This is a genomic window from Geobacillus thermodenitrificans subsp. thermodenitrificans DSM 465, assembly GCF_000496575.1.
GTDB classification, from domain to species: domain Bacteria; phylum Bacillota; class Bacilli; order Bacillales; family Anoxybacillaceae; genus Geobacillus; species Geobacillus thermodenitrificans.
Genome location: NZ_AYKT01000007.1, coordinates 115,344 through 230,686, shown reverse-complemented (window position 1 = coordinate 230,686; position 115,343 = coordinate 115,344). Strand labels below are relative to the sequence as shown.

The window sequence follows — 115,343 nt, the reverse complement described above, 5'->3', positions numbered from 1 at the left end:
TGGAATGAGTTCGTGGAAAGTGTCGCATCCGTCGCATGGCAACCAGCGTATGCGGGAGTTAGCCGGACATCCAAGATAGGGATCAATGAAGGGAAAAATACATCTCTCCCTAAGATTAAGAAGGTTGGGGAGGAGATCATAGAAAAGGGTTCTAGTCATTTTGTTAAAGTTGATAAGACTAAAATCATAGAGACAACTACCGTGGATAGAAAAGGTGGGGAAACGATAGTAGCCCATGCTTTGCAGAAACATGCAAGAAGATTTTAGGAAAAGTAAAAGAGGGACCTGAACAGATGAATCAAATGGCAATCAAACATCTTTAGGAAATACTAGATGCCCCAGGAGAATTTCATAGGGTAAACGAATTCCTAGAGAAAAAGCTTGCTGATGGACGGGGAGTGCGTTCAAATCTTGGCGGAACATTTAAAGGGTTTATTGACCAATAAAGGGGAAATGGTAATGGAGAATGTAGAAATTATATTATCCGATTTTTAAGAAAGAAAAACTTGAAGCTCTCATCTATGAAGAACTCCAGTTGACAAAACTACACATTCAATCATCACATTTTTATGATCCAAACTTACAACGCGACATCGAATTTTCTGAAGTAAAAAACATAAAAGAGTTACTATCACCGAAAGGAACCGGTCATGTTGTTCTGGAACAACTGCCGTTAGGAATTTCGCTAAAAAATGTAGTCATTGTTTTTTCTTTTGACGAGGAATATGGCGATATTGTCTTTAACTTTCCTGAAAGTGAACTATTCGTTGCTGACAAAAATGAGGTGAAATTAAGATTTGCAAAGTTAGTGGATTATTTAATGAATTTGAAGATGAAATACGATATTTCTAAAGTCATCATAGGTTATGAACCTGCTTACGATGAAGATACCATGTTAATCGAATGGGATGATGATCCCCCTCATTTGGAAGAGGTCCTCGATGCTCTATTCAATGCTTAGAGGGTGTCTCAAAAACAGCGAGACACCCTTTTTACACTACATACCATATACACACCCGACCGATTTGGATCATGGGAAGCTGATGATAAAGCTTCCTTGAAACGATTGGTCAAACTCCGTAACGGGTCACTTTTTCTATAAGGAATCCAGTTCCCCGCTCTTTCCAACCGACTGCGAGTAATCATCGATCCACCTTGACCCATACGTATTGGTATGGCGACAAAGCGAGAGACTTGTACACTTTTTTCCCTGTGAACAAATCCTCCCCGCTGATATCTGTCTCGATGGTGACATCGTCGGGGGTCACATTGACGACACAATACACAACTTCCTTCGTCTTCTCATTCTCCCGTTTTAGCCCAAATACACGATCATCCAATTCAAGAACGGTTTGCGGGGCATATGGAGAAAACGCTGATTGTTGGCGGCGAATCTCGACCATTTGTTTCAGCCCGTTAAAGATGGCGTTTCGCCGCTCATTGTTGGCCAATTCGTCGATAATTCGGGCATACGGAAGTTTTTCGCGGTTGATCCGACGGTGAATGCCTGACTCGGCAAGGCCGTGGTAATCGTTGCGAGAACCAAGCAACGAGTGATAATACAGAGCCGGAACCCCCATCATCGAGAATAAAATGGAATGCGCAGCTAACATTTTTTGAACTTGCTGCTGTTCGGTCACATCCACGTCCTTATTGATTAATGCATCAAAGTACGTAATATTTAACTCGTACACCGACTGACTTCCGTCCGTGTTTGCTTTATAGGAGACCCTTCCCCCGTTTTGCAACACTTTTTGGACAAGCATCTCCTTCTCTTGTTCACTTAAAATCCCCTCAACGGGACGCATTCCAATGCCATCATGGCTTGCCAAGAAATTAAAGTACGTCGCTTGATCAGATATTTTTTCAATCGTCTTCGCCCACTCCGTTAATTTTGTCGCACAATGAACGGTAAACGTGTATAACACAAGCGGTGGAAGGGCGAACTGATACACCATATGGGCCTCGTTTGTCCCATCTCCAAAATAGCTAATGTTTTCATGATGCGGCACGTTTGTTTCGGTAATGATTTGCGTATTTGGTTTGAAATAATCGAGAAGCAGACGCCACAACTGAATGATGGCATGAGCCTGCGGTAAATGCATGCAAGTCGTCCCTGATTCCTTCCATATAAAACCGATCGCGTCTAAGCGAATGCTTGTCCCGTGTTTATATGCATACTCTAGCAAAATATCAGTCATCTCAAGCAAAACAGGAAAATGGCGATAATTGAGATCAATTTGGTCTTCGCTAAACGTTGTCCACACCGTCTTTGTATTGTTCGTTCCTGGATAGTCGTGAAACAGCGGTGTAGTACGCGGGCGGATGACCTGACTTGTATCAAATGATGGATCCCTCTGAATAAAATACCGTTCATAAGTTGGATCGCCTTGCAAATACTTTTGAAACCAATCGCTTGACTTCGAAATGTGGTTGGCTACAAAGTCAAACATCAATCTATAGTCTTCCGCCAATTGTTCAATGTGCTCCCAGTCGCCAAGCCGCGGATGAATGCGGCGGTAATCGACCACAGAAAAACCATCATCTGACGTATACGGAAACATGGGGAGTAAATGGACATCTGTAATCCAGTTCCCGACTTGTGTCTTTAAAAATGTATGCAATGTTTCTAGCGTTGGCGTTCCGTCTTCGAAAATACTGTCTCCGTACGTGATCAAATATACATTTTCTTCGGAGAGCGAGGCACTGGTTGGCCATTGTTTGTTCTCCCATCGCTCAATGAGCGCTTGAAAAGCCATCAAATACTCGTCATTGTATTGCTCGCCATATATGGTTTTCAGCTTTTCCTCTAGCTGCGGCAATATAGTTTGTTTCCTCATGACATGTTCGTCCCCTTCAATTTCAATGTCATATACCCTTTTCCATCGACAACAAACGGCCCTTCGATCGTCCGAATGGTTTCTTCAGCTAAATTAGTTTCTTCGATTTCTTTTATGTGGTTGCTTTTTACCATCACCGTCTTTCTTTCGGATGTCGGGTTAAAGAAACGAACGATAATGGACGAATCATCGTATGCCTGTTTGCACACACTCATAAACACATCTTCCCGATCCACTTCTAGCAAAGAAAACGATTCCGGTGCTTGCTCGATCGGGTACGGGATCTCGAACCGTTCCAACCGCTCTTCAAATGTATTGAGCTGCTGTCTTTGATAAGAAGCAAAATGGCCACGATATAGGTCAATATGCGCAAAAATTTTCGCTGGGTTCAGCGTCTCGTTGGCCATGTATATCGCATATTCAAAATCCATCTTCTTTTTCATTTGCGCATCAGGCGTATACACAACTTTGTTATTAATGCCTGAGGCACGGCCCGGACGCCAAAGCAAATCATCTTTGCCAAGCACACCGACACTGCGGAATAATGTGAACGCTAGCTCGTTTGTTTCCGTCAGTACTTCATACTCTTTCATGCCTTTGGTCAACGCCGCAAACACGAAGCGGTCATCATAAAGCCCAGCCGCATTCTCAAGTGGATAAATCGGCACAGGGGCTTCAGCAAATCGTTTCTCACGCCAATTAGTTAAATACTTACTCTCCACAGGACGCTCTACTAAACTGAAAGCTTGATCCGCAAATGATGTCTTAGCACCGGCCACCGGAGCGGTTAACAACACGCGAAGCCGATGATCTTCCGCTTGATTCTCTAGCTGGTGACAAACACGGATGATTTCTTCCCCTTTTCTCAATTCAAAAGAGGTGATGATTTCCAGTTTACTTGAACACTCCCCTTTCTCCCGCTCCGATAAACAAGAAGGGAGCACTCCAATGTGCCGAACAACCATCTTTTCTGTCAAAGGCCCTTTTTCGACAGAGAGAAGCTCCGCTTTTTCCAGATAAATCGGTTTATCTCCTTCAAGCGGAGAGTAGTCGTATGAATCACCCGCATCCCCTGTATTTTCAAAACGGATAAAATTCGTCACCGTCTCACCGGATGGTTGATGGTGCAACCGCAATGTCCCTTGTTCATAGGACAGTGCCAAATATTCGTTTTCAATCCGAGTCTCTTGATCGAGGATTCGCTTTTCACAGCCTTCCGTTCCCTCAATCACCTGGTATGTGCAATAGCCCAGCGCTGGCACATGGTCAACTTGCAGACGCACAACTGTTCGATAGTATCCTTGTACGTCGATCTCTTTTTCTCCCTCTGCGGTCACCACAATTTGTTTTCCGCCCGGCAAATAGTGTTGCTCAACGATTTCCGCCGGAACGCCTTTCCCATCGTTGGTCACCAGTTGGAAGTGTGGGTCTTTTGTAAATATCACGCCATCAATCAGTCCGGAAAACGGACGTGGCAACAGGTTAAAAGTAACGTAAATATTTTCGTTCCCCGTCTGGCGGCTAATCGCATAAGTGATTCGTTTTTTCAATAGATTCACAAGACCGTCTGCCATTCGTTCTAATTTCTCAAGGCGGTGAACAATATCTCGATTCGTTTCGTCCGAGTTGCAGCCGCCAATGCTGTCATGGGCGTGAACGTCAAACAACTGCTTCCACATTTGATCGAGCCATCTTTTCGGATACGGCAACCCTAACGCTTGCCCAATCACCGCAAGTGGTTCAAGCACATGTAAAAGCTTATGTTCAATGATGGCATTTTTCTGCTTAATATCGTACCGTTGCGAACGAATCGTATGGTGGATGCGTGACCGTTGCGACGCCAGCAATTCTCCTTCAATCATATTTGGAAACGGCTCGCCCGCCCAAGCCTCCTTCATAAACGTCTCGTAATCGGATAACACGTATTCCCGCTTTGGATCGATACGATTTAACTGAGCGACGGTCTCGGGAAAATGCTCGCGCACAAGTACCTGATCCCCACCGGCAGGCAATAACAAATGATCACAGTGCTCGTTCACTTCCTCTAACTTTTCAATGATCGGAATCAGTCGATTCTCTACATACTCCTGATCAGATGATAAAAATTTTCCCGGGCCGTAGCCGAAATAAAGGTGATTAGCCTTCACCGACTGCCCATCAGGAGATTTCCAAATAAAATTGACATCCCCATTTAACTGCTCTGTGTAAACTCCTCGTTGCAAAATGCTAAATTCAAGCCCAAAGCCGCGAAAAATGGAAGGCAAATAGCCGTTTTGTCCAAAGATATCTGGTAAATAACCGATTTCCATGCTATGACCCATGCTTTGGGCTATTTTCGTTCCGTAAAGCAAGTTTCGAATCATTGACTCTTTGTGGACAAGAAGCGAATCCGTCTGCGTATACCAAGGCCCGATAAAAAGCCTCCGCTGCTCAATCAGTTTTTTCATCCGCTCCCGGTTCTCTGGGCGAATGTTCAAATACTCTTCCACGATGGAAGACTGTCCGTCAAACACATAGGCAGAATACGTTTCATCCCGTTCCAACACATTGAGAAGATGATCGATATTTTCAACAAGCAAAATATTCGAATCCTCGATGGAAAAATACCACTCTCGATCCCAATGGGAATGGGGCACGACATGCACGCGTTTGTTCTTCACCTTGTTGACGCCTCCTTATCAAAATCCAAGCTCACCAGTTGTCTTCTTGATCTACCACTTCTCCAATAAGAGGATGAAAAAGCATAAGGCTATGGGCATGTCACCCCATAACCTTATGCTGTTGTCAACCTTGTTTTATTGCCCTGCTCTTTTCAATAACGCCAATCGGATAAAGATATTGACGAGAGCGATAAACAATGCCCCTACAGCCAATCCCGTCAAATAAGCCCATAAATTCTCAACAAACGGCCAGCCCCAAAACGCCGGAAGCGGCAACCATTGAACCGCACCTAAATAGACGGCTGTACATGCTCCTAAAATCGAACCGACAATATTGACTGGAATCGTAATGAGCGGGTTCCAAAGCATAAACGGAATCGCGCCCTCACTAATCGCGATAAATCCAAGAACTAATGCCGTGTTCCCAGCAATGCGCAAATTCTCATCGAACACACGGCGGCCGACGATATATTTATCAAGAACCGTCGCCAATCCTAAGCCGATCGGCGGGATCACAATCGCCAACACCCGCGGCGTAAGAGGGAAAATTTGATCTGCCGCCAAACCAATGGCAATCGCCCCAGCTGCTTTATTAATCGGTCCGCCTAAATCAAATGCCGTCGCCGCTGCAATGATGGCGGACAGAGTGAGCTCACCTGAGTCTTGGGCGGACTCAATGAGCTGACGCAGCCACGCATTTAACCCACCAAACACAGGATCGACAATATAAAAGTTCAGGAAGAAAACAGACAACACACTGATGGCCGGAATGATCAGCATCGGCTTCACTGCTTGGAAATTTTTATTTAACCGAATATGGTTATTGAGGAATCGAGAAACATATCCAGCCGCCAATCCGAGAATCAAGGCACCAAAAAATCCAGACGGGATCCCGTTTTCCACTCCCCAAAACGTGTAATGCAATCCAGCCGCAAACGCACCGCCAATGAATCCAGATACCAATCCGACACGGTCAGCAATCGCATAAGCGACGAACGCAGCGAATACGGGATACATGAACTTGAAGATCATTCCGCCAAACTTATCTAAATGATGCAAAATGACAAACCACTCATTCGAATGGGTCGCATACTTCACATCGTTAATTTCGTTGACTAAACCAAACGGCATCGAGCCTAGCTTCGCAATGCCAATCATTAAACCAGCCGCGACAATGACCGGAAGCATATACGAGATGCCGGTTAACACCGCCTGTGCCATTTCTGACAAGAGCCCGGCTTTTTTCCCATTGCCTGTTTGCATCGTTTCCTCCTCGGAAGCGGTGACAATCCCATCCGGCTGGTGAAGCACTTTATGGATGATCTGTTTTGCATGCTTTAACGGTTCCGCTACCCTCGTTTGCACGTACGGCTTCCCAGCGAAACGCTCCTTGCGTTTCGGCGCAATATCCGTGGCAAAAATGACCCCATCGGCTTGTGCAATGACATCTGCCGTCAGCTCGTCTTGAATTCCGTTAGCTCCTTGCTTTTCTGTCAATACACGGACTCCGAGCTCACGCCCAGCTTTCTCCAACGCCTCGGCTGCCATATACGTATGCGCAATCCCAGTAGCACAGGCTGTAATGGCCAAAACTGTTTTTTGATACGTGACATTTTGGTCTCCCCCGCTTGTCCCTGTCTCATCTAGCGCCAGAAGCAATTCCTCAGCGCTTTTGGCCTCCATCAAGCGCCGCAGGTAACCCTCATCCATCAAACGCAAGCTTAATTCCGATAATACATTTAAGTGCGTCGTCCCCGCCTCTGCTTCCGGAATCGCAAGCAAGAACACAAGCTGTACTTCATTATGAGGATCAATGCTTTCCCAATCCTTAATAGGGGAAGATAAGCGCGCAATGGCAAAGGCCGCTCGATTGACCGCTTTGGATTTTCCGTGCGGAATCGCCAGCCCTTTTTCCAGTCCGGTTGGAGAAATTGCCTCCCTTTCCATGACGGCCTGAAGGAACGCCTCTTTCGAAGATAAGACACCGTTTTCAAAAAGAACATCGACAAGAGCGCGAATCACTGCTTCTTTCGTCGAGAGACCGACATCAAATAAGATGAGCCGTTCACTCGTCATTTGTGTTAATTCCAACGTATGTCCCCCCGATATCATCCATAATCATAAACCGCTTTCAATTTTGTTTTATCATACTGTTCTCCCTCATAGTTGTACATCCGACGAACAATTATACTTCTTTCTCCTCAAAACTGACGGGGGTTTTCCCTCGAACGGCCTATAGCATGTGTTATAATATTGTTAAAATAGCGACGATAAGCAAAGGAGTCTCCATATGGGAAAACTTCTGGATCGATTTTCAAACTATATCGGCCAACTCACCCATGCAGAAAAACACGTTTTGTACTATATCGATGGACATGTGGAACAAGCGAAACAATTATCGCTAACTGCTATGGCGGAAAAAAACAACGTCAGCACCACCACCATCATCCGTATGTGTCATAAACTGGGCTTAGAAGGTTTCTCAGAGTTGAAATATATTCTGAAAACGATCGACGACCAAGCCATTCCGGTTGGAGAAAATACGATTGAACGGTACAAAGCCGATATGAATCAGACACTTGATTCGTTGGAACGAAAACATGTGGAAGAAATTAGCCAGTTGATTTTTGAGGCCAATCGGGTGTTGATTGTGGCGGTTGGTCTATCCAAAATGATCGGGGAATATTTTAGCAAACTTCTCATCCAAGTAAACAAACCGAGCTCGTATGTGTATGAATCACATATTATTGACCTTTTACCCAACATGGTTCAACCAAAAGATATGGTCATTTTCATTTCATCCAGCGGAGAGACAAAAACCATTGTGCAAGCGGCAGAGAAACTTCGCTTTAAAAACATCGAAACGGTAGCGATCACGAACAGCGCCGATAGTACATTAGCCAAGCTTGTACGAAAACATATCAGCGCCTACGTGCAACGTGTCCAGTTTGCGGGTTATGACCTATCTGCCCGTTCGACCCTCGTTGTTCTGATTGACATTTTATTTGAATTTTTCATGAAAAACTATAAAGCATAACCAACGGTATCGAAACTGCCTTTAAGCCACGTTCACTTCATTCGCTGCAACAATTGATTAACCGCCTTTCCACCATGAATGGAGACTCGTAAAGGACGAGAAACAACTGTTTCTTGCCACACAATGTTCTCAAGAGCCAGCGAGAGGAACATCAAATCGTTTTTCCAACTACATCACCATCCTTTTCATGCCATGAAGCACATAAATTGGCCCTTGTCTATTCGACAAGGGCCATTGTCATGATCAAATACTTTTTCGTTCACTTCATTTGGCGCATGGTTGATCGTGTATCTTCTTGAAAAAACGAAATCTTTTCGCATCGCGAGAGAAGGAATGCTTGATACCTAGTGACGTCAGCCGGGAAAGAATCCTAAACTATTTCACAGCTTTTTCTCGGATCACCTACCAAACCGTGGTTCTCTCCTATTCATCATTTCAAATGACCAGGCACTGATTTCGTCAGCCGCCCAGAATGGGACAACGCAACAGGCGATGCGGCAGGACGCAAAATACGCATATTTTCACCTCCCTTTCCCTTCATCTCGTACGAATGACTGTGCATCAATCAGCCGGAGCACTTCTTTGATTTTTCGCTTTTCGTGAGGGCAAGGACGATCCCCTGTTCGCAGGCGGTACAACGGGCAATGATTCCCTTGACACGCCGGCCGGAAAAAGCAAGCTTGGCACTGTTCATCCGTTTCCTCGCCTGACGTTACCCATAGAGCGAGCTTATCCATATCGACATCCATCATCCCATCGGCATGCAGACGGCCGATGCGATTATATTCCTCGTCAAAGGCGCATGTGCATTTATACACTTGCCCGTCGGCCCCGATGACGAAGGAATGTGGCTTCGCCGCATAACAAACCGCCCCAGAAGGCATCAACATCGATTCCACCATCGAGCTCATCGAAAGTCCTTTCTTGATTCCGTATTCCGTCAACTCCCATATTTTCACCTCTGCCGTCCGATGGTCACAAACCGGCAACCTCTCATCATTCGCCCCGCCCCATCTCCCAACGGGACGGCAAAACAGCTGAAAACGCCGGTCCCCGGCAAAGTAACAAGCCAGCTCGTCTAAAAACAGCGGAATCCGGTCAAGGTTGTCTTCATCAAAATTGACCCGGATGTCCACTTCAAATGATTCGTCAAGCGTCTGAATATCACGCAAATGGCCAAGAATCGTCTCGTACGTCGGTCCCCGATTCGCCAGCACCCGCCGCGCATCATGCACGTCTTTGCTTCCATCAAGCGTCACCATAAAACGGGTCACTTCACACCGCAACAACCGCCTCATCGTCTCTTTCGACAAATCGTAGCCGTTCGTTGACATATCGGCTTGATACGTCACACCATACCGTTTCGTTTGTTCGATGATCACCGTGCTAATCTCTTCAATCACATCGAGCGCCAACAGCGGTTCGCCGCCAAACCAGCTGACCGTCAAATGGGTGAGCCGCGGAATCGTCTCCGTCAAAAAACGTTTCAACCCATCAATGACCTCACGTTTCATCTGTCCGCGCAAAAACTCTTGATAACAATAGACACAACGGAAATTACACGCCTCCGTCGGCAAGATTACGAGATGCATCACATCCGTCCGGTGCAACGATTGATGCAAAAACTGCGCCCGTCGCTTCTCATCGACGTTCTCAGCGACAAGAAACCCGCACTCCACGAGCGTTTGTTCCACCGGTGACAGTTCGCGGTCAATCCCGGTTCTCTTGAGCGCCTTAAGCACGGCGGCTTTCTCACCTTCCGCCACCGCGCCAATCGCCCCTGTATAGCTATTGTAGAGAATCAGTTCACCTTGCTTCGTTTGCGCCATCGCGTTAAATCGGGACGGAATCCACTTCATGTCTCCAACACCTTTTTGTTTACCATCCTATCAATCCGTGCCGTTTTCCGCTGTTAAATCGGTCACATTGGCGCTCCTAGACAACCTCATTCATCAAGCTGCGGCACAGGCTAGACCGGCCATCGCCAACGCGGCAAAGGCAATGGACAAATAGGCAACACTAAAGAGCCGCACAGTCAGCCGCCCTAGGAGCTATGATCTTCTCGTATTTTAACGATAGCCTATTCTGGGTCATTAACCGTATGCTTGGAATAAAAGAAGTGAAAGAACAAATTTTAACATGGTCAATCCCAACAACTCTTGCATGGGCTGTATCCTTAATCACGCTACTAATCGTTAATGCATTTTTTGGATAATATATAAATAGTCTCTTGCTTTGTTTCTCTAAAAATTCATCCTAAAATCACCTGCAAAATCGCGGCCTTTTCCCATTACTTATTAGGGAAAAGGCCGATTGGTTTGCATTTGAGAACAAATAACGACCCCCGCTTCAGGAAGATCTTGTAGTTGAATTTTGGCATCGTTGTAGCTGGCTTCCACACTAAGACCACACTCCGATCAAAGTGCTCGAACTTGAGGCCGGCGTCCATATCACCGTCAGCCTCAAAGACGGCATCATCCGCACCTGTCAAGCATGCCTATAATGCTTGGAAAAATATCCATTCCCTTTTAAAATTAGTGCCGCTCGAATGTGAAGAAAATCAATATTTTGTCAGACTTCTCAATTTGAAACGCAGTATGATGAAGTTGCCATTCCTTTTAATCCTCAACTTTCTTAACTCAATTTTGATGTCCTGAAACAAATCGACCAAGTAGATTGATTGGCGTTCTTATCAAGAAGATTGAGGAGATAGCCGTAACCCCACATCCTACCCCCCCTAATTTTACGTCCTGTAACCAATCCTTCATGAGCTGCTCAGTCCGCGCGACTATAATTCCTACCCTCTCTTTGTCATCGCTCATACCGAGCAAATCACAATGTAATACAATATTTTTTCACTCTATCTCAATGAAAGGGCAACCAAACCGCAGACAATCTATGATAAATTAAAAACCACAAGAGGGGGCGAGGCTAGATGGACATCAGTTTACGATGCAAAAGAATCCTTTACGAATTGTTGAATAACCCAACCTTTACAGGCAAAGAGCTTTCTCAAAAACTAAATATTACCCAAAGACAATTGGGATATGGGATCGAAAAAATAAACGAATGGTTATTAAATCATAACCTTCCGCCTATCGAAAGAACAAGAAAAGGTTATTTTTCCATCGACCCAATTGTTTTTGCAAAATTGTCCCCCCAAACTTCACAATTAATTGCAAAAAAATGGGTGTTAACTGTAAAGCAACGAATCGATCTCATTCTCTTAATGTTATTGACGTCCAAAGAAGAGTTGTCGCTTAACCATTTCTCCTTTGAATTAAATGTCAGCAAAAATACGATACTAAATGACTTTCAGCATGCGCAAAAGCTTTTAGCGCCATATGGTTTAACCTTACGCTATACGCGGAAAACTGGCTACTCTTTGGATGGAGAAGAGTTTCAAAAGAGAAAGTTGCTCATTCACCTCATCCATAACCTGTTGCTAACGGCTGAAGGCGAGCACCATTTAAAAGAGACGACAAAAATTCAAGACGAAACCATTTTAGAATTTAAAAAACGCATCCAAAAAGTCGAAAACCAACTAGGACTGAAATTCACTGACGAAAAGTTAAAATCATTGCCTTATATTATCATCTTCGTTTTGGAGCGAATCGAACGAGGACATCTGATTGAAAACTTCGCCATCGATTATCAGGAATTGTCAGACACGAAGGAGTACCGGGCAACAGAAGAAATTTTATTCGATCAACAAAATATTCCTGAGAATGAACGGGTGTTTATCACCTTAAACTTATTGGCTTCCAATATTTTTTCCATAGACAATCCTGATAGAATCTCCATCCCTCATCTAAGAGAAGCTGTAGATCAAATGTTAAGAAATTTCGAAAAACAAGCATGCATTTATTTGAAAGACCATGATAAGCTGCTCAACCTCTTGATTCAGCACATCAAACCGGCGTATTTCCGGATTAAATACCAACTAACATCCGATATTGACCTGTTTCAAGGAGAAGCAAGTAAACAATTCAGTGAACTGCAACATCTCGTGAAGCATTCCGTGGCTCCCTTGGAACACCTCATGGGCAGAAAGATGCCTGATCACGAAATTGCATATATCACAATGATCATCGGCGGTTGGATGTTGCGGAAACAACAAACGTTGGAGCACAAATTGAAAGCCGTTGTTGTTTGTTCCCAAGGTGTGTCAGTATCTGGTCTCTTGCTCTTCGAACTGAGAGAGTTGTTCCCAGAACTGATTTTTCTAGACGCCTTATCGGCAAGAGAGTTTGAAACATTCCATTTGGATGTTGATATCGTTTTTTCCACCATTGAATTGAAAACAGATAAAAAATTATTTATTACAACCCCCTTGTTAAACGAAGAAGAAAAAATCCGATTAAGAAAACAAGTGATGGTCGAAATCAATGGTTTTCTCTCTCAGGAAATTAATACAGAGCATATTTTGGAGATCGTTTCAAAATATGCCTCCATCCATGATCGAGAAGCTTTGGCATACGAATTGGATCGGTATTTGTTCAGAGGTGTCGATTCTCCAGTTAGAAAACGGGAGAGAAGAAATACGAAAATCACTTTACAAGAATTGATTCCACCAAACCGGATCACATTAATGGAATCCGTCAGCTCGTGGGAACAAGCGGTGAGAATTTGCGCCAAGCCGCTGCTAAGGGAAGGATATATCACACCAACATTTGTTGATAAGATGCTTAGCTACGCTGCTCAAGATCCTTATATCGTCATTGGCTCCCATGTAGCCATTCCTCACGCGTCACCTGAGGATGGGGTAAACAAAATCGGCATGAGTTTATTGAGAGTTCGAAACGGTGTCGATTATTTCGAGCATAGCATCCATATCATTGTCGTGATCGCAGCAATAGATAAACAACAACATCTTTCTGCCCTAATGAAATTATTGAATTTAGCCCAATCGCAAGAACATTGCCAAGCGATTATTCAATCCCACTCGAAAAGAGATATTTTAAACATCATCCATCAATATTCGCAGTAAAAACATTAATCTCGAGGTGTAGCCCATGCGTGACATTACATTTGATGAATCACTGATTCTTTATGATTTAGAAGCTGAAACGAATGAAGAAGTATTAACAAAAATGGCTCGGAATTTAGCAAGTAAACACCTAGTAAAAGAAAGCTATATTCTAGCAGTGATCGAACGGGAAAGAGCGTTCCCTACCGGTCTTCCCACACAGGGAATTTCTGTAGCTATTCCACATACCGATATACAACATGTCAACCAAAAGGCTATTAGCGTTGCGATATTAAAACAACCAGTGGAGTTTGGTGTAATGGGCGAAAACGATCAAACCACCCCTGTCCAAATCGTATTTATGCTGGCAATGGATGAAGCACATGCACAGCCAACTTTGTTACAAAAACTGATGCAATTAATCCAAGATGAACAAGCTTTGAAATATATCTTGATGGAAAAAAACAAAGTGAAACTGAAACACTGGATCCGAGAAAGATTAGGAATTCAATAATTTGAAAGGAGGTGAGCAATGATGGCGAAAAAACGGGTATTAGTCGCTTGCGGAGCAGGTATTGCAACTTCCACTGTCGTCGCAAAAACGATTGAAGAAATGGCAAAAGCGAACGGCATTGATATCGATGTGAAACAAATCAAAATCAGTGAAATTGGATTTTATGAAGATGATGCTGATTTGCTCGTCACAACAGCTCGGATTCAAAAATCATATAAATTCCCCATTATTCAAGCACACTCATTTTTAACAGGGATCGGAGTAGAAGATACAAAGAAAAAGATTATGGAAGAATTGAACAAATAAATGATTATGAGTGGGAAAATAAAAACATTAACTCATTGGGGGAGTACTTGTGAAAGGAGCAGTGGAATTTTTTCAAGCATTTTTGAACTTAGGCGCTACGGTCATCCTTCCCGTCGTCATCTTCCTTTTGGGGCTGTTGTTTGGACAGAAACCAGGTAGAGCCTTTCGTTCTGGTTTGACGATTGGGGTCGCCTTTGTCGGCATCTTCTTAGTCGTCGACTTGCTTACCAAAAACTTGGGCCCTGCCGCCCAAGGAATGGTGGAACGCCTTGGCGTGGACCTAAATGTGATCGATGTTGGCTGGCCAGCTACCTCATCGATCGCCTGGGCAAACACAGCAATCGCCGCATGGATCATTCCAATCGGATTAGCTGTCAACGTCATCATGTTAATAACGAAAACAACAAAAGTGATGAACGTAGATATTTGGAACTTCTGGCATTTTACTTTTATGGGAGCCATTGTATACACCATGTCCGGCAGCATCATTCAAGGCTTGATCGCTGCTGTGCTGTTTCAGATCGTTGCCTTGAAAGTGGCAGACTGGACAGCGCCCATTGTAAGTGATTTTTACGGTATGCCTGGTGTCTCCTCAGCAACAGGCAGTACGATGTCTTACGCTCCAGGTATTTTCCTAGTCAAGTTAATTCAAAAAACTCCGGGATTAAAAAAATTGAAAGCGGATCCAGAAACAATCCAAAAACATTTTGGCATTTTCGGCGATTCGATGTTTATTGGGTTAATATTAGGGGTCATTATTGGATTGCTCGCAGGTTATGATGCGGGCGGTGTATTGAATATCGGGATTTCCATGGCAGCGGTTATGGTCCTCATGCCCCGGATGGTCAAACTTCTAATGGAAGGACTCATGCCAATCTCAGAATCTGCACGTGAATGGCTCAATAAACGCTTTGGAGAAAAAACAAATGACATTACCATCGGACTGGACGCCGCTGTTCTGTTAGGCGACCCGTCCGTGATTGCAACGGCTTTGATTTTGACTCCGTTAACCATTCTGATCGCGGTCATCTTGCCTGGCAACGCTGTATTGCCTTTCGGCGATTTAGCCACCATTCCGTTCATCGTCGCCTATATCGTCGGAGCTGCCAGAGGAAATGTCGTTCATTCAGTGATTGCAGGTGCCATTATGATCGCCTTGTCGCTTTGGTGCGCTACCGATATCGCTCCTACCTTCACTAAGATGGCCGAAACAGCAAATATCACGCTTCCGGAGGGAGCTGTCCAAGTTTCAAGCATCGACCAAGGCGGCAATATCGTGAACTGGATCATTTGGAAAATATTCTCCCTTTGGAATTGACGAAACGCCCCATTCCTCCTAAACCCTGATTTTCAAGGAAGGGAGAAGCAACGATGAAAGCATTAGTCAAAACAGCTCCTGGATTTGGTCATTTGGAGATTGTTGAATACCCAGATCCGAAACCTGGGAAAGACGAGGTAAAAATCGAGGTCAAATTCGTCGGCATTTGTGGAACTGACATCCATTCATATGAAGGACATTATAAAAATATCACTCCTCCTGTCATTTTAGGACATGAGTTTTCAGGCAAAATCGTCGAAGTAGGAGAAAACGTCACAGAGTTTCGAGTAGGCGACCGAGTCACTTCAGAAACAACATATTATGTTTGTGGAAAGTGCCGATATTGCCAAACAAGAGATTATAATCTATGCCCCAACCGCAAAGGACTAGGGACGCAGCAAAATGGGGCATTTGCTAAATACGTGATTGCGAGAAAAGAAAGTGTCCATCCATTACCCGAACAAGTAGATTACCGTTCCGCTGCCATGACGGAGCCTCTTGCATGCACATATCATGCCGTTGAAAAAGCGAATGTTCGCGAAGGTGATTTTGTCGTTATCATCGGCCCTGGTCCGATCGGCTTGCTTAACGCTCAAGTGGCAAAAAGCCGAGGAGCGAAAGTGATGATCATCGGTTTGACCAAAGACCGCATCCGGTTAGATAAGGCAAAAGAACTCGGCATTGATTATGCAGTAGATTCCCAACAAGAAGATGTAAAAGAACTTGTTGATCAGCTGACCGATGGTTACGGAGCCGATATCGTATTTGAATGCACAGGAGCCGTACCTGCTGCTAATCAAGGTTTAGATTTGTTGCGCAAGAAAGGAACATACGTACAAGTCGGAATTTTCTCTGAATCACTGATTTCGTTTGATATGGAAAAAATCATACAAAAAGAAATTCATTTAATTGGAACGAGAAGCCAAAAGCCATCAGATTGGGAACCGTCTCTTGCCTTAATCAATGAAGGAAAAGTCAAGACAAAAGATCTTGTAACTCATGAATTCGCCCTCACCCAGTGGGATCTTGCTTATCAGGCGATCAAAAGCGGTGAAGCCATTAAAGTGCTGTTAAAACCGATTGATTAAAACTTTCACTCTCAATGGACAATTAAGCCAATGAATGGCTTAATTGTCCTGCTTCATCCTTCATCTATATATCTCGCATAGGGGGAATCCATAGGTGATCGATTCCTTTCTCACTTTCATGCTAGGAGATTTACGAAAAATTACTGATTTTTACATTCGCCATCAACTCATTTTCAATTCCATAGTCGTCGGGATAGCTTTGTGCAGACTGATCATCACTAAAAAAAGAAACGTACGCAATAACGGATGAGGAGGGAATATCGGTTGAAAGCATTGAATCTTTACGGAGTTCAGGATTTGCGATTTGAGGAGTCCCCAAGGCCTGTCATTCAAGATGAACACGACGTCATCATCAAAGTCAAGGCGGCAGGAATTTGTGGTTCCGACCTCTCGCGGTATCAAAAACTCGGTCCTTATGTGGAAGGAATGACATTCGGGCACGAATTTTCAGGTGAAGTGGTTGAAGTAGGCCCGGGTGTTCAGCGCTTCAAACCAGGAGATCGGGTGGGGGCCTGCCCTACTTTTGTATGCGGAAAATGTGAACCATGTAAAAGCGGATATCCTTCCCAATGCAGCGAATTGCACGTGATCGGCGCAAAACAACCTGGCTCATTTGCTGAATATGTAAAACTTCCGGAAGACCATCTTCTTCACTTACCTGATGAAGTAGACTTTGAGACAGCTGCGCTCTTAGAGCCTTCTTGCGTCGTCGCTCATGGTCTTTATCGCGCTAACGTTCAGCCTGGCGCAGACATTGCCATCATGGGAGTCGGAAGCATCGGCCTGCTGGCGATTCAATGGGCCAAAATTTTTGGCGCCAAACGTATTATTGCCATTGATGTTGACCAACATAAATTAGAAATTGCCAAACTGCTTGGGGCAGATATATTAATTCATTCATCTTTTCACTCTCCGTATGAACAATTGATGGAATATACCGATGGGCGCGGTGTAGATGTAGCGATTGAATCTGCTGGTTCCCCTATTACATCCGCTCACATTCTTTCGTTACCGAAAAAAGGAGGAAAAGTTGTATTCATGGGAATTCCTTACGCAAATGTGAATATTGAACGCTTTTATTTTGAAAAAATCGTTCGTAATGAGCTGACGGTCTATGGCTCATGGAACGCTCTTTCAGCCCCCTTTCCAGGCAGAGAGTGGGCTTCTTCCCTTCACTATATGAGCACCGGTCAAATCACCGTAAAACCGCTCATTTCTCATCGTCTAGAGTTGAGCGAGGGACCAAACACATTCCGGAAAATCGTAAATAAAGAAATGTCCTACGTCAAAGTTTTATTTCTCCCCGAAAAAGAAGGAGACCACCATAGACATTATGAATCGCTCTCATCAGCATAAAAGAGCGGAATCGTAGTTTGACTCAATTTAATAGTAAACTAGTCAAACAAATACCTCTGTTCCCTTGATACAAAAGGGTTCAGAGGTATTTAGGAATACTTTGGGCGTGTATCTAGAGGGGCGGTGATGGAATGAAAGATGCGGCTCCACCTTAAGAAACCTGGTAATTCCTTCTCTTTAAGCAAGATATACAGTATATCTTTTAGTTGAATGATTTCACACGCATATACGCCGAAAGAAAAGGTGCCCATTCCTTTTGGGACACCCCTCATCATGCGCATATCATGTTGAAAATAGAAAAGAACAATCCAATCCTTCCTTCACACTTTTTCTCCACTATGTCTTTCACATCAATGTTTCATCCCCTCTTAAAGCCAGTCATTCCCCCGGCATCTCCCGCACACATTTCCACAAGGGAGCGACATCACTACCGCGGGGACGATAACGCAGCAGGGGAAAAACCGTCACCCTCCATTGTTACTATCAAGCGACGGCGAAAGAAACTGCTCCCGTTCCTCCTGCGTCTTCTTCATCTTCTTCAGTTCCTTTTTGATGTCGATAAGCAAGTGGTGTACCTTCGACGAAAGAACCCCGTCTTTTCTTTCCAACAGCCCTTCATCGATCATTTTCAAATGATCCCACGCTTTTTCAATCGTCTCTTCGTCGTAATTTCCAGGGTTGATGATGATCGCTAACAATTTCTCTTTTGTATAACTGAGACTTTTCACAATCTCTTTCAAACATTCGATCTCGACCTGTCTACTTTCTAGCAGCCATTGCATCTGTTCCTCTTGTTCCATTCAGCCTTCCCCTCTTCTTTCCGCTCTGTGTGCTCCAAGGAAATTTCTCACAACTAATTTCCCTCATCAAGAGCCTTCCAGCTGGCAGCGCTGCCTTCCACTCCCGCATCGTTTTGCGCCATTGCCTTGACACACCCTACTCGCCGCCCACACCTGATTCCACTGTTTTGTATGCCCATCAGTCAACTCCCACCCTCCAGCACTTCCGTCCTCGATTCCATCACCTTAGCGCCCCGTCCCCACGTTGAACAAAATGAACCTTATGATGTAGTACATCTTATTTCGCAACACCGCCGTTATGCATCATTTTACCGGCGTTTTGCGCTGTTTAGTCCGTTTCCGCACTTCCTTCCTTAAACGCTTTTATCCAGCAACGAGCCAAACGATCTGTTTTTTGTCTTTGGATTCAAATGTGAACATAGAGAGTTGGGCGAAAGAACTGCAATATGATATGATGCACCTTAAAAAATTCACTTCTCACTGCACCTCTTCAGACGTTTCAGCACTTCCTCCGAGCGTTCATGGATGTCGTTCACAAACTGGATAATGGCTTGGACAGTATCTTCCCCATTCCCACAAGCGTTCGATCGAATTCCGTTGCGGTGAATACGGAGGAAGGACACACTGTCCTTCCGCAAAAACTCTCTCACCATCACAAGCCGAACCGCCAACGCACACTGGCGGAGATGAGCGTTTTTCATCTCCCGTTCCTGCTTGTGAAGTGTCTGAGACGGCCATCCGCAGTCATGGATGTTTTTCAGCCGGTTCATGTCTGATTCCGACCGCTTTCCTTAGGAACGGTATCACCGGAGCAGGCACTACGTAGGCGAAGGTTAACTTTTCCATATCCAATGAGCATGTATATAGAAACGAATGGGGTACAATCGACGTTATTACTATTAGAAATATCTCATATATTGAACTAACATCCTTCGCTGGCAACGGAGATGGGACGGATACTGGCATGTCATGAAGGAAAATGGACGTTTGGTGCTTGATGAAGCGAATATTCAAAAATTAGACTGGGTGAAAAGCAATGAAGCATTCTCGAAGTTCTAGAAGAAAGGCAAAAAAACGAATCTCATGGGCGTCAATTCTCGTAGTTTCTCTGCTGTCTGTCGCCTTATGCTTGTCTACTTATGCTTTAGTTAGCCGAGAACAATCCGATTCAAAGACCGTTCCCCCGAGCAGCAGCTCTGAAAAACGAAACAGCGGGAACAGCCAACAGCCGCAAGCGAACGAACCGACAGAACAAGACGGCCAACAATCACAAACCAACGGAAACGATGAAACCCAACAAACAAGCATCACCTTTTTTGAACCTTCGTCTGATCGAAACAAAAAAATTGAACGTCTGATGAAAACGATGAGCCTTCGGGAAAAAATCGGCCAACTCGTCATTGTCGGATTTCCATCGACCGAGCCCGATGAAAACGTAAAACAAATGATTCGCCAATATCATGTGGGCGGGGCCATTTTATACGACCGCAATATGAAAACACCGGAACAAGTCGCCACCTTGACGAATGATTTGCAGCGGGTCGCCTTGGAAAACCGATTCAAAATCCCGCTCGTCTTTAGCATTGACCAGGAAGGGGGAAAGATTGTCCGAATGCGGCAATACGTTTCCCCGATTCCTTCCCAACAGCAGCTAGGGCAAAGCAAAGACGATGCTAAAGTGTATCAAATCGCCCACCGAACAGGAACAGAACTGGCCGCGATGGGGATTCAAGTCAACTTTGCACCAGTGTTGGATTTATCGGCGACTGACAGCCGTTCATTCGGGGAAGACCCTGTGTTGGCAGGACGGTTGGGGCAACAAGTGGTGACAGGGCTGACCGATGCGGGCGTGACGGCTGTCTTGAAACACTTTCCAGGAAACGGACGCAGTCAAGTCGATCCGCACCATGACAGCTCTTCCGTTGAGGCCGGGATGGAAGATCTTGAAAACAAAGACATTCTTCCATTTCGACAAATCATCACAAACATCAACCATGACCGTTTCTTTGTGATGGTCACACACATTAAATACCCGGTATACGACAAAGAACATCCCGCCAGCCTTTCCTCTGCGATTATTCAACAATTGCTGCGGGAGAAATTGAGCTATGAAGGCATTGTCGTGACAGACGATTTGGAGATGGGAGCGGTAAGCAAGTATTTCACCTATCGGGAACTCGGTTATCGCGCCATAGCGGCTGGCGCTGATTTATTGCTGGTTTGCCATACGTTTGACCACCAAAAAGAAGTGATGGACGGCATCTGGGACGCCGTCCAAACGGGAAAACTGTCAGAAGAACGAATCAACGAATCCGTGAGAAAGATTTTAGCCTATAAACTGTCCCAGTTCCCTTCCATCGAAAACGTTTATGTCGATCCCGCAAAAGCAAAGCAAGTGGTAGGAAACTAATCGATCCCCTTTCGATCCATCGTGAAACACTGAAATCATCCCCCACCTGCGCAACCGCGAAGAGGTGGGGGAGATTGTTTGGAATGCCTTCCCTACGGCGCCAAGCCATCTCTGTGCATCCTACAGTTTGACTCCCCTATGATGACCGTTAGTGATCCCTCTCATTGAAGAGATTCTGAGCGACGTCATGATTCTCGTATGGTGAGCACACCCACTCGCGTATCCCGAATAGGCCACCATTTCACCTCATCCTGCTAGCATCCACAACAGGAGCACAACTGATTTGGTTTATGTTGAACCTATATTGGAATACTCTCTGATAAATCCATAAACCGCCCCCAAAAGATTCGCATCTTGACGAAAATGACAAGGAGCAATTTGAGGTTTCATCTTTGCCAAATGGATCACTGACAGGATTTGCTCCAACTTCTCGTTAATTCTTGGTATGAGTTCATTGTTTGCGCTAATTCCCCCGCCAATGAGGATAATTTCTGGATCATAAATATACTGTAAGTTGTAAATACCTACGGCTAAATAATGATAGAATCGATCCAGTGCCTGAAGACAAACTTCATCTCCCTTTTCCGCTAATCTAAAAATCTCTTCCCCATCAATGGCATTCTCATCGATGTTTTTTAACCGTGCTACCGTGCGTACTAGCGCCTTTGTTGAGGCAATCCTTGACCAAACATCATTGTCCCCTTTGATGTCTGTGGTTAGGAGCATGTATCCGAATTCTCCTCCATGCAAATGACATCCTTTATGTAAATGACCATTTTTAAAAACCGCCCCGCCGATTCCAGTACCAATCACCATAACTAAAACATCTTTCTTCCCCACACCTGCTCCACGCCACATTTCCGCAAGTCCTGCACAATTGGCATCATTCTCTAAAAAAACGGGTTTTTTCACTCTTCTTTGAACCAGTTCTTTCATATTTGGCCCATGAATATAGGGAATGGCACTTGAACCGTATATAACCCCCTCAGGGGAAACTGCTCCTGGAGTGCTAATAGCAATCCCCTCAACATCCTCGTGTTCTAGAGCTCTTTGTTCAATGAGCGCTAAAAGTTCCTCCAAATGATTTGGGGTTTTTTCTTTTGTTTTATCAATCATTTTTCCGTCGCCATCGATCACTCCGCTCTTGACGAATGTTCCCCCAATATCAAATGCGATATATTTCCGATTCATCTTTCCACTCCTAAAAATGAACAAATCGAATCCACGTGAATGATGTTGCTCTGAAAACGAAAAGTGATACTTAATTTTTCATGGATAGTTAGTCACACGTTGTACAAGAAGTAAAACAACCATTCACACGTATTCTTCATGATCAGCCGCTAATTATTTATAAAAATGATCATTGTTTGCCTCAAACTGTCTTGTTTGGATCAAGTTTTTATACCAATAAGCAGACTTTTTCATTCTTCGATTTCTATCATCATCCAAATCGATTTCTACTAAACCATACCGATTCTTGAAAGCATTCATTGGAGAAACATTATCCGTAAAAGCCCAAAGCATGTATCCTTTGCAGTTAGAACCTTCTTCAATTCCTCTTAATAACCATTTTAGATGCTCACTAATGAACTCAATCCGATAATCATCTTGAATGACACCGTTTTTATCTTTAAAGCGGTGTTCGTTTTCAACCCCCATGCCATTCTCAGTAACAATCCATTCGATGTTACCATACTCTTCCTTGATACGAATAGCAAAGTCATACATAATTTTCGGGTATATTTCCCATCCTCGGTAAGGGTTCATCTTTCTACCCGGCAATTCAAAGTGTTCATAATAAAATTCTGGATGAAAAGGGGTATTTGGATTCCAGGCTGTCGTCCTAGCTTTTACTCGTTTAGGCATATAAAGATTAATCCCTACGAAATCAACCTTATTTTCTTTAATGATCTGCAGCTCTTCATCGTTATACTCAAAGGAACAGTCATGTTTTTGCATTAAATCAAAAAGCTCATTCGGATACTCTCCTTTAATCATCGGGTCTAAAAACATCCGATTAAAAAATAAATCATACATTTTCGCTGCTTCGATATCATGTGGGGCATTGGATCGTGGATAAACCACCTCAGGATTTAGAATGACCCCGATCTTGCTTTCTCTATGTTGACTCGTATATGATTGGTGGAACAGCTGAACAACCTTCGCATTCGCTAGGGTTTTATTAAAATTCCATTGCATCCATTTCTTCGTGTTTTGCTCATAAGGCCATCGGACAGCATCTAGATAAACTCTTGTTTGGATGACAATAGGTTCATTGAAAGTAAACCACCATTTCACTTTATGGGCATATCTTTCGAATACTTTTTCTGCATATTTGACAAACAAATCAACAACGTGTTTTGATCCCCAACCTCCGTATTTCTCAAACAAGACTCCGGGGATTTCGTAGTGTTCTAGACATATCATTGGTTCTATTCCGTTTTTCAATAACTCATCAATCACATTCTCTATATAATTTGCATACTCTTCATCAACGACAGCATGTTCGTAATCAACCAAAAACCTTGACCAATTAATTGATGTCCGATAATGCGTAAGACCAATTTCTTTCATGAATTGAATATCTTCTTTATATCGATTGTAAAAATCAGTAGCAATCGTTGGCCCGTACCCGTTATGCCAAACCTCCCGATGATTTTTATACCAAAGATCTAAATAAGAGTCTTGAAAGTCTTTTTTGCCAGACCACCCTTCCGTTTGCCAAGCAGATGACGCGGCACCAATGATAAAATGATTCGGCAATTGCATACCAATTTTCTCCATACCTTATCCTCCTAACTCTCTATTGTACAAATTTCGATATTCTGTCGGAGTCATGCCTGTAAATTTCTTAAATACCTCGACGAAATACTTATACTCATGGAAACCGACATTGTTAGCGATCACACCCACTCGAAGAGAAGTTTCGGAAAGCAGTTTCCTCGCCTCGTTAACTCTTAGAAGGTTGACATACTCGTTAAATGTTTTCCCGGTTTTTTGCCTAAATATCGTACTGAAATAATTGGCTGAAATATTGACTACATTAGCGACTTCACTCGCTTTGATCGGTTCTCGATAAAACTGACGAATGTATTCCAAGGCTCTTTCAATTAGCCAATCATTGGTTTCTTCATGATCCAGACCTAACTTCTCGATAATAGTGACTAGATCTTCTTCAAACATCTTTTGGAGAATCTCATAGCTATTATGAGAAAAAATGTTCACGTGATTTTTGTAATTTAGAGCAAACGGTTGTACTTTCTTCCTCCCTAATGATTCATAATAATTGATGAATTTTACTAGCAACTCACGACATATGCCGACTACCTCATCCAACAAAAACTGATTTTCTTTAAAATAGGCAAACAATGTATGGGAAACGTTGAGGTAATCGACCTTCTTTTTGTAAAGCAACGCATCAAAAAGAAGATTTTCGATTTCTTGCGGATATTGATGCTCAAACTTTCTCACACATAGCTGATCCGAAGCCATGATTGTCTTCTTATTTATCGACAGTAAATAACGTCCTGTATCTAGAAGTTTTTTATAGTAGTCTTTTAATTCCGAAATCGAAATGGTTCGATCCCCTAAGACCAATAACAAAGAATCCTCATTTTCTATATTCTTTTCCAACTTTCCTGTCTCATTCTCATCCAATTCCTTCATCACACAAGTGAGTAAAATATTTTCATCCGTAAAAATGGAAAACGAATTCTCCCCTAATACATCCCCTATTCTCTTTTCTACACTTCCCATCCATTTTTTCTTGAACAAGTCGATATCTTCAGTGGTTAACCCCCTAACCCTTCTTTGATAATCTCTTTGCATAGTCATCAAAGGATATATCCTTATATGCTCATGCTCTTTTAAGATTCCGTGATCCTCATTGGTTAGGGAAATCTGTTTGATAATAGAGGATGTTAAGAGATCTACTTGTTGCCTTCGTTCCTTTTCAATTTCTGTAGTGATCTTCTTAACATTATCCACTAGCTCGTCAATGTCTACTGGTTTTAGCAGGTAATCTTTTACCCCTAATTTAATGGCCCTCTTCGCATATTCAAAATCATCATAGCCACTAATAATAATCACACGAATGTTAGGAAAGTTCGTTTTGATAAATGCAGACAACTCCAAACCATCCACATTAGGCATCCGAATATCGGTGATGACGATATCAATTTCCGGATGAATGGATATTTGGTTGATGGCCTCTTTTCCGTTATAAACCGCACCGACCACCTCGATATCGTAGTTCTCCCACGGGATCGTCTGGCTCAACCCTTGACATATGATCGGTTCATCATCAACAATCAAAATTTTATAAGACATGACCTATTCCCCCAGTTTCTCTGTGATCTCGGCTAACTGTTCACTGGAGATGAAGGGAAGAATAATCCGTAGTGAAGCACCTTTCTCTGAGTGTAGTTGAGTTAACCCGTAAGGAGCACCGAAAGCTAGGGAAATACGCTCGATAAGATTGTTTAGCGCGAATCCACTCATGCCTTCCTTATCGAGATCAAATCCCCATCCATTATCAACGACATCTATCCATAGTTGATCTCCAACTCGGTAACAATCGATATGAATGATCCCTTGATACGGTAAATCTTTAAAGCCGTGAACAATACTATTTTCTACTAGGGGGAGAAGGGTTTGTTTCATCAAAAAAGCGTTCTTGATCGAATCATCAACAGATAGATCGTAGTCAAGTCTTTCCCCCATCCTATACTTCTGCAATTCTAAGTATGAGCGGATATATCTCATTTCCTCCTCTACTGTTACCCACTTTCTCCCCTTGTTTAAATTCATTCGAAAAATCCTCGATAGCAGCTCAATTAAATGCCCTGTTTGATAGGCATTCTCTAATCTTGCGGTCCATCGAATCATATCCAATGTATTGTATAAAAAGTGCGGATTAATTTGACTTTGCAATGCATTTAATTGGGATTCTTTTTGTTTAATCTTTAATTTATACTCAATATCAATATGCTTTTGGATGGTATTTACCATTTTATTAAAACACAACCCTAGCTTCCCAATTTCATCATTCGCATTCACTTTGACCCGGGCAGTGAAATTTCCCTTTTCTACTTCTTCCGTTTGAATGGTCAGCTCCTTAATCCTTCTTAATATGGAACGATAAAAGAAGACGAGAGCCACAATACCTAACAAGAGCAATACCAATAACAAACTCGTCATCGTGCTCAGAAGGTGATAAAGCTCTCTGACGATGCTTTCTGTCTGTACGGTGACGACTAAATACCAGTCCGTTCCTTCTATGCTTTTTTTCACAGCCAAATATTCTTGTCCCTTGATTTCATAGCTAAATGAGGAACTTTTGTTACTTTGGATTTTCTTTAAAAATCCAACGTCTGGATATTGATCTCCTACTAGAGATGGATCAGGATGTAAAATCGTTTTCCCTTCTTTTGAGACAATCAAGTAGCTGCCTTCATTGATCGTAAAATCTTTTAAGAGCTTCTCAATATCAATACTGATAATAGCGGTCCCAATTTTTTTATTCACTTGATAATAATCGTTGATGATTCGGGAGAGAATAATGACATTTTTCTTCCCTCCCCATTCACTACTCACGCTATAAGGACCACTCCAAACCGGTTTCCCCTGTCCTTCCTCCGCTTTTCTCCTCATTTGCTCTTCGTTACCACTAATCGGCTCACCGATCACGAGTTTATTTCCATCTAAACTGTACAAGAAAACAGAGTTCATATATGGATTCGATGTCAATCGAAACGTAAAATATCCGTTGATCCGTTCCACTGCGTCTTTGTATGTTTTTTTAAATACGCCATCCCCTGAAGTGGTAAAAAAATTCCTGAAATTATGGTCATATATCATATATAACGTGGTACTTTCTGCATCCAACAAAATTGAAGCCAAGTGTTGCTCTACTTTCTCTAGTTGTTCTAATGTATCCTTTCTCGCTTGTTCCTTTATGATTTCGGTTGTCATGTGGTAAATCAAAGTAGCAAATAACAGTGTTGGCAAGGAAATCAAAAGGATGTAAATAATCAAGAACTTTTTTATTAAGCTCGTATTCTTAAACATATCTAATCCACCTAGTGATGTCATATCCCAAACGAACGATTTACTCTTTCACAGCTCCTGCCGTCATGCCTTTCACAATGTTCTTTTCAAATAATAAATAGAAGACAATGATTGGAATGATCGACATGGTTAACCCAGCCATTTGGGCACCGTAATTGGTCGTAAATTGGCCCGCAAAATTCGCTAGGCCTAACGGAAGGGTCTGTAGATTCTGATCATTAATGAGAACCAAAGCAAAGGCAAACTCATTCCAATTATAGATAAAGTTAAGAATGATGACAGTCGCCAATGCTGGTCTCGACATGGGCAGAACAATTGACCAAAACCTTCGAAACAAACCTGCCCCATCTATAACAGCGGATTCCTCAATCGATTTGGGGAAAGCCTTCATAAAACTTGTTAATACAAAAATAGTAATTGGCAAATGAAAAGCGATATACGGGAAAAGGAGCGTATAAGGCTTGTTCAATAAATCAAGATTTTTCATTAATATAAATATCGGGACTAACGTAGAATGGATCGGGATCAATAACCCAAAGGCAAAAAACCCATATACCACGTTGCTAAACTTAAATTCAAATCTAGCCAGAAAATATGACGCTAATGCTCCGATCAATACAGTGAAAAAGGTGGCAGCTAACGAAACAAAAATACTGTTTTTAAACAACACGCCAAAATTCGCAATTTCCCATGCATTCATAAAGTTTTCTAGTACGAACTTTTTGGGAATACCGAATTGGTTCACCGCAAATTCTTGTTCCGACTTAAACGAGTTGATGGCCATCCAAATAATCGGATACACATTCACAATGGCATAGATCGTTAAGATCACATAGATGATAGGGGTGGTGATTGTCAGTTTCGTATTTCTTATTCTCATAGACCTTGTCGCCCCTTCTAAATCCCTTTCAGTTTGAATAACTTTCGAACGATTACAATTAAGACAAGACTAAAGAGAAAGATGAAGACCGAAACGGCACTGCCATAGCCATAGTTAAAATTCTTAAATGTTTCATTAAACATATAGATCGCCATCACTTCCGTAGAGTGAGCTGGACCTCCATTGGTCATCACATAAATCAGATCAAACGTTTTTAGGCTTCCTGAGATGCATAAAACGATCGCCACTAGGATGGTATCCCAAATCATCGGGATAGTGATTTTCCATGTGGTCACCCATTCCGAAGCCCCATCGATTTTCGCTGATTCTAACACCTCGTTCGGAATATTTTGCAATGCGGCGAGAAAAATAATTAAATATAACCCAACAAACTGCCATACAATGACCACAAGCACGGAATACAATGCTAAGTCCGGGTCGCCCAACCAGTTTTGCGTTAAGAAGTCTAACCCTATACTTCTGAGAAACTCATTGATTAATCCGTATTTAGAATTATAAACTAAATTCCAAGTGATCGAGATCACAACGGTCGATAATACGACTGGTAAAAAGCCAATCGTTCGAAATAGTCTAGACCCCTTTAGCTTTCTATTCAGTAGGATGGCGATCAATAACGCAATCGGCACTTGACCGAACACAGACGCAAGTACGACCAATATATTATTTTTGACCGAATTCCAAAAATCAGGGTCCTTTAACAATTCCACAAAGTTAGCCAGCCCCACAAAGGTCATCTCTGATATCCCGTTCCACTTCATGAGGGAATAATAAAACGATTGCAAAATAGGTAGAATGGCAAAAACGGTGTATATCAATAGAGCGGGAAGGATCCCAAGCCATATCCCCATGGTTGTTTTCTTGTTTATCTTCATCACAGCTCACCTTTGAATAGAGATTCGTGTCCCGAGTGACTCGGGACACTCACCAAATGTAGATTCATAGCGGCTTAATCAACCTCATGTTCGGCCATCCAACACTCGAGAAAGACAAGGTCCAAATGAAAGCAATGGTATAGAAGTGAACATGTTTTATTTCATTTTTTCTAGTGCATCTTGCATTTCTTTAGCTAGCTCTTTCGGGCTTTTTTCCCCTAATGTAATCGCCTGCAGCCCATTGTTAATGATGTCGGTTAATTCCGCAGGTAATGTCGCATCATAAACCGGAGCTAATCCGCCTTGAACAAAGCTATTCGCTGTTTTGAATATCGCCGGTGTTTGGCTATCCATTTCAACGTTTACAGGCACAATAATATTTGCCTTAACAAGATTTTGATATAACGTCTCACTATAGTAGAATTTCAGGAATTCAAAGGCAGCCTCTTGTTCCTCTTTCGTTAATTGTGAGCTTAACGCGATGCCCCCACCTGCTACACCGGATATGCTAGACGGTTCACCCTTCCCTCCTTCAAATGTTGGTAGCGGAGCAACGCCAATGTTATCAATGTTTTCTACGTTATCAAGAATTGGCCCAATTGCCCAAGAACCTGCAAAGTGCATAGCGGCAGATCCTTTGATGAACTCATTTCTCGCCGTCGCCTCGTCGATCGTATTCATATCTTCGTTAAAGGCATTTAATTTCGTCAACTCATCGATCACAGATAACGCTTGAATAAAATTCTTATCGACAAAGGAACCTTTGCCACTGAGCACATTAGGCAAGAAATCACTACCCGTAAAACGATCAGCAATCGTTGAAATGTATACGGATTGAAGCGGCCAAGTCGCCTTGTTTCCTAAGGAAATAGGGGTGATTCCCTCTTTATTGAGAGCGACAATCAACTTTTTCAAGTCTTCATAAGTTGTCGGAAAATCACTGTAGCCAGCTTTTTTAAGGAGTTCTTTGTTGTAGAAAATCAAACTCGTTAAACTGACATTGGAAGGTATGGCGTAATAGCTCCCTTTGACCGCATAATCATCTAAAATGGATTCTGGAATGGACTCTTTCCACTGATCAATGATGGGATCAAGCGGAAGTAACGCGCCGCTTTCCACAAGCACAGAAGTTCTTTCGCCAGGCCATACACGCATCATGTCAGGTAATTGGTTACCCGCGGCTTGTGTTCTTAACTTTGTTTCATATTGATCATGAGGAATGGTTTCCAAAACGATCTTTATATCATCATGCTGCTTATTAAACTTCGAGATCATATCTTTATAAACAGTATTTTCTGGACGATCTTCAGTCCAGTCGGTCCATAAAGTCAGTTCGATCACGCCATTCTTGGCGCCAGATGCCTTCTCCTCCCCACCGTCATTACATGCGGCTAGAGCCAAGAGAAGAAGCAAACTCAATACGGCCAAACCTACTCTTCTCATTTTTGTATTCTCCCCCTTCTGTTTTGTCGACTTGTCACTATACTGGAATCGCAAAAATACGAAAGATGATATGAAACGCTTACATCAATTATAATGAAAGGCCTTTCATCAGAATATCCGATAAATCTACAATAATATCCGTTTTTTTTGAAAATTAACTCAAAGTAAATCCCTAGTTTGTGGTCAGAGCTTGTCTTTGTTTTCATGTGGTACCATGCAAACTCTTCAGCTATGTATTTTAAGTCGTTGGCATGATGGAATACACTCGTCTTTCATCACAGATGCTAATTTGGCGGGAGGAATGGCCTCTTCTATCAACGAATATGCTGCTCTTGTAGATGTCTATCTTACATGCCTGTGCATAAACATATCAAGAACATCATAAGAGCATTTCCCGTATATGCGAAACGAACGACCTCTCCGATTTCTTGATCAAAATTAATGGAATCTTTGATTGCATATTAACACAAAATATCGTATATTTATAAAAAAGAATCTATTATTATACGATAGCGAGGGAGCCCGATGCAAATTGACCATGCCGTCACCAGTGATGTGAAAGAAATACATGCGTTAATTCAACACTTTGCGGAAAAAGGATTGGTTTTGCCGCGCTCGTTATTATCCATCTATCAGCACTTGCAATGCATGTACGTAGCCAGGGAAAACAACCAAATCGTTGGAGTAGGAGGATTACATATCTTAGGGCATGATCTGGGGGAAGTTCGTTCGTTAGTCGTATCCTCCGATCATATGGGGAAAGGAATCGGACGCATGCTCGTCAACCATATTACGAACGAAGCAGCCCGACTCGGGGTAAAACGATTAATCTCCTTCACTTACCAAATCGAATTCTTTAAAAAATGCGGGTTTGAAATCGCGGAAAAAGCAACGTTGCCCGAAAAAGTATGGATCGACTGTGTGAGTTGCCCTAAACTCGATTGTTGCGATGAAACGGCCATGATTAAATACATTTGATCCTCCTCCCACCTGCGCAACCGCGAAGAGGTGGGAGATTCTTTTTAGAAACGCTCTCCTCATGGCAGGCGATGAATCAATCCCTGCCCCCGTGCGTCCCACGATTCCGCTGCCTAACCAAGGCAATAAACAACGCCCTTCTTGCAAGAATTTGGTCCAAAGGGAACATCCCATAACGGGAGACACCGATTCATCCTTCCACTCACGCTAGAACGAGGGATCTTCTCAGCTCGATGGGATAAAAAAACAACCGCCCCTCTACGGGGCGGTTTACATGATCATCCTTTGTGCTGATGTCATCTCTATGTTTGTGATCACAGTAACAACATCGCCATATGCTTCATCTTGATGGTTGAGCATAACCCATGCCTTTGGTGGCCATATGGGTCGCCAACTCCCCGCGCAGGCATGCTTCTAATCAAATGTGCTTCCATTTCTCTGTTTCGGGCAGCATCATTTTTTCTCTTCCATGGCTATCTGTAAAAAGAAAAGCTTCCTGTACTATACAACATCAGGAGGCTCGTTCATCTTCGTTTATCGTTGAATCGCGTGAAGGAACATATTTTAACATAGATCAAAGACATAAATCATCGATAGCACAAATATATATGGAAATGAGCTATCCGACAGGCTGACAGCATCATATTCATGAAAATGATAAAAGGAGTAAGTGACATTGAAATCTATAAGGAAGGTTCCGTTACACGAAATGATCATTACGGAAATTCAGCAGTATATCGAGAAAAACCAATTAAAAAAAGGAGACCGGCTTCCCTCCGTTGCGCAATTAACAAAAATGCTCAACGTAAGCCGCTCTTCGTTAAGAGAAGCATTAAGATTTATGGAGGCTGTTGGAACGATTGAAGTGATCAATGGAAAAGGGATATACGTTAAAGATGATTGTGATTCATTACGAATCGAAGCGAAAATCGAATTGGAAAATGAGAAGCAGCTTTTATTACAAATTAGCGAAGTCCGCCGAGCCCTTGAAGGAAAAGCTGTAGAACTTGCGGTCGCTAGAGCAACCAAGGAAGAGATCTATTTAATGGAAAACCATTTAATGGAGGCTCTTCGTTTGAAAGATCTAGGGCTAGATTCATCAAAAGAAGATTGGGCTTTTCATAAAACCATTTATCAGGCTTCCCATAACCCTGTTTTACAAAGCGTATTGGAGTCAGTGTCTGATACGTTTAACAAATTATGGAGCAAACCATTTGGCATCGAGAAAATCTTTGAAGATACTTATCCATTCCACCTTTCCTTATTAGAGGCCATTAAACAACGAGATGCGGAACGTGCTTTGAAAGAGTTTAATAAAATCATTGATTCCGTAGAAAATACGATTTCGAACATATAGAGGAGCGAGGATTTAGCTATGGAGAATCGAGAAATGGATCACCGATATATTTGCACACACTTTGGCGATGACTATCACCGCTTTCATGGAGCCGTTGTCCCCCCCATTTATGAGAACTCATTATTTGTTTATGAAGATTTCACACGATTTGTAGAGGCAATGAAAGATGAACAAAATCATTACATTTACTGGCGGGGAACCAATCCAACCGTTGAAATTGCTGAGAAGAAAATTGCTGCACTTGAACAAGGAGAAAGATGCAAACTGTTCAGTTCTGGAATGGCAGCCATCTCATCCGCTGTACTCGCTTTTGTGAGATCAGGCGATCATATCGTGAGCGTCGGAAACATCTACGGTCCTGCTATTAAGTTTTTTAGGTACCTGAAAAAGTTTGGAATCGAACATACGAATGTCCTATCAAAAAACATAGACAGTATTGAAAAAGCCATACGGTCCAATACAACAGTGATTTACCTTGAAAGTCCCACAACAATGACATTCAAACTGGTTGACCTTCCTTCTGTTGCTTCACTTGCCAAAACTAATAATATTACAACTATTGCTGATAATACATGGGCGACACCCCTTTTTCAAAATCCCCTTACATACGGAATTGATATTGTTGTTCATTCCGTTTCCAAATATCTAGGAGGACATAGCGACATTGTCGGAGGTGCTTTAATTACAAGTCAAGATATCATGGATCACATTTTCTATAATGAATACCAGTTATTGGGGGGAGTAATGCCCCCTTATGAAGCATGGTTGCTTATAAAAGGGCTACGTACATTGCCTATTCGAATGAAAAACCATCAGGAAAGTGCCATAAAAGTGGCTCAGTTTTTACACCAACACCCTGCTGTGAAAAAGGTGAACTACCCGGCACTCAAGAGCTCCCCAGATTATGAACTAGGTCAAAAACTTTTAAGAGGGTATTCTGGATTATTAAGTTTTGAGCTTAAAATCAACACATTCGACAACGTTTTATCCACAATCAATTCCCTAAAACTATTTAAAATCGGTGTATCTTGGGGTGGATTTGAAAGCCTTGTCATCTCTCCAAATTATGGATATAACACTGAGCAACTAAGTGAAGCTGGAATTGATCCCGGATTGATTCGGATTTCCATAGGACTCGAGGACGTTAACGAACTGATCAACGATCTTGACCGGGCTTTATCATCAAAAACAGCTACTTAATTATGAAGGAAGGGTTACAACTCTTCATATAAATCAAAAGAATCAAAGGGGGAACCTAAATCATGAGGCGTGCAAGAAGAATATTTACTCTGTTATGTTTTTGGTTGCTTTTGCTTGGGATGATTGCAGGTTGTAACAGCAACACTAACGGAAATGACTCTAAAAACGAAAAAAACAATGATGTTGTTACACTCAAAATGATTGAAAGTTTAACAAGTCCGTCAAGGACCAAACTGTTAAAAGAAATGATCCAAAAATTTGAGGAAGCAAATCCAAATATCAAGGTCGAATTGATTTCTCCCCCGTTGCAAAGCGCTGACGAGAAAATCACACAGATGTTAATGGCAAAGGAAGATCTCGACGTCCTTGAAGTAAGGGACCAAACAGTAAAACAGTGGTCTAATAACGGTTTTATTGAGGATCTATCCCGCTACACAAATAATTGGGAATACTGGGACTCACTGAATGACGCAGCGAAACATGGAGCCACATCTATCGATAATACCCCTTATTTTATTCCTTATGGAATTTATCAAAAAACATTATTTTACCGAAAAGACTGGTTCGAAGAGGCAGGATTAGAAGTGCCAAAAACATGGGATGACTTGTATAAGGCAGCCAAAGCCTTAACAGACCCATCGAAAAACCGTTATGGCTACAGCTTCCGAGGAGGAGCCGGTTCATCTGACTACGTTGAGTTTATGACATGGGCATATCTCGGTGACAAAATCAATCCTGCTGACGGCTATTTTACAAAAGACGGTAACCCCATGTTTTCGACACCTGAAGCCAAGCAAGCGCTAGAAATGTTCATTAAACTGTATAAAGACGCTTCCCCGCCGGATTCTATTAACTGGAGTTACCCAGAAATGGTTCAAGGATTTACCTCGGGCATGACAGCTATGCTCATTCAAGACCCTGAAGTGATTAATACATGCATAGAAAATATGGAAGAAGAAACTTGGGCAACTGCTCCATTACCAAAAGGCCCAGAATCAAGAGTCGCCCAGCAAACACTAGGTACTGCTGGATGGGGAATCACTTCATACTCAAAGCATAAAGATGAAGCATGGAAACTGATCTCTTTCTTGTCACATCCTGAACAAAATCTCTATTTCGCTAAAAACAACTCGCTCATTCCCATTCACAAAAGTGCTGGAGAGGATCCTTTCTTTAAAGAAGGTTACTTCAGCTCCTACATTGAAATGAACTCAAAACCGGATGAATATTTAATTGCTGATCGCCCAGTTCACTACAAGGGATGGGGACAATTCCGCGCTACAGCCGAAAAAGATATTCAAGCTTTATTATTAGGAAAAAGCTCTATTGACAGCGTCTTAGAAAAATGGTCTGATTACTGGAAAAAAGAAAAGGAACAACAAAATAATTAACGAAGATTGGAGACAGCTATGCTGTTCTCCTCTCTTTTTAATAGGGGGGAAGAAAACATGAAAATGGAAACAAAACCAACGCCACAACCCATTTTCAACATTTCGAAACATGGAATGTTCATTTTGCTTTGTTTACTGCCAGCGCTCCTGCTAGTTTCCATCTTTATTTATTATCCATTATGTAAAGGTATGATCATGGCATTTCAAAATTACTCTTTATTTGATTTAACAAATATCCGATTTATTGGTTTGCAAAATTTTAAAAGTGTTATTGTGAATCCTGATTTTAAACAGGCTCTTATCAACAGTTTTTATTGGGTATTCTTTTCGCTTATTTTTCAGTTTATGATCGGTTTTGTACTTGCTTTAATGATGCGGAAGAAATTTCGCGGAAGAGGGATTTATCAAGCGTTTGTCTTTTTTCCTTGGGCCATGTCGGGATTTTTAATCGGTTTAATTTGGCGTTGGATGTTTAACGGACAAGGTGGGGTAATTAATGATCTTCTACTAAAGATGAACCTTTTTGATACACCAATCCCCTTCCTTGCCGACCCGAAGTGGGCTATGGCGTCCGTTATTATGGCAAACATTTGGTATGGTGTCACTTTCTTCGGAATTATGCTCCTAGCTGCACTTCAATCGATTCCTGAAGAACTATACGAGGCCGCAAAAATGGATGGGGCAAATAATATACAACAGTTGTTTCACATTACTATTCCTTATATTATGCCGACCATTATCGCCACCACTTTATTACGTGTGATCTGGATTTTAAACTTTCCTGATATTATCTATGCCATGACGAACGGGGGACCCGCTGGCTCTACCCATATCCTATCTACGTATATGCTCGAAAAAATCATTTACGATCAAGATTATGGTCAGGCTTCAGCCATTGGCGTCATTATCATGATTCTTCTTTCATTTTTTTCCATTTTCTATCTACTAGCAACAAAGTTCAATAAAGTGGGGGACTTTTAAATGATTAGACGTGTAAACTGGTGGGCATTAACAAAAGTCATTTTCCTCGGTATGTTTCTCATCTTTACCGTTTTCCCGTTGTACTGGATATTGATCACTTCTTTAAAGCCTCGGAAAGACATGTTCACCGTCCCACTGCAATACTGGCCTAAGCATTTGACTTTGGAGAACTACGTCAACATTTTTGAAATTTCGAACTTTGATGTTTATATTTTCAATAGTTTACTCGTTTCTACAGTCTCCGGGCTTTTTTCATTAATGATTGCTATGTTAAGCGGTTATGTACTTGCTCGATTTCGGTTTAGAGGGAAACATCAAATTATCTTTGCTTTTTTTGTGACACAGATGATCCCTCTCTTTATCGCACTTGCCCCTTTATATTTATTAATGTCAAAACTACAGCTATTAAACCGATTGCCTTCGCTCATATTGATTTATACCGTCATGATGATCCCATTTTGCACCATCATCATGAAGAGTTTTTTTGAACGAATTCCCCCTAGCCTAGAAGAAGCAGCTATGATTGATGGATGCTCACGAATAGGTGCCTTGCTGAAAGTCGTCGTTCCCGTTATGCTTCCTGGCATTGCCGCCACGTTCATTTTTGCATTTGTCCAGTGTTGGAATGAACTTTTTTTAGCGGTAATGTTTATCGATAAAGAGAGCGCAAAAACTATACCAGTTGCTATGAATTCATTCATTACCAAATTCGATATCGACTGGGGGGCCATGTCAGCCGCTACTGTCCTTTCTGTTATTCCAACACTAATTTTATTCGCTTTTGCCCAAAAGTACATTGTCGAGGGTATGACGCAAGGAGCTCTCAAAGAATAGATATATCCAAGCGACGACTCTGAAACTTCCATTATGGCGAGTTGGAGAAACTTTAAGCGGCTATAAAAACAATGGCCTTCTACAGACGTTTGTCCAGTAGAAGGCCTTCATATTTACCTAACTATGTTGACGATGCCATCTCCATGCGCTCTCAATAATTTGTTCCAACGAATACTCCGCCTTCCAGCCGAGTTCTTCCTCAATTTTTTGTGATGAGGCGACGAGGCGTGCGGGATCGCCTGGGCGACGGTCGGTATATTCAATGACCGCTTTGCGGCCGGTGACTTTTTCACACGTTTCGATTACTTCTTTAACTGAATAGCCTAAACCGTTGCCGAGGTTGTACACGGCGGTCTTCTTTTTCCCCGTAAGCAGCGCCTCAAGCGCCAAAATATGCGCTTTGGCGAGATCAGTCACATGGATATAATCGCGAATGCACGTCCCGTCTGGAGTGTCATAATCGGTACCAAAGACCGCGATTTTCTCGCGTTGGCCTAATAAGTGCTGCAGGATGAGCGGGATTAAGTGCGTTTCTGGGTTGTGATCCTCACCAATTTCCCCTGACTCATGCGCCCCTGCGGCATTGAAGTAGCGGAGGACGACATAGTTCAACCCGTACGCCACCGCAAAATCCGCAAGCATTTGCTCGACCATGAGCTTCGAACGGCCGTAAGGGTTGATCGGATTCGTCGGACAGTCTTCGGTAATTAGCTCCACATTCGGAATGCCGTATGTAGCCGCTGTTGAGGAAAAAATGAAATGTTTCACCCCATAGTCCACTATCGTCTCTAGCAGCGTCAATGTCGCAGCGACGTTGTTTTGATAATATTTCATCGGATTCTTGACCGACTCACCCACTAAGCTGTTCGCCGCAAAATGCATAACCGCTTGAATCGGATACGTTTCAAAAATGGATTTCAGATCAGCCTTGTTCCCTAAATCCCCTTGCACGAACACAGCCCGGTCATCAACGAGATTCCGATGACCAGTCGATAAGTTATCCAGTACGATAACTTGTTCTTTTTCCACTAACTCTTTCACCACATGGCTGCCGATATAACCGGCACCGCCAACGACAAGAATCATAAACACTCCCTCGCATTCTCAATGATTTGTGCCACTTTGTCCATAATGCTCTGTTCCAACTCTGTTAATAGTCGTTTGCTTTCCGCCAACGAAGCGCCTTTTACGCCGAAGTAAAACTTCGCTTTTGGCTCCGTTCCCGATGGGCGCAGACAAAACCATGAACCGTTTTCTAAATGATACTTCAACACGTTTGAACGCGGTAAATCAATTGGCTCCTCTTCTCCTGTTGCCACCACGGTTCGTTTGCTAGTTAAATAATCTTCCACGGCTACGACGACCACGCCGTTGACCTCTGTCGGCGGTTCGTTGCGGAAGGCCGCTAATAGGCGGGCGATTTGCTCCTGGCCGTCTTTTCCTTTTAACGTCAGCGAGCGCAACGACTCCCGATAGTACCCGTACTTCGCAAAAATCTCGAGCAGACCTTCATACAATGTTTTCCCTTGCGCTTTGTAGTATGCTGCCACTTCTGCCGCAAAGATGGCCGCCTGCACCGCATCCTTATCACGGACAAAATCACCGATCAAATAGCCGTAGCTTTCCTCATAACCGAACTGGAACGTATATTCCTTCGTTCGCTCAAACTCGCCAATCTTTTCCCCGATAAACTTAAACCCAGTTAACGTGTCCATCGTCGTTAATCCGTAATGTGCCGCAATCGCCCGGCCGATTTCCGACGTTACAATCGTTTTCACCACAGCGCCGTTTGGCGGCAATAAGCCTTTTGCCTGCTTTTGTGACAGCAAATAGTCGAGCATCAGCGCTCCCATTTGGTTGCCCGTCAAAACGACATACTCGCCATCTGTATCCTTCACCGCAACACCGAGACGATCCGCGTCCGGATCGGTTGCCATTAAGACATCGGCGTCGATGGTTTTTCCGTATTCGATCGCCAGCGCAAAGGCGGCGTGTTCTTCCGGGTTTGGAGAAGCCACAGTCGAAAAATTCGGATCCGGGTGTTCTTGTTCCTTCACAACCGTCACATTTTCAAATCCAAATGCCTTTAATCCCGCGCCAACAAGCTTGTTGGCCGTGCCATGGAGCGGGGAAAACACGATTTTTAACTCTTTCGCGACTTGGCTGATAAGCTGTGGATTTAATTGAATCGTTTTTAACTGCTTGATATACGCCTCATCCATTTCCTCACCGATATAAGTAAGCAATCCATTCGACAACAGCGTATCTTCCTCGGCGACATCCACGATCAATTCATTTTCTACAGCCTCGACATATTTGATGATCACATCGGCTGTCGCTGGCGGAATTTGCCCGCCGTCTTCCCCATATACTTTAAATCCGTTATACTCCGGCGGATTATGACTAGCAGTAATGACCACCCCGGCAAACGCCCCAAGATAACGAACAGCAAATGACAGCTCTGGCGTTGGGCGAAGCTCTTTAAACAAGTAAGCTTTAATCCCATGCTTCCCGACCGTTTTCGCCACTTCCAAGGCAAACTCCGGCGACTTATGGCGGGAATCATAAGCAATGACAACCCCGCGCGCTTTCGCTTCTTCACCTTGTTCCACGATATAACGAGCCAACCCCTCGGCTGCCTTACGGATCGTATAAATGTTCATCCGGTTCGTACCAGGACCGATTTCCCCACGCATCCCGCCTGTGCCAAATTCTAAGTTTTTGTAAAAGCTGTCTTCAAGCAGCTTTTCATTCCCTTGCATATTAACTAACTGCTCTCTCAGCTCTGCATCGAGATGAGGAAACGAGAGCCAACGTGAAAACGCTTGTTGCCATGTCATGATGAAACCCCTCCTTGATTGTATCGAACGAAAAAAGAAGCAATAGAAAATGGGACATGACGGCTATTCAGTCCGATTTTTGCCCTTTTGTTGTTATTGCTGAGGTAGGACGAAATGAACAAAAATGTTTCGGCACAGCCTATCCGCAAAAATCTCGCTGCACTTCAATGCCCTTCAGAAAAGGGGAAATCCCTTATACCATCCATTTCTCCCAATAACACAAAAAAAGAGGCTGCTGGAAGAAACCAACTCCTCCAGCAGCCAAATCATCATTTGCTCATAGAGAGACAATGATCTTGTACCTCTTCCCACGTCATATAGATGCGGACAATATCTTCCTCAATTAATTCCGTTCCTGTTTGCACCTCGATAATCTCTAAATCGGTGATCGCTTTGATCCCATGTTTCGCCCCAACAGGGATTTCAAGCACATCCCCCGGTTTCACGCGACGAATTTCGCCGTTAAGCGCAAATTCCCCTTCGCCGCGAATAATCGTCCATACTTCACTGCGATAACGATGCATTTGGTAACTTAAGTTTTTCCCTGCTGCGATCCCGATTCGTTTTGTTAAGACTTCTCGCCCGTCTTCAAATTTCGTATAATCCAACACCCGATACCAACCCCAGCGCCGTTCTTCATACATCGGGCGTTGCTCAAAACCGTTAACGAGCTCCTTGATTTTTGGACTTTTCGCTTTATCCGCTACTAAAACTCCGTCCGGACTTACCGCCACAATGGCATTAGGTACCCCTAGTACCATAACAGGAAGATCAAGTTCATTAATTAAATGGGTATTTTCCGAATCAGTGACAACCCCCTTACCGATTTGGTTGGTTGCCATTTCTTCCGTTAACGTATTCCACGTACCGAGGTCTTTCCAATAACCATCATACGGCAACACGACAATATGTTTTGTCTTTTCCACGACCTCATAGTCAAAGCTGATTTTCGGCAACTGATCATACTGCTTTACTAACTTATCATATTGAACAGAAAATCCCTTTTCTTGCAGCAAGGAAATAAGATAATCAAGCTTAAAAGCAAACACACCGCAGTTCCAAAGTGCACCTTGTTTCATGAGTTCTGCTGCTTTGTCTTCAGTTGGTTTCTCCGTAAAATGACTGACTCGTAAATAATCGCTATAGCTAGATTGAGAAGTTGGAACAATGTAACCGTACTTCGCCGACGGATACGTTGGCTCGACGCCAATTAACGCCAAATCGGCACCACTGGCCAACACCGTTTTCTCTAAATCCTTCACTCGATCAAAAAAACGATCCTCTACATAAGGATCAACAGGCAAAACGGCAACGACTTCATTTAAGTCAATTCCTTCTACACTATATAAATAAACGGACGCAAGCGCAATTGCCGGAAACGTATCACGCCGCATCGGTTCAATGATGATCGGAACACTTTGGCCCAATTGGCTTTGGATCATATCGACTTGGGATTTGCTTGTCGCAATAACGGCGGAATCAGCCAAGCCAACACTTCCTAACTGCCCCCATACACGTTGGACCATGGATTGCAGCTCACCATTTTCACCTTCTAATACCTTTAAAAATTGCTTTGAACGAGCATCGTTAGATAAAGGCCAAAGGCGTTTGCCTGAGCCTCCGGAGAGTAATACAAGCTTCATCGGGAACCTCCTAATTTTTTATCTGCATATTTTCAAGTTTGCTATTTACATAGTCTTCAAACTCTTTTCTAAATCTTTCCGGTGAAAAACGCAATGCATTTTCACGACACTCTCGATAGTGAATATCCCCTGAAATCTTCTCGAATAACTCGATCGACTGTACTAACGATGACACATTCTGTTCCTCAAAAAATAAACCCGTCGGCTTCTCAACTTGCTCGTATCCCCGAACCGTTTCTAACGCTCCACCTTTGCCATAAGCGATTACCGGAGTCCCGCAAGCCTGTGCCTCAACAGGCGTAATCCCGAAATCCTCCTCTGCGGCAAAAACAAACGCTTTGGCCCGTTGCATATAGTCTCGTAACACCTCAAAAGGTTGGTATCCAAGCAACTCAACATTAGAACCAGCTTTTGCCTTAACTTTTTGAAAATCAGGGCCATCACCGATTACAACAAGCTTTTTATCCGGCATTTGTGAGAAGGCTTCGACAATTAAATCGATCTTCTTATACGGCACCATCCGGGATGCCGTAAGATAAAAATCTTCTTTTTTATCATGAAAAGAAAAAGCAGACACATCTACTGGTGGGTAGATGACATCCGCTTCCCTCCGATACACTTTCCAAATTCTCCGAGCGATAAACTTTGAGTTCGCAACAAAATAATCAACACCGTTTGCTGTGCGGTAATCCCAATTTCTTATGTAATGAAGGATGGTCTTCGCCATCCAACCTTTTATTCCTCGTTCCAGCCCTGCTTCTTTCAAATATTGATGTTGTAAATCCCAGGCATAGCGAATTGGAGAATGAACATAAGAAATATGCAGTTGGTCAGGGCCTGTAATAATGCCCTTCGCAACTGCATGGGAACTTGAGATGACGATATTGTACTGTGATACATCCAATTGCTCAATAGCCAGCGGCATAAAAGGAAGATAGCTCCGATATTTTTTCCGGGCAAACGGCAACTTTTGAATAAAAGAGGTAGTCACCTGTTTATTTAAAATAAACCCTCTTTGCCCTTCATCCATAAAGTCTACGAGACTAAACAAATCGGCATCCGGGTAAATCTTCAGCAACTGTTCCAATACCTTTTCAGCGCCTGCATAGGTGACTAGCCAGTCGTGGATAATGGCGACTTTCACTTTGCTAGCACCTCCTCAGTCACTTTGAGCATTTCCTTCGCACATTTTTTCCATGAAAACATCTTCGCTCTTTCCAATCCTTTTCTACGTAATTCCTCTCTTAATTTATCATCAGACAATAGCAGCTTGATTTTTTCAGCAATATCCTCTGGGCTATATGGATCAACGTATAATGCAGCATCCCCACAAACTTCTGGCAAAGATGCTGCGTTTGAAACAATGACTGGACAGCCGCAAGCCATGGCCTCTAGAGGAGGGAGGCCGAAACCTTCATAAAATGAAGGATAGATAAACCCCATTGCCCCCTCATAAAGAGCTTTTAACTCCTCATCAGTCACATAGCCGATATACTTCACGTTATTAGGTAATGAACCGTTAGAAGAACTAAAGACTTTAGGATTTGTTCCTCCTGCAATAATAATATTTGTCTCAACATCTCCTAAGCACTCAATTGCCTTTACTATGCCTTGAAAATTTTTATTCGGATTCAAACTACTCACTGCTAAAATGTATTGTTTAGGACTTATATTGTGTTTTTGAAAAACATCTAAATCTGCATCTATTTGCTGAATATGTTGCCATCCTTCGGAAACAACTCTAATCTTATTTCGCTTAATACAACAATAGTGAGCCAACTCCCTTTTCGAGAATTCAGACACAGTTACGATCTTATGAGCAATAATGGATAAAGCTCGAAAAAGGAATTTATACCAATAAACAAACATTTTAGTGAATCCCTCAGGTTTTGAGTAAACAGCTGCATCGTGAATCGTGACAATTTGTTTACCTTTTAACAAAGGTCCTGTATTGCACAGATTAACTAATAATCCCCCTCTAGAATAAAAAGGGAGCTCAAGTTGCTCCCATAAATGTCCCTTCAACTTACCAACAGGGATAACTTCGATATTATTTAATTTTATATCGGTTATTATATCTCTTGGCGCCATAATGACAAACTGAAGCTTTAAACCAATATCATCTACCTCAACTAATTTATCTAATGATTTAACAAATTCTAATGCAAATCTTTGAACACCGGTAATACGTTGAGTTAGAAATCGACCATTAATAACTATCATTTTCATCATTCTTACCCTCAAGAAATTTTAATTTATCATTAAACATTGCAAAACATGTGTTTCAAACATAAATATACTCAAAATAAAAAGTATGGTTTATTCAATAAAACCAGGAATTTTGTGAGAATCGGTGTTAGGGCCATCGTATAAGTGTTTTTTGAAAAATACAGGAAATAAATATATCTAGATAAAGTCTCTAAAAGAAATCAAAAACAAAGGTATACTCAAAAATTAAATTGAAAATCATGATCACGTCCATCCCTTGATAATTCGGCTTAGTAAATAAACTTTTATGTTTACTTATGCATAGTCTACTTTGCAACACGTTCAAGCTCAAGTCCCTTTTATTTATATTCTCCTTTTACATCATCATGGATTATAGGGTAATTTCCCATACCATAACCTATCATAACCCAAAAAATAACATTAAACGGATATATTTCCAATACATTAGTAAAATAACAAGAAATGAGCGTTCCAACAAATAAAGGAAGGATAACTAACGAAAACTTTAAATACACTTGGTTATTTATTAATATATTCTTAACAATAATCATAGCTAATAATATCAGTAATAGACAGCCAATCATCCCGATTTGTTCGTAAAAGGCAATGTACTGATTATCTACTGCGTAATCATAAGATTGATAACCTAATTCAGAAATTCTTCGACTAGCTGCTCCAACCGTTCCTAAACCATAACCTATAAGCCCCTCACTGGTAAATACAGATTGGAGATAATCACTCCAGTGTGATAAACGTTCTTTAAAAGAAGAACTAGATGCTAATGTAGATTTACTTAAGAAAAACAACAAAGCAATAGGAACAATAGCTACAACAAAGGAACCAAATGACAAAAGTAAGAGTTGTTTTTTTGCTGGTAATATTCTTACCGATCTAAAGAACAGGAATGCTTGACAGATAGTCCATAATAAAATCGCTGATCTAATAGTTGCAAGTAATAAAAACAACAAGGTTGTTCCTTTGATTAACCACTTCGTCATTTTTCGGTTACTAAATGAATCACTAGTTTCTAAGGATATCCCCAAAATACAAAGCAAAAATGCATAAGCATCTGGCGCTCCTACTAAGGATGGTAATCTTAAAATATTTGAATTAAAATGTTTAACGTTTACACCATATTCAAATCCCATCGCTAGTAAACGATCTAAGCCTAAGTTATACTGCACTACCCACCCCAAAATAATAAGAACATAGATAAAAAGTAATGTTTTATCAATTTTAACATCATACTTTTTCAGAAGAAATCCTATGAAAATAGCGCTCATAGGTAATATAGTAATTTTAATTCCATAAGCATAAGAAACCCAATCTCCACTTTCCAGAACACCTAATGATCCTATAATAGTAATAAATAACAAGATAAAAAATAATAAAGTTTTTACAATGCTTTGTTGTTTATCTTTAGTTAATAAAAAATCCCAAAATGCATATACAATTAATAAAACTAAAAAAAATTCTTTTGTGGAACGCATTATCATATTTTCAGTAAATAAGGACACAGTCCCACCATACACAGAAGCATAAATCAAGAAAAAAGATAAAGATAAACGGAACCAAGTTAGTTTTTTATATCTAGCTGTTTTATATGTTTCCCCAATGATTAGCAAGTTTATCGCCTTCTTTTCCTAAATTACAACACATACATATATGATGAGGGGGTTGCAAAATCAGATTAAAAGCTCATAATATAGCATAATTATACAAAACGATTCATTGAATTCATACCACCGCAGCTATTCAAGTCTATGATTTTTCAAATAGTTAAATACTTGCTCCATCTCTCAGCAAAATCCAAAAGAGTCATTTCTCTAATTCTATTCTCAAAAAGATGGGCCCCCATCCATAAGCATTCTTGTGCATCTCGCCGTTCCGAGGCTTAATCGGAGAAAGAAACAGAATGTTAGAGTTCCCTACACACTGTCTCATGTTTTTACTGTCACAAACGGCGTCACCTAACGCAAAATGCCTCTTCCATTGCTTCAAAGAATCCAAGGCTGCATCATTACGGTTCATCATTGTAAACAGCTTACCGATCGAGTTATGTCATTCATCTCAAATGTATCGCGTCAAACAGTTTCATGGAATCACCGATATTAACTATTATGCTTCCACAGGGATCACTTTTCTTATGGGTTGAAACTTCACCTGAGGTCACCGAATAAAGGCTTCCTATGGGATATGTCGTCATCAAAATTTCTGGTCACAACCTAGTGGCTGTTAGAGCCTTTATAATGCAAATTCCACATCCGTATAACCTCAATGACAAAGGATATATCACCCCAAAACTGCAAAAGAAGCTGTACGAAGAACACTAAGTTGGTTTTTGTCACTTTTTGGACACTGGTTCGAAAAAATCAGCGAATTGCCACTCTGACGTATGGAAACAATGGATGAAGCGAAAAAACAAAGTCATTGAAACCGTGTTTTCGATTTTAGATGATTCGTATCGAATCACTCAGATTAGAGCAAACTCAATTTCTGGATTTGAAACGGCACTGGAATAGCATTTTATTAGCTTACTTGCTTGTTGTTCTTGAGCTAGTTAAGCGTTAAGACTCAACTAGCACTACGGGTAACACGTTGTTTATTCCTATATCTATGAGTTTGTAATGATTTTAAACCAAACTACTATTAATTCACCTTAGTCTCGTCTAAGGAATATGCTTTAGTAAGAATTATACCTTGATCGAACAGTTCTTTCTAACTTTTATTTGTCTAAATTTTTTAAACATCAAAATATCGTTTTAACTATTTAAATTATCCCAAAATGCCTTGCACATAGTAGAGCAAGCTTCTTTTAATATTTATTGAGTTAAAATACCTTTATCTTTACTTCGTAAAATATTTGGTCTTCCAATAGAGTAATAACACACCGCATACTGTTTCATATAGTCTAAATCAAAACAATTTCTTCCATCAAATATGACTGGCTCATTCATTAATTCAATAAATTTATTGGGATTAATAGATTTTATTTGCTCCCATTCGGTTAAAATAAATGCTACGTCAGCGTCTAACAAAGCTTCTTCGATTGTGTCTACAAAGTTAATTTCTTTTGGTAATACCTTTTTAGCATTTTCAATTGCCACTGGATCATAAGCCTTAATGCTCGCCCCATGCTCAAGAAGTTGTTTTGAAATCGCAATAGAAGCTGCTTCCCGCATATCATCTGTATTTGGTTTAAAGGCTAATCCTAATAATGCGACCTTTTTCCCTCTCAAATTGCCTAACTCTTCAACTGCCCTTTCAACTAATTTCACTTGTTGTTTATTGTTCACATTAATAACTGCCTCTAATAACTCGAATTTATGTTGGACATTCCCCGCAATTTGGACAAGAGCACGTGTGTCCTTAGGAAAACAAGAACCACCATAACCTATCCCCGCCTTTAAAAACTGTGAACCAATACGACTGTCTAACCCCATTCCATAAGCCACATCATCAATATTGGCACCGACTTTTTCACAAATATTAGCAATTTCGTTAATAAAGCTTATTTTGGTAGCTAGAAAAGCATTAGAGGCATATTTAATCATTTCAGCACTTCTTATATCAGTCTTAAAGATAGGAATTCCAAGAGGCTTATAAATCTCCTCAATAATTGAAGCAGCCCTCTCATTTTCAGCACCAATCACAATACGATCCCCGTGAAATGTATCATAAAGCGCAGTTCCCTCTCTCAAAAATTCGGGGTTTGAAACAATATCGAACTGTATTTCTTTTTTCATACTGCCTTTAATCCATTGTTTTACCTTTTCATTTGTTCCAACAGGAACAGTGCTTTTTGTAACTATTATTACTCCATCTTCCTCAATATACTCGCCGACAGTCTTCGCAGTCTGCTTAATATAAGTTAAGTCTGCTGATCCATCTTCTTTCTGTGGGGTTCCAACAGCAATGTAAATTACTTCAGCCCCAGCAATTCCTTCCTTATAATCTGTTGTAAAATGCAATCTACCCCATTCTATATTTTTTTTCATTAGTTCGCCTAGACCTGGTTCGTAAATGGGAGATCTCCCCTGCTTCATCTCTGCAACTTTTTGCTTGTCTATATCAATGCAGGTCACATTATGACCAATTTCCGAAAGGGCAACTCCAGTCACTAAACCAACATAACCAGTTCCTATTATTGAGATTTTCATCATATCTCTCCTTTAACAACACTGTTAATAATCAAATAAAAATCCACCTGATATTAAGCATCCTAGCTACTAAACCGATTATAAACTTGAATATAGTGCGGAACATTATCTCTAAATCGTTGCGAATAATTAACTAAACCCTCTATCTCTCTTTCCAAATCTTTACGATCTAAATGATAAAAGTCGATAATCTTATCTTTTAATTCCTTAGAGTTACTAGGATTAAACAAATAACTTTCTTTGTAAATAACTTCAGGGATTCCCCCAATATTCGAGGCAATAACAGGGGTTCCCTGTGCATAAGATTCTATTATTACCCTTCCAAAAGGCTCTTCCCAAATAGACGGAACAATTGTGAGATCAACTTGCGCCATTATTTTTTGTACCTGTTGATGTGATACCTTGCCTTTAAAAATTATTCGTGGATCATTTTTCGCTTGTATCTTCAGATTGGTTTCCTCTTTACCTGTTCCACAAATTATTACTTCTTTTACAATTGAAGCATCAAGCTCACTAATGACTTTGAATAGTAACTCTACTCCCTTGTTTTTTTCCAATTGTCCAAAATACCCTATAATCAGCGGTTCCCCTTTTGATCTAATTTTCTTAGGATATCTCTCTGATTTGACAACATTATGAATAGAAGTACTAAATGAATCTTTAAAAAAGCCCCTATTTAGATGCTGATTCAAAATGTAATCAGATATACCAACAACGGCCCTTGCTTGGCCACTTCTTTTCCTATTAATTTTTTCTATAATCTTATTTATATATTTATTTGATACCGGTTGAAACAAGGCATAATCTCTCAATGTATGGACTACAGGTATAGAATATTTGTTAGCTATTCCCCAAATGTATGTTCCTAATCCCATTAGATTCTGGGTGTGTATAATATCAGGGTTTATACGCTTAATTATATTTTCTAAAACCTTTTTTTGAATAGGATTGCAAACATTAAATAAATGCCATATCAATTTAGCCAAAATATTCCTATCCTTTTTGTCACCAGGCCAGTAGATATTTAAGCACGGAATTCTGCAAACAGTTACTCCATTGATGTGATCCACTTCTATCTTTCGTCTTTGTGCACCAGTAGCTAATACATAAACTTCATAATACTTAGTTAAAGCCTCTGCTAATAATTGTGTAGAAATTTCCGCTCCCCCAATTACTGTAGGACTATAAAATGAATTTAAAATTAGCAACTTTTTTTTCCTCATAATCGTTACTCCGTTAACTAAATTTATCCAAATAATAGCTAGAATAACAAAACTTTTTTCAAGGCAATCTTAGTCCCTGTTTATTTTTTGAAGTTTTATTCACAAAAATCCCTAATCGATATTTAATATCCCAAACATTTAAAGAATATATCGCTATAAAGTAAATAAAAGCTCCCAAAAGAATCTTGAATAAAAGCCCATATAAAGTTTCTTGAGCACTGTTTAAGAAATAAAGGGGTACCCCCATCAAAAGAGAGCAAATCGCAATTTTAGCAAAATCTTTAAAAGGAAATGGGAGTGGAAAAATTCCCTTGCCTATTCTCCAGCTTAAAAAAATAGCAACGATATAAGAAATTAGGGTCGCATAAACTGCGCCTTGAATTTTATATAAGGGAATCAAAATTAAATTCAAAATAACATTAAGAACCCCACTAACAAGAACTGGATAAAATTGCAAATTCGTTTTCTTTCCAAGCTGAAATGAATGATCTAAATAATACACTTTGACACCTTGTAAAAATGCAACAATGGCTATAACTGAAACAATACCTGACGATTTTTCACTAAAATCTCTTCCTAATACAGTGGAAGATACACTATCAGACAGCGCAACCATCCCCACCATCGAGGGAATAGAGACCAAAAGTAAAGCCGTTACGTTACTCTTCACTTGTTTACGAGCAGCTTCAACCCCTTTGGTTTCCAAAGCTCTCACACATAAAGGATATGCTGCTAAATTAATAACCATCATCACAGTAATTATAGTTTGCTGTGTTAAATCATACGCAACAGAATAGACCCCTACCTCACTCTTACCTGCAAACCACCCTAATAATAATCGATCAGATTGATCGATTATAAAGGACATGGATAATGTGGCCGTTAAAGGAATTCCATAGGTCAAAAACTCTTTTAGCAACTTGTAGTCAAAATTCCTTAATCCGTTAGAAACTAATAAAGAAATGCTCACTTTTTGTTTTTTAAACGCCAATATAAATATAAATGTCAATGATATAAGTGCCCCTAAAACTGACCCTATAATAAGCGCAACTGAACCTAACCCAACTTTGATTAACAGTAGAGATGCTCCTAATGAAATGATTGATTTGAAAACCGATAGTATCCCATAAATATTAGCATATAAAGAAGAACGCAATATTTCTAAAACAATTTCAAATAAAGATTGAGAAATAGTGAACAATAGTATAGATATTATGAAATGGAAAGAAATTAATTTAAAAAACGAAATCAAAACCGTGACAAAGATGAGAAACACTAGTATTACTATATAACTAACGCACAATGTACTTAGTAAAAGATGCTCACTCTTTTCTTTTTTATATTTGGATAAAAATCGAAGTAAAACTAACCGTATCCACTGGAATAAAATCGCATTAATAAGGGTTGCTGTTGCTACAATTAACGCATATTCTCCGTAATCTGCTGTAGTCAGCATCCTAGTATATAAAGCAATGCCAACAAAAGTAAGTATCCCCGTTAATCCCTTAGATATAAAATAACTAAAGATATGTTTTATTAACATACTTCGATTTCCTCTTTGATTTTATATGTTTGCTATACCTTTCTAAAACACTAAAAGGAGCAACTTCTCCTAACAAAATGTGATTTCTATTGAAACACCCTTAGGAAATAGTTGCTCCCATAAACAGTTTGTAAAAACATTGAAATAACATATACAGGACGTCTAATAAGCACTATTCGGCTTAATCATCACTTTAATCGTTTTAATTATAATTTTTAAATCGTATAAAAGCGAACGTTCACGAATATATTTCAAATCCAACTCCACCATCTCGTGAAACCCTAAATCATTTCTCCCGCTCACCTGCCACAACCCCGTACATCCTGGAGTGACAAGCAGTCTTTGCTTATCATATTCCGTATATTGCGCTACTTCCCTTGGCAGCGGTGGCCTTGGGCCGACTAAGCTCATATCCCCTTTTAATACATTCCATAATTGCGGCAGTTCGTCAATGCTTGTCTTGCGGATTATTTTGCCGACTTTCGTGACGCGTGGGTCGTTTTTCATTTTAAACATAGCACCGGATACTTCGTTATACTTTAGCAGTTCCTTCAGTTTTTCCTCCGCATCCGTCACCATCGAGCGAAATTTGTACATATAAAATTCCTTTCCGTCCTTGCCGACACGGACTTGTTTAAAAAAAACGGGACCTTTCGGATCTTCGAATTTAATGAGAATCGCGACGATGAGAAACAGCCACGATAAGCAAATCAGTCCGATGAGCGCCCCGCAGATGTCCATGATTCGCTTGGCAATTAAGTATCCTTTTTTATCATTGACGGTTACTCGATGATGTTGGGTAGCTTCGATTGTTGCTATTCCTTCTGGCTTCGCCAACTTCCATCCCCCTATTTCTCTTATGTTCTCCTATGCTTTTTCTTTTACACTTTCTAACAATTGCTCCATAAACGGAATGAGATCCTTCTGCAACTCCTCGTTTTGCATCGCAAACTCGATCGTCGTTTTGATGAATCCGAGTTTCTCGCCGACGTCATAGCGTTTGCCTTCGAATTCGTAGGCAAAGACGCGTTGGATTTCGTTCAGCTTTTGAATGGCGTCGGTGAGTTGGATCTCGCCGCCAGCACCGGTTTCTTGTTTTTCAAGGAAGAGGAAGATTTCTGGTGTAAGGATGTATCTTCCCATGATGGCTAAGTTGGATGGCGCGGTACCGGGTGCTGGTTTTTCGACGAATTGGCGCACTTGGTAGCGCCGACCGTTTTGTTCAATCGGGTCGATGATGCCATAGCGGTGTGTTTCATGATCGGGCACTTGTTTGACACCGATGACGGAGCTCAACGTTTGTTCGTATTGATCGATGAGCTGTTTCAAGCACGGCGGGTCAGCTTGGACGATATCGTCACCAAGCAAGACTGCAAACGGTTCGTCGCCGATAAAGTTCCTTGCACACCAGACAGCATGCCCCAATCCCTTCGGCTCTTTCTGGCGGATGTAGTGGATGTCGACTTTCGACGGTTCTTTCACTTTTTCCAGCAAGTCGTATTTGCCTTTTTCTATTAAGTTTTGTTCGAGTTCAAACGCAATGTCGAAATGATCTTCGATGGCGCGTTTTCCTTTTCCGGTAACGATGATGATGTCTTCGATTCCTGAGGCGATGGCTTCTTCAACGATGTATTGGATCGTCGGCTTATCGACAATCGGCAGCATCTCCTTCGGCATCGCCTTTGTCGCCGGAAGGAAGCGCGTCCCTAAGCCCGCCGCTGGAATGATCGCTTTGCGTACTGTTTTCACGTAATGTAACCCCCTATGTATTTGTTGGTCCATATACCCCCGCGAATCGGTACCGCACGGGTGATACCGATTCGCCGACGCACATGGGCATAAAAAAATTGTCCCTTCTCGGAACTTTATTTCGCATCTTCCATTTTGTTTCATGATCGATGAGTGTAGAAAACAAGGTTAGATCGGGCATCTAACCCGCCCTCACGCCACACCCTCGACGACGGGCGTCTAAGGTGATAGGACCGTCATCGTCCCCACCCACGGCATGGCCGAGTGCCTCCATTGATAACGGTAAGGAGACATCACCGAAAAACAAAAGAAGGCCGTTTCCATTTTGCCGATCAAAATGGAAAACAGACCAACAAAGGAATAAAATGATTGACCTAAGCTTTCAACTCAGGTATATTTTTCTAAAAAAGACCTAGAAACTTTTTCTTTTTGATTCGCACCGGCTCGTCACAGTATACGGTTTGTCCGTTAACGAGCAGTTCGGCGTTTTCTTGGAAGAAATAGACGGCATCGAGACCAAATTCTCGATTGATAACATCGTAGGCCGCTCGCATTTGGAAAGAGCGGCTCGTGAGATTATGAGCATCGGAGGCAATCAAATGCGCCCAGTTCGCCTCAATCAGCTGCATGGAAAACTTCTGAATGTTTTTCCCGAATCGACCCGCAACGCTGGCGGCGGTCACTTGGGTAAGAACACCTTTTTGGACGAGCTCGTACAACCGATCCGGCTTTTCGATGATTTCGGCGTTCCGTTCCGGATGGGCAATGACCGGGGTAAGTCCTTTTAGCTGCAACTCAAACAGCAACTGGTTCGCGTAGCGAGGAACGTGGTCGGACGGAAACTCGATCAAGATGTACGGCGTTTCCCCGCAAAGCGAAAGTATGTCACCCTGTTCCCAGTTTTCTAGAAAATCGCCATGAATACGGATTTCTTGACCTGTGAGTACAGTTAGCGGAATGTGGTGGTGTTCGAGTTGTTCGTTCAGTTGGCGGACAGCAGCGGTGACGGTTGTTGATGGATTGTTGTATTTTCCGTTATGGTGATGGGGAGTGGCGATGATCGTTGTAATGCCTTCATCCACCGCCGCTTTCGCCATGGCGATGGCCTCGTCCATCGTTTGTGCTCCGTCGTCGATACCTGGCAAAATGTGGCTATGGATATCAACCATCGCCATCTACTCCTTTTCCTTCGTTTTTCCAATCTCTTAAACATCAATAATCATAACATAGTAGATTTGTCATATCAATCGTATTTTTTGCCGAATTGTGTCGAGAAGACCCTTTTATTGACGATATTTGTTTGTACTTGTGGGTTAAAATGGACATCATTCGCTAAAAATTGACAAGTTCACACATTATGCTAGTTGTTTCACCAAGGAAAACAAACTATAATCATAATGATGGATTTTACAATTGAAAGAAGGTTGAATATGAGAGCAAAACGACGTAAAAAACGAAAATGGCTGCGCTGGGTTGGGATCATCGTCGCATTGCTTATCATCGGCTCCGGAGTGTTCGCGTATTCTGTCTACCATAACCTCAAACAAACGGCGAACGAAATGCATGAAAAAGTGAACTGGAAGTCGGAAAAGCGCCAAGAAGAAGTATCGTTTGAGCGGAAAACGCCGATTTCGATTTTGTTAATGGGCGTCGATGAGCGAAAAGGGGATAAAGGACGCGCCGATACGCTTATCGTCTTGACAGTCAATCCGAACAAGCAATCGATTGAGATGGTGAGCGTGCCGCGCGATACGAGAACGGAGATCATCGGTAAAGGAATGCAAGATAAAATCAATCACTCGTACGCCTTTGGTGGGGTCGAGATGACGATGGCGACGGTCGAGCACTTCCTAGATATCCCGATCGATTATTACATTAAAGTCAATATGGAAAGCTTTCGCGATATTGTCGATGCGGTCGGCGGGGTAACAGTGAACAACCCGTTTGCCTTTACGTATGAAGGAACACACTTCCCGAAAGGGGAAATTACGCTAAACGGGGAAGAGGCGTTGAAATATTCGCGCATGCGTTATGATGACCCGCGTGGCGATTTCGGACGTCAAGACCGCCAAAAACAAATCATTCAAGCCATTATTGAGAAAGGCGCAAGCTTCTCATCACTCACGAACTATAGTGATGTACTCGCCGCGATCGGGAAGAACATTAAGACGAACTTGACATTTGAGGACATGAAAGAGATTCAGGCGAATTACAAAGACGCCCGCAAGCAAATTAAGCAGCTGCACATTACCGGCCAAGGGACGAAAATTAACGGCATCTATTATTTACTCGTACCAGACAGCGAGCGGACGGCGATTTCGAATGAGTTAAAAGAACATTTAGAGCTATCAGCGACAGCATCACGATAAACATAACGCGCACTCGATTGGGGTGCGCGTCTTTTATTGGGCAATGAAATATTCGGCCAGCGCCTCCGCCCATCGTTTAGCACCTTCCGTAGTCGGGAGGTCGCTTTCTGGATCGACGTATTGATCGATTTCCTCGCTTTTGTAGTCGGGCCACGCAGGCCAATGGTCGAAGTAAGCATAATGGTTTTCTGTAGCGAATGCTTTGAGCTCTTCAACTTGTTTTGGATAGTATGTAGCGTTGTAAATCGGGTTGGGCGGCTGCAAGATCACGACCGCATCAGGAGCGGCAGATTTGAGTTGGCCGATGATCGACTCAATATGATCGAGCGTATCATCGATGACAATGACGCCGTTATCATTTAACAAAAATGGTTCAAGCAAGACAAGATCAGGTTTGTCATTCGCCCAGTCGGCGGCGATGCGCTGCCTGTCAGCGTCGGCGGTCGTCAACCCTTCATATTCATGGACGATGATTTGGAACGCCCCTTCCCCGTATGCTTCGTCTAGGGCCTGTTTCAATAAGTCGGGCCAGCCGCCTTTCTCCGGTGTTGATTCGGAACCAGCAATGACGAGACGGATCGGGCGATTTTCTTCGACAGCTCGTTTGATGGCCGCTTGGGCGTCAGCAGGCAACCGTTTCATGCGCGCCACAATCGGGTTCACACTTTCATCCGCTTGTCCGGATTCAGCGGCTACACCTGTTTCTGTCCTCGCTTCTTTCACCACTTTAGCCACTTTGTTCTCCCAATACAGATGGCTCCCCAAGATAAAAGCAAGGCAGGCAACGGTCCCAAACATCGCCAATAGTACGTTTCTCACTTTTCCTTCCTCCCCCTTTTTTTCTATCATGCGAACGGCTTCCCGCACCGGGGAAGCCGTCTGTTATTTGTATTGATACTGGTAATAACCGCTACCTTCACGCTGCTTCCGTTGGTTCAAGACCACACCGACGAGTTTCGCATTGGCAGCTTCAAGCAGTTCTTTCGCTTTAACAGCAGCGTCGGTTTCGGTGTTGCCGCTCGAGACAACTAACACCGTACAATCGCATTTGTTCGCTAAAATTTGCGCATCCGTTACCGCCAAGACAGGCGGAGTATCAAAGATGACAAGATCGTACATCTCGTTCAGCTCACGTAGGAGACGGTCCATCATTTTGGAACTGAGCAGTTCGGCCGGATTCGGCGGAATCGGTCCAGCTGTTAATACAGTCAAGTTCTCGACAGACGTATCCTGTAAAGCGGACGACAGTGGGGAAGCGTTTGTCAATACGCTTGTCAATCCGGCATAGTTGTTCAGGCGAAACGTATAATGAACGGTCGGTTTGCGCAAGTCAGCGTCAACAAGCAGCGTCTTTTTTCCTTGCTGGGCGAACACAACGGCTAAGTTGGCAGCCGTTGTCGATTTCCCTTCCGACGGGGCGGAAGAGGTAACCATCAATGACCGAAGCGGTTCGTCGATGAACGAAAACTGGATGTTCGTCCGAATCGTCCGATATTGTTCAGAGATCGGCGATTTCGGATCGTCAAAGGTGATTAAGTTTCGCTCTGCTTTTTGAAATTTTTTACGTTTTTTAGCGGCCAACAGTCTCCCCCCTTGCTCGTTGCATGCTTAAACCGGTTCTTGTTGTTTTCGCTGTCGATGGTGACATGACGCTGATCGAACCGAGAACCGGCAAGCCGAGGTGCTTTTCGACATCGGCTTCGGTTTTGATCGTGTTATCCAAGTACTCTAGCAGGAAGGCAAGTCCAACACCGGTCATGAGGCCGACGACGAAGGCGATGGCCATATTGAGAAGCGGCTTCGGTTTCACTGGGGTTTGATCTTCTTTCACTTCCGCTTTCGAGAGAATTGTCACGTTGTCAATGTTCATAATTTTGACGATTTCGTTTTTGAACACTTCAGCCGTTTTATTGGCGATCTTGGCCGCCATGGCGGGATCCGGATCTTGGACGGTGACAGAGAACACTTGGGAGTCTTTTTCGCTTGAGACTTGAATTTGTTCGTTCAGTTCGTCCAACGTCTGGTCAAGCTGCAATTCACCTTTCACTTTTTCCAAAATCGTCGGGCTTTTAATGATGACACTGTATGTGTTAATGAGCTGCAAGTTCGTTTGGATTTCGCCAACGTTGTACATCTGCTGCTCGGATTTGGCTTGGTTAACAAGAATTTGGGTTGACGCTTGATAAATCGGCGTCAATAGAAAATAACTGACCACACCGCTCACCACCGTCGCAAGCGCCGTGATCAAGACGATTAGCCAAAGCCGTTTGCGTAATGTCTCAAACAATTCGCGCAGGCTAATAGTTTCTTCCATTGTGTACCCCCTATTTCCCTCTAAGTTGTGATCCATTTACACACATAAACCATTATATCGAAGATGGGCAAACATATCTAGAAGAAATTGCCGTTAATTTACACCAGAAAAAAGGCCGCCTGCTCGGCAGCCTTTTTTTGTTATTGATCTTTGTTATTGCGGTCGTTGACGTCTTGCGGGTCTTCAATCGGGTCTTCGCGGTCCGGAACGGCGTCGCGTTCGTCATCGCCCGGTCCATTATTCGTGTCAACGCCTGGAGGCAATTGGTCATTTTGATTGTCGTTCAAATCGGCATCGCGGTTGTCCGGGATACCGTCATTGTCTTTGTCGTTGTCGACATTATCGTTTTGGTTAATGTCATCGGCCGGGTTCATGTCCATGTCATTGCGATCACCGTTATTGATATCATTCTGTTCGTTGTTTGGCGGCGGCGGATTGTCGTTGTCACGGTCCACATTGCATCCCGCCGCTAAAAAGAGGGCGACGACAGCGCTGAACAGTTTGAACAGCACCGCTTTGTTTTTCATTGTACCTTCCCCTTTCTGCGTGTTGTTGTGACCTTATGTAAGACCGGTCCTTGTTTATCTTTCCCAGAAACACACATTTCATGCATGCTGGCAATTGGGAGGGATTTTTTCAGAGGGAGAAACGAAAAACACGCGCCCTTTACGGGGCGCGTGTTGGTTAGTTGGCTGGTTTATCGCCTAGGGCGAACATGAGCTCCGTTTCGCAGACAAGTTCGCCGTTGACGGTGGCGACGCCTTTGCCTTTACCGATGGAGCCACGAGCGCGGAGAATTTCGACTTCGAGGCGGAGTTGGTCGCCTGGTTGGACTTGCTTTTTAAAGCGGCAGTTGTCGATGCCGGCGAAAAAGGCGAGGCGACCGCGGTTTTCCTCACTTTGCAGGAGGACGACAGCGCCGACTTGGGCGAGCGCCTCGACGATGAGAACACCGGGCATCACCGGGTATTCCGGGAAATGGCCGGCGAAAAACGATTCGTTGGCGCTCACGTTTTTGATGCCGACCGCGCGTTTGCCTTCTTCGATTTCAAGAATGCGGTCGACAAGCAAAAACGGATAACGGTGCGGGATGATCGCTTGAATTTGTTGGATGTCGAGCATAGCGACACTCCTTTCCATTAGAGTCAAGAATGTTGATGTTCTGCGGCAAGCCGCTCAGTTTCTATGTTCCTTTTTCCACAACGTCAAGGATGTGTTGCCACGTTGACAGGCGGAACACGTCGAGCCATTCTCCATCGCCAAGGGCGCTGTAGCCGACGACCGCTCCCGTCGCGAGGCAAATGGCCATGAGAACGATGACGATCACGAGCCGAAGCCAGATCGAAATGAGCCGCGCGCGCACGAAGCGGCGTTTTCCCTCTGTCGGTTCGGCTTCGGATGGCGGTTCGTTCACTTCCGTTGGCTGTTCTTCATGCAAGGAAGCGGCTGCGTCGTCGAGTGCGCGTTTGGCGGAACGTTGTTGTTCTCGCTCCTTTCGCCGCGCGACGCGGGAGAGCGGTTCGTTTTTCGTTTCATTGCTCATGTCGATCTCTCCTTATGAGGAGCGCAAATTGTTAATGAGCCCGAGCATTTGTTCAGAAATGGAAATGGCGCGGGCGTTCAGCTGATAGGCGCGAGTTGTCGCCATCAAACCGATCAGTTCTTCACCAAGGTCCACATTGGACTGTTCGAGCGCCCCTTGTTTCATCGCGATTTGGCTGCGCAAGTTGCCGTTCAGCTCCTGAGTGGCACCTGGGGCAGTGGGAAGCGTGAAGACATTGTCCCCCAATGCTTCAAGGAGCTGCGGGCGGCGGATGACAGTGACGCCTAGGTTGACGCGGGCGACAACCGCGCCGTTAGCATCGGTGGCCGTCAACGTCCCGGTCGGGGACAGTTGAAAGCCGGTCGCATGAGCCGGCAGCTCGATGGGCGCGTTCGTTTCATCAAGCACTGGGCGACCATCGCTTGTCACAAGAGCAAGACGATCGCCTATGGGCGTCAATGAAAAGTTGCCAGCGCGAGTGTAACCGATCGTTGCGACGCCGTTGCCATCGGTGACTCGAACGCGAAACCATTGGTTGGCAGCGGTGAAAGCGAAATCGAGTGCACGACCAGTCTCGGTGAGCGGCCCTTGAGCGGTGACAAGCATCGTCGAAGCAAGGCCCGCCCCGTTGCTGTAGCGCACGCCAGCTGGTGTTTGGCGGGGCGCTTCGTCATCCGGCAGGCGGTCGACTTGCTGGGTCAACAGCTCAGCAAAACTCGCTTCGCGCCGTTTAAATCCGGTGGTGTTGCTGTTGACGATGTTATGGCTTAGTGTATCGAGCCGCTGTTGCAACGCGTTCATCGTGTTGGCGGCGGTGTGCATCGAGCGGAGCATGAGCTTGTCCCCCTTTTATCATTTCAAGCGGCCGACTTCATTGACGGCCTTGTCTAAACTGCGGTCGTACGCTTGGATGATTTTTTGGTTCGCTTCAAAGGCGCGATAGGCGGCGAGCAAGTCGGTCATCGTCCGTTCGATGTCGACGTTGGATCGCTCGATGAAGCCCTGTTTGACCATATACGTCACATTGCCTGGCGCCTGCGGCAATGGACCGTCAGTGCTGCGGAATAAGCCGTTCCCTTCCTTCACTACCGTTTTCGGATTGGCGGCGAATACGACGCCTAAGCGGGCGATCGTTCTGTTTTCCGCCGTAATCGTCCCGTCATCGCGAACGGTGAACGATTCGCTCGGGATAGCGATGCGTTCGCCGTTGCCATCCAACACATACCAGCCGTCTTGCGTCGTTAAGTAGTCGTCCGGGCTCAGTGTGAAATGACCGTTTCTCGTGTAGCGAGTCTCCCCTTGGTCGTTTTCGACAGCAAAAAAGAGCGTACCGCGCTCCCCAGTTGTCGGGTCGACCGGGACTTGTCCATCCACTAAGGCGACATCGGTGGAGAGCCCTGTTTCTTTGATATCCCCTTGTCGAAAGTTCGGGATGAGCTCTTGTGTATATACGCCTGTGTTGAGCAGCCCGATCGCGGTTTGCGTGGGGACGGCGCGCGGTGGGGCGGATGGAATCGACTCGTCCTCGAGCCGGTTCATCAACAGTTCCGGAAATGCTCTCATCGCTCCTGCGTCGGCTTTATACCCTGGCGTTTCGGCGTTTGCCAGATTGTTTGTGAGCCAATCGACCCGCCGTTGTTGCGCCAGCATGCCGCTCGCAGCTGTATACAGTCCCCTCAACATGACGATCACCTCGCTTGTCCCATCGTTGGCCATTGCCATAGAATCATGACCTGTCATGATGAACGATCCACCTTCATTCAGGCGATCGCATTTCCATTCCTCTCCGTGCTTAAAGGCACGATTTTTTCCAAAAACCGCTGCTGGCTCGAGGCAGCGGCGGTTTCTGTCTCTTCCTACATTATAGGCGGGCAGAAGCGGCCACCGCATCCCCCGCCTTTCCTTTTTTCACATAGACTTTTCGGTCGCCGCTGGCGGCAAACGGTCAAACGAACTGTGTTTTCGGCGCGCGGTCGATGTTCTCAAGCATCAGTCCGGTGCCAATGGCGACGCAGTCCATCGGATTTTCAGCGATAAACACCGGCAGCTTCAGCTCTTCGGCCAACAGCAGATCGATGCCATGAAGCAGCGCGCCGCCGCCCGTTAAAATGACACCACGGTCGATGATATCCGCCGACAGTTCTGGCGGTGTGCGCTCAAGCACACTCTTGGCGGCTTGTACAATTAAAGACACCGGCTCGCGAAGCGCCCGTTCGATTTCTTCTGAACGAACGGTGATCGTGCGCGGCAACCCGGTGACGAGATCGCGGCCGCGGACGTCGATTTCTTCGGTCCGTGCGCCTGGGAATACCGTTGCGACTTTGATTTTAATTTCCTCGGCCGTTCGTTCCCCGATGAGCAGCTTATATTCGCGCTTAATGTAATTTAAAATCTCCATGTCGAACTTGTCCCCGGCCATCTTAATGGAAGAGGCGGTGACAATGTCCCCCATCGAGAGAACCGCGACATCGGTGGTGCCACCGCCAATATCGACGACCATGTTTCCGCACGGCTGGAAAATGTCCATTCCAGCGCCAATGGCTGCGACTTTTGGCTCTTCCTCTAAGTACACTTTTTTGCCGCCGCTTTTTTCCGCTGCCTCTTTGATCGCTTTTCGTTCCACAGATGTCGTGTTCGTCGGGCAACAAATCAAAATGCGCGGCTTGGCGAAAAAGCCTTTTAGGTCGAGCTTGCTTAAAAAGTGCTTCAGCATCGCTTCTGTAATATCAAAATCGGCAATGACGCCGTCTTTGAGCGGCCGAATGGCAACAATATTCCCAGGGGTACGTCCGACCATTCGTCGTGCTTCTTCGCCGACTGCCAGCACTTTGTTCGTGTTTTTATCGATCGCCACGACGGACGGCTCATTGAGCACAATGCCTTTGCCTTTGACGAAAATAAGGACGTTCGCCGTGCCTAGGTCAATGCCTATATCTCGTGAAAACATTACATTGCTCCTCCTTGCCTCTGCCCTGAAATCATTCCTAATTGGTTATTTTACCATATTTCATCGCCGGAATGATACTGTCAATGGCAGATGGCAAGGAAAATGTTAATTGTTTTTTACCGCTTGCTTTTTGTACTTTTTCTTCGTCGCTTCGCCGCCGCGCAAATGGCGGATCGATTTATGGTAATCGAGAATTTGTTTTACTTCTTGGGCCAGCTCCGGATTGATTTCCGGCAGCCGCTCAGTCAAGTCTTTATGCACAGTGCTTTTCGACACGCCAAACTCTTTCGCGATCACGCGAACGGTTTTCCTCGTCTCCACGATATACTTGCCAATCTTGATCGTACGCTCTTTGATGTAATCGTGCACACCACTCGCCCTCCCTAAGTTGGATGTGAGAAGTGAGAAGTGTGAAATGAGACTCGTCTTGCCAAAGATGAGCGCCGCTTTCGTTGGATGTCTCGGAAGCGTCTTCGTCGCGTCGCTTGCCAGTTGTGAACGATCCCCACCTCAACCACTCTCATTGCTGTTCAATTTGTAACATTTTATTAGACAAATCGGGCATATATACCAGAAATATCAAGGCGGACAACGGTTTTTTCACAATTTTTTGCGGTTTGTAACGAGAGAGAAAGGGGAAACGACTATAATATAAAGAGACAAAAGGAGGGGCAATATGGGCAAAGGAAAAGTGATCGGCATTGCCGCAGTGCTAGCCGGGGTGGCGGCGGCAAGCGCGTTGTTTATGTATACAAACGACCAAGAGCACTCGCAGGCTAAGGATGATCTGCTTGGCCCTGCGCCGGCGGGCAAACCGGCTCAAGCAGGCGGAAAAGGAATCAGCGCCGGAACGTTGGCGCCATCATTGACGTATCAAAAAGAAAACGGCGCCTACGTGTTTACATTTACGGTCCAAAACCAAACCGAACGCACGCAAACGGTGACGTTCACCAGCTCGAAAAAATATGACTACATTTTGTATCGCGATGGGGAAAAGGTGAAGCAGTTTAGCGAAGGGAAGATGTTTGCGCAAATTTACGAAGAGCGGACGGTCAAGCAAGGCGAAGAGCTGTCCTTTCAGGAGACGTTCCGTGACTTAGCGCCAGGGACGTACACGCTTGAATGGTGGCTCGCCGACAAAAACTGGCCGAACGCTCGGGCGAAAGTGACGTTTACCGTGGAATAGACAACGTGCCATGGATGAATCGGCACGTTTTTTCTTTGCGTCGACACACAGCAGCCGTCCGATGGCACATGCTCAGTCGTTTTTCGTCTTTTTGAAAGCTAGTGATTGAACCGACCATGAATCTCCATCATATAAGCAACAGGGCAACCTTCTTCTCATGCTCAATGATGTCGTTAGACGCTATGTTGTATCCTTCTTGAGATCATCCTTGTCATCATACGGCTTCTCAAACTGAAAAACCATGTGAACGCGATGTCTCTCTTGATTCAAGGGAGATCGATGGAAGGAAATATGGCTGTTTTTCAGAGATGTCCCTGCTAAACAACAAAGAGGCTTCGCACACATGAAGCCTCTTTTCGTTATGGCGGTTCATGCTCTAGGACAAGAAGACAGCTCCGTACACAAGCGCCAAGGCGATGACGTACGCCGGGTGGACGCGCCATTTACCAAACAGCAAAAAGGCGCTGGCAGCGGCGAGAAACACCGTTTGGCCGAGTCCGGCCTCTTCGTACGATTCGCGGAAAAAGTCGATCGCCATGATCCCAAGCATGACGGCAATCGCCGGACGGATGTAGGCGGTAAGCCGCTTCACTTGCGGAGCGTCTTTCCATTTGTACAACAGCCGCAAGAGCGCCAGCAACAAAATGAGCGACGGGGCGACGCTCGCAAACACGGCGACGGCGGCGCCAAGGATACCGGCTTGTTCGTAGCCGATATAGCCGGCCATTTTCGTCGCGATCGGACCGGGCAGGGAGTTGCCAATCGCCAGCACTTCACTGAATTCATTGACCGTCATCCATTGGTAGCGGTCGACCACTTCGTGCTCAACGAGCGGAATCGAGGCCGGGCCACCGCCATAACCGAGAATGCCGGGCCAAAAAAAGGCGAGAAACAAATGCCAGTAAATCATGGCGACACCTTCCTTTCACCGCGGTCGTTTCCGTTCGCCGCTTCCGTTTTTCCCCGCCCGACAAACGCCGCTACAAGCAAAATGGCGACCACCAGCGCCGGATGAAGCCCGAGCCGCCACAAGGCGAGAAAGCAAGCGACAAGAAGCAAAGCCGCCGGCCAGATGCCGAGGGCGGCGCGCGCTTGTTTGGCGAACTGCCACGTCATCTCGGCAAGCATGACAGCGACAACGGGGACAACCGCTTTGGTCATCCCGGCGACCCATGGCGTGTCTTTCAACGATGACAGCACTGCTAGCAGCACGATCATCAGCCCAATCGTCGGGGCGGTCGTCGCGACGACGGCGTTGATGAGTCCAAGCGCACCGCCAACTCGATAGCCGATATAGCCGGCAAGCTTCGTCGCGATCGGACCAGGCAAGGCGTTAGCGATGGCTAAAATCTCGGCGAATTCTTCATCTGTCATCCAGCGGTATTTTGTCACCACTTCGGCGCGCACGAGCGGGATCGAGGACGGACCGCCTCCGTACCCGAGCATGCCGACGCGAAAAAACGCGAGAAACAAATGCCATTGATTCATCGTTGTCATTCCTTTATCGCTAGTTTCACCAAGCGGCGACCGCTCCATCCGTGCGCGGCTCCGTCCCTGCGGCAAGCACGCCGGTATCAGGATCGCGCCAAATGATTTGCCCGCGGCCGAACGGGCCGCCGTCCAACGCGACGCAGATGTCGTGCCCTTTGCGGGCGAGCGCTTCAGCGATATGACGTGGGAAGTGCGGCTCAACGAGCACTGTTTTCCCTTCCATCCACTGCCAACGAGGCGCATCGAGCGCTGCTTGCGGATTCAAAGCAAAATCGACCGTGTTCATGATCACTTGCATATGTCCTTGTGGCTGCATAAACCCGCCCATGACACCAAACGGGCCGATCGGTTTGCCTCCCTTTGTTAAAAATCCGGGGATGATCGTATGGTACGGCTTTTTCCGCGGTGCGAGCCCATTTGGATGGTTCTCATCAAAGACAAAGTTATGACCGCGGTTGTGCAAGGCAATCCCCGTGCCCGGCACAACGAGGCCGGAACCGAAGCCCATATAGTTGCTTTGGATGAACGATACCATATTGCCCTCGCCGTCAGCGGCAGCCAAATAGACCGTCCCGCCTTTTGGCGGCGTCCCCGGCTCCGGCGTAAGCGCTTCGGTGCCGATTTGCGCCCGGCGCATCGCAGCAAACGATTCAGATAACAGCTCGTCTACGCGATAGTTCATATAGCGACGGTCGGCGATATATGCTTTCCCGTCGGCAAAGGCGAGCTTCATCGCCTCAATTTGTCGGTGGTATGTCTCTACATCCGGAACATTCGGTACGTCAAACCCGTTCATGATGTTTAACGCCATTAAGGCGACAAGTCCCTGGCCGTTCGGCGGGATTTCCCATACGTCGTAGCCGTGGTAAGAAACGGAAATCGGTTCGACCCATTCCGGTTCATACTCGGCAAGATCTTCAAGCGTCAAAAAGCCGTTGTATTGCTTCGAGAAGGCGACGATTTTTTCCGCCAACTCGCCGCGATAGAAGCTTTCCGCTTCGGTCTCCGCAATCGAACGAAGCGTCGCCGCATGATCGGGTGAAGCCCACACTTCACCGATGTTCGGGGCGCGACCGGCCGGCGCAAACGTCTCAAACCACGAACCGAACTCCGGCCCATGGAGCGCTTCTTTGTACACCCGGTAGGCGTTCGCCCAGTACTTTCCGAGCACAGGCGATACCGGATAGCCGTTTTCGGCATAAGCGATGGCCGGCGCGAGCGTTTCGGCAAGCGACAGACGTCCAAAGCGCTTCGACAGCGCCGCCCACGCCGCCGGCGCTCCCGGAACCGTCACCGGGGCGAACCCGTATTTCGGCATTTCCGTATAGCCGCGCTCTTTTAACACGTCGAGCGAAATGGCAGCTGGTGCATAGCCGCTGGCGTTTAACCCGTACAACTTCCCGTTCGTCCAGACGAGCGCGAACGCATCACCGCCGATGCCGTTGGACGTCGGCTCAACGACCGTCAGGCAAGCCGCGGTGGCAATCGCCGCATCGATGGCATTGCCGCCTTTTTTCAGCACTTCAAGCCCGGCCTGAGCAGCGAGCGGTTGCGATGTCGCGACAATACCGTTTTTGGCGAACACTGTCATCCGCTGTGATGGATATGGGTGGTATAAGTAGTCCATAGAAACTCCTCCTCACTTCACTTCATGACAAGCAACAAAATGACCTGGAGCCGCTTCTTTCCACTCCGGCCGTTCTTGTTTGCATCGTTCGGTCGCCACCGGGCAACGTGTATGAAACGGGCAGCCTTTCGGCGGATTGGCCGGATTCGGCAAGTCGCCTTCAAGGCGAATACGCTCCCGCTTGACGCCCGGCTTCAGCCTTGGAATGGCGGACAATAACGCTTTTGTATACGGATGCAGTGGATTAGTGTACAATTCCTGCGACGGCGCGAGTTCGACAGCATGACCTAAATACATGACGAGCACCCGGTTACAAAAATGGCGAACAACCCCTAAATCGTGGGAGATGAATAAATACGTCAACTCATGTTTTTCTTGAATGTCCTTTAATAGTTTAATGATTTGCGCTTGGACGGATACGTCCAACGCGGAAACGGCCTCATCGCAAATGACAAGCGATGGATTGAGAGCAATCGCCCGGGCGATGCCAATCCGTTGCCGTTGCCCGCCGCTGAATTCGTGCGGATAGCGGTCGTAATGTTCCGGACGAAGCCCGACTTCTTGAAGTAACTGCAGCACGCGCTCCTCGCGCTCGGCCTTTGTCATGTTCGTATGAATGACAAACACCTCCTCAAGCGCGTGGCCAATGCGTTGACGAGGGTTCAGCGAGGCGTATGGGTCTTGGAATACCATCTGCATCTCTTTTTTCCACCGTTTGCGCTGCCGTTCCGGCAAACGGCTAATTTCCTCGCCTCGAAAAAAGATTGATCCGTCCGTTGCTTCTTCTAAACCAAGAATCGTCCGACCGAGGGTCGATTTTCCACAGCCCGACTCGCCGACGATGCCGATACTCTCCCCGGCAAACACGTCAAGGGAAACATTCTCCACTGCTTTTACATAGCCTTGGACGCGCTGCAACAATCCTCCCTTGATCGGGTAATACTTTTTCACGTTTTCCAACTTAAGAAGTGGCTGCTTTGACTCGCTCATCGTTGTGAACCCCCTCTTCTAACCAACAGCGGACGGAATGACTGACGCTGATCGTTCTCTCCGGCGGCGATGCAGCCCGGCATTGATCGGTCGCAAACGGACAGCGTGGGTGAAACCGACAACCGTCAATTTGTTCGTTTAGACTCGGTAGCGTGCCTGGAATCGGTTCAAGCGAATACTCTTCGTCATCCACGCTTGGCACGGATTGCAGCAGCCCTTTTGTATACGGGTGGCGTGGATTGGCAAAAATGCTTTCGACATCGCCTTCTTCCACTTTCTCCCCAGCGTACATGACCATCACCCGGTCGGCCATTTCGGCGACAACCCCCATGTCATGGGTGATTAAAATAACGGCCATGTTCAATTTTTGTTTTAGATCGTTTATTAAGTCGAGAATTTGCGCCTGAATCGTCACGTCAAGAGCCGTTGTCGGCTCGTCGGCAATGAGCAAACTCGGATGGCAGGCGAGTGCCATAGCAATCATGACGCGTTGTCTCATTCCGCCGCTTAACTCATGCGGATATTGTTTCATCCGCTTTTCCGGAAACGGAATGCCGACTTGCTTGAGCAGCTCAATGCCCCGCTCGTGGGCCTCCTGTTTCGACAATTTTTGATGGAGCATGAGCGGTTCGCGAAGCTGATAACCGATCGTAAAGACCGGGTTAAGCGCCGTCATCGGCTCTTGAAAAATCATCGAAATTTCGTTTCCACGAATGCGACGCAACTCCTCTTTCGACAGTTTCGTTAAGTCGCGGCCAGCAAACTCAATCGACCCGCTCTCTACCGCACCGTTGCTCGGAAGCAAGCCCATGATCGACAGTGAGGTGATGCTTTTCCCACACCCTGATTCGCCGACAATGCAAAGTGTCTCCCCTTTGCGGACGGAAAACGAAACCCCCCGCACAGCAGAAAGTTTCCCTTCCGCTGTGCTGAAGGTCGTAACAAGGTTCTCGACACGCAGCAAGGTTTCAGTCATGCTATCCCCTACTCTCTATGAACGTGATAGAGTGACCATTGTCCTGTTGGATCGATCTCTAATCCTTTCACTGATTGATCAACGACCGCGGTGACAACGCCGTGATTCATTACGACAACAGCCGCGTCTTTCAACAAAAATTCGTTTGCTTCTTTTAATTTTTGTTTGCGCACTTCTGGATCAATCGCATTTCTCGATTCTTCAACAAGTTTGTCAAACGTCGGGTTGTTGTAGAATATACGGTTTGTTGCCCCTGCATTTTTGGAATGGAAGTTCGGGTAAAACAACTCGCTGCCGTCGGCAGTAAGGTTCGCCCAACTCAAGAATGTGATATCATATTTCCCTTGTCTCGCTGAATCTAAGAATGTCCCCCACTCCATCGACTCAATTTCAGTGTGAATACCAACTTCCTCCAACTGAGCTTGGACGATCTCCGCCATTTTCCTATGGGCAGCTGTATTAGCAACAAGCATTTTAACGGTTGTCCCTTTATAGCCCTGTTCTTCGATAAGCTGTTTTGCTTTTTGCGGATCGTAGCTGTAAGCGACGTTTTCTGACGACTCATCATAGCCGAACACTTTCGGGCCGATGACGCTATTTGATTTCACGCCGAGACCTTTCAACTGTTGGATGTATTCATCCTTGTTGATCGCATACGAAACGGCTTGGCGGAATGCAAGTTCATTCATCGGTTTCTTTTTCATATTAAAACCTAGATAGTAGACCGGTGTGCCTTCTTTTTTGATGAACTGAACATTTTTCATCGCTTCAATACGGGAAAGTTGTTCCGCCGGAATATTGTCGATAAACTGCACATCGCCAGTTTGCAACATTGAAATGGCAGTCGTCACTTCCGGAACGACTTTGAATGTGACTTTCTCTAATTTCGGCGCCCCTTGCCAATAGTCGTCGTTTTTCTCTAGCGTCACATGATCACCTGGCACCCATTCGACGAATTTAAACGGACCTGTACCAACTGGATATTTCATTAAATCTTGTTTTTGATCGGCCGTCGGGCTGATGATTGCAGCGTTCGAATGTGCTAAGGCAGATAACATCGGACCATAAGGATATTTCGTTGTGATCACAACAGTATAATCGTCTTTCACTTCCACCGATTCAACCGGTTCAAGCAATGAAGCACGCGGTGCTGCTGTTTTCGGATCTCTTAATTTATCAAACGTATATTTCACTGCTTCGGCGTTAAAATCGGTACCATCGTGGAACTTAATGCCTTGTTTCAATTTGATAACCCATGTTTTATCATTCGGATTTTCGTACGATTCCGCTAAATGAGGTTTGATTTCCATCGTTTTCGGATCGCGAACAAATAACGTTTCATACACTTGATCGATTACCTTCGATGATACGGAATCGTTCGTTAACGTTGGTGAAAGGCCAACCACATCAGACGTCGTCGCATATGTCAGCTCCTGAGCAACGTTTCCTTTCCCTTGTGAACCGGATGATGCGTGATTGGAAGCCGATTTGCCGCCGCATCCGGCCAATGCCGTAGAAACAGCGAGTACGAGAGCAGACAACAGGTAAGACCAATACTTCTTTTTCAATCGCTTTCCCTCCAAATGGTATGTTTATTGATTGATATCCATATTTGGGTCAAGCGCATCGCGTAGCCCGTCGCCAACGACGTTAAAAGCAAAGACGACAAGCATAATGGCGATACCAGGAACAATCGTCATGTGCGGCGATGTCCACATAAACGCCTGTCCGGCGGCGATCATCGCCCCCCACTCCGGCGTCGGCGGCTGGGCGCCTAACCCTAAATAGCTGAGCGAGGCAGTCGACAAAATGGCGGTTGCCATGCGCATCGTTGCAAAGACGATAATCGGCGCTAGGCAGTTCGGCAAAATATGCTTGATGATGATGCGGGCATTGCTGGCTCCGAGCGCTTTCATCGCCAAAATGTACTCGCGTTTTTTCACTGACAGGACACTGCCACGGACGATGCGGGCGCATGTCGGGATCGACCAAATGCTAATAGCGATCGCTACATTGATTAGACCTGTGCCTAAAATCGCGATGATGAGCATCGCAAGCAAAATCCCCGGAAACGCAAACAGTAAATCGACAATCCGCATGATCAGTCCATCAAGCTTTTTGTAATACCCCGCCAACAAACCGAGCGCCACCCCGCCGATCAGCCCTAAGCTGACAGAAACGATGCCAACCACGAGAGAAATGCGAGCACCATATACGATGCGGCTCCAAATGTCCCGCCCGTAGTTATCAGTCCCAAGCCAGTGGCCGTCAGAGAAAGCGGGGAGCTCGGCAGCTGCCAAGTTTTGCTTCACCGGGTCATGAGTAGCCAACCACGGTGCGAAGATGGCCATCAGCACTTGAATGGCGATAATGATAAGTCCTACGACCGCTAATCGGTTTTTCAGCAGCCGTTTGATCGTGGTGACATACATTTTTTCCTTTTTACGCCCAAGGCCGGCCGTCGTATGTCCTGTATTCACCGCTGCACCGGTTTCCATCGGTTTCCCCCTCTCTATCCTTGGTTTAATCGTAGCTGATGCGCGGATCAATAAACGTATAGATGATGTCAACAATCAAGTTGACTAACACAAACAATGTAGCGACAAGCAGGACGGAACCTTGCACCATCGGGAAATCCCTAGCAGCGATAGCTTGTACCATCAAGCGGCCGACGCCGTTAATGGCGAAAACTTGCTCAGTAATGATCGTTCCGCCCAGCAAAAAACCAAAGTTCAAGCCGATGACGGTAATGACCGGGATCATCGCATTGCGTAAGGCATGCACCCAAATAACTGTCCGCTCCCGCACCCCTTTCGCCCGTGCCGTCCGGATGAAGTCGGCCCGAATAACCTCAAGCATCGACGAACGGCTCATTCTCGCAATCATCGCTGCCGATCCGGTCCCAAGCGTAATGGCCGGCAGCACAAGTTGCTTCAATCCTTCTGCCGTGTAAAAAGGTGCATCCAATCCGCCGACTGGCAGCAGCTGCAAGTTGACAGCAAAAATTAAAATGAGCACAGTGCCTAGCCAAAAGTTTGGGATTGAAATGCCCGCCAAGGCAAAAATGGTGCTAGAAACGTCAAACCATGAATTTTGCCGGATGGCCGAAATAATGCCGGCAACCACGCCGATGATCACGGCGACAATAATGCTGGCGATAGCGAGTTTCAGCGTGTTCGGAAACCTCGTTGCGATCGCGTCCCACACCGGCTGTTTTGTCTGATATGAGTACCCAAGATCACCATGAAGCAGTCCGTTCATGTAACGGCCATACTGAACGAGAAACGGGTCATTGAGCCCTAAATCTTCGCGGATAGCGTCGATGTCTGCTTGCGACGCGGTCGGGCCGGCGATGATCGCTGCCGGATCTCCTGGAGCAATGTACATGCTCGTAAACACAAGAAACGAGATACCGATTAGCAGCAAAATCAGCTGAAAAAATCTTCTGACAACCACCCCTACCATCCTATTCACCCCTTTTCTGTTGTTTGTATAAAAGAGAATTTTATATACATTTGTTAAGCAAAATTGAATGATTATTTAACAAAGTTAATTTCTATTTCGTTTTTTATGATTATATAGGAATTTGAACCATTTTTCTACACAATTGTCTAAAAAAAATGAATTTTTTATTTAAATAAAAAAACACCCTTAAAAAGGTGTTTTTGTGACGCTTCGCCGTTCCGCTTCAGTCAATCTCTACAATTTCAACCCCGTCCGACTTTTGAAACGACGCAGCAAAATATGGCTTTCCACTCTCGTAATGCCTTCTAGTGCGTATAACTCGTTGTTGATGAATTTCTCGAGGGCGTTGAAGTCTTCGACAAGTACGTGCATATGCAGCGTGCTCGGACCGGTCATTTGATAGCAACTCGCCACATTCGGATTCTCCGCCAGCTTTTGCGCGACTTCGACTAAATACGCCGGTTCGCAGTCGACTTCGAAAAACGCTGACACTTGTTTGCCGAACTTCTCCGAATTAATGACAACAGTGAATTTTTCGATAATTCCACGTTTGACGAGCTGGTTCACCCGTTCGCGGACAGCAACACGGGAGAGATTCAGTTTTTTCCCAATATCGACATACGACATGCGGCCATCTTCAATCAACATTTCAAGAATTTTGCGGTCGATATCGTCTAGTTTCACGATAAAGTCACCCCGACTCACACCTGTTTTCTATCATTATATCGGTTCAAACGGCGCGTTGGAAACCACTTTCTTTTTTATCTCCCGCTTCTACCTATGCTTACACTTAGCGGTGGGAGACTCTTAGGAACACCCGCCTCAAGGCAGGCTGGCAATCCCCCCTTCCCCATCGGTTGGTAAAGGACTTACGTTCACGTGTGGAAGCGGAAGTCTTCTCCGGTTCGGGATGAGAAAACGGAAAAAGACCCGCTGTTCGTTTTGGCAAACAGACGGGCCTTTCTTTGTCGTTCGTTCCCTTCATGAAATCGTTACGCTCTTGCCATACCGATCGAAGCGTCTGGCATTTTGTTGGAAGATGTGTCATTATTTTGATCTTGTTTGTTGTCGTTTGGCGTCGTTGTGTCGTCGTCAGCCGGCGTTTGTTCTGATTCATTTGCCGGATTGTCTTGAGTCGGCGCTGTTTCGTCGCTTGGCGTCGTTTCTTTCTCCTCGCTTACGTTGGTGTTATTGGTTCCGGCGTTGTCCTCCGATTTGTCGGTCAATGCGGTCAACGGTTTGTCGACATAGTCGATCGGGTTCACCGGTTTTCCGTCTTTGCGAATTTCAAAGTGGACGTGGATGCCGGCTTCTTTGTTAAATTCGCTTTGCCCTGCCTTACCGATCACTTCGCCTTGTTTCACCGTATCGCCTGCTTCTACTTTCACATCAGCAAGCGATTGATAGACGGTCGTGACCCCTTGTTCATGGTTGATTTCCACCACGTAGCCTAAAATCGGGTCTTTTTCCGCTTTCGTCACCGTGCCGCTTAACGAAGCGGTGACGTCAAATGTTTTACCGTCTTGGCGCACAAGGTCGATGCCTTGGTTCGGATGGTACGTATGATCATAAAAGACGAGGGCTGCTTCCTGCTCTTGTTCTGATGCGTTTTCGTCATAGAACGGAGTTTTCACTTGTACTGCGTTCGGATCAACTACAGGCATTGCAATGTTTTCGACCGTTTCATTGACCGGAATGGCCGGGTCTTCTTGCTGGGCGGTTCCGTTTTTTGCTACGTTGTTTTCGTCTGTGCTCTCTTGCTTGCCCGCTTGGAACCAAAGTGCACCGGCGACAATCAATGCCGCGCAAGATAGATAAATAGCCGGAAATACCCAACGTTTGCGGAAGAAACGCTTCAGCGACGGTTGTCTTTGTTCCTCTCTCATGTTCATCACCTCAGCAACCATTTTGAACAGAAAGAGGAAAAGATATACACGCCGCAAACAATTTTTTGTTTATTTTTTGACATTCGGCCTCGTTTTATGCAAAAAAATCGGAGCAGACGCTCCGTTATTTTTTCGCGGTCAACTTATTCAAAAAGGCGGTCGCTGAGGAGATGCGGACGCCGCGGTAATAATGTTTGACGATATCGGCGTATGTTTTTCCTTCTTTCGCCATGAAGTTGGCTCCATACTGGCTCATGCCGACGCCATGGCCGTAGCCCTTTGTCGTGATGATGATTTCATCGCCTTTGCGCGCCCATGTAAAGTCAGTGGATGGCAGGCCGAGCCGTTCACGCACCTCGCGACCGGTGAATGTCTTGCCACCAATTTTCACCTCACCGACACGGCGGCCAGGTGTACGCGAGACAATGACGCCGACCGAACCGTCAGAGGACAGCGTCACGCCAAGGCGCCGTTCAAATTCCGAGACCGCCATCGTTTTTCGTTGGTAAAACTTCGGCGATTGTTCGTCCCATGGGCTGGCGACGCTTTTTAAATACGGAAAATCGTTTTGCCAGTATGCCTCTGAATTTTCGGTATAACCGTTGCTTGTTGAAAAAAAGAGCGCTTCGATCGGTTCGTTGTTATACGTTAAAATTTGTCCACGCGTATCGAGAACCGCTTTCGTTATTTTTTTGATTTTCCAGTCATAGTCGCTTCCCCATAACTTCCGCAATTCAGCATCGCTGTAATACACTTGGTGCGTCACCGTGTCCGTCACGTTCGCGCCTTCCGGCAGGCGAAACGGCTGATTGGCGAGCAACTGTTTGACGATGTATGTTCTTGCCGTCAGCGCTTGTGCCTTTAACGCCTCGAGTTCAAATTCAGCCGGCATTTCCGCCGCCACCACGCCAATGACATATTGCTCGAGGGGAATTTTTTCTACGCGTTGCTCTCTGCTTCGGTAGACGGCCACGTCAACGGACGGCCCTTCGGCTGCCTGTGAACGTTGGATTTGTTCTTGCTTGTGCAGTTGTTCCGTCAATTTTGCCACCTTCCCGTCGTAAAATGGTAGAACGAGCGCCGCCGGAATGACGAGGATGGCGACAAACAGGCATAGTGCGAGTACGATGACTGGTTTCAGTCTTTTTACCATAGCCGAGCCCCCAATATGCATTTTTCAAGCACAAGCGGACATCATGAATCAATGCCTGCATTGGCTTCGGTTCGTTACTATAGTTATGGGCTCGGACAAGTATATATGACAGTTTTCTTTCGCGTTTCGTCTTATCTTTAAAGGAGCTCGCCTCCCTACAGTTGAAAGCGTGGGATCTTCATTCTCTCTTCGACAAAGCAGGGGGGACGTTCGCTAGTAAGCGGGGAAGGTGCGGACAGAAAGAATAAAAACGACCATTCCCTACCCAAGGTAGTTCACGGTCGTTTTTTCGCCATTATCCGTTCCATTCGATTGCTTCGACTTGGTCGAGTTGTTTCGTTTCTTCGCGGACGCGTTCAATGTCGGCCCCAAGCGCAGCCAACTTTTCATGGAAGCGGACATAACCGCGGTCGAGATGACGCAGCTCGGTTACGCGCGTATAGCCATCGGCTGCGAGACCAGCCAAAATTAAAGCAGCAGCGGCGCGCAAATCGGTAGCCGCCACTTCAGCGCCTTGCAGCTGACACGGGCCGTTAATAATGACAGAGCGTCCTTCAATTTTAATATCCGCGTTCATCCGGCGGAATTCTTCCACATGCATAAAGCGGTTTTCGAATACCGTCTCGGTGATCATGCTTGTGCCTTCCGCTTTTAACAAGAGAGCCATCATTTGCGACTGCATGTCGGTTGGAAACCCAGGATATGGCATCGTCTTAATATCGACTGCTTTCAACGTTTCCGGCCCGATGACACGCACGCCGGTTTCCTCTTCGATAACCGTTACGCCCATTTCTTCCAACTTCGCAATGAGTGAGCTTAAATGTTCGGGAACGGCTCCTTGCACGAGGACATTGCCACCAGTGATGGCGGCTGCGACCATAAACGTGCCAGCTTCGATGCGGTCCGGGATGACCGTATGCGCCGTACCGACAAGCTCGTCGACCCCTTCGATGCGGATCGTTCCGGTGCCGGCACCGCGTATTTTGGCACCCATCGCATTCAAAAAGTTCGCCAAATCAACGATTTCCGGCTCTTTGGCACAGTTCTCAATCACGGTCGTGCCTTCGGCGAGCACGGCCGCCATCATAATATTTTCTGTCGCTCCGACGCTCGGGAAGTCCAAATACACTTTCGCGCCGCGGAGACGACCATTGATTTCTGCATCAATAAAGCCGTTGCCGACTTTCACGGAGGCCCCCATCGCTTCAAAGCCTTTTAAATGTTGATCAATCGGGCGCGAACCAATGGCACAACCACCTGGCAACGCAACGCGGGCCCGGCCATTGCGAGCCAACAGCGGTCCCATCACGAGCACGGAAGCACGCATTTTCCGAACATACTCAAACGGCGCTTCCACCGTTAACGGACCGGTGGCATCGACCATTACAGCATTGCCGGCGATGCGCACATCAGCGCCTAAATAGCGGAGCACTTCGCTGATCGTATATACATCGGAAAGAGCAGGCACATCATGAATCGTACTTGTTCCTTTACTGGCTAATAAGGTGGCAGCGATGACGGGCAAAACGGCATTTTTTGCGCCTTCCACTTTGACGGTGCCGCTCAACCGGTTTCCGCCACGGACGATGATCTTTTCCAAGATATTCCCCTCCGCGTCCAATTTCTCTATATTAATATTCAATGGTAATGATTGGGGTTCCAACAACGACACGCGTCTTGCCGCCCAATCTTTCTCTCAAAGCAAGTTGTACATTGATGTCTTGGTGATTGGCCGCCGGGAGAACGTTCTTCCACTGCCCAGTATATGCAGACAGGGAGACGAATGACTCTTCCCGCAGCCACTCAACAGGCGTCGCTTGAAAGTCTCGTAGCAATTGGGAAGCCTGTTCGAGTAAACCACCTTTCATATTATCACTGAATTCGCCTTCAATACAAGCATAAAATGTGGGGTTGTTCACAAATAATCCATTCGTCTTTGTTTGAATGTGTTGTGCTGCTTCTTTCCACCTAGTTTGGCTCCATGTTGGGCCTGTTGCTTCATAGAGGATATACGTTTGCGGTGTCCCATTTGCGACGGTCATTACCAGCTGAATTTGTTCTTGGAAGAAGGGGGATTCGTTTGTGCCGATCGCTTTTTTCCCATGGCTCGTTTTTTCAAACGACCAATGAAACGAACGATACGTTTGTTTCAGCTCGTCCATTTTTTTGAAAAAGTCCGCATCATTTTGAATATCGTGGGCATACTCTCTTGTGTAAATGATCCATCGACCAAGCGAAGCACCGTGTTTCGTTAATGTGTGCGCCATCGTTTCCATTGGTACCGACCATTCGTCTCCCCGCACGCCTTCCGTCCGATACTGCCACGCGGCTAAAAACAAGCTCGTGAGCACGAGCGCCATTAACCATTTCATCCGTTTTTTTCTCATCTTCGTTCCCTTCCTCTCCTTACTTGTTATTGTTGCCACCAGACAAGGGAACATACGTCAAAAAAATCGACAACGGGTTATCTTTGAAATCGTTTTCTTACATAAAAAAAGCGAGCAGGCAAAGCTGCTCACTAAGGCAGAAGGCGCCAAGGCTAGGTGTGCGGTGGACACGAAAAAGCGAACGAGGGCGCATCGACGCTCGAAATGCGTCGATCACTTGCATGTGTTTCGGATCGCCAGCGGGGCAGCGAACGGGACAAAACCATTGCCAGCCAAGAGGTGAGGCAGCACGATGCAGCATACCCCTGCTTCCGTGCTCGTTCGCCCCCATTTTCCTCAATCGCGGAACAAATACGGCAAATCGGTCGACCACGCCAAATAGTCAAGGAAAAAATTCGCGACGGTCGAGCCGATGGCGATCGTGAGCAAAATGTACAAAAGCCGCCCTTGGACGACCCGGTTCGGCTTCAGCAACACATCAATCCGCACTGCCTGCAGCGTCCACCATGTCACGGCGATAAACGCCAAATGGACAATAATCGAAATTAACGCTTGTTGGCCGATAACAGGCATCATCATCCATTCACCCCCTTGCTTTCGAGGAGATGGACTCCCATTCGAAATAAAAAAGAGGAGAGGTGTTCCCCTCCCCTTATTGTACCGTTACGGCAAAAAATCGCCAAAATGTCCGAACTGGGCGAGCACATCGTACGCAAGATCTGGCACCCAACCGATCGCCAGCGTCCCGAGCGCGCAAAGAACTACGGCAGTTGACAACCCGGCCGGCAAACGACGCAACGGCGCGAGAGAAGCCGGACGGAAAAAGAGCTGGACGAGCAAGTTGAAATAGTAGACGTACGAGACGACAGTCGTTACCGCCATCACCGTAGCGAGCACGTAATGACCCGGTTCGGTGACGACAAGGCCGATGAACAAATAGAACTTGGCAATGAATCCGGCCGTCCCCGGAATGCCGGCGAGCGAGAGCAAAAACAGCCCGAGCGCCGCGGCCAAAAGCGGACGGTGTCGGTATAAGCCAGCGAGCCCAGCTAAATCATCAGAGCCAGTTTCGTTAACGATATGCGCCACGATGGCAAATGCCCCGATATTCATAAACACATAAGCAAGCAAGTAAATCCAAAGCGAATCGATCATCGCCCACGACATCGCGGCAAACCCGGCGAGCAAATAGCCGGCATGGGCGATACTCGAGTAGGCAAGCAGCCGTTTTAAGCTCCGCTGCCGGAGCGCCACAACGTTGCCGATAATCATCGTCAGCCCCGCCAACACGGTGATCACTGGCTGCATCGATAACAAGAGCGACGATGGATCCCGGCCTTCCGCCGGCGCAGCGGCAAAGATCGTCACAAACAGGCGAAGAAGAAGAACAAAACCAGCCGTTTTCGACACGACGCTGAAAAACGCCGTCGCCGGAACGGGTGCCCCTTCGTACACGTCCGGCGCCCACATATGGAACGGGACGGTCGCTAACTTAAACGAAACGCCAATCAGTAAAAGAAGGAAGGCCAAAGCAAGCATATACGGCTCGTTCGTCTCTTGCAGCTCACGTGCGATATCACCGAGATTCGTCGTCCCGGTCAAGCCGAACACATAACTCATGCCAAACAGCATGATGGCGGTGGCGATGCCGCCGTTAATGACGTATTTCAGCGCGGCCTCATTCGACGCTGTTGCGGTTTTGCGCAAGCCGGCCAAAACATACGACGATACCGTCAAAAGTTCAATGCTGACGAACAAGGTAAGCAAATCGCCGCTTGACGCTGTCATCATCGCTCCAAGCAAAGCAAACAGCATCATATAGGCAAATTCCCCGCGGTAATGACTCCCCTCTTTCGGCTCCCACTCGGCAACAAGAAGAAGCGCGAGGGCCCCGCCGGCTAATAGGATGAGCTTGAACGCTTTCGCAAAGCCATCGAGCCGGAACGTATCGTGCAAAATCGAAACCGGATCAGCCGGAATCATGGCCGCCGTTGCAATGAGTGCGAGCACCGCTCCAGCGGCAGCGCCCCAAGCGAGCGGACGGCGGCTTCGTTCCTTCGGCATGACCAAATCAATCAATAGTAGCACGATCGCCGCCGCGAGGACGATCCATTCGGGTGTCATCATGCTCCAATTTGCTTGCCACACATCGTTCATGTCGATCAACCCCCTAACCCGTTCATCATCGTCTCCAGCACGGTGGCAAGCGGCTCAGCCAATAGCTGCGGGTACACGCCGACCGCCACGATCAAGGCGACGAGGACGAACGCCGGTACGGCTTCTTTTGCTTGCAAATCGATGACACGTGGCTCACTTACACTCGCCGCAGACTCTTTCGCCCCACGCAGGCCCAACGTCGATTCATATCGCTCGCGGGTGTGGCCAAACGTGATATCAAGAATGGCCCGCAGCGAATAAACAGCGGCGAAAATCAACCCGAGTGCTCCAGCCGCCGCAAGGGCCGGCTTTGTTTCAAACAGTCCAAGAAAAGCAGTCAATTCGCCGACAAATCCGGCGAGCCCCGGCAACCCGAGCAAGGCAAGCGCCGCCGTTAACAAATACCCGGAAAAAATCGGCATTGCTTTTGCTAGCCCGCCAAGGCGGTGAATATCGGTCGTTCCGATCCGGTTGGCGAGAACACCGACGAGTAAAAACGACAAGGCGGCAATGAGCCCGTGGGCAACCGATTGAAACACTGCTCCTTGAATGCCGGCCTCATTGAGCGCACCAAGGCCGACAAGCACGACCCCCATATGTGATACGCTCGAATAAGCAAGCACATGTTTTAACTCGCGCTGCCGAAGCGCCAACAACGCACCGTATAGGATGTTGATGACCCCCAACACGGCAATGGCACCGGCGAAGGCGCGAAACTCGTCCGGAAACAGGCCGATCCCGAAACGAATCATCCCGTATGTTGCAATTTTCAGCAATACCCCGGCGTGAAGCATAACAACCGGTGGTGGCGCTTCGACGTGAACGCGGACGAGCCAACGGTGAAGCGGAACAGCTGGTAGCTTGACGGCAAACGCCAACAGCAACCCACCAAGCAGCCAATACCGCGCTTCTGCTGTCAATGGGGCGATCAGCTGCCCTTCGGCGACCGGATTATGTAACGTTTCATGAAGCAAGGCGAAATTCGCCGTTCCGGTGCGGGCGACAAGCACTGCGATCACGACAAGCAACAGCGCCGAGCCAAGTCCGTTGTACAGCAAGTAACCGTATGCTGCCCGTTCGCGTTCAAAGCCGCCCCATTTGCCGACGAGCAAAAACATAGCGACAAGCGTCACCTCTAAGAAGAGGAAAAACCAGATGAAATTGGCGGCGGCAAACACGCCAAGCATGCCGATCTCCAACGCGAGCAGCCACATAAAATACCCTTTTTTCTCCACTTTGATGAGCAAAGAAGCGACAGCGGCCAATGTCCCGAGCACGGCGGTCAAGACGATAAAGAGAAGCGATAGTCCATCGATGCCGAGCTCATAGCGGATCACATACGCCGCGTCCGTGAAAAACGGGAGGTTGGCAAGTCGCACCCAATCGTACGATTCATCGAGCTGCTCGAGGCGAAAACCGCTCCCCGACCGAATGAAAGCAAACAACGCCAGCAATAACGGTGGCACGGTGGCAGCCGTCCCGAGCCATTGAATCGTTTTCGTATCCGTTCGGCGGACAAACGCCAGCAAAATGATACCTAACAATGGCGAAAAGACGAGCAGCGACAAAAAGCTCATAGCCAGTACCCCCCTGTCAACGCGAAGATGACGACCAAAATGGCCAAGCCAGCCACCGTCACCGCCCCGTACGTCTGCGCTTGCCCGTTTTGCCCGCGCGATCCGGCGGAAGCAGCGGCACTGACCGTGCCGGTGACAAGCCGAACGATCCCTTCCACAAGGTAACGGTCGACATATGCCAACAGGCGGCTAATGAATGACACAAGCGCCACAACGGTCCACCGGTAAAAGTCATCAACGTAATAGTGACGGCGCAACAATTCGTACCCGTGCGGTGCACGCGCGGATAACCAGTCGCGCGGCACAGTCCGCTTCCCGTACATCAGCCAGGCAAGGAGAATCCCCACAAGCGACACAATCGTCGCCACAACAGCGATCCATCCCGGCGCTGCTTCATGATGGTACGCCCCGTCGGTCAGCCACTCGCCGAGAAACGATCCAAACCAAGGGGTTTGAATGTATCCCGAAGCGACTGATAATACGCCGAGAACGACCATTGGCCCGACCATCGACATCGGTGCTTCATGAGCATCTCCATCATGGCGCGCCTCACCAGTAAAGACGAGGAAAAAGAGCCGGAACATATAAAATGATGTCAACAGCGCCGCCGCTACCGCCAGCCAAAAGAGCTCAACCGATCCGTTCAACCAAGCGGCCGCTAAAATTTCATCCTTGCTGAAAAAGCCGGCAAACAGCGGCACTCCACTAATCGATAGCGCCCCGACAAGAAAGAGCGGCGCAGTCCACGGCAGCCGGCGCCAAAGCCCGCCCATTTCTTCAATGTTTTGCGTATGGACGGCGTGAATGACGCTGCCGGCGGCCAAAAAGAGCAACGCTTTGAAAAAGGCGTGCGTCGTCAAATGGAAGATGGCGGCGACATAACTGCCCGAGCCGAGCGCAAGCATCATATAGCCGAGCTGACTAATCGTCGAGTAAGCGAGGACACGTTTAATGTCCGTCTGTACCAAACCGATCGTCGCCGCAAAAATCGCTGTCACCCCACCGATGACCGCCACGGTCATCATGGCAGCCTCGCTTGCCTCATAGAGCGGGAACAACGCCGCCACAAGGTACACCCCAGCCGCCACCATCGTCGCGGCGTGGATGAGCGCCGACACGGGCGTCGGCCCTTCCATCGCATCCGGGAGCCACGTATGAAGCGGGAACTGCCCAGACTTGCCGATGGCGCCGATGAAAATGAGGATGGCCGTCAGTGTCGTCATGCCCGGCGACAGCGTGCCGTCGCCGACGGCGCGGAAAATGTCGTCGTAGTCAAAGCTTTTCGTCTGCCAAAACAACAGCAACATACCGATAAAAAAGCCGACGTCACCGATGCGCGTCATAATAAACGCTTTTTTCGCGGCCGCTTTTGCTTCTTCTTTGTAGAAATAAAAGCCGATCAGCAAAAACGACCCGAGCCCGACGAGCTCCCAAAAGATGTACGCCTGCAGCAAGTTCGGCGACAGCACAAGCCCAAGCATGGCAAACGTAAACAAGCCTAAATATGCATAAAACGTCGAAAACCGCTCATCCCCGGCCATATAGCCTTGCGAATAAATATGGACGAGCCAGCTGACAAAAGCGACGACAACGAGCATCCATGCGTTTAACGCTGTAACGGAAAATCCGGCCGTCAACGTCACGTCACCGATCTGCATCCATGTCCAGTTCGCTTCATATGTCGTTCCGCCGAGGCGTCCGGCCAGTACACCGAGCGCCGCAAGCAACGACAGAAGCGTGGCAACAATGCCAACATAGGCGCTCGCTTTCTTCCATTTCCGTCCGAACAACAGCAACAAAGCAAATGAACAAAGCGGGAACAGCGGTACAACCCAAGCTAGGTTCATCATCTTTCCCCATCCCCTTTTCTAATGTTTCAATGAATTGGCTTCATCGACTTGAACCGTTTTGCGGTTGCGGTAAAAGGCGATGAGCGCTGCCAATCCGACAGCCGCCTCCGCCGCCGCTATGGCGATCGCAAACAATGCGAACACGTGCCCGTGAACGCCGGGATGGGCGCCGTATTTGGCAAAAGCGACGAAATTGATGTTGACCGCATTTAACATCAGTTCGATACAAATGAGGACAATGACCGTATTTCGTTTCGTGAGCGCCCCATACAGCCCAATGCAAAACAAGATGAGCGCTAACGCTAAATAAGCTGATAATGTCATTTATCTTCCGCTCCCTTGCCGTCTTTTTTCGCCAGCACGATCGCCCCGATCAAGGCGACGAGCAAAATGACGGACACGATTTCAAACGGAATCGTATAATACGAATACAGCCATTTGCCGATCTCGCGCGCGTTATCAGCCGCCAGCGCGCTGCCATCAGCGCCGAAATCGAGACGGCGGATGCCAAAATAAACGGCAAGACCAAAGGCGAGAACAGAGATGGCGGCAACCGCTCTATGCCAAACGCCGCCCGTCGTTTGACGCTCCTTGTCGTCGGCGTGATGACGCGTCAGCATGATGGCAAATAGCATAATGATCGTAATGGCTCCAGAATAAATGAGCACTTGCACGACGGCGACGAACTCAGCAGAAAGCAGAACGTACAGCCCAGCGATGCCCAAAAACGTCATGACGAGGGCGATCACCATATGGACGACGTTCGTCAGTTGAAGCATCGTCACCCCGCCAGCAATGGCTGCAAGGGCAAGCAGGAAAAAGGCAATGTCGGTTCCGCTCACGGCTTATTCTCCCTTCTTACGTTCGTGTCGTTTTCATCGAGCCAAGTCAAATCTTTATACAGGGCATCACGGCTGTATTCAGCGAGTTCGAAGTTGTTCGTCATGACAATCGCTTCCGTCGGGCAAACTTCCGTGCATAAGTCGCATAAAATGCAAATTTCAAAGTTAATGTTGTACGTCTCGATCACTTTCCCTTTTTTCGTCGGATCGGGATGTTTTTTCCCGGTCAGCTGAATGCATTGCGTCGGACAAATGTTCATGCACTGATTGCAGACGATGCATTTTTCCGGATAAAATTTTTGGATGCCGCGAAACCGGTCCGGGAGCGGGAGCGGCTCATGCGGGTACTTGTACGTTACTTTTTCGCGCGTCAATTCTTTTAACGTATACGCTAATCCTTTTACTAACCCGATCATCCGTCCAACCCCTCTCATGGGAAAAATGGCGTTCTGCACGGCCTCTTGCCTTGAAAGAAGCCGTGCCTATGGATAACGACCGCCTCTCTCACAAGGCAGGCGCCTCATTTTTTAGAAGAATAACGATTTAATCACAGCCGTCAACACGATGTTGACGAGCGAAAGCGGAAGCAGCACTTTCCAGGCAAACTCCATCAGCTGGTCGGCGCGCACGCGCGGGAACGTCGCGCGAAACCAGATCAAGACATAGACGATGGCACAAAACTTAAGCGCAAACCAGACAGAGCCAGGAATCCAGCCGAGAAACGCAACTGGGTGCCAACCGCCTAAAAACAAAATCGTAATCAAAGCGGCCATCGCAAACAAATAGACATACTCAGCAAGCATAAAGAACGCCCAACGGAATCCGGAATATTCGACGTGAAATCCGGAAACAAGCTCAGATTCCGCCTCCGGTAAGTCAAACGGCACCCGATTCAACTCAGCCACTGCAGCAATAAAGAAGATCAAGAAGGCGAGCGGTTGGGCAAAAATAAACCAAACGTTGTCTTGCGCTGTGACAATGTCGACCAAATTCATGCTTCCAGCCAAGAGCACGACGCCAAGCGCCGACATGACGAGCGGAATTTCGTATGAAATCATTTGCGCTGCCGCGCGCATGCCGCCAAGCAAGGCGTATTTGTTGTTGGATGCCCAGCCGCCGGTGACAACGCCGATCGTGGTTAATCCAGAAACAGCAATATAGTACAATAGGCCAACGCCGATATCGGCAAATCGGAACGCATCGGTAAACGGCAGCGCCGCCAACACCATAAATGACGGCGTAAAGGCGATGATCGGCGCCAACACGTACAGCGGGCGGTCAGCCGCTTTCGGAATTGTATCTTCCTTTAACAGCAGCTTTAATACGTCAGCGACCGTTTGCAACAGCCCTAGACGGCCGCCAACTTGGTTCGGGCCGATGCGCCCTTGCATAAATCCCATCACTTTCCGTTCCGCCAAAATGGCGTATGTGACGAACCCGAGCACGACTAGCAGCAAAAGCGCCCCAAGCCCGAAGAAGACGGCGACATTCGTCCAGCCTGGCGCCGATTCGAGCCATTGTTCCATTATCCGTCGACCTCCCCGAGCACAATGTCAATCGATCCGAGAATGGCGATGACGTTGGCCAAATTTTCTCCTTTAAGCAGCTTCGGGAGTATTTGCAAGTTGTAAAACGACGGGCGCCGGAATTTGAGACGGTACGGCTCTTTTTTGCCGTCGCTCGCAATATAGCAACCGATCTCGCCGCGCGGCGCTTCGATGCGGACAAACGTCTCGCCCGGTGGCGCCTTAATGATGCGCGGCACTTTGCCCATAATCGGCCCGTCGGCCGGAAACTGCTCACATGCCTGTTCAATAATACGAAGCGACTGTTCAATTTCTGCCATCCGGCATTCATAGCGGGCAAGGCAGTCGCCGCCCTCGCGCACCGGAACATCAAAATCAAACCGGTCATAGACTGAATATGGCTCATCTTTGCGCAAGTCCCATTTGACGCCGGTCGACCGCAAGTTGACCCCGCTTAATGAATAACTGATCGCTTCTTCTTTCGTATACCTCCCGACGCCGGTGACGCGTTCACGGAAAATCTCGTTGCCGGTGACAAGGTCATGGTAGCCGGCTAGTTTTTCCCGCATGTATGGAACAAACTGTTTCACTTTGTCGATCCAGCCGTCCGGCGCGTCCCATTTGACGCCGCCAATGCGCATATAGTTAAACGTCAACCGCGCCCCGGACAGCTCATTTAATAGATTAATAATCATTTCGCGCTCGCGGAATGCATACAAAAACGGGCTCGTCGCGCCGAGGTCAAGCAAATACGTCCCCCACCAGACGAGATGGCTGGCAATTCGCCCAAGCTCCATCGCGAGAACGCGCAAATACTCGGCCCGCTCCGGCACTTCAATGCCCATCATGGTTTCAACCGCATGGCAAAGCACATAGTTGTTCGTCATCGCCGACAAATAGTCCATCCGGTCGGTATACGGGATGATTTGTGTATATTGCAGCCCTTCAGCGATTTTCTCCGTCCCGCGGTGCAAGTAGCCGATGACCGGCGTCGCTTCTTGGATGATTTCACCGTCAATTTTTAAAATGAGGCGAAATACCCCGTGCGTACTTGGGTGCTGGGGGCCGACGTTTAAGATCATTTCTTCTGTGCGCAGCATCGTTCACACCTCCGCATCATACGGCTCGTAATCTTTGCGCAGCGGATGCCCGACCCATTGCTCCCCTAGGAAGATGCGGATTAAGTTCGGGTGGCCGCGGAATCGGATGCCAAGCAAATCGTACGCTTCGCATTCCGGCCAGTTCGCCCCTGGCCAAAGCGGAACGAGCGAATCGATTTCCGGGTTGTCGCGGTCGATTTTCACTTTGAGCGCCACCGGTTGCCGTTTCGGATAGGAATACAAATGGACGTACACTTCCATATGTGTCTGAAAATCGGTGCCGTGCAACTCGGACAAATAATCAAACCGGAGTTGCTCATTGTATTTTAAAAACTCAGCCACTTTGTAATACGCTTCTTTATTGACAACAAGCGTCGGCACGTCTTTCGCCAACCGGTTGATATAGGCGTCTTCGAGCACATCCGGCCCAAGATGTTCCTCAATAACGCGGACATACTTTTGCAGCAGCGGATCGTTCGGCGACGGGGAAGACGGCTGTTCCGTTCCGCCTCTAGCGCCAGCGGCTTTGGCCTTGGCGCGGGCGGCGGCTGCTGCTTTTGCCTTCGCAGCGGCGGCTGCCTTTTGTTTCGCCGTATCATCATCGCCAGCACCGTCGCCTTGCTGTTTTGCCATAGCGGCAGCCCGCGCTTTCGCCGCGGCAGCGGCTTTCGCCTTCGCTGCAGCCGCAGCTTTTTTCTTCGCCAGCTCGTCATCGCTTCCCGCCGCGGCCGCCTTTTGTTTGGCTAGCGCTGCTGCCTTCGCTTTGGCAGCCGCTGCCGCCTTTTTCTTCGCTAACTCGAGGTCTTCTTCCGTCGTGCCTCCGGCCGCAGCGGCCTCACGCTGTCGCCGCAGTTCCGCCGCTTTCGCTCGCGCTTCTTCTGCCGCTTTTTTCTTCGCCGCAGCCAGGTCTTCTTCCGTCGCGCCTCCGGTCGCGGCCGCCTCGCGCTGTCGCCGCAGTTCCGCCGCTTTCGCCCGTGCTTCTTCTGCCGCTTTTCTCTTCGCCGCGGCAATGTCTTCTTCCGTCGCGCCTCCGGTCGCGGCCGCCTCACGCTGTCGCCGCAGTTCCGCCGCTTTCGCTCGCGCTTCTTCTGCCGCTTTTTTCTTCGCCGCAGCCAGGTCTTCTTCCGTCGCGCCTCCGGTCGCGGCCGCCTCGCGCTGTCGCCGCAGTTCCGCCGCTTTCGCCCGTGCTTCTTCTGCCGCTTTTCTCTTCGCCGCGGCAATGTCTTCTTCCGTCGCGCCTCCGGTCGCGGCCGCCTCACGCTGTCGCCGCAGTTCCGCCGCTTTCGCTCGCGCTTCTTCTGCCGCTTTTTTCTTCGCCGCAGCCAGGTCTTCTTCCGTCGCGCCCCCGGTCGCGGCCGCCTCACGCTGTCGCCGCAGTTCCGCTGCTTTCGCTCGCGCTTCTTCTGCGGCCCGCTTTTTTGCTGCAGCGAGCTCTTCCGCTGATGACGGCTGCGCCGCATCCGATCCTTCAGTTACCGAATCGGTGGACAAGTCAGAAGGCGTTTTCAATTCTCCGGTTGACGTGTCGCCGTGATCAGCGGCTGACTTGGCCTGTTCGGCTGCTTGCTTGGCGGCCAGCCGTTCGCGCGCTAGCTGTCTCGCCCGCTCGGCTGCTTCTTTTTTGCGCTGGGCCAAATCTTTTTCCTCATCCATCGGTTACAACACCTTCTTCCCCGTTTTGGCTTCCAAACGGATTTTTTCTTTTAATTTATGAATGCCATAAATCAGTGCCGCAGGGTTCGGCGGACAGCCAGGTATGTACACGTCGACTGGGACAATTTGGTCAACCCCTTTCACGACGCTGTACGATTTGACGTACGGTCCTCCCGCCGTCGCACACGACCCCATGGCGATCACCCATTTTGGCTCCGGCATTTGATCATACAACCGACGCAAAAGCGGTGCCATTTTTTTCGTCACGGTTCCGGAAACGATCATGACATCTGATTGCCGCGGCGAGGCGCGGAAAAATGAACCAAACCGATCAAGGTCATAATGGGCGCCACCGACTGCCATCATCTCAATCGCACAACAGGCAAGACCGAACGTCAGCGGCCAGAGCGAGTTGCTTCGCGCCCATCCTTTTAACTGCTCCAGCGTCGTAAAAAACACGTTGCGCTTTACTTCTTCCATTTCATCGAAGGTCATACTATCCCATTTTACATCCATCGTAACACCTTCTTTTTCCAAGCATAAATGAGGCCAATGGCAAGCAAAACGATGAAAATGATCATCTCCACTAAAGCAAATAGGCCGAGTTGATCATAGACAACGGCCCATGGATATAAAAACACCGTCTCGACGTCAAAAATGACAAATAACAAAGCAAATAAGTAATAACGGACTTGAAACTGGATGCGCGAGTCATGAAACGGAATGTTACCGCTTTCATACGTCGTTGCCTTTGCCTCATCCGGCACGTTTGGCCGCAGCCATCGTCCGATTGTAAGCGCCCCGATCGGAAGCAACACCCCAAGGCAAAGAAAGACAAAGACAATCAAATAACTATTGGCATAAATGTTGCTCAACCAGCTCGCCCCCTTCCCGGTTTATTACATACGTATGATGTTAATGATAAAATTTTTAAATAATTTCATCGATTTCATTATAACATTTATATCCAGTCGTGTCAGCAAAACTTCGGGTTATCACTGCCAACACTGTAGGAAATCGCGAAAAACCGCCAAGTCATAGTGAGTCGACAGATCGGACAAGCCATAAAAAAGCAGAGAAGCATTCGCTTCTCTGCTTATTTCATTCCAGCAACGTTCAAGCGGTTCATGGCGCGTTTTAACGCCAGTTCGGCCCGCTTGAAGTCGATATCGTCCTGCTGGCTTTGCAGACGGCGTTCCGCCCGCTCTTTTGCTGCTTTGGCACGAAGGACATCGATGTCTTCCGCGCGTTCAGCTGCTTGGGCCAAAATCGTCACTTTGTCCGGGCGGACTTCTAAAAAGCCGCCGCTGACCGCAACATAGCTTGTTTTGCCGTCCTTTTTCAGACGGGCCGCGCTAATCTCGAGCGGGGCGACAAGCGGGATGTGTCCCGGCAAAATGCCAAGTTCTCCGCTTTTCGCCTTCACGCTTACCATTTCCACATCGCCTTCGTATACCGGGCCATCAGGAGTGACGACGCTCACACGGATCGTTTTCATTGTCCAATCCCCCTATCCCGGGTCACACTTCGACACCCATAGCTTTCGCTTTTTCGACAACTTCTTCAATGCGGCCGACTAAGCGGAACGCATCTTCCGGAAGGTGGTCATACTTTCCATCCAGAATTTCTTTAAAGCCACGCACCGTTTCCTTAACCGGTACGTACGAACCCGGTTGGCCCGTGAACTGTTCCGCCACGTGGAAGTTTTGCGACAAGAAAAATTGAATGCGGCGGGCACGGTGGACGACGAGCTTGTCTTCGTCTGACAGTTCGTCCATCCCTAAGATGGCGATAATGTCTTGCAGTTCTTTATAGCGTTGCAACGTTTGTTGTACGCGACGAGCAACTTGGTAATGCTCTTCGCCAACAATTTCCGGTGCCAATGCACGCGATGTCGAAGCAAGCGGGTCAACGGCCGGATAAATCCCCATCTCGGCGAGCTTCCGCTCAAGGTTCGTCGTCGCATCCAAGTGCGAGAACGTCGTCGCCGGAGCCGGGTCAGTGTAGTCGTCGGCCGGAACGTAAATCGCCTGGATCGAGGTGATCGAGCCTTTCGACGTTGACGTGATCCGCTCTTGCAATTGACCCATCTCCGTCGCCAATGTCGGCTGATAACCAACGGCAGACGGCATGCGGCCTAACAACGCTGATACTTCCGAACCAGCCTGTGTGAAGCGGAAAATGTTGTCAATAAAGAGCAACACGTCTTGACCTTGCTCATCACGGAAATATTCGGCCATCGTCAAGCCGGTCAACGCAACACGCATCCGTGCTCCCGGCGGCTCGTTCATTTGTCCGAACACCATGGCCGTTTTGCTAATAACGCCGGAATCTTTCATTTCATGGTACAAGTCGTTTCCTTCACGCGTCCGTTCACCGACGCCAGCGAAGACGGAAATCCCGCCGTGCTCTTGGGCGATGTTATGGATCAACTCTTGGATCAAGACCGTTTTCCCTACGCCGGCACCGCCGAACAAGCCGATCTTACCACCTTTAATATACGGGGCAAGCAAGTCGACGACTTTAATCCCGGTTTCCAAAATTTCGACTTCCGTCGCCAATTCCTCGAATTTTGGCGCCGGACGGTGAATCGGGTCGCGACGGGCTTCAGCCGGAATGTCATCTTGCAAGTCGATCGGCTCACCTAAGACGTTAAAGACGCGGCCGAGCGTGACATCGCCAACCGGCACCGAGATCGGCGCACCAGTGTCTACGACTTCCATGCCGCGGATCAAACCGTCAGTGGACGCCATCGCGATCGTCCGTACTGTATCATCGCCAAGGTGCAAGGCGACTTCCAATGTCAAGTCGATGTCGACTTCGTTTTCGTTGCGCGCTTGATGTTGAATTTTCAGGGCGTTGTAGATGGCCGGCAAGTGACCGTTTTCGAACTTGACGTCTACAACCGGACCCATGACTTGAATAACGCGTCCTCTTGTCATCGTTTTCCCTCCTAACTTGCTAGTCCGCTATTGCAAGGCGTTTGCCCCGGCGACAATTTCCGTAATTTCTTGCGTGATTGAAGCTTGGCGAGCGCGGTTGTAGGAAAGCGTCAACGTGCGAATGAGTTCATGCGCGTTGTCGGTCGCGTTCTTCATCGCTGTCATCCGGGCGGCGTGTTCGCTCGCTTTTGCATCGAGCAACGCGCCGTAAATGAGGCTCTCCGCATATTGCGGCAACAAGACGTCCAAAATTTCTTCTTGCGACGGTTCAAATTCGTACATCGTGCGCTGCTGGTTGTCAGCCAAATCGGTGAGCGGAAGCAGCTTCCGTTCCGTCACATCTTGCTGGATCGCGCTCACGTAATGGTTATAGTACATATACAGTTCATCAAACGTGCCGTCGGCAAACAATCCGACCGCTTTGTTAGCAATCTCTTTAATATCGGCAAACGACGGCTGATCCGGCAAGCGGGTAATGTCGAGAATAACCGGCATGTTCCGTTTGCGGAAAAAGTTTAATCCGACGCGGCCGATAACGATGATGGCGTACTCGTCCGGAGAAGAGTGGCGCGCTTGAATCGTCTGATAAACAGTGCGCAACACGTTGCTGTTGTATGCTCCGGCCAAGCCGCGGTCCGATGTAATGACCAAATATCCCGTCTTTTTCACCGGGCGCGAGATGAGCATCGGATGGGAAGCGCCGCCGGCGCCAAGCGCGACGTTGGCTACGACTTCCTGCATTTTTTCCATGTACGGAACGAACGATTTCGCGTTTTGCTCCGCGCGGTTTAATTTCGACGTCGAGACCATTTCCATCGCTTTCGTAATCTGGCTCGTTTTTTTCGTCGAATTGATGCGCGTTTTAATGTCGCGTAACGATGCCAAAGGTTTCACCACCTTTTTGCTGCACGAGATCTAACAGGCGCGGGGGGCCAAAACGCCCCCGTCAGCCTTATTGAGAAACGACAAACGTTTTCTTGAACGCTTCGATCGCTTTATTGAAATCTTCCTCATTCGGAAGATCTTTCGTCGTACGGATGTGTTCAAGCAAGTGCTGCCCGTTTTGGTCGAGCCACAAGAAAAATTCTTTTTCAAAACGGCGCACGTCTTCGACCGGAATGTCATCCAAGAAGCCGCGCGTCAGAGCGTAAATGATAGCGACTTGTTTTTCGACTGGAATCGGTTGGTGCAAGTCTTGTTTCAGTACCTCAACCGTGCGCGCTCCGCGAGCGAGCTTCGCTTGCGTCGCTTTATCAAGGTCGGAACCGAATTGGGCGAACGCTTCTAATTCACGGTACGCCGCCAAGTCCAAACGGAGCGTCCCCGATACTTTTTTCATCGCTTTAATTTGCGCAGCACCACCGACGCGCGAAACAGACAACCCTGCGTTGATCGCCGGGCGGACGCCTGAGAAGAATAAGTCCGATTGCAAGAAGATTTGTCCGTCCGTGATCGAGATGACGTTCGTCGGAATGTAGGCGGAGATGTCGCCCGCTTGCGTTTCGACGAACGGAAGCGCAGTCAAGGAGCCAGCCCCTTTGGCATCGCTCAATTTCGCTGCGCGCTCGAGCAGGCGGGAATGCAAGTAGAAGACATCCCCCGGGTATGCTTCACGGCCTGGCGGACGACGAAGCAACAGCGAAAGTTCGCGGTACGCAGCGGCTTGCTTCGACAAGTCGTCGTAGACAACTAAGACGTGTTTCCCTTTATACATGAAATACTCGCCCATCGATACACCGGCATAAGGCGCCAAGAACAAGAGCGGAGCCGGTTGCGATGCCGAAGCGGTGACGACGATTGTATAGTCGAGCGCACCATGTTTACGGAGCGTTTCAACAACCGTACGAACCGTCGATTCTTTTTGTCCGATGGCGACGTAAATACAAATCATGTCTTGGCCTTTTTGATTCAAGATCGTGTCAATGGCTACAGCCGTTTTCCCTGTTTGGCGGTCACCGATAATAAGCTCGCGCTGTCCGCGCCCAATTGGCACGAGAGCGTCGATCGCTTTAATCCCGGTTTGCAGCGGCTCGTGAACCGATTTCCGATCCATAACGCCCGGCGCTGGGCTTTCAATCGGGCGCGTTTCCGTTGTTTCCACTGGGCCTAAGCCATCAACTGGCTGACCGAGCGGGTTGACGACGCGACCGATGAGCGCTTCCCCGACCGGCACTTCCATAATCCGACCGGTACGGCGTACTTCGTCTCCCTCTTTAATGCCTGTGTATGGTCCTAAAATAACGATACCGACGTTGTTTTCTTCCAAGTTAAGCGCCATGCCCATAACGCCGTTGGCAAATTCAACGAGCTCGCCGGACATGACGTTATCAAGTCCGTGAACGCGGGCGATCCCGTCGCCGATTTGGATGACGGTACCGACGTCGCTCACTTGGATTTGCGATTCGTAGTTTTCAATCTGCTGCTTAATGAGCGCGCTAATTTCTTCCGCTCTAATGCTCATGCCTTTCACCCCTGTCTCCTAATGTTAACTAATGAGCTGCCGCTGAATCCGTTCTAGCTGTCCGCTGACGCTGCCGTCATAAATGCGGTTGCCGATGCGCAACTTCACGCCGCCAATCAGTTCCGGGTCGACGATATTTTCAATGCGGAGCGTTTCTTTGCCAACTTTTTTGGCAAATACGTCAGAAAGCGCCTGCAGTTCTTCATCCGTCAACGGCCGTGCCGAATAGGCGACCGCCTCAGCGATACCGCGTGCGTCGTTAGCGAGGGCGATAAACTGCTCGGCCAGTTCAGGCACAATGCCGAAGCGATGGCGCTCAAGAAGAAGCAAAAGCGTATGTTGCACCGGAGCGGAAACGCCGGCAAACGCTTCGCGAACGAGCGCTTTTTTCTTGTCTAAGGAAAGTTTCGGATTGGAAAGAAGCGATAAAAACTCGCCGTTTTCCGCCAACGCTTGGCGCACGGCGCGAATGTCTTCTTCGATTTGGTCCAGCTGCTGTTGTTCAAGCGCGATTTGAAACAGAGCGGATGCATACCGTTTAGCGATCACTTCTTGGTTCATCGCGCTCCTCCTACCTCTTGAATGTCCTTAATGTATGCTTCGATCAGCTTGCGCTGGTCTTGTTCGGTCAATTCTCTTTCAATCACTTTCGAGGCGATGAGGACAGACAACGAAGCCACTTGTTCGCGGAGCGCAGCCATCGCCTGTTCTTTTTCACGCTCGATTTCTTGCTTCGCCGCTTCTTTCACCCGCTCTGCTTCAGCACGGGCCGAGGCGACGATTTGTTCCTTCTGCTCTTCGGCGAGCTTGCGAGCATTTTCAAGGATTGTTTGCGCTTCTTGGCGCGATTGCTTCAGCAGCTCACGTTGCTCCTCAAGCAGCTTTTCTGCCTCTTGGCGGCGTTTTTCCGCTTGGTCGATTTCATTGGCAATATGCTCTTCACGTTGCTTCATGACGCCCATGAGCGGTCCCCAGGCAAATTTGCGAAGCAAAAGCATCAACAAAATAAACGCGACAAGCTGAAAAATGATGTCCCCGCTGTTGACCGCGCCGTGCCCAGCCGCTGCGCCGAGCGCCGCTGTTTGTAATGCTGCTAACATGTTTTCGTTCACTCCTTTCGGCCGTTGCGTCTTGACCGGACATTGCTTGATCGGTCGTTCCTCTATGTCAAGGCTATACATAAAGCAATGGCGAAGGTTCTTACCGAATGATCTTCGCCATCATGACTTTGACCTTTCTTTTTGTTGAAGGCGCTTGTTAACATTTCGTTAACAAGCGCTCCCCATTCGTTATCTTCCTTGTACCATAAATGCGATAACGACCGCGATGATCGGAATCGCCTCAACAAGCGCAACCCCGATAAACATTGTCGTTTGCAACATACCACGCGCTTCAGGCTGGCGTGCGATTCCTTCTACTGTACGAGAAACGATTAAACCGTTACCGATACCCGCACCAAGTGCGGCAAGACCAATAGCAATTGCTGCAGCTAATACACCCATTGAGATATCCTCCTTGTTAACTTAAAAAGTTGATTTATTTTAAAAATGATAGTAAACAAACATGTATTAAGATGAAGATTAATGATCATGGCTGACTTTATGCGCCATGTATACCATTGTTAGCATGGTGAAAATGAATGCTTGAATGGCCCCAACGAAAATACTGAATGCTTGCCATACCATTGTCGGAATGATTGCGGCAATCGTTCCTCCGACACCGGTGGCCAGCCCCCCGACAAGCAATGCAAGCAAAATTTCGCCGGCAAAAATGTTTCCGTAAAGACGGAGACCAAGTGTCAATGTATTGGCGAATTCTTCAATGATTTTGAGAGGAAACATAAACCACATTGGGCTTGTAAAACCTTTTAAATATTCAGAAGCACCGCGCAATTTAATGCCGTAATAGTGGGAAAGGGCTACAACCATCACAGCCAACGTCAACGTAATGGCCGGATCAGCTGTCGGTGATTTCCACCATAATTCATCATGGACAACCACGGAGAACGGAAGACCTAACATATTAGCGACAAAGACATACATAATGAGCGTCAAACCGAGTAAATGAAAACGCCCCCCTGTCTCCCAGTCCATGTTGCTTTTAATGATTCCTTTCACAAAATCGACAACCCATTCCATAAAGTTTTGCAACCCTGTCGGCCTCATCGAAAGATTGCGCGTTGCCGCAATAGCGATGGCCAATACAATGATACAAGTGATGGTCACCATCAATACATTGGCCAAGTTAAATGTGAGACCAAACAATTCATAAAGTGGCGCCTTATGATCCATCATCGTTCACCTCACTTTCTATGTAACTGATTGATCATTATGTAAAAAATGATTTACTACCAACAAAATGTATGGGGTGGACAGGCCGATGACAACCGGCACCATCGACAAATGTTGGGGGTAACGGGACACAAGCAGCGCGACTGCAATAGCCAATGCAAACCGAACCATTGTCCCTAGTGATGGCGGACGCCGCCCATCAGCGATCGCTTCTCCGACTTTGATTACACGCCGGGCCAACAGCCGTATGCTGTACAACCCTGCCGCCGTGCCGACGAGCAGACTAAAAAACCATGCTTCATACTTTGTCCATATCGACCCTAACGCGTAACAAGCCATCAATATAAACAGTTGTTTTTGCATTCGTTTCACGATCATGTCAAGCATGGCTTCTTATTCCTCAAAAAAGCGTCGGACTGTTTTTAGCGTGGCAAAAACTCCCGCTGCCAAACCGAGCAACAGGCCAATAACTAAAAAAAGCGGTTCACTGTCTAATTGTCGATCGGCCCATCTTCCGCCGAACAAACCGACTAACGTACAGCCGACAAGCTGTGATGTAATTGCCGACATTAACCCAATAGCCCGAAACGGGTGGCGGTCATTTTTTTTCATAGGCCATATACCTCTCTAACCGATAGGAAAGGGGGATTTCAGACAGTGAAAACCCTCACAATATGTCCCCTGTAAAGCATACAATACCACTAGGTTAATGTCAATGTGTTTCCACATAAAACCACATTCACACAGGGCAAATATTAATAATTTGTGACAATTTCTCATTTTCTTTTCACAAATATCACGTATAATGATATATTTTATTTTTATCTACTCTTTCTGCCTGACCTAGTTCTTGAAGCTCCCTGCATGGTAGGCGAAGCTGATAGTCGTCATAACCAAGAATGTTTCCATATGTAAAAAGGGTGTCCCGACCATTGCGGGCACCCTATTCTTCGTCGTATGCGTGGCGTCCTGTCTCATCGACTGTCATTTCGTTCCAAACAGTCGGTCACCAGCATCGCCAAGACCGGGGACTATATAGCCGTGGTCGTTCAGCCGCTCATCGAGGGCAGCGATGTAAATATCGACGTCCGGATGCGCCGTTTCAACCGCTTTGACCCCTTCCGGTGCCGCGATGAGGCACATGAACTTAATGCTTTTAGCCCCCCGCTTTTTCAATGCTTCGATCGCCGCCACCGCCGAGCCACCGGTCGCGAGCATCGGATCGACGATGATAAAATCACGTTCTTCGACATCGCTTGGCAATTTGACGTAATATTCTACTGGCTGGAGCGTTTCCGGATCGCGGTACAGGCCGACGTGGCCGACTTTTGCCGCCGGGATAAGCTTCAAGATGCCGTCAACCATGCCGATACCGGCGCGCAGAATCGGGATGACGCCAAGCTTTTTGCCGGCGATGACTTTCGCTTTCGCCCGGCTGACAGGAGTTTCGATCTCCACTTCCTCAAGCGGAAGGTCGCGCGTAATTTCAAACGCCATCAACGTCGCCACTTCTTCAACGAGTTCGCGAAACTCTTTTGTACCTGTATGCTTGTCGCGAATGTACGTCAGTTTATGCTGGATGAGCGGATGGTCAAATACATACACTTTTGCCATAGGTCATCTCCTCTTCCGTATGTATGCAGTACACTTCTATACATTCTACTGGAAAACGGGCGCCCGTTCAACCGTTGAAGCAAAGGAAAAGGCACACTGCCCAACCGATCATTGGCAGTGTGCCTTTATCATCGCGTGAGCGTAGGTAAGGGAGCGTTCGATTGTCCGGAACGCTCCCTTCGTTCCCTTAGTCTTGATAGAGCGGGAATTTTTCCGTTAAGGCAACGACGCGTTGGCGTGCTTCCTCGAGCGCCTGCTCGTTGTCGATGTTTTTCAGCACAAGACCGATAAGGGAAGCAATTTCATCCATTTCTTCCAAACCAAAACCGCGCGTCGTAACCGCGGCTGTACCGATGCGGATGCCGCTCGTGACAAACGGGCTTTCTGGATCATACGGAATTGTGTTTTTATTGACGGTAATGCCGACTTCATCCAACACTTTCTCCGCTGTTTTCCCTGTCAGCTGTTGCGGGCGCAAGTCAACAAGCAGCAAATGGTTGTCCGTGCCGCCGGAAACAAGAGTGAACCCTTCTTTTTGCAAGGCGGCTGCAAGGCGTTGAGCGTTGTCGATGATGCGCTTTGCGTATACTTTAAAGTCATCTTGCAGCGCCTCACCAAGTGCGACTGCTTTCGCGGCAATGACATGCATAAGCGGGCCGCCTTGAATGCCAGGGAAAATGGATTTGTCGATTTGTTTCGCAAACTGCTCTTGGCATAAAATCATTCCGCCGCGCGGGCCGCGCAATGTTTTATGCGTCGTCGTCGTGACAAAATGGGCATACGGCACTGGATTCGGATGAAGACCTGCCGCAACAAGACCGGCAATATGGGCCATATCAACCATTAAATAGGCGCCGACTTCATCAGCGATTTCCCGGAACTTGGCAAAATCGATGACACGCGGATAGGCACTTGCGCCGGCGACAATCAGCTTCGGCCGATGAAGGCGCGCTTTCTCGCGCACATCATCATAGTCAATGACATGCGTTTCCGGATCGACGCCGTATTCGACAAAGTTGTACTGAACCCCGCTGAAGTTGACCGGGCTGCCGTGCGTCAAATGCCCGCCGTGCGACAAGTTCATGCCAAGCACAGTATCGCCGGGCTTGAGGACGGTGAAATAGACAGCCATGTTCGCCTGTGCTCCGGAATGCGGTTGGACGTTCGCATGCTCTGCTCCGAACAATTGCTTCGCCCGTTCACGCGCCAAATCTTCGACTACGTCAACGTATTCGCAACCACCGTAATAGCGGCGACCTGGGTAGCCTTCCGCATACTTGTTCGTCATCACCGACCCTTGCGCTTCCATCACGGCGCGGCTGACAAAGTTTTCTGAGGCGATTAGCTCAATTTTTGCATGCTGCCGTTTCCGCTCTTGTTCGATGGCGGCGAACACTTGCGGATCTTGTTGTGGCAAGTAGTTCATCAATAGCTCCCCCTTACGCAAAATTCAGTGAATATTCGTTTTTATTTTATCAGCTTTCATCGGACAAATCCAAAGAAAAAGTGAATAAAATAACTAGAAAGTACAGGAATCATTCGGATTTTCCAATGAATAGACGGCACGGGCACCACCGATCAGCTTCGGTCGTGTTTTCGCCAACGTCACACACGCCGATCCGACATGCTTCACCGGAACGCGTACAGGGACGGCAACCGGCTTCAAATGCATGCCGATGAGCGTATGGCCGATGTCAATCCCCGCGTCAGCACGAATCACCTCGACGACGACCGGATCCATAAGATGTCGATAGGCGTAGGCGGCCATTGCTCCCCCCGCTTTCGGCACCGGAACGACGGAAACGACCTCGAGCCCGTGAGCGCGTGCTGTCTCCCGCTCAACGACAAGCGCCCGGTTTAAATGTTCACAGCATTGGAACGCCAGCTCAATGCCAACTTCTCGCCGCCACGCCTCAAGCTCGGCAAAAAGCATGGCAGCAACGTCCATCGATCCGGCCGTGCCGATCCGCTCGCCAAGCACTTCGCTCGTACTGCAGCCGATGACAACGATGTGACCGCAGCCAAGCTGCGCCTGTTCTTGAAACGCGTGCAAGATGGTTTGCCATTGCTGCCTCCATTCGGTCAATAGTGCGTCCATGGCCCTCCCCCTCATTAATACGCCGCGATTTTTATGAAACGATGCGTCTTTTACAAATGTTCGTTTTCGTAATCGGCAATTTTGCCGATCCGCCGCGCATGGCGGCCACCTTCGAATTCCGTCTCCAACCACGCTTTCGCGATTTCACGCGCCAAGCCAGGGCCGATCACGCGCTCGCCCATCGCGAGGATGTTGCTGTCGTTATGCATGCGTGTCAGTTTCGCGCTGTAAACATCATGACAAAGGGCGCAGCGCACCCCTTTTACTTTATTCGCTGCGATCGTCATGCCAATGCCGGTGCCACAAATTAAAATGCCGCGATCAAACTCGCCGCGCGCCACTTTTTCAGCGACCGGGAGCGCGTAATCCGGGTAATCGACCGACGTTTCACAGTCGCAGCCAAAGTCTGTATATTCGATGCCCATTTCATCAAGAAGTGCTTTAATTTCTTCACGAATGCGAATTCCACCGTGGTCGGAAGCAATTGCTACTTTCAAGTTCGTTCGTCTCCTTTCTGCTCGCCTCGCTCCCCGCTTTTTGGAGCGAGCGCTTCATCGATACAGTTACCTTATTATGCTAGATCGTGTGCGGTTCGTTTGTTTCCGCCAGTGAAGTCGACAGCATGTCTGAGTGCACCGGTCATTTTAGTCGGCGCGAAAACGGGCGACTGCCGCCTGCAGCTGTTCCGCCTGTTCGACAAGCTCGTTCGCCAGTTTGTGCACATTGCTGACTGCTTCTGTCTGTGCTTCGGTCGCCGCCGCGACTTCGAGCGCACCAGCGGATGTCTGCTCAGCGATCGCCGCCACTTCTTGCGTCTGTGCCGCCACCCGCTCCATGTGCCTCATTTGGCTTTTCGCCAGCTCAGCGATATCATGGACGGCGCGAATCACTTCACCCGCTGAAGATACCATAGCGGCAATGGCCTCATTCGTCTGCTTGCCTCTGACCGCCTCAGCGTTGGCGGTGGCGGCCTGCTTATCCATTTGCATGGCCACCCGGGCAACCTCGTTTTGAATATTGTTGACCAATTCCGCAATTTGTTTCACTGCCGTAGCGCTTTCATCAGCTAGTTTGCGCACTTCTTCGGCCACGACCGCAAAGCCCCGGCCATGTTCACCGGCACGGGCGGCTTCAATCGAAGCATTGAGTGCTAGCAAGTTCGTTTGCTCAGCCATATCGGCAACAAGCAATGTAATGTTTCCGATTTGATGGGCATGTCTCTCAAGCTGTTTGACAGCGGCCCTTGACAGTTCTTGATCGTCGGCCAGCTGCCCGATGCCATTGATGAGCGAATGAGTGATATCTTGGCTTGTCTTGAGCGTTTCTGCCATCTCATGTACGGACTGTTCCGCACGTTCCGCCGTTTCTTGTACCCGTATGGCAATGGCGAGCACATCTTCAGCGGCCTCAGCCGCTTCTTGAATCGCTTCCGCTGAAGCGGTTGCCCCTTTGGAAATATCATCAATCGTCGCCGCAATATCGCGAGCGCGGTTTGCCGCTGTTTCAGATGCTTGGCTCATTTCCGATGTCTTCTCATTTGTACGTGCTGTATTTTCTTCAATGTTAGTGATCACGATGCGCAGATGATGAAGCATGTGGTTAAAAGCGACAGCAAGCGAACGAATTTCATCATTGGATGAAGGAAGCGGAACGTCTTCTTCAATGTGCCCGCTAGCCGCCTTAGTGGCCGCTTCCTCGAGATGTTGCAGCGGCTTCGTAATCCAGCCAGCGGCGACATAGGCGAGCACTCCTGACCAAAAAATGCCGAGCAGCAATACAACAATCGTGAAGACGCTTTTGTTGAATGATGCAAACCACCAATCATACAGCACGTACAAGTACAAGGCGCTCGTCGAATATGTAATAATTGCTAGCACTGTTGTAAAGACGACAAGCTTCAGACGCAAGCCAAACGAACGGCGTTTTCCCCCCATTGTTTTCCCCCTCATTAACCACGTGATATTATTGTTTCTCTTGCAATTTTTCCGCCAGGCGGTCAATAAGCGCCGCTAACTCATCGCGAGCTGCCCGGTACACCTCAACCGAGCCGCCGAACGGGTCGGCGATGTCACCGTCTGTTCCTGAAGCGAACTGTTTTAACGTAAATGTTTTATCTTTCGCCTCCGGAAAACGTCCGACGATCATCTCTTTATGTCCGGACGTCATCGCCAGCACGTGCGTTGCCCAGTCAATATGTTCTTTTTTTAATAGCGAAGAACGGTGGGACGCGTCAATCCCCTTTTCTTTCAATACCGTTTTCGCATGGGTGGACGCTTCGCTTCCTTCCGCAGCGAATACACCGGCCGATTTCACCTCGACACCGGGCAGCTGCTTGCTCTCAAGAAGCGCGGCGGCCATCGGGCTCCGGCACGTATTGCCGGTGCAGACGAACAAAATGCGGTACGGCATGACAACCACCTCTTCAACAATGGCTTACCATAACAATGGCTTATCAACAATATACCATAGGGAAAAGAACAAAAAAAAGCGGGCAGTCCACTTTTTCCCACTGAAATGAAAAGGTTGGCACCACCTGCCCTGATTCTTTACGAAAAAAGCAGCTTCAGCCCGAACACAAGCAAAATGCTGCCGCCAAGCGCCTCACTGTACGAACCGAGCCATTGCCGAAAATGTCGGCCCACCAGCAGCCCGATCCAAGTCAAGACCGTGCTGAACAAACCGAACAGGAGGATCGTCGCCATCGTCCGTGCCCCGAAAATGCCAAGGCTTAGCCCGACCGAAAAGCTGTCGAGGCTGACGCTGAATGCAAAAAAAAGCAGCCCCGCCCCGTGCGGCAAGAATGAAGTCCCTTCCTCCTGCTGAAAGGATGTGACGATCATTTGCCCGCCAAGCCATAATAGCAACACCCCGCCCGCATATGTAGCGATGCTACCGAACTCGCGCGACAAAAAGCGGCCGACTGCCATACCGACAAGCGGCATGAAAATATGAAATAAGCCGATCGTAAGCCCAATATAAAAAATTTGCCGAAGCCGAAGACGCAACAATCCCATTCCTAAGGCAACCGAAAATGCGTCCATGCCTAGCGCAAGCGCCATCAGCGACAGCGCGATCATTTCGCCGATTAACGCGCCCATTCCCTTCCCTCCCGGACTAGCCTTACTGCTAACATATGCACGTCCAGCATCGTTTAGAAGCAAACGAGTGATAGAGGAGAAGCGAGGCGATTTCATATGCAAGAGTGAAAAAAGAGGGTGTCTCCAAACCAATGAGACACCCTCGCTTATCTTTCACATCGAACGGACTCGTCACTCTATACAGTTAGCTCCTTCACTTTTTTGGGGGGCTGCGTTCCGCTTTTGTTTCGCTATTCGCTAATGACGCGCCCACCGGCCGCTTTACGCAGCCGATTCATGATCGCAGCGCCGATCCCCTCCTCCGGAAACGCCTCGCTGTAAATGAGGTTAACGCCTGTCTCATCAAACTGACGCAGCACATCGTACAGGCGTTGGGCCACCGTTTCCAAATCGCGACGCGCTCCACATGCCAACACGACATCGGCGACATAACGGTTTTTGTTTTCTTCAGTCGTCAGCACGCCGACAGTTTTTCCTTCCGCCCGGCTTTCATCAACAAGCCGCTGCAAAAACGACGGTGGGCCAGCGGCGATCCAAAGCGGTGCTTTCGGCGCATAATGCGTATATTTCATTCCTGGCGCTTTCGGCGCTGTCTGTTCATCTCCGGCAGCCTCTTCAACGCGGCCGATCACTTCACTGAGCGCCTCTTTCGTCACCCCGCCCGGGCGCAAAATCGTCGGCACCTCTCCGCTGCAATCGAGCACAGTCGATTCAACGCCGACACCCGTTGGCCCGCCATCAATCACTCCGGCAATGCGCCCGTTCAAATCAGCGAGCACGTGGGCGGCCGTCGTCGGGCTTGGCCTTCCTGACCGGTTGGCGCTCGGGGCGGCAAGCGCTAAGCCGCTCGCTTCGATCAAGGCAAGCGCCAGTGGATGATCCGGCATGCGCACCGCCACGGTCGAAAGACCAGCTGTCACCCGTTCAGACACCGCTCCGTCCCGTTTCGGCAACACTAAGGTGAGCGGGCCCGGCCAAAACCGCTCCATTAACGTTTTCGCGACCGGCGGGATCGATGCAGCGATCGATTCAACTTGCGCGAGGCTGGCGACGTGGACGATGAGCGGATTGTCGCTCGGCCGTCCTTTGGCGGCAAAAATTTTTTCCACCGCTGTCGTATTAGCCGCATCTGCTCCCAATCCGTACACCGTTTCCGTTGGAAATGCGATCACTTCTCCGGTCCGCAACCATTCGGCAGCCTCTTGTATTTGTGGATAAATTTGCTGTTTATCAACAATATTATCCACAACCCAAACATGCGTTTTCAATCGTTTCACCTTCTCTATCGCCTTGGAGATGGCGGATTTGCTCAGAAGTACCGAACTAGCTCTCGTCGGTTACCCACATTTATACACAAATTGTGAATAAATCTGTTGTTTTTGTGGATAACATTGTGGATATGAGCCTATGGAATAAGGTGGGCAAGCAACTCTTTGAAGAAGAATTTCACTTCGATCCGCTGCTCCGACTCAGCCATGACGACGGGGGAAGCATTTCCGCTATCCATTTGTTTCTCTTCACTCGCGTCTTCGCCGATGTCAATCGCAGCAAGGCTCGTGTCATCCACAGCTCGATTTCCATCACTCACGCTCGTGCTCACACTATCCTCATTGATTTCCTCAGCCACTGTGTGACGTTCAGTCTCCTCACCTATGGCTATCGCGATGCTCTCATCTTCTTGTCCGTCCGGCTGTGCCGCTTCTTTTTTACTCCGCTTTTCTTTCATAGGCGCGTCGGCCTCGGTTGGTGCAGGTTTGTCTGCCTCGTTCTCGTTTGCCGGCATCTCTTTCTCTCTCATCATCACAGCGTCACCGTTGGAAAAATCGAGAAAACAAAGCGGCGGAAACAAGACACACCACCAGTTTGCCCCTTTTCCTGCCCCGAGCGTAATAAGAACCGCATCGTACGTGCCGGCTGGATAAACGTAATTACCGTACACTTTCGTCGGAAAGCGAACCGAACCGAACTCCACCTTGTACGACTGATTGCTTTGCTCATCACGGAGCACACGAGCGACCGTCTGCTCGATGTCCGGCAAGTGGGAGCGAATGACACGCTTCGCTTCTTCGAACGACGTCAGTTCGGCCACCCATTCGTTAATTTGCGCGTTCACCGCATCGCGCACTTTTCGCTTCAATTCTTGGTCAGCAACGTTATCGCTGTTCGCCAAAATGCGCAGGCGAATCGCCTCGTTGGGAACCATGACCGTCGCGTTTGCCCCCGCATCCGTCTGCTGACCGTATAGATGAACGAGGACGCCTGTTATTAATAGAATGATATATAAACATACAGCGATGGAATTTCCCCTGATCACCATTATCGGCACCGTCCTTTCAACATTCATTGTGGACGGCGCCGCCTCATTTTAAACCTATGAATCTAATTTTTTCTTGTCATATAGACCATTCGGTCTTTGCCATTCAAGTCAAAAGCCACTTCGATCTCAGCCTCAGGAAACGCCGCCGCTAAGAGTGAGGCGACCGCTTCTCCTTGTCCGGCGCCGACTTCAAACGCGGCAAGCGCTGGAGTACCGAGCACAAGCGGCAAGTCGCGAGCGAAGCGGCGGTAAAAATCAAGCCCGTCACGACCGCCAAAAAGCGCCGTGTGCGGCTCATAGTCTTTCACGACCGGAGAGAGTGTAGCAGCATCAGTCTCGGGAATGTACGGCGGATTTGAAACGACAACATCGACTGTCTGCCCTTGCTCAATGAGCGGCTGCAATAAGTCACCGCGCAAAAACGAAATGCGAGCCCCAAGCCGCTCGGCATTTTCCCGGGCGACTGTGAGCGCTTCTTCGGAAATATCAGTCGCGGTCACTGAAAGCGTGCGATTCTCAAGCGCCAACGTCACGGCAATCGCCCCGCTGCCAGTGCCTACATCGACGACATCAATCCGCTCCCGTCCCTCAAACAGACGAGGAAGACGCTCTAAGACACCAAGCACAAGCTCTTCTGTCTCCGGTCGCGGGATTAACACATGGCAGTTTACAAGGAACCGTCGGCCGTAAAACCATTCATGGCCGATCAAATATTGAATCGGCACATGGTCTACGGCATGGCGGCGCACATCGGCTGCGAATCGTTCATACACCGTTTCCTCAACCGGCTCACGCCAACGGGCGAACAACCCGGCTCTGTCAGTGCCCAAATGGTGACACAATAGCCACTCGGCCGCCCGCTCTTCCTTTCCATGAGCATGCAAAAAAGAAGAAGCCCAGGTGAGGACCTCATGTACGTTACGACGCATCGTTCGCTTGCTCCAGTTTTTTCGACTGGTCGTCTAAAATGAGCGCCTCGATAATTTCATCGAGCTGCCCGTCTAACACGAGGTCAAGCTTTTGAATCGTCAACCCGATACGGTGGTCAGTGACGCGGTTTTGCGGGAAGTTGTACGTGCGGATGCGCTCTGAGCGATCGCCGGTGCCGACTGCTTGCTTACGCGTTTGGTCATACTCGGCGCGCGCTTCTTGCTGGTATTTGTCGTAAATGCGGGCGCGCAACACTTTCATCGCTTTTTCTTTGTTTTTAATTTGCGATTTTTCGTCTTGGCAAGTAACGACAATGCCGGTCGGAATATGGGTGAGGCGTACGGCTGACATCGTCGTGTTCACGCTTTGTCCCCCTGGCCCGCTCGAGGCGTACGTATCGACGCGAATGTCTTTTTCATGAATTTCGACTTCGACTTCTTCCATTTCCGGCAAGCAGGCGACCGTTGCCGTCGATGTATGGATGCGTCCGCCTGATTCCGTTTCCGGGACGCGTTGGACGCGATGAGCGCCGTTTTCAAACTTCAGCTTCGAATACGCCCCTTTCCCATTGACCATAAAGATGATTTCTTTATAGCCGCCAAGACCTGTTGGGCTTGCTTCGATCACTTCCGTTTTCCACCCTTGCGACTCCGCATAGCGCGTATACATCCGGTACAAGTCGCCGGCAAACAGCGCGGCTTCCTCGCCACCGGCGGCGGCACGAATTTCCATAATGACGTTTTTCTCATCATTCGGATCTTTCGGCAAAAGCAACACTTTCAACTTCTCAACGAGCGCTTCTTCCCGTTCTTCGAGCTCATCAATTTCCTCTTTCACCATCTCGCGCAGCTCTGGCTCAAGTTTTTCTTCCAGCATAGCCTTCGCTTCCGCGAGCTGACTGCGAACGGACTTGTATTCACGGTACGTTTGCACCGTTTCAGTCAAATCAGCCTGCTCTTTCGAATAATCGCGCAACTTTTTCGGGTCGTTGATAACGGCTGGATCCATCAAAAGCTCGTTTAATTTTTCATATCGTTGTTCAACAGCTTCTAACCGATCAAACACAGCATTCACCTCTGTTTTTCAGCACAGTCTAATTTTAAATTATATCATGAAACAAAACCAAACAAAAACCCCCGCTTTTCGTAAGCGGGAGCGTTTAATTCAAGCGTACGATGATTTCGTACGTCGGAATCGCTTTTGTCAGCAGTTCATCGATGCGGCTCGCCTCACGCTGCCGCTCTTTGGCAGACAACGTGTCAGGCACGTTGACTGTCACATACATATTGTCGCCGTGAAACCAAATGGAGTTGACGCGGTAATCGGTATACCGCTCAATGAGTTGCACTGCTTTACGCGTATTAACGCGCTGGTTTTCACTTCCTTCGGCCAAACTAATGAAGTTCGGGTTTTGCCGCGTTTTTTCCGGGTCGTCAAAGTTGTTGTACAAGTCGCGATCCGCATCCGTTTTCGGCCGGCCATCCGTCATGAGCTGCGTACCATTTTTATCTTCGCTTTGCTGGCGGTAAGACGATTGATCTGGATTTAACGAGCAGGCAGAAAGCAACAAGGCAAATCCTAACAACCAAATGCGTTTCATTGTTTTCGCCTCCCTGCTGTTAGGATGCCCGTGACAAGTCATAATATTTATCCTCTCCGAACGAGAGAACCCCACGTTCAAATGAAGCGAACGTGGGGTAAGACCAATCCATCGTTTACGAGCAGCTGTGTCGTTTGTTCATAATATCCAGCAGAGTGGCGATGGAAACAGCCGGAGTGCGCCGTGTCATCGCTACTGATTGACGCATTCGGTGAACAAACGGCTTGAGATGTTTGGCATATCGCCATCTTTTTCCATTACTTATCAGCACTTTTGCCAGCCATGAAGGCTTCGAGCACATGCTGGTGCAGCGCGTTAATTTCCTGTATTTCCAACCGAATCCCTTCACTCACTGGCGCGTTCAGCAAACGGATGATCATGCTGCTTTTGTGGTTTGCCCGGCACCTCGTGGTGATGGCGGCAACGCGGTTCGTACGCTTCACTCGCGCCGACAAGAATGATCGGATCGTCATAAGAGGCGGGCGCACCGTTAATGAGCCGTTGCGTCCGGCTAGCCGGGGAGCCGCAAACAGTGCAGACCGCTTGTAGTTTCGTCACCGATTCGGCGATGGCCATGAGCGCCGGTACCGGCCCGAACGGTTCGCCGCGGAAGTCTTGATCCAACCCGGCGGCGATGACGCGATAGCCACGATCCGCGAGCGTTTGCACGACATCAATAATGTCATCAGAAAAAAACTGTACTTCATCAATGGCAACAACATCGGTGGTAGCGGAAATATAACGAAACAGTTCTGCCGGCGTTGCGACCGGGATGGCGATCACTGAATTCCCGTTGTGCGACACGACCGCATCTTCACTGTAGCGGTTGTCAATCGTCGGTTTGAACACTTTCACTTCCTGTTTGGCAAACTGGGCGCGGCGGATGCGGCGGATCAGTTCTTCCGATTTGCCGGAAAACATGCTGCCGCAAATGACTTCCAGCCAACCGGACTGCGTCATCACATACATCGGGGGCCTCTCCTTTCGCTCAACACTGTCGTCGAAAAACGGGCCAATCCTGCCGGCTGGGACTGAAACGGCCAGCAGGATAGCCCCTATGAGCGGCAGTTCGTCCATCTGCCCTCACGAAAAAGCAGGCAAGCGGTGCGCGCTTGCCTGCTTTCGTTCTCTTTTTACTTAAGGCCGTATTTTTTATTGAATTTATCGACGCGGCCCGCTGCCGAAACGAATTTTTGTTTGCCCGTAAAGAACGGATGGCATTCCGAGCAAATCTCGACGCGCAGCTCGTCTTTGACCGAACCGCTTTCGAACTCGTTTCCGCATGCGCAGCGGACGATCACTTTTTTGTACGCTGGATGGATCCCTTGTTTCATCGTTTTCATCTCCTTCCGCCCTGTATCTCATCGAAACAGAGTTATTCGTTCGTGCGGGCTCGATGCCCAAGGCACTTCCGCCTCTATGGCGAAGCACCACGCATGGAACGACCGAGGCCTCATGAGAACAGCCCGGCCGGTACAGACGGTTCATCGTGTGAACACATAAGCGTTATCTAAAACACACATGTTAAGATTATAACAGCTTTTCCGCTGATTTGCAACGGGCGATTTACGGCAAGTTCCACCAGCCGTTTAGATACGGATTGGACCGCCGCTTCTCCATTCTTGGTCGAGCAAAGCGAAAAATTCTTCATTCGACTTCGTGCGGCGCAGCTTGTTTAAAAACCGTTCGATAAAGTCCGGGGAATCAGCCATAGTTTTCCGGATCGCCCACAGTTTGTCCAAATGTTCTTTCGGAATGAGGAGCTCCTCTTTACGCGTGCCAGAACGACGAATGTCGATCGCTGGGAAGATGCGGCGCTCAGCAAGCGACCGGTCGAGATGGAGTTCCATATTGCCAGTGCCTTTAAATTCTTCGTAAATGACATCGTCCATACGCGAGCCGGTATCCACTAAGGCGGTCGCCAAAATCGTTAAGCTGCCGCCTTCTTCGATGTTGCGGGCCGCGCCAAAAAACCGTTTCGGACGATGAAACGCAGCTGGGTCGATCCCGCCGGAGAGCGTGCGGCCGCTCGGTGGAATGACTAAGTTGTACGCCCGGGCCAAACGGGTGATGCTGTCCATTAAAATGACGACATCGCGCTTATGCTCGACCAAACGCATCGCCCGCTCCAAGACGAGTTCGGCCACTTTAATATGGTTTTCCGGCACTTCGTCAAACGTCGAGCTGACAACGTCCCCTTGCACGGACCGCTCGATATCGGTCACTTCTTCTGGCCGTTCGTCAATCAGGAGGACGATCAGCTCGACATCTGGATGGTTAGCAGTAATGCTGTTGGCGATTTCTTTGAGTAGCATTGTTTTCCCTGCTTTTGGCGGAGCGACGATCAGCCCGCGCTGGCCAAAGCCGACTGGAGCGATGAGGTCGATGATGCGGGTCGACAGCTTGTCCGGCGTTGTCTCCAGCTTCATTTGCCGATTCGGATATAAAGGGGTTAACGCCGGAAAATGGACGCGCTCTTTAGCGATTTCTGGGTCTTCCCCGTTGACCGCTTCCACGTGGAGCAAGCCGAAATAACGCTCATTTTCTTTTGGCTTCCGCACTTTGCCGGATACTTTATCCCCGTTGCGCAAATCAAAACGGCGAATTTGGGAAGCGGAAATGTAAATGTCTTCCGAACTCGGGGAATAGTTGATCGGACGCAAAAAACCAAATCCTTCCGACGGAATGATTTCGAGGACGCCTTCCATGAAAAAGAGGCCGTCTTGTTCGGCACGCGCTTTCAAAATAGCAAAAATAAGCTCTTTTTTTGTCAATTTGCTGTAATACGAAATTTTATATTGTCTAGCGAGCTCATACAGCTCTTTTAACTTCATGTTTTCTAAAGCTGCTAACGTTAATTCCATCTTGACACCACACTTTGCAAAGTTTCCTATTCTCCCATCGTTCTTGTTTGGACATATTTGTCATCAATTCAACAGGCGAAGGGATCATTCGTTTAGAAGATGATGAAGGCTGAAATAAGGAAGTAGAATGGCAGAGCTTATTTTTGCACAGGTAACATGACTATTTTACCCTTTTTGCTTATTTTTAATCAATCTTTTTTTGCTTTTCCGGACAGGGAGCGGCACCAGAGGGAGGCGGTGCCGCCACCAGACCGGATAGGAGGATGTTACTTAATGACTAAGTTCGGTTTTTTCTTCAAGCTATGCCGTCCCTCGATGAAACGAACGGTGCCGGATTTGGCGCGCATGACGACCGAGTGGGTAAGACCATACGCTCCTTTGAGCTGCACGCCGCGCAGCAGCTCGCCATCCGTAACACCGGTGGCGGCGAAAATGGCGTCGTCTCCTTTCACTAAGTCATCCATGCGCAACACTTTGTTCACGTCAATTCCCATTTGTTTGCACCGTTCGAGTTCGGCGTCATTTTGCGGCAGTAATTTCCCTTGCAGTTCGCCGCCAAGGCATTTTAAGGCAACCGCTGCGAGCACCCCTTCCGGCGCACCGCCTGAGCCGAACAAAATGTCAACGCCGGTATGGTCAAACGCTGTATTAATAGCGGCAGCCACATCGCCGTCATTAATGAGTTTTATGCGCGCACCAGCTTCTCGCAGCTCTTGGATGAGCCGTTCATGGCGCGGACGGTTTAAGACGATGGCGACCACATCTTCAATATCTTTGTTTTTCGCTTTCGCTACCGCTTTTAAATTGTCGATGATCGGCGCTTCAATATCAATCATGCCGACCGCTTCCGGACCAACCGCAATTTTTTCCATGTACATATCCGGAGCATGGAGTAAATGGCCGTGGTCGGCGACAGCGACGACAGCCAGGGCGTTCCAGCCCCCGGAAGCGACGATGTTCGTTCCCTCAAGCGGATCGACGGCGACATCGACGCGCGGGCCGTAGCCGTTGCCGAGCTTTTCTCCAATATACAGCATCGGCGCTTCATCCATTTCTCCTTCGCCAATGACGACCGTTCCTTTCATCGGCACCGTGTCAAACACATCGCGCATCGCCGATGTCGCTGCATCATCAGCTTCATTCTTTTTTCCGCGTCCCATCCAGCGAGCCGCCGCAAGCGCGGCCGCTTCAGTGACGCGCACGAGTTCCATTGACAAGCTTCGTTCCATTGCTGTTCTCCCCTTCCCCTTTGCACTTGACGTTACGCATTTTTTACTTGTTCAATTTCTTCATCGGTCATTTTTTCACGCCAAATGGTGGCGCCGATCTTAGACAGCTTTTCCACTAACCCACTGTAGCCACGATCGATATGCTCAACGCCAGTGATTTCGGTCACTCCTTCTGCCATGAGCCCGGCGATAACGAGCGCCGCCCCAGCGCGCAAGTCGCTCGCTTTTACTTTTGCGCCTTGCAAATTGACCGGACCAGTGATAATGGCCGAGCGACCTTCGACTTTCACGTTTGCGTTCATGCGCCGCAATTCATCGATATGTTTGAAGCGTGCGCTGTAAATCGTATCCGTGACGACACTCGTGCCATCTGCTTTCGTCAACAAGGCGGTTAACGGCTGCTGCAAATCGGTCGGGAACCCCGGGTAGACGAGCGTTTTGACGTCAACCGCTTTCAAAACATCGGAGCCGCAGATCCAAATTTGATCCGCACCCGTCTCGACGTGCACGCCCATCTCGCGCAATTTCGCCGTCAGTGATTCGACGTGCTGCGGAATAACGTTGTCAATGACAACTTCGTTGCCGGTCGCTGCGGCGGCAATCATATACGTACCGGCTTCAATCCGATCTGGGATGATGGCATGGCGGCAGCCCGATAATTTTTCGACGCCGTCGATACGGATGACATCGGTGCCCGCGCCTTTAATTTTTGCGCCCATATTCGAAAGCAATGTTGCCACATCAATGATTTCCGGCTCTTTCGCGGCGTTTTCGATAATCGTCCGCCCTTTGGCGCGCACCGCCGCCAGCATAATGTTGATCGTCGCACCGACGCTGACGACGTCCAAAAAAATGCGGGCCCCGCGGAGCTCCTCAGCGCGCAAGTAAATGGCGCCCTGCTCGTTCGTTACCGTTGCACCGAGCGCCTCAAATCCTTTAATGTGCTGGTCGATCGGGCGCGGTCCGAGATGACAGCCGCCCGGCAGGCCGACGACCGCTTTTTTGAACCGGCCAAGCATCGCTCCCATCAAATAGTACGAAGCGCGCAGTTTTTTTACTTTTCCGTTTGGAAGCGGCATAGAAACCATGTTCGTCGGATCGATGATCGCCTTTTTGCCATCAAACCAAAACGAACCGCCGATCTCTTCGATCAAGCTTCCCAAAATGCGCACGTCGGAAATGTCCGGCAACCCTTCGATCGTCACCGGCGAATCGGCTAAAATCGCCGCAGGAATCAAGGCGACAGCGCTGTTTTTCGCGCCGCTCACTTTAATCGTCCCCTGCAGCCGATCCCCGCCGATAATTTTTATTTTATCCATCGTCGTCTCCCTTCTTTGCTCGGAAGTTGGCTTCACCCCTAGGGACGAGAAAGTGGTCAGGCGGGCTGAATTCCCCAGCCCGAACGCGGCAAGGTCAGCCCGCTTAACCTAGGAGGCAAAGGCCTTATTCTCATTGTTGCCGATTCCAGTCAGCGAGAAACTTCTCAATTCCTTGGTCAGTGAGTGGGTGGTTAAATAATTGCATCAGCACTTTGTACGGTACGGTGGCAATATGCGCCCCACGCAAAGCTGCTTCTGTCACATGGTGTGGGTGGCGGATCGAAGCCGCAATGATTTCTGTTTCAATGCCATGAATGTTGAAAATGTCAGCGATTGTGGAAATGAGCTCTAAGCCGTTATGGCCGATATCATCGAGGCGGCCGAGGAACGGAGAGACGTATGTCGCGCCGGCGCGCGCAGCCAACAGCGCCTGGTTGGCGGTAAACACGAGCGTGACGTTCGTTTTGATGCCTTTTTCGCTGAACGCTTTTACCGCTTTTAACCCTTCCGGCGTCATCGGGACTTTAATCGTGATGTTCGGAGCAATTTTCGCCAGCTCTTCTCCTTCTTCAATCATGCCTGGCGCATCAGTTGAAATAACCTCGGCGCTTACCGAACCGGAAACGATCGACGTAATTTCGCGCAACCGATCGTGGAACGAGACGTTTTCTTTCGCCACTAAGCTTGGGTTAGTCGTTACACCGGCTAAAATACCGAGTTCGTGAGCGTGTTTAATCTCCTCTAAATTTGCCGTATCAATAAAAAATTTCATAAGTGACCCTCCTTGCCGTGATTTGGGCGCAAGCAGGCAAGCCCGGGCGGCGGCTGAAAGCCGCCTGCTGAGCCGATCTTGCCGTTTTCGCGTTATTGTGCCGCTTTTCCGGACGAACCGAACTCGCGCATTTTGCCGATGACCGTCGCTTTGATCGCATCGCGGCCTGGGCCGATAATTTTGCGCGGGTCATAAACGTTTGCATCTTTCGCAAGCAACTCGCGAACGACTTTCGTAAAGGCGATTTGGTTTTCCGTATTGACGTTGATTTTCGATGTGCCAAGGGAAATCGCGCGCTGGATTTGCTCAGTTGGGATGCCGGTGCCGCCGTGAAGCACAAGCGGAATGCCAGTTAAGTCGCGGATTTGTTCCATTTCCGCAAATCCGAGTTTTGGCTCCCCTTTGTAAGGGCCATGCACCGAACCGAGCGCCGGAGCAAGGCAGTCGATGCCTGTCCGCTTGACAAGCTCTTCACATTCTTTCGGATCAGCGTAAATGACACCTTCACCGATGACATCGTCCTCTTGCCCGCCGACGATGCCAAGCTCGGCCTCAACAGAAACGCCGCGCGCATGGGCGTATTCAACGACTTGCGAGGTGATGCGGACGTTCTCTTCAAACGGGTGGTGGGAGGCGTCAATCATGACCGAGGTGAATCCGGCGTCGATTGCCGCTTTACATTTTTCAAAGCTCGAACCATGGTCAAGGTGAATGGCAACTGGAACCGTAATGTTCATGTCTTCCATTAAACCTTTTACCATGTTGACGACCGTTTTAAAGCCACCCATATAGCGAGCTGCCCCTTCGGAAACGCCGAGAATAACCGGCGATTTTTCCTCTTCAGCCGCCGCTAAAATGGCTTGCGTCCACTCTAAGTTGTTAATGTTAAATTGGCCGACCGCGTATTTGCCGCGCAGCGCCTCGTTGAGCATCTCTTTCATCGATACTAACGGCATGGTTACATCCTCCTTAGCTGATCGTCGTCTTTGTCGCCATGGCGGAACGTAGGCCCACAGGCGCAAAATACATCTACGTTATAAGCATACCAACTTGTCAGCAAAACAGCAACATTTCCAGTCTTTATTCTGCTAAAGTTGTACCAGCAGCTAAAAACGCACTTCTACACAGAAATATGTTTTTTAACGGCAGCGCGCAAATCATCGATATCAAACGGCTTGGCAAAATGCATCAGCGCGCCGAGCTCTTTTGTTTCCTGAATCATATCAAGCTCTCCATACGCCGTCATGATGATCACTTTAATATCTGGGTCAATGTCTTTCAGCCGCTTTAAAATTTCAATACCGTCCATGCCGGGAATTTTCATATCGAGAAGCACAAGATCGGGATGGTGTTTGCGAACAATTTCAAGCGCCTGCATACCGTTGGCCGCCTGGTATGTCACATATCCTTCGCGTTGAAACACTTCGTTTAACAAAATGCGGATGCCATATTGGTCGTCGACTATCAAAATTTTGTTCCCCACGGTTATGCACCTCTATTCCTTTTTTCTCCCTATTAATGTTTCGCATTTTCCGAACGTATTTCCTGCTTGCTTTTCTTGCCATTTGTGCGTTTTGTATAATAACGTCGAAAGGAGGCCGAACGATGAAAATTTTGACGACACAAACGATCGGACTGTTGCAAAAAATCACCGCCGATGAAGAACTGGCGCTGGAGGACGGAGCGCGCTTGCTCGCCCAAGCAGCCATTGGCGACGGGCGCATTTGGCTATATGGGACAGGCGAGCTGGATGCGGTCGTCACTGCTGCCCTTCTCGGCCCGGATTCACTGCCAAAAGCAGCGCGCCTCGAACCGGAGGCGGCCGATGATTGGAACGAAACAGACCGGGCGCTTGTGTTCGCCCGTTTTTCCAACGATGAAGAGGCGATCCGCCTCGTTGAACAGCTGCAAGCACGCGGTGTTGATACGGTCGCTGTCGCAGCGCTTGTCAAAGACGAACCTGGATTAGCGGATATCGCCGCTATCCATATTGACAGCAAACTCTCGCGTCCGCTCGTACCGACAGAAGATGGCCGCCGCATCGCCATGCCAACGGTG

The 115,343-nt window shown here is 47.4% G+C and carries 108 protein-coding genes and 2 pseudogenes (1 of these 110 only partly in view); 20 read left to right on the top strand and 90 right to left on the bottom strand.

Annotated features, from left to right (window positions below; translation table 11 throughout):
• Window positions 1-535: 535 nt before the first annotated feature.
• On the top strand, window positions 536-961 hold the full coding sequence (locus DSM465_RS18255) for a hypothetical protein (RefSeq protein ID WP_369814093.1): 426 nt from the start codon (window positions 536-538) through the stop codon (window positions 959-961).
• Window positions 962-1,142: 181 nt separating this feature from the next.
• Here the strand turns inward: DSM465_RS18255 and DSM465_RS0109155 are convergent, their stop codons facing one another.
• The 3 genes from DSM465_RS0109155 to DSM465_RS0109145 all read right to left on the bottom strand — a co-directional run bounded on the left by DSM465_RS0109155 (window position 1,143) and on the right by DSM465_RS0109145 (window position 7,591).
• The gene (locus tag DSM465_RS0109155; protein ID WP_029761185.1) at window positions 1,143-2,840 is read right to left on the bottom strand and encodes a sugar phosphorylase; all 1,698 of its coding nucleotides are present in this window, start codon (window positions 2,838-2,840) and stop codon (window positions 1,143-1,145) included.
• Window positions 2,837-5,500 carry a glycoside hydrolase family 38 N-terminal domain-containing protein gene (locus DSM465_RS0109150; RefSeq protein ID WP_029761184.1) on the bottom strand — a complete coding sequence of 888 codons (2,664 nt, stop codon included), beginning with the start codon at window positions 5,498-5,500 and terminating at the stop codon, window positions 2,837-2,839. The genes DSM465_RS0109155 and DSM465_RS0109150 overlap by 4 nt, the downstream gene beginning before the upstream one ends.
• A gap of 135 nt (window positions 5,501-5,635) precedes the next feature.
• The gene (locus DSM465_RS0109145) at window positions 5,636-7,591 is read right to left on the bottom strand and encodes a fructose-specific PTS transporter subunit EIIC (RefSeq protein WP_029761183.1); all 1,956 of its coding nucleotides are present in this window, start codon (window positions 7,589-7,591) and stop codon (window positions 5,636-5,638) included.
• A 199-nt stretch (window positions 7,592-7,790) separates the two neighbouring features.
• Between DSM465_RS0109145 and DSM465_RS0109140 the strand changes: the two genes are divergently transcribed.
• A complete protein-coding gene (locus DSM465_RS0109140) occupies window positions 7,791-8,537 on the top strand; it encodes a MurR/RpiR family transcriptional regulator (RefSeq protein ID WP_011888327.1) in 747 nt (248 codons plus the stop codon).
• Window positions 8,538-9,058: 521 nt separating this feature from the next.
• On the opposite strand, the gene DSM465_RS0109135 is transcribed toward DSM465_RS0109140, so the two are convergent.
• Window positions 9,059-10,396, bottom strand: a complete 1,338-nt coding sequence (locus DSM465_RS0109135; RefSeq protein WP_029761182.1) for a radical SAM/SPASM domain-containing protein — start codon at window positions 10,394-10,396, stop codon at window positions 9,059-9,061.
• Between the two features lie 167 nt (window positions 10,397-10,563).
• Here DSM465_RS0109135 and DSM465_RS18915 point away from each other — a divergent pair.
• The 7 genes and pseudogenes from DSM465_RS18915 to DSM465_RS0109095 all read left to right on the top strand — a co-directional run.
• Window positions 10,564-10,752, top strand: a pseudogene (locus tag DSM465_RS18915) (GntT/GntP/DsdX family permease); the annotation flags it as partial.
• Between the two features lie 720 nt (window positions 10,753-11,472).
• A complete protein-coding gene (locus DSM465_RS0109125) occupies window positions 11,473-13,527 on the top strand; it encodes a BglG family transcription antiterminator (protein WP_029761180.1) in 2,055 nt (684 codons plus the stop codon).
• Between the two features lie 25 nt (window positions 13,528-13,552).
• Window positions 13,553-14,020, top strand: coding sequence for a PTS sugar transporter subunit IIA (locus DSM465_RS0109120; RefSeq protein WP_029761179.1), 468 nt, complete (start codon window positions 13,553-13,555; stop codon window positions 14,018-14,020).
• Between the two features lie 21 nt (window positions 14,021-14,041).
• Window positions 14,042-14,326, top strand: coding sequence for a PTS sugar transporter subunit IIB (locus DSM465_RS0109115; RefSeq protein WP_029761177.1), 285 nt, complete (start codon window positions 14,042-14,044; stop codon window positions 14,324-14,326).
• Window positions 14,327-14,375: 49 nt separating this feature from the next.
• Window positions 14,376-15,644, top strand: coding sequence for a galactitol-specific PTS transporter subunit IIC (locus DSM465_RS0109110; protein ID WP_029761176.1), 1,269 nt, complete (start codon window positions 14,376-14,378; stop codon window positions 15,642-15,644).
• Window positions 15,645-15,697: 53 nt separating this feature from the next.
• Window positions 15,698-16,732, top strand: coding sequence for a zinc-binding dehydrogenase (locus DSM465_RS0109105; RefSeq protein WP_029761175.1), 1,035 nt, complete (start codon window positions 15,698-15,700; stop codon window positions 16,730-16,732).
• A 264-nt stretch (window positions 16,733-16,996) separates the two neighbouring features.
• On the top strand, window positions 16,997-18,088 hold the full coding sequence (locus DSM465_RS0109095; RefSeq protein WP_051358525.1) for a galactitol-1-phosphate 5-dehydrogenase: 1,092 nt from the start codon (window positions 16,997-16,999) through the stop codon (window positions 18,086-18,088).
• A 464-nt stretch (window positions 18,089-18,552) separates the two neighbouring features.
• On the opposite strand, the gene DSM465_RS0109090 is transcribed toward DSM465_RS0109095, so the two are convergent.
• Both DSM465_RS0109090 and DSM465_RS0109080 read right to left on the bottom strand, forming a co-directional pair.
• Window positions 18,553-18,888, bottom strand: coding sequence for a hypothetical protein (locus DSM465_RS0109090; RefSeq protein ID WP_029761172.1), 336 nt, complete (start codon window positions 18,886-18,888; stop codon window positions 18,553-18,555).
• 470 nt (window positions 18,889-19,358) lie between these two features.
• A complete protein-coding gene (locus DSM465_RS0109080; RefSeq protein ID WP_151506760.1) occupies window positions 19,359-19,589 on the bottom strand; it encodes a hypothetical protein in 231 nt (76 codons plus the stop codon).
• A gap of 656 nt (window positions 19,590-20,245) precedes the next feature.
• Between DSM465_RS0109080 and DSM465_RS0109075 the strand changes: the two genes are divergently transcribed.
• On the top strand, window positions 20,246-21,298 hold the full coding sequence (locus tag DSM465_RS0109075) for a glycoside hydrolase family 3 protein (RefSeq protein WP_230459190.1): 1,053 nt from the start codon (window positions 20,246-20,248) through the stop codon (window positions 21,296-21,298).
• A 288-nt stretch (window positions 21,299-21,586) separates the two neighbouring features.
• On the opposite strand, the gene DSM465_RS0109070 is transcribed toward DSM465_RS0109075, so the two are convergent.
• From DSM465_RS0109070 to DSM465_RS0109040, 7 genes are all read right to left on the bottom strand, one after another.
• Window positions 21,587-22,489, bottom strand: a complete 903-nt coding sequence (locus DSM465_RS0109070) for an ROK family protein (RefSeq protein WP_029761166.1) — start codon at window positions 22,487-22,489, stop codon at window positions 21,587-21,589.
• Between the two features lie 153 nt (window positions 22,490-22,642).
• Window positions 22,643-24,082: a glycoside hydrolase family 1 protein gene (locus DSM465_RS0109065; protein ID WP_029761165.1), complete on the bottom strand. Its 1,440-nt coding sequence runs from the start codon at window positions 24,080-24,082 to the stop codon at window positions 22,643-22,645.
• Between the two features lie 3 nt (window positions 24,083-24,085).
• Entirely contained in the window at window positions 24,086-25,627 is a 1,542-nt protein-coding gene (locus tag DSM465_RS18910; RefSeq protein ID WP_029761163.1) for a response regulator transcription factor, read from the bottom strand.
• Between the two features lie 3 nt (window positions 25,628-25,630).
• The gene (locus tag DSM465_RS0109055; protein WP_029761161.1) at window positions 25,631-27,367 is read right to left on the bottom strand and encodes a cache domain-containing sensor histidine kinase; all 1,737 of its coding nucleotides are present in this window, start codon (window positions 27,365-27,367) and stop codon (window positions 25,631-25,633) included.
• A 40-nt stretch (window positions 27,368-27,407) separates the two neighbouring features.
• Window positions 27,408-28,247, bottom strand: coding sequence for a carbohydrate ABC transporter permease (locus DSM465_RS0109050; RefSeq protein ID WP_029761159.1), 840 nt, complete (start codon window positions 28,245-28,247; stop codon window positions 27,408-27,410).
• A gap of 17 nt (window positions 28,248-28,264) precedes the next feature.
• On the bottom strand, window positions 28,265-29,140 hold the full coding sequence (locus DSM465_RS0109045; RefSeq protein ID WP_029761158.1) for a carbohydrate ABC transporter permease: 876 nt from the start codon (window positions 29,138-29,140) through the stop codon (window positions 28,265-28,267).
• Between the two features lie 156 nt (window positions 29,141-29,296).
• Window positions 29,297-30,583, bottom strand: a complete 1,287-nt coding sequence (locus tag DSM465_RS0109040; RefSeq protein WP_029761157.1) for an extracellular solute-binding protein — start codon at window positions 30,581-30,583, stop codon at window positions 29,297-29,299.
• Between the two features lie 525 nt (window positions 30,584-31,108).
• On the opposite strand from DSM465_RS0109040, the gene DSM465_RS0109035 reads away from it, so the two are divergent.
• From DSM465_RS0109035 to DSM465_RS0109010, 6 genes are all read left to right on the top strand, one after another.
• The gene (locus DSM465_RS0109035; RefSeq protein ID WP_008881388.1) at window positions 31,109-31,561 is read left to right on the top strand and encodes an N-acetyltransferase; all 453 of its coding nucleotides are present in this window, start codon (window positions 31,109-31,111) and stop codon (window positions 31,559-31,561) included.
• A gap of 709 nt (window positions 31,562-32,270) precedes the next feature.
• Window positions 32,271-32,918 (top strand): FadR/GntR family transcriptional regulator, encoded by a 648-nt coding sequence (locus tag DSM465_RS0109030; protein ID WP_230459189.1) that lies wholly within the window; start codon window positions 32,271-32,273, stop codon window positions 32,916-32,918.
• 33 nt (window positions 32,919-32,951) lie between these two features.
• Window positions 32,952-34,118, top strand: a complete 1,167-nt coding sequence (locus tag DSM465_RS0109025) for a trans-sulfuration enzyme family protein (protein WP_035498361.1) — start codon at window positions 32,952-32,954, stop codon at window positions 34,116-34,118.
• A 62-nt stretch (window positions 34,119-34,180) separates the two neighbouring features.
• Complete coding sequence (locus tag DSM465_RS0109020) at window positions 34,181-35,509, top strand: ABC transporter substrate-binding protein (RefSeq protein ID WP_051358524.1); 1,329 nt, start codon at window positions 34,181-34,183, stop codon at window positions 35,507-35,509.
• Between the two features lie 57 nt (window positions 35,510-35,566).
• Window positions 35,567-36,490 (top strand): carbohydrate ABC transporter permease, encoded by a 924-nt coding sequence (locus DSM465_RS0109015; RefSeq protein WP_029761153.1) that lies wholly within the window; start codon window positions 35,567-35,569, stop codon window positions 36,488-36,490.
• Window positions 36,491-37,324 (top strand): carbohydrate ABC transporter permease, encoded by an 834-nt coding sequence (locus tag DSM465_RS0109010; RefSeq protein WP_029761150.1) that lies wholly within the window; start codon window positions 36,491-36,493, stop codon window positions 37,322-37,324.
• A 117-nt stretch (window positions 37,325-37,441) separates the two neighbouring features.
• Here DSM465_RS0109010 and galE read toward each other — a convergent pair whose 3' ends face one another.
• From galE to DSM465_RS0108980, 6 genes are all read right to left on the bottom strand, one after another.
• Complete coding sequence (gene galE / locus DSM465_RS0109005) at window positions 37,442-38,410, bottom strand: UDP-glucose 4-epimerase GalE (RefSeq protein WP_029761149.1); 969 nt, start codon at window positions 38,408-38,410, stop codon at window positions 37,442-37,444.
• On the bottom strand, window positions 38,407-40,164 hold the full coding sequence (locus DSM465_RS0109000; protein WP_029761148.1) for a phospho-sugar mutase: 1,758 nt from the start codon (window positions 40,162-40,164) through the stop codon (window positions 38,407-38,409). The genes galE and DSM465_RS0109000 overlap by 4 nt, the downstream gene beginning before the upstream one ends.
• 269 nt (window positions 40,165-40,433) lie before the next feature.
• Window positions 40,434-41,807 carry a sugar phosphate nucleotidyltransferase gene (locus DSM465_RS0108995; protein WP_029761147.1) on the bottom strand — a complete coding sequence of 458 codons (1,374 nt, stop codon included), beginning with the start codon at window positions 41,805-41,807 and terminating at the stop codon, window positions 40,434-40,436.
• A 10-nt stretch (window positions 41,808-41,817) separates the two neighbouring features.
• A complete protein-coding gene (locus DSM465_RS0108990) occupies window positions 41,818-42,951 on the bottom strand; it encodes a glycosyltransferase family 4 protein (RefSeq protein ID WP_035498359.1) in 1,134 nt (377 codons plus the stop codon).
• Window positions 42,948-44,036, bottom strand: a complete 1,089-nt coding sequence (locus DSM465_RS0108985; protein WP_029761145.1) for a glycosyltransferase family 4 protein — start codon at window positions 44,034-44,036, stop codon at window positions 42,948-42,950. Before DSM465_RS0108985 ends, DSM465_RS0108990 begins: the two co-directional genes overlap by 4 nt.
• A 338-nt stretch (window positions 44,037-44,374) precedes the next feature.
• The gene (locus DSM465_RS0108980) at window positions 44,375-45,661 is read right to left on the bottom strand and encodes a hypothetical protein (protein WP_029761144.1); all 1,287 of its coding nucleotides are present in this window, start codon (window positions 45,659-45,661) and stop codon (window positions 44,375-44,377) included.
• Between the two features lie 401 nt (window positions 45,662-46,062).
• On the opposite strand from DSM465_RS0108980, the pseudogene DSM465_RS18250 reads away from it, so the two are divergent.
• Window positions 46,063-46,607, top strand: a pseudogene (locus DSM465_RS18250) (IS982 family transposase); the annotation flags it as partial.
• Window positions 46,608-46,858: 251 nt separating this feature from the next.
• Here DSM465_RS18250 and DSM465_RS0108970 read toward each other — a convergent pair.
• The 6 genes from DSM465_RS0108970 to DSM465_RS0108945 form a co-directional block, all read right to left on the bottom strand.
• Window positions 46,859-48,196: a UDP-glucose dehydrogenase family protein gene (locus DSM465_RS0108970; protein ID WP_029761143.1), complete on the bottom strand. Its 1,338-nt coding sequence runs from the start codon at window positions 48,194-48,196 to the stop codon at window positions 46,859-46,861.
• Window positions 48,197-48,258: 62 nt separating this feature from the next.
• The gene (locus DSM465_RS0108965; protein WP_029761142.1) at window positions 48,259-49,419 is read right to left on the bottom strand and encodes a glycosyltransferase family 4 protein; all 1,161 of its coding nucleotides are present in this window, start codon (window positions 49,417-49,419) and stop codon (window positions 48,259-48,261) included.
• Window positions 49,420-49,477: 58 nt separating this feature from the next.
• Window positions 49,478-50,962, bottom strand: coding sequence for an oligosaccharide flippase family protein (locus DSM465_RS0108960; protein WP_029761141.1), 1,485 nt, complete (start codon window positions 50,960-50,962; stop codon window positions 49,478-49,480).
• Between the two features lie 162 nt (window positions 50,963-51,124).
• Entirely contained in the window at window positions 51,125-51,799 is a 675-nt protein-coding gene (locus DSM465_RS0108955; protein WP_029761139.1) for a sugar transferase, read from the bottom strand.
• A gap of 30 nt (window positions 51,800-51,829) precedes the next feature.
• The gene (gene galU / locus DSM465_RS0108950; protein ID WP_029761138.1) at window positions 51,830-52,711 is read right to left on the bottom strand and encodes a UTP--glucose-1-phosphate uridylyltransferase GalU; all 882 of its coding nucleotides are present in this window, start codon (window positions 52,709-52,711) and stop codon (window positions 51,830-51,832) included.
• Window positions 52,712-53,112: 401 nt separating this feature from the next.
• Complete coding sequence (locus DSM465_RS0108945) at window positions 53,113-53,880, bottom strand: tyrosine-protein phosphatase (RefSeq protein ID WP_011888368.1); 768 nt, start codon at window positions 53,878-53,880, stop codon at window positions 53,113-53,115.
• Between the two features lie 261 nt (window positions 53,881-54,141).
• Between DSM465_RS0108945 and tagU the strand changes: the two genes are divergently transcribed.
• Window positions 54,142-55,080 (top strand): polyisoprenyl-teichoic acid--peptidoglycan teichoic acid transferase TagU, encoded by a 939-nt coding sequence (tagU, locus tag DSM465_RS0108940; protein WP_029761136.1) that lies wholly within the window; start codon window positions 54,142-54,144, stop codon window positions 55,078-55,080.
• Window positions 55,081-55,113: 33 nt separating this feature from the next.
• Here the strand turns inward: tagU and DSM465_RS0108935 are convergent, their stop codons facing one another.
• The 10 genes from DSM465_RS0108935 to spoIIID all read right to left on the bottom strand — a co-directional run bounded on the left by DSM465_RS0108935 (window position 55,114) and on the right by spoIIID (window position 62,253).
• On the bottom strand, window positions 55,114-55,929 hold the full coding sequence (locus DSM465_RS0108935; RefSeq protein ID WP_011888370.1) for an SGNH/GDSL hydrolase family protein: 816 nt from the start codon (window positions 55,927-55,929) through the stop codon (window positions 55,114-55,116).
• Window positions 55,930-55,962: 33 nt separating this feature from the next.
• Complete coding sequence (locus DSM465_RS0108930; protein ID WP_011888371.1) at window positions 55,963-56,661, bottom strand: CpsD/CapB family tyrosine-protein kinase; 699 nt, start codon at window positions 56,659-56,661, stop codon at window positions 55,963-55,965.
• Window positions 56,651-57,394, bottom strand: a complete 744-nt coding sequence (locus tag DSM465_RS0108925) for a YveK family protein (RefSeq protein WP_011888372.1) — start codon at window positions 57,392-57,394, stop codon at window positions 56,651-56,653. The genes DSM465_RS0108930 and DSM465_RS0108925 overlap by 11 nt, the downstream gene beginning before the upstream one ends.
• A gap of 140 nt (window positions 57,395-57,534) precedes the next feature.
• The gene (locus DSM465_RS0108920) at window positions 57,535-57,921 is read right to left on the bottom strand and encodes a hypothetical protein (protein WP_011888373.1); all 387 of its coding nucleotides are present in this window, start codon (window positions 57,919-57,921) and stop codon (window positions 57,535-57,537) included.
• A gap of 157 nt (window positions 57,922-58,078) precedes the next feature.
• A complete protein-coding gene (gene fabZ / locus DSM465_RS0108915) occupies window positions 58,079-58,516 on the bottom strand; it encodes a 3-hydroxyacyl-ACP dehydratase FabZ (protein ID WP_011888374.1) in 438 nt (145 codons plus the stop codon).
• Window positions 58,517-58,577: 61 nt separating this feature from the next.
• Window positions 58,578-58,937, bottom strand: a complete 360-nt coding sequence (locus DSM465_RS0108910) for a DNA-directed RNA polymerase subunit beta (RefSeq protein WP_011888375.1) — start codon at window positions 58,935-58,937, stop codon at window positions 58,578-58,580.
• A 12-nt stretch (window positions 58,938-58,949) separates the two neighbouring features.
• Window positions 58,950-59,771: a flagellar hook-basal body protein gene (locus tag DSM465_RS0108905; protein WP_029761133.1), complete on the bottom strand. Its 822-nt coding sequence runs from the start codon at window positions 59,769-59,771 to the stop codon at window positions 58,950-58,952.
• 18 nt (window positions 59,772-59,789) lie between these two features.
• The gene (locus tag DSM465_RS0108900; protein ID WP_029761128.1) at window positions 59,790-60,620 is read right to left on the bottom strand and encodes a flagellar hook-basal body protein; all 831 of its coding nucleotides are present in this window, start codon (window positions 60,618-60,620) and stop codon (window positions 59,790-59,792) included.
• A 262-nt stretch (window positions 60,621-60,882) separates the two neighbouring features.
• Window positions 60,883-61,884, bottom strand: a complete 1,002-nt coding sequence (gene mreB / locus DSM465_RS0108895; RefSeq protein ID WP_008880664.1) for a rod shape-determining protein — start codon at window positions 61,882-61,884, stop codon at window positions 60,883-60,885.
• 105 nt (window positions 61,885-61,989) lie between these two features.
• Complete coding sequence (spoIIID, locus tag DSM465_RS0108890) at window positions 61,990-62,253, bottom strand: sporulation transcriptional regulator SpoIIID (RefSeq protein ID WP_008880665.1); 264 nt, start codon at window positions 62,251-62,253, stop codon at window positions 61,990-61,992.
• Between the two features lie 307 nt (window positions 62,254-62,560).
• Here spoIIID and DSM465_RS0108885 point away from each other — a divergent pair, with 307 nt between their 5' ends.
• A complete protein-coding gene (locus DSM465_RS0108885) occupies window positions 62,561-63,070 on the top strand; it encodes a BsuPI-related putative proteinase inhibitor (protein WP_011888378.1) in 510 nt (169 codons plus the stop codon).
• Between the two features lie 376 nt (window positions 63,071-63,446).
• Here DSM465_RS0108885 and DSM465_RS0108880 read toward each other — a convergent pair whose 3' ends face one another.
• From DSM465_RS0108880 to DSM465_RS0108610, 55 genes are all read right to left on the bottom strand, one after another.
• Window positions 63,447-63,980, bottom strand: coding sequence for a chromate transporter (locus tag DSM465_RS0108880; RefSeq protein WP_011888379.1), 534 nt, complete (start codon window positions 63,978-63,980; stop codon window positions 63,447-63,449).
• Window positions 63,977-64,558 carry a chromate transporter gene (locus DSM465_RS0108875; RefSeq protein WP_011888380.1) on the bottom strand — a complete coding sequence of 194 codons (582 nt, stop codon included), beginning with the start codon at window positions 64,556-64,558 and terminating at the stop codon, window positions 63,977-63,979. Before DSM465_RS0108875 ends, DSM465_RS0108880 begins: the two co-directional genes overlap by 4 nt.
• A 25-nt stretch (window positions 64,559-64,583) precedes the next feature.
• The gene (locus DSM465_RS0108870; protein WP_011888381.1) at window positions 64,584-66,188 is read right to left on the bottom strand and encodes a gamma-glutamyltransferase family protein; all 1,605 of its coding nucleotides are present in this window, start codon (window positions 66,186-66,188) and stop codon (window positions 64,584-64,586) included.
• Window positions 66,189-66,200: 12 nt separating this feature from the next.
• Window positions 66,201-67,178: an ABC transporter ATP-binding protein gene (locus DSM465_RS0108865; protein ID WP_011888382.1), complete on the bottom strand. Its 978-nt coding sequence runs from the start codon at window positions 67,176-67,178 to the stop codon at window positions 66,201-66,203.
• Window positions 67,150-68,154 carry an ABC transporter ATP-binding protein gene (locus DSM465_RS0108860; protein WP_011888383.1) on the bottom strand — a complete coding sequence of 335 codons (1,005 nt, stop codon included), beginning with the start codon at window positions 68,152-68,154 and terminating at the stop codon, window positions 67,150-67,152. Before DSM465_RS0108860 ends, DSM465_RS0108865 begins: the two co-directional genes overlap by 29 nt.
• A gap of 8 nt (window positions 68,155-68,162) precedes the next feature.
• On the bottom strand, window positions 68,163-69,722 hold the full coding sequence (locus DSM465_RS0108855; RefSeq protein ID WP_011888384.1) for a glutathione ABC transporter substrate-binding protein: 1,560 nt from the start codon (window positions 69,720-69,722) through the stop codon (window positions 68,163-68,165).
• A gap of 24 nt (window positions 69,723-69,746) precedes the next feature.
• Window positions 69,747-70,652 (bottom strand): ABC transporter permease, encoded by a 906-nt coding sequence (locus DSM465_RS0108850; protein WP_011888385.1) that lies wholly within the window; start codon window positions 70,650-70,652, stop codon window positions 69,747-69,749.
• A 25-nt stretch (window positions 70,653-70,677) separates the two neighbouring features.
• Window positions 70,678-71,619, bottom strand: a complete 942-nt coding sequence (gene nikB, locus DSM465_RS0108845; RefSeq protein WP_029761127.1) for a nickel ABC transporter permease — start codon at window positions 71,617-71,619, stop codon at window positions 70,678-70,680.
• A gap of 234 nt (window positions 71,620-71,853) precedes the next feature.
• Window positions 71,854-72,303 (bottom strand): Lrp/AsnC family transcriptional regulator, encoded by a 450-nt coding sequence (locus DSM465_RS0108840; RefSeq protein WP_011888387.1) that lies wholly within the window; start codon window positions 72,301-72,303, stop codon window positions 71,854-71,856.
• A gap of 308 nt (window positions 72,304-72,611) precedes the next feature.
• The gene (locus DSM465_RS0108835) at window positions 72,612-73,505 is read right to left on the bottom strand and encodes a M23 family metallopeptidase (RefSeq protein ID WP_008880676.1); all 894 of its coding nucleotides are present in this window, start codon (window positions 73,503-73,505) and stop codon (window positions 72,612-72,614) included.
• A gap of 124 nt (window positions 73,506-73,629) precedes the next feature.
• The gene (spoIID, locus tag DSM465_RS0108830) at window positions 73,630-74,658 is read right to left on the bottom strand and encodes a stage II sporulation protein D (protein ID WP_008880677.1); all 1,029 of its coding nucleotides are present in this window, start codon (window positions 74,656-74,658) and stop codon (window positions 73,630-73,632) included.
• A gap of 295 nt (window positions 74,659-74,953) precedes the next feature.
• Window positions 74,954-76,258, bottom strand: coding sequence for a UDP-N-acetylglucosamine 1-carboxyvinyltransferase (gene murA / locus DSM465_RS0108825; RefSeq protein WP_011888388.1), 1,305 nt, complete (start codon window positions 76,256-76,258; stop codon window positions 74,954-74,956).
• A gap of 31 nt (window positions 76,259-76,289) precedes the next feature.
• Complete coding sequence (locus DSM465_RS0108820) at window positions 76,290-77,045, bottom strand: YwmB family TATA-box binding protein (protein WP_008880679.1); 756 nt, start codon at window positions 77,043-77,045, stop codon at window positions 76,290-76,292.
• Between the two features lie 336 nt (window positions 77,046-77,381).
• Complete coding sequence (locus DSM465_RS0108815) at window positions 77,382-77,621, bottom strand: DUF1146 family protein (protein ID WP_011888389.1); 240 nt, start codon at window positions 77,619-77,621, stop codon at window positions 77,382-77,384.
• Window positions 77,622-77,708: 87 nt separating this feature from the next.
• Window positions 77,709-79,202 carry an NADH-quinone oxidoreductase subunit NuoN gene (gene nuoN, locus DSM465_RS0108810; protein ID WP_011888390.1) on the bottom strand — a complete coding sequence of 498 codons (1,494 nt, stop codon included), beginning with the start codon at window positions 79,200-79,202 and terminating at the stop codon, window positions 77,709-77,711.
• 5 nt (window positions 79,203-79,207) lie between these two features.
• Window positions 79,208-80,779: an NADH-quinone oxidoreductase subunit M gene (locus DSM465_RS0108805; protein ID WP_011888391.1), complete on the bottom strand. Its 1,572-nt coding sequence runs from the start codon at window positions 80,777-80,779 to the stop codon at window positions 79,208-79,210.
• Window positions 80,776-82,629, bottom strand: a complete 1,854-nt coding sequence (gene nuoL / locus DSM465_RS0108800) for an NADH-quinone oxidoreductase subunit L (protein ID WP_008880683.1) — start codon at window positions 82,627-82,629, stop codon at window positions 80,776-80,778. The genes DSM465_RS0108805 and nuoL overlap by 4 nt, the downstream gene beginning before the upstream one ends.
• Before the next feature lie 18 nt (window positions 82,630-82,647).
• Window positions 82,648-82,953 carry an NADH-quinone oxidoreductase subunit NuoK gene (gene nuoK, locus DSM465_RS0108795; protein WP_008880684.1) on the bottom strand — a complete coding sequence of 102 codons (306 nt, stop codon included), beginning with the start codon at window positions 82,951-82,953 and terminating at the stop codon, window positions 82,648-82,650.
• Window positions 82,950-83,471, bottom strand: a complete 522-nt coding sequence (locus DSM465_RS0108790; protein WP_011888392.1) for an NADH-quinone oxidoreductase subunit J — start codon at window positions 83,469-83,471, stop codon at window positions 82,950-82,952. Before DSM465_RS0108790 ends, nuoK begins: the two co-directional genes overlap by 4 nt.
• Window positions 83,468-83,887, bottom strand: a complete 420-nt coding sequence (gene nuoI, locus DSM465_RS0108785; protein ID WP_008880686.1) for an NADH-quinone oxidoreductase subunit NuoI — start codon at window positions 83,885-83,887, stop codon at window positions 83,468-83,470. The genes DSM465_RS0108790 and nuoI overlap by 4 nt, the downstream gene beginning before the upstream one ends.
• A 111-nt stretch (window positions 83,888-83,998) precedes the next feature.
• The gene (gene nuoH, locus DSM465_RS0108780) at window positions 83,999-85,000 is read right to left on the bottom strand and encodes an NADH-quinone oxidoreductase subunit NuoH (RefSeq protein WP_029761126.1); all 1,002 of its coding nucleotides are present in this window, start codon (window positions 84,998-85,000) and stop codon (window positions 83,999-84,001) included.
• Complete coding sequence (locus tag DSM465_RS0108775) at window positions 84,997-86,097, bottom strand: NADH-quinone oxidoreductase subunit D (RefSeq protein WP_008880688.1); 1,101 nt, start codon at window positions 86,095-86,097, stop codon at window positions 84,997-84,999. The genes nuoH and DSM465_RS0108775 overlap by 4 nt, the downstream gene beginning before the upstream one ends.
• 3 nt (window positions 86,098-86,100) lie before the next feature.
• Window positions 86,101-87,750, bottom strand: coding sequence for an NADH-quinone oxidoreductase subunit C (locus DSM465_RS18245; protein WP_035498355.1), 1,650 nt, complete (start codon window positions 87,748-87,750; stop codon window positions 86,101-86,103).
• Window positions 87,751-87,753: 3 nt separating this feature from the next.
• Window positions 87,754-88,266, bottom strand: coding sequence for a NuoB/complex I 20 kDa subunit family protein (locus DSM465_RS0108765; protein WP_011888395.1), 513 nt, complete (start codon window positions 88,264-88,266; stop codon window positions 87,754-87,756).
• Window positions 88,257-88,625 carry an NADH-quinone oxidoreductase subunit A gene (locus tag DSM465_RS0108760; RefSeq protein WP_008880691.1) on the bottom strand — a complete coding sequence of 123 codons (369 nt, stop codon included), beginning with the start codon at window positions 88,623-88,625 and terminating at the stop codon, window positions 88,257-88,259. The genes DSM465_RS0108765 and DSM465_RS0108760 overlap by 10 nt, the downstream gene beginning before the upstream one ends.
• Window positions 88,626-88,846: 221 nt before the next feature.
• Window positions 88,847-89,248, bottom strand: a complete 402-nt coding sequence (locus DSM465_RS0108755) for a F0F1 ATP synthase subunit epsilon (protein WP_008880692.1) — start codon at window positions 89,246-89,248, stop codon at window positions 88,847-88,849.
• A gap of 22 nt (window positions 89,249-89,270) precedes the next feature.
• Window positions 89,271-90,692, bottom strand: coding sequence for a F0F1 ATP synthase subunit beta (gene atpD / locus DSM465_RS0108750; protein WP_008880693.1), 1,422 nt, complete (start codon window positions 90,690-90,692; stop codon window positions 89,271-89,273).
• Window positions 90,693-90,719: 27 nt separating this feature from the next.
• Window positions 90,720-91,577 (bottom strand): ATP synthase F1 subunit gamma, encoded by an 858-nt coding sequence (gene atpG / locus DSM465_RS0108745; protein WP_008880694.1) that lies wholly within the window; start codon window positions 91,575-91,577, stop codon window positions 90,720-90,722.
• 67 nt (window positions 91,578-91,644) lie between these two features.
• Window positions 91,645-93,153: a F0F1 ATP synthase subunit alpha gene (gene atpA, locus DSM465_RS0108740; RefSeq protein WP_011888397.1), complete on the bottom strand. Its 1,509-nt coding sequence runs from the start codon at window positions 93,151-93,153 to the stop codon at window positions 91,645-91,647.
• Between the two features lie 24 nt (window positions 93,154-93,177).
• Window positions 93,178-93,714 (bottom strand): F0F1 ATP synthase subunit delta, encoded by a 537-nt coding sequence (locus DSM465_RS0108735; RefSeq protein WP_008880696.1) that lies wholly within the window; start codon window positions 93,712-93,714, stop codon window positions 93,178-93,180.
• Window positions 93,711-94,253, bottom strand: coding sequence for a F0F1 ATP synthase subunit B (gene atpF / locus DSM465_RS0108730; protein WP_029761124.1), 543 nt, complete (start codon window positions 94,251-94,253; stop codon window positions 93,711-93,713). Before atpF ends, DSM465_RS0108735 begins: the two co-directional genes overlap by 4 nt.
• 189 nt (window positions 94,254-94,442) lie before the next feature.
• Window positions 94,443-94,655 (bottom strand): F0F1 ATP synthase subunit C, encoded by a 213-nt coding sequence (atpE, locus tag DSM465_RS0108725; RefSeq protein WP_003253662.1) that lies wholly within the window; start codon window positions 94,653-94,655, stop codon window positions 94,443-94,445.
• Window positions 94,656-94,733: 78 nt separating this feature from the next.
• A complete protein-coding gene (atpB, locus tag DSM465_RS0108720) occupies window positions 94,734-95,444 on the bottom strand; it encodes a F0F1 ATP synthase subunit A (RefSeq protein ID WP_011888399.1) in 711 nt (236 codons plus the stop codon).
• Window positions 95,445-95,462: 18 nt separating this feature from the next.
• Complete coding sequence (locus DSM465_RS0108715; protein ID WP_008880699.1) at window positions 95,463-95,831, bottom strand: ATP synthase subunit I; 369 nt, start codon at window positions 95,829-95,831, stop codon at window positions 95,463-95,465.
• Window positions 95,832-95,837: 6 nt separating this feature from the next.
• On the bottom strand, window positions 95,838-96,056 hold the full coding sequence (locus DSM465_RS0108710; RefSeq protein ID WP_008880700.1) for an AtpZ/AtpI family protein: 219 nt from the start codon (window positions 96,054-96,056) through the stop codon (window positions 95,838-95,840).
• Between the two features lie 372 nt (window positions 96,057-96,428).
• Window positions 96,429-97,058, bottom strand: coding sequence for a uracil phosphoribosyltransferase (gene upp, locus DSM465_RS0108705; RefSeq protein ID WP_029761121.1), 630 nt, complete (start codon window positions 97,056-97,058; stop codon window positions 96,429-96,431).
• A gap of 187 nt (window positions 97,059-97,245) precedes the next feature.
• The gene (gene glyA, locus DSM465_RS0108700; protein ID WP_008880703.1) at window positions 97,246-98,484 is read right to left on the bottom strand and encodes a serine hydroxymethyltransferase; all 1,239 of its coding nucleotides are present in this window, start codon (window positions 98,482-98,484) and stop codon (window positions 97,246-97,248) included.
• A 93-nt stretch (window positions 98,485-98,577) separates the two neighbouring features.
• Window positions 98,578-99,156, bottom strand: coding sequence for a TIGR01440 family protein (locus tag DSM465_RS0108695; RefSeq protein WP_029761120.1), 579 nt, complete (start codon window positions 99,154-99,156; stop codon window positions 98,578-98,580).
• Between the two features lie 50 nt (window positions 99,157-99,206).
• Entirely contained in the window at window positions 99,207-99,653 is a 447-nt protein-coding gene (gene rpiB / locus DSM465_RS0108690; protein ID WP_008880705.1) for a ribose 5-phosphate isomerase B, read from the bottom strand.
• Between the two features lie 147 nt (window positions 99,654-99,800).
• Entirely contained in the window at window positions 99,801-101,090 is a 1,290-nt protein-coding gene (locus DSM465_RS0108685; RefSeq protein ID WP_008880706.1) for a methyl-accepting chemotaxis protein, read from the bottom strand.
• Between the two features lie 28 nt (window positions 101,091-101,118).
• Window positions 101,119-101,565 carry a low molecular weight protein arginine phosphatase gene (locus tag DSM465_RS0108680; protein WP_008880707.1) on the bottom strand — a complete coding sequence of 149 codons (447 nt, stop codon included), beginning with the start codon at window positions 101,563-101,565 and terminating at the stop codon, window positions 101,119-101,121.
• Between the two features lie 137 nt (window positions 101,566-101,702).
• Window positions 101,703-102,254 (bottom strand): manganese efflux pump MntP, encoded by a 552-nt coding sequence (locus DSM465_RS0108675; RefSeq protein WP_008880708.1) that lies wholly within the window; start codon window positions 102,252-102,254, stop codon window positions 101,703-101,705.
• A 230-nt stretch (window positions 102,255-102,484) separates the two neighbouring features.
• Window positions 102,485-103,522, bottom strand: a complete 1,038-nt coding sequence (locus DSM465_RS0108670; RefSeq protein ID WP_011888406.1) for an L-threonylcarbamoyladenylate synthase — start codon at window positions 103,520-103,522, stop codon at window positions 102,485-102,487.
• A 137-nt stretch (window positions 103,523-103,659) separates the two neighbouring features.
• The gene (gene spoIIR / locus DSM465_RS0108665) at window positions 103,660-104,598 is read right to left on the bottom strand and encodes a stage II sporulation protein R (RefSeq protein WP_029761118.1); all 939 of its coding nucleotides are present in this window, start codon (window positions 104,596-104,598) and stop codon (window positions 103,660-103,662) included.
• A gap of 35 nt (window positions 104,599-104,633) precedes the next feature.
• The gene (prmC, locus tag DSM465_RS0108660) at window positions 104,634-105,500 is read right to left on the bottom strand and encodes a peptide chain release factor N(5)-glutamine methyltransferase (RefSeq protein WP_029761117.1); all 867 of its coding nucleotides are present in this window, start codon (window positions 105,498-105,500) and stop codon (window positions 104,634-104,636) included.
• A complete protein-coding gene (gene prfA, locus DSM465_RS0108655; protein ID WP_008880712.1) occupies window positions 105,490-106,566 on the bottom strand; it encodes a peptide chain release factor 1 in 1,077 nt (358 codons plus the stop codon). Before prfA ends, prmC begins: the two co-directional genes overlap by 11 nt.
• Window positions 106,567-106,660: 94 nt before the next feature.
• Window positions 106,661-107,101 carry a hypothetical protein gene (locus tag DSM465_RS0108650; protein ID WP_008880713.1) on the bottom strand — a complete coding sequence of 147 codons (441 nt, stop codon included), beginning with the start codon at window positions 107,099-107,101 and terminating at the stop codon, window positions 106,661-106,663.
• 345 nt (window positions 107,102-107,446) lie between these two features.
• On the bottom strand, window positions 107,447-108,070 hold the full coding sequence (locus DSM465_RS0108645) for a thymidine kinase (protein ID WP_029761116.1): 624 nt from the start codon (window positions 108,068-108,070) through the stop codon (window positions 107,447-107,449).
• 164 nt (window positions 108,071-108,234) lie between these two features.
• Window positions 108,235-108,435, bottom strand: coding sequence for a 50S ribosomal protein L31 (gene rpmE / locus DSM465_RS0108640; RefSeq protein ID WP_008880715.1), 201 nt, complete (start codon window positions 108,433-108,435; stop codon window positions 108,235-108,237).
• A 255-nt stretch (window positions 108,436-108,690) separates the two neighbouring features.
• The gene (gene rho / locus DSM465_RS0108635; protein WP_008880716.1) at window positions 108,691-109,965 is read right to left on the bottom strand and encodes a transcription termination factor Rho; all 1,275 of its coding nucleotides are present in this window, start codon (window positions 109,963-109,965) and stop codon (window positions 108,691-108,693) included.
• Window positions 109,966-110,231: 266 nt separating this feature from the next.
• A complete protein-coding gene (glpX, locus tag DSM465_RS0108630; protein ID WP_011888409.1) occupies window positions 110,232-111,194 on the bottom strand; it encodes a class II fructose-bisphosphatase in 963 nt (320 codons plus the stop codon).
• 32 nt (window positions 111,195-111,226) lie between these two features.
• Window positions 111,227-112,513 carry a UDP-N-acetylglucosamine 1-carboxyvinyltransferase gene (locus DSM465_RS0108625; RefSeq protein WP_008880718.1) on the bottom strand — a complete coding sequence of 429 codons (1,287 nt, stop codon included), beginning with the start codon at window positions 112,511-112,513 and terminating at the stop codon, window positions 111,227-111,229.
• A 130-nt stretch (window positions 112,514-112,643) separates the two neighbouring features.
• Entirely contained in the window at window positions 112,644-113,285 is a 642-nt protein-coding gene (gene fsa, locus DSM465_RS0108620; RefSeq protein WP_008880719.1) for a fructose-6-phosphate aldolase, read from the bottom strand.
• 92 nt (window positions 113,286-113,377) lie between these two features.
• A complete protein-coding gene (locus tag DSM465_RS0108615) occupies window positions 113,378-114,241 on the bottom strand; it encodes a class II fructose-bisphosphate aldolase (RefSeq protein ID WP_008880720.1) in 864 nt (287 codons plus the stop codon).
• Between the two features lie 164 nt (window positions 114,242-114,405).
• Window positions 114,406-114,768, bottom strand: coding sequence for a response regulator (locus tag DSM465_RS0108610; RefSeq protein WP_008880721.1), 363 nt, complete (start codon window positions 114,766-114,768; stop codon window positions 114,406-114,408).
• Window positions 114,769-114,890: 122 nt separating this feature from the next.
• Here DSM465_RS0108610 and DSM465_RS0108605 point away from each other — a divergent pair, with 122 nt between their 5' ends.
• A protein-coding gene (locus DSM465_RS0108605; RefSeq protein WP_008880722.1) for a DUF2529 domain-containing protein crosses the window boundary here: on the top strand, window positions 114,891-115,343 show its 5' portion. It continues 69 nt past the right edge of the window; 453 of the gene's 522 nt are visible here — the first part of the coding sequence; the start codon lies at window positions 114,891-114,893; the stop codon falls past the right edge of the window.

What these genes read in the sequence shown, in the direction of transcription:
- DSM465_RS0109155 (WP_029761185.1), bottom strand. Translation starts at nt 2,840, where the DNA reads ATGAGGAAACAAACTATATTGCCGCAGCTAGAGGAAAAGCTGAAAACC.
- DSM465_RS0109140 (WP_011888327.1), top strand. Translation starts at nt 7,791, where the DNA reads ATGGGAAAACTTCTGGATCGATTTTCAAACTATATCGGCCAACTCACC.
- DSM465_RS0109135 (WP_029761182.1), bottom strand. Translation starts at nt 10,396, where the DNA reads ATGAAGTGGATTCCGTCCCGATTTAACGCGATGGCGCAAACGAAGCAA.
- DSM465_RS0109125 (WP_029761180.1), top strand. Translation starts at nt 11,473, where the DNA reads ATGGACATCAGTTTACGATGCAAAAGAATCCTTTACGAATTGTTGAAT.
- DSM465_RS0109120 (WP_029761179.1), top strand. Translation starts at nt 13,553, where the DNA reads ATGCGTGACATTACATTTGATGAATCACTGATTCTTTATGATTTAGAA.
- DSM465_RS0109115 (WP_029761177.1), top strand. Translation starts at nt 14,042, where the DNA reads ATGGCGAAAAAACGGGTATTAGTCGCTTGCGGAGCAGGTATTGCAACT.
- DSM465_RS0109105 (WP_029761175.1), top strand. Translation starts at nt 15,698, where the DNA reads ATGAAAGCATTAGTCAAAACAGCTCCTGGATTTGGTCATTTGGAGATT.
- DSM465_RS0109090 (WP_029761172.1), bottom strand. Translation starts at nt 18,888, where the DNA reads ATGGAACAAGAGGAACAGATGCAATGGCTGCTAGAAAGTAGACAGGTC.
- DSM465_RS0109080 (WP_151506760.1), bottom strand. Translation starts at nt 19,589, where the DNA reads ATGAAAAACGCTCATCTCCGCCAGTGTGCGTTGGCGGTTCGGCTTGTG.
- DSM465_RS0109075 (WP_230459190.1), top strand. Translation starts at nt 20,246, where the DNA reads ATGAAAACGATGAGCCTTCGGGAAAAAATCGGCCAACTCGTCATTGTC.
- DSM465_RS0109070 (WP_029761166.1), bottom strand. Translation starts at nt 22,489, where the DNA reads ATGAATCGGAAATATATCGCATTTGATATTGGGGGAACATTCGTCAAG.
- DSM465_RS0109065 (WP_029761165.1), bottom strand. Translation starts at nt 24,082, where the DNA reads ATGGAGAAAATTGGTATGCAATTGCCGAATCATTTTATCATTGGTGCC.
- DSM465_RS18910 (WP_029761163.1), bottom strand. Translation starts at nt 25,627, where the DNA reads ATGTCTTATAAAATTTTGATTGTTGATGATGAACCGATCATATGTCAA.
- DSM465_RS0109055 (WP_029761161.1), bottom strand. Translation starts at nt 27,367, where the DNA reads ATGTTTAAGAATACGAGCTTAATAAAAAAGTTCTTGATTATTTACATC.
- DSM465_RS0109050 (WP_029761159.1), bottom strand. Translation starts at nt 28,247, where the DNA reads ATGAGAATAAGAAATACGAAACTGACAATCACCACCCCTATCATCTAT.
- DSM465_RS0109045 (WP_029761158.1), bottom strand. Translation starts at nt 29,140, where the DNA reads ATGAAGATAAACAAGAAAACAACCATGGGGATATGGCTTGGGATCCTT.
- DSM465_RS0109040 (WP_029761157.1), bottom strand. Translation starts at nt 30,583, where the DNA reads ATGAGAAGAGTAGGTTTGGCCGTATTGAGTTTGCTTCTTCTCTTGGCT.
- DSM465_RS0109035 (WP_008881388.1), top strand. Translation starts at nt 31,109, where the DNA reads ATGCAAATTGACCATGCCGTCACCAGTGATGTGAAAGAAATACATGCG.
- DSM465_RS0109030 (WP_230459189.1), top strand. Translation starts at nt 32,271, where the DNA reads ATGATCATTACGGAAATTCAGCAGTATATCGAGAAAAACCAATTAAAA.
- DSM465_RS0109025 (WP_035498361.1), top strand. Translation starts at nt 32,952, where the DNA reads ATGGATCACCGATATATTTGCACACACTTTGGCGATGACTATCACCGC.
- DSM465_RS0109020 (WP_051358524.1), top strand. Translation starts at nt 34,181, where the DNA reads ATGAGGCGTGCAAGAAGAATATTTACTCTGTTATGTTTTTGGTTGCTT.
- DSM465_RS0109015 (WP_029761153.1), top strand. Translation starts at nt 35,567, where the DNA reads ATGAAAATGGAAACAAAACCAACGCCACAACCCATTTTCAACATTTCG.
- DSM465_RS0109010 (WP_029761150.1), top strand. Translation starts at nt 36,491, where the DNA reads ATGATTAGACGTGTAAACTGGTGGGCATTAACAAAAGTCATTTTCCTC.
- galE (WP_029761149.1), bottom strand. Translation starts at nt 38,410, where the DNA reads ATGATTCTTGTCGTTGGCGGTGCCGGTTATATCGGCAGCCATGTGGTG.
- DSM465_RS0109000 (WP_029761148.1), bottom strand. Translation starts at nt 40,164, where the DNA reads ATGACATGGCAACAAGCGTTTTCACGTTGGCTCTCGTTTCCTCATCTC.
- DSM465_RS0108995 (WP_029761147.1), bottom strand. Translation starts at nt 41,807, where the DNA reads ATGAAGCTTGTATTACTCTCCGGAGGCTCAGGCAAACGCCTTTGGCCT.
- DSM465_RS0108985 (WP_029761145.1), bottom strand. Translation starts at nt 44,036, where the DNA reads ATGAAAATGATAGTTATTAATGGTCGATTTCTAACTCAACGTATTACC.
- DSM465_RS0108970 (WP_029761143.1), bottom strand. Translation starts at nt 48,196, where the DNA reads ATGAAAATCTCAATAATAGGAACTGGTTATGTTGGTTTAGTGACTGGA.
- DSM465_RS0108965 (WP_029761142.1), bottom strand. Translation starts at nt 49,419, where the DNA reads ATGAGGAAAAAAAAGTTGCTAATTTTAAATTCATTTTATAGTCCTACA.
- DSM465_RS0108960 (WP_029761141.1), bottom strand. Translation starts at nt 50,962, where the DNA reads ATGTTAATAAAACATATCTTTAGTTATTTTATATCTAAGGGATTAACG.
- DSM465_RS0108945 (WP_011888368.1), bottom strand. Translation starts at nt 53,880, where the DNA reads ATGGTTGATATCCATAGCCACATTTTGCCAGGTATCGACGACGGAGCA.
- tagU (WP_029761136.1), top strand. Translation starts at nt 54,142, where the DNA reads ATGAGAGCAAAACGACGTAAAAAACGAAAATGGCTGCGCTGGGTTGGG.
- DSM465_RS0108935 (WP_011888370.1), bottom strand. Translation starts at nt 55,929, where the DNA reads ATGATAGAAAAAAAGGGGGAGGAAGGAAAAGTGAGAAACGTACTATTG.
- DSM465_RS0108925 (WP_011888372.1), bottom strand. Translation starts at nt 57,394, where the DNA reads ATGGAAGAAACTATTAGCCTGCGCGAATTGTTTGAGACATTACGCAAA.
- DSM465_RS0108920 (WP_011888373.1), bottom strand. Translation starts at nt 57,921, where the DNA reads ATGAAAAACAAAGCGGTGCTGTTCAAACTGTTCAGCGCTGTCGTCGCC.
- fabZ (WP_011888374.1), bottom strand. Translation starts at nt 58,516, where the DNA reads ATGCTCGACATCCAACAAATTCAAGCGATCATCCCGCACCGTTATCCG.
- DSM465_RS0108910 (WP_011888375.1), bottom strand. Translation starts at nt 58,937, where the DNA reads ATGAGCAATGAAACGAAAAACGAACCGCTCTCCCGCGTCGCGCGGCGA.
- DSM465_RS0108905 (WP_029761133.1), bottom strand. Translation starts at nt 59,771, where the DNA reads ATGCTCCGCTCGATGCACACCGCCGCCAACACGATGAACGCGTTGCAA.
- DSM465_RS0108900 (WP_029761128.1), bottom strand. Translation starts at nt 60,620, where the DNA reads ATGTTGAGGGGACTGTATACAGCTGCGAGCGGCATGCTGGCGCAACAA.
- mreB (WP_008880664.1), bottom strand. Translation starts at nt 61,884, where the DNA reads ATGTTTTCACGAGATATAGGCATTGACCTAGGCACGGCGAACGTCCTT.
- DSM465_RS0108885 (WP_011888378.1), top strand. Translation starts at nt 62,561, where the DNA reads ATGGGCAAAGGAAAAGTGATCGGCATTGCCGCAGTGCTAGCCGGGGTG.
- DSM465_RS0108880 (WP_011888379.1), bottom strand. Translation starts at nt 63,980, where the DNA reads ATGATTTACTGGCATTTGTTTCTCGCCTTTTTTTGGCCCGGCATTCTC.
- DSM465_RS0108875 (WP_011888380.1), bottom strand. Translation starts at nt 64,558, where the DNA reads ATGAATCAATGGCATTTGTTTCTCGCGTTTTTTCGCGTCGGCATGCTC.
- DSM465_RS0108870 (WP_011888381.1), bottom strand. Translation starts at nt 66,188, where the DNA reads ATGGACTACTTATACCACCCATATCCATCACAGCGGATGACAGTGTTC.
- DSM465_RS0108865 (WP_011888382.1), bottom strand. Translation starts at nt 67,178, where the DNA reads ATGAGCGAGTCAAAGCAGCCACTTCTTAAGTTGGAAAACGTGAAAAAG.
- DSM465_RS0108860 (WP_011888383.1), bottom strand. Translation starts at nt 68,154, where the DNA reads ATGACTGAAACCTTGCTGCGTGTCGAGAACCTTGTTACGACCTTCAGC.
- DSM465_RS0108850 (WP_011888385.1), bottom strand. Translation starts at nt 70,652, where the DNA reads ATGGAAACCGGTGCAGCGGTGAATACAGGACATACGACGGCCGGCCTT.
- nikB (WP_029761127.1), bottom strand. Translation starts at nt 71,619, where the DNA reads ATGGTAGGGGTGGTTGTCAGAAGATTTTTTCAGCTGATTTTGCTGCTA.
- DSM465_RS0108835 (WP_008880676.1), bottom strand. Translation starts at nt 73,505, where the DNA reads ATGAGAGAGGAACAAAGACAACCGTCGCTGAAGCGTTTCTTCCGCAAA.
- spoIID (WP_008880677.1), bottom strand. Translation starts at nt 74,658, where the DNA reads ATGGTAAAAAGACTGAAACCAGTCATCGTACTCGCACTATGCCTGTTT.
- DSM465_RS0108820 (WP_008880679.1), bottom strand. Translation starts at nt 77,045, where the DNA reads ATGAGAAAAAAACGGATGAAATGGTTAATGGCGCTCGTGCTCACGAGC.
- DSM465_RS0108815 (WP_011888389.1), bottom strand. Translation starts at nt 77,621, where the DNA reads ATGATGCCTGTTATCGGCCAACAAGCGTTAATTTCGATTATTGTCCAT.
- nuoN (WP_011888390.1), bottom strand. Translation starts at nt 79,202, where the DNA reads ATGAACGATGTGTGGCAAGCAAATTGGAGCATGATGACACCCGAATGG.
- DSM465_RS0108805 (WP_011888391.1), bottom strand. Translation starts at nt 80,779, where the DNA reads ATGAGCTTTTTGTCGCTGCTCGTCTTTTCGCCATTGTTAGGTATCATT.
- nuoL (WP_008880683.1), bottom strand. Translation starts at nt 82,629, where the DNA reads ATGATGAACCTAGCTTGGGTTGTACCGCTGTTCCCGCTTTGTTCATTT.
- nuoK (WP_008880684.1), bottom strand. Translation starts at nt 82,953, where the DNA reads ATGACATTATCAGCTTATTTAGCGTTAGCGCTCATCTTGTTTTGCATT.
- nuoI (WP_008880686.1), bottom strand. Translation starts at nt 83,887, where the DNA reads ATGATCGGGTTAGTAAAAGGATTAGCGTATACGTTAAAAGAATTGACG.
- DSM465_RS0108775 (WP_008880688.1), bottom strand. Translation starts at nt 86,097, where the DNA reads ATGCTGCGCACAGAAGAAATGATCTTAAACGTCGGCCCCCAGCACCCA.
- DSM465_RS18245 (WP_035498355.1), bottom strand. Translation starts at nt 87,750, where the DNA reads ATGGATGAGGAAAAAGATTTGGCCCAGCGCAAAAAAGAAGCAGCCGAG.
- DSM465_RS0108765 (WP_011888395.1), bottom strand. Translation starts at nt 88,266, where the DNA reads ATGGATGTAAAATGGGATAGTATGACCTTCGATGAAATGGAAGAAGTA.
- DSM465_RS0108755 (WP_008880692.1), bottom strand. Translation starts at nt 89,248, where the DNA reads ATGAAAACGATCCGTGTGAGCGTCGTCACTCCTGATGGCCCGGTATAC.
- atpD (WP_008880693.1), bottom strand. Translation starts at nt 90,692, where the DNA reads ATGACAAGAGGACGCGTTATTCAAGTCATGGGTCCGGTTGTAGACGTC.
- atpA (WP_011888397.1), bottom strand. Translation starts at nt 93,153, where the DNA reads ATGAGCATTAGAGCGGAAGAAATTAGCGCGCTCATTAAGCAGCAGATT.
- DSM465_RS0108735 (WP_008880696.1), bottom strand. Translation starts at nt 93,714, where the DNA reads ATGAACCAAGAAGTGATCGCTAAACGGTATGCATCCGCTCTGTTTCAA.
- atpF (WP_029761124.1), bottom strand. Translation starts at nt 94,253, where the DNA reads ATGTTAGCAGCATTACAAACAGCGGCGCTCGGCGCAGCGGCTGGGCAC.
- atpE (WP_003253662.1), bottom strand. Translation starts at nt 94,655, where the DNA reads ATGGGTGTATTAGCTGCAGCAATTGCTATTGGTCTTGCCGCACTTGGT.
- atpB (WP_011888399.1), bottom strand. Translation starts at nt 95,444, where the DNA reads ATGGATCATAAGGCGCCACTTTATGAATTGTTTGGTCTCACATTTAAC.
- DSM465_RS0108715 (WP_008880699.1), bottom strand. Translation starts at nt 95,831, where the DNA reads ATGCTTGACATGATCGTGAAACGAATGCAAAAACAACTGTTTATATTG.
- DSM465_RS0108710 (WP_008880700.1), bottom strand. Translation starts at nt 96,056, where the DNA reads ATGAAAAAAAATGACCGCCACCCGTTTCGGGCTATTGGGTTAATGTCG.
- upp (WP_029761121.1), bottom strand. Translation starts at nt 97,058, where the DNA reads ATGGCAAAAGTGTATGTATTTGACCATCCGCTCATCCAGCATAAACTG.
- glyA (WP_008880703.1), bottom strand. Translation starts at nt 98,484, where the DNA reads ATGAACTACTTGCCACAACAAGATCCGCAAGTGTTCGCCGCCATCGAA.
- DSM465_RS0108695 (WP_029761120.1), bottom strand. Translation starts at nt 99,156, where the DNA reads ATGGACGCACTATTGACCGAATGGAGGCAGCAATGGCAAACCATCTTG.
- DSM465_RS0108685 (WP_008880706.1), bottom strand. Translation starts at nt 101,090, where the DNA reads ATGGGGGGAAAACGCCGTTCGTTTGGCTTGCGTCTGAAGCTTGTCGTC.
- DSM465_RS0108680 (WP_008880707.1), bottom strand. Translation starts at nt 101,565, where the DNA reads ATGCCGTACCGCATTTTGTTCGTCTGCACCGGCAATACGTGCCGGAGC.
- DSM465_RS0108675 (WP_008880708.1), bottom strand. Translation starts at nt 102,254, where the DNA reads ATGGGCGCGTTAATCGGCGAAATGATCGCGCTGTCGCTGATGGCGCTT.
- spoIIR (WP_029761118.1), bottom strand. Translation starts at nt 104,598, where the DNA reads ATGAATGTTGAAAGGACGGTGCCGATAATGGTGATCAGGGGAAATTCC.
- prmC (WP_029761117.1), bottom strand. Translation starts at nt 105,500, where the DNA reads ATGCGTCGTAACGTACATGAGGTCCTCACCTGGGCTTCTTCTTTTTTG.
- DSM465_RS0108650 (WP_008880713.1), bottom strand. Translation starts at nt 107,101, where the DNA reads ATGAAACGCATTTGGTTGTTAGGATTTGCCTTGTTGCTTTCTGCCTGC.
- DSM465_RS0108645 (WP_029761116.1), bottom strand. Translation starts at nt 108,070, where the DNA reads ATGTATGTGATGACGCAGTCCGGTTGGCTGGAAGTCATTTGCGGCAGC.
- rpmE (WP_008880715.1), bottom strand. Translation starts at nt 108,435, where the DNA reads ATGAAACAAGGGATCCATCCAGCGTACAAAAAAGTGATCGTCCGCTGC.
- rho (WP_008880716.1), bottom strand. Translation starts at nt 109,965, where the DNA reads ATGGAATTAACGTTAGCAGCTTTAGAAAACATGAAGTTAAAAGAGCTG.
- glpX (WP_011888409.1), bottom strand. Translation starts at nt 111,194, where the DNA reads ATGGAACGAAGCTTGTCAATGGAACTCGTGCGCGTCACTGAAGCGGCC.
- DSM465_RS0108625 (WP_008880718.1), bottom strand. Translation starts at nt 112,513, where the DNA reads ATGGATAAAATAAAAATTATCGGCGGGGATCGGCTGCAGGGGACGATT.
- fsa (WP_008880719.1), bottom strand. Translation starts at nt 113,285, where the DNA reads ATGAAATTTTTTATTGATACGGCAAATTTAGAGGAGATTAAACACGCT.
- DSM465_RS0108615 (WP_008880720.1), bottom strand. Translation starts at nt 114,241, where the DNA reads ATGCCGTTAGTATCGATGAAAGAGATGCTCAACGAGGCGCTGCGCGGC.